The organism is Nocardioides albus (genome assembly GCF_014648255.1).
GTDB lineage: Bacteria > Actinomycetota > Actinomycetes > Propionibacteriales > Nocardioidaceae > Nocardioides > Nocardioides albus.
Map to the genome: position 1 here is coordinate 56,545 of NZ_BMQT01000005.1, position 87,472 is coordinate 144,016.

The 87,472-nt window shown below is 69.2% G+C and carries 71 protein-coding genes and 1 pseudogene (1 of these 72 cut by a window edge); 49 read left to right on the plus strand and 23 right to left on the minus strand.

Annotated features, from left to right (window positions below):
• Positions 1 to 1,627, minus strand: partial view of a bifunctional glycosyltransferase/CDP-glycerol:glycerophosphate glycerophosphotransferase gene (locus tag IEY84_RS11645; protein ID WP_183547281.1) — the beginning only. The gene continues 1,919 nt to the left of window position 1, outside the view; the window shows 1,627 of its 3,546 coding nt (coding positions 1–1,627); its start codon is at positions 1,625 to 1,627; its stop codon lies beyond the left edge, outside the window.
• A 363-nt stretch (positions 1,628 to 1,990) separates the two neighbouring features.
• On the opposite strand from IEY84_RS11645, the gene IEY84_RS11650 reads away from it, so the two are divergent.
• The 8 genes from IEY84_RS11650 (at position 1,991) to IEY84_RS11685 (ending at position 10,843) form a co-directional block, all read left to right on the plus strand.
• Positions 1,991 to 2,911, plus strand: a complete 921-nt coding sequence (locus IEY84_RS11650; protein WP_183547284.1) for a Rossmann-like and DUF2520 domain-containing protein — start codon at positions 1,991 to 1,993, stop codon at positions 2,909 to 2,911.
• Positions 2,911 to 3,777 (plus strand): pantoate--beta-alanine ligase, encoded by an 867-nt coding sequence (panC, locus tag IEY84_RS11655; RefSeq protein ID WP_183547287.1) that lies wholly within the window; start codon positions 2,911 to 2,913, stop codon positions 3,775 to 3,777. Before IEY84_RS11650 ends, panC begins: the two co-directional genes overlap by 1 nt.
• Positions 3,774 to 4,199, plus strand: coding sequence for an aspartate 1-decarboxylase (gene panD, locus IEY84_RS11660; protein WP_008354878.1), 426 nt, complete (start codon positions 3,774 to 3,776; stop codon positions 4,197 to 4,199). The genes panC and panD overlap by 4 nt, the downstream gene beginning before the upstream one ends.
• A 9-nt stretch (positions 4,200 to 4,208) precedes the next feature.
• Positions 4,209 to 5,864 (plus strand): L-aspartate oxidase, encoded by a 1,656-nt coding sequence (locus IEY84_RS11665; RefSeq protein WP_183547290.1) that lies wholly within the window; start codon positions 4,209 to 4,211, stop codon positions 5,862 to 5,864.
• A complete protein-coding gene (nadC, locus tag IEY84_RS11670) occupies positions 5,864 to 6,793 on the plus strand; it encodes a carboxylating nicotinate-nucleotide diphosphorylase (protein ID WP_183547293.1) in 930 nt (309 codons plus the stop codon). Before IEY84_RS11665 ends, nadC begins: the two co-directional genes overlap by 1 nt.
• Before the next feature lie 11 nt (positions 6,794 to 6,804).
• Positions 6,805 to 7,587: a type III pantothenate kinase gene (locus tag IEY84_RS11675; protein ID WP_183547296.1), complete on the plus strand. Its 783-nt coding sequence runs from the start codon at positions 6,805 to 6,807 to the stop codon at positions 7,585 to 7,587.
• Between the two features lie 121 nt (positions 7,588 to 7,708).
• Complete coding sequence (locus IEY84_RS11680) at positions 7,709 to 8,032, plus strand: histone-like nucleoid-structuring protein Lsr2 (protein WP_183547300.1); 324 nt, start codon at positions 7,709 to 7,711, stop codon at positions 8,030 to 8,032.
• 225 nt (positions 8,033 to 8,257) lie between these two features.
• The gene (locus tag IEY84_RS11685; protein WP_183547303.1) at positions 8,258 to 10,843 is read left to right on the plus strand and encodes an ATP-dependent Clp protease ATP-binding subunit; all 2,586 of its coding nucleotides are present in this window, start codon (positions 8,258 to 8,260) and stop codon (positions 10,841 to 10,843) included.
• 138 nt (positions 10,844 to 10,981) lie between these two features.
• Here the strand turns inward: IEY84_RS11685 and IEY84_RS11690 are convergent, their stop codons facing one another.
• Positions 10,982 to 11,848 carry an HhH-GPD family protein gene (locus tag IEY84_RS11690; RefSeq protein ID WP_229788605.1) on the minus strand — a complete coding sequence of 289 codons (867 nt, stop codon included), beginning with the start codon at positions 11,846 to 11,848 and terminating at the stop codon, positions 10,982 to 10,984.
• 80 nt (positions 11,849 to 11,928) lie between these two features.
• Here IEY84_RS11690 and IEY84_RS11695 point away from each other — a divergent pair, with 80 nt between their 5' ends.
• Positions 11,929 to 12,654 (plus strand): hypothetical protein, encoded by a 726-nt coding sequence (locus IEY84_RS11695; protein ID WP_183547309.1) that lies wholly within the window; start codon positions 11,929 to 11,931, stop codon positions 12,652 to 12,654.
• A gap of 165 nt (positions 12,655 to 12,819) precedes the next feature.
• Here IEY84_RS11695 and disA read toward each other — a convergent pair whose 3' ends face one another.
• Both disA and radA read right to left on the minus strand, forming a co-directional pair.
• Positions 12,820 to 13,902 (minus strand): DNA integrity scanning diadenylate cyclase DisA, encoded by a 1,083-nt coding sequence (gene disA, locus IEY84_RS11700; RefSeq protein ID WP_183547312.1) that lies wholly within the window; start codon positions 13,900 to 13,902, stop codon positions 12,820 to 12,822.
• Between the two features lie 88 nt (positions 13,903 to 13,990).
• A complete protein-coding gene (radA, locus tag IEY84_RS11705) occupies positions 13,991 to 15,376 on the minus strand; it encodes a DNA repair protein RadA (RefSeq protein ID WP_183547316.1) in 1,386 nt (461 codons plus the stop codon).
• A gap of 157 nt (positions 15,377 to 15,533) precedes the next feature.
• Between radA and IEY84_RS11710 the strand changes: the two genes are divergently transcribed.
• The gene (locus IEY84_RS11710; RefSeq protein ID WP_221209028.1) at positions 15,534 to 16,565 is read left to right on the plus strand and encodes a LacI family DNA-binding transcriptional regulator; all 1,032 of its coding nucleotides are present in this window, start codon (positions 15,534 to 15,536) and stop codon (positions 16,563 to 16,565) included.
• Positions 16,566 to 16,593: 28 nt separating this feature from the next.
• Complete coding sequence (locus tag IEY84_RS11715; protein WP_183547322.1) at positions 16,594 to 17,763, plus strand: NAD(P)/FAD-dependent oxidoreductase; 1,170 nt, start codon at positions 16,594 to 16,596, stop codon at positions 17,761 to 17,763.
• Positions 17,764 to 17,779: 16 nt separating this feature from the next.
• On the opposite strand, the gene IEY84_RS11720 is transcribed toward IEY84_RS11715, so the two are convergent.
• The 4 genes from IEY84_RS11720 to IEY84_RS11735 all read right to left on the minus strand — a co-directional run bounded on the left by IEY84_RS11720 (position 17,780) and on the right by IEY84_RS11735 (position 20,840).
• A complete protein-coding gene (locus tag IEY84_RS11720) occupies positions 17,780 to 18,544 on the minus strand; it encodes a M15 family metallopeptidase (RefSeq protein WP_183547325.1) in 765 nt (254 codons plus the stop codon).
• A gap of 66 nt (positions 18,545 to 18,610) precedes the next feature.
• A complete protein-coding gene (locus tag IEY84_RS11725; protein WP_229788606.1) occupies positions 18,611 to 19,432 on the minus strand; it encodes a class I SAM-dependent methyltransferase in 822 nt (273 codons plus the stop codon).
• Positions 19,321 to 19,977 carry a VOC family protein gene (locus IEY84_RS11730; protein ID WP_179660149.1) on the minus strand — a complete coding sequence of 219 codons (657 nt, stop codon included), beginning with the start codon at positions 19,975 to 19,977 and terminating at the stop codon, positions 19,321 to 19,323. Before IEY84_RS11730 ends, IEY84_RS11725 begins: the two co-directional genes overlap by 112 nt.
• A gap of 101 nt (positions 19,978 to 20,078) precedes the next feature.
• Entirely contained in the window at positions 20,079 to 20,840 is a 762-nt protein-coding gene (locus tag IEY84_RS11735) for a DUF3109 family protein (protein WP_183547328.1), read from the minus strand.
• 185 nt (positions 20,841 to 21,025) lie between these two features.
• Here IEY84_RS11735 and IEY84_RS11740 point away from each other — a divergent pair, with 185 nt between their 5' ends.
• The 5 genes from IEY84_RS11740 (at position 21,026) to IEY84_RS11760 (ending at position 26,728) form a co-directional block, all read left to right on the plus strand.
• On the plus strand, positions 21,026 to 22,285 hold the full coding sequence (locus IEY84_RS11740; RefSeq protein ID WP_183547330.1) for an MFS transporter: 1,260 nt from the start codon (positions 21,026 to 21,028) through the stop codon (positions 22,283 to 22,285).
• Positions 22,286 to 22,344: 59 nt separating this feature from the next.
• Positions 22,345 to 23,301 (plus strand): Ppx/GppA family phosphatase, encoded by a 957-nt coding sequence (locus IEY84_RS11745; RefSeq protein WP_183547334.1) that lies wholly within the window; start codon positions 22,345 to 22,347, stop codon positions 23,299 to 23,301.
• A 10-nt stretch (positions 23,302 to 23,311) separates the two neighbouring features.
• Complete coding sequence (locus IEY84_RS11750) at positions 23,312 to 24,070, plus strand: sugar phosphate isomerase/epimerase family protein (protein WP_183547337.1); 759 nt, start codon at positions 23,312 to 23,314, stop codon at positions 24,068 to 24,070.
• Positions 24,071 to 24,098: 28 nt separating this feature from the next.
• A complete protein-coding gene (locus IEY84_RS11755) occupies positions 24,099 to 25,763 on the plus strand; it encodes a DUF2563 family protein (protein ID WP_183547340.1) in 1,665 nt (554 codons plus the stop codon).
• 149 nt (positions 25,764 to 25,912) lie between these two features.
• Positions 25,913 to 26,728, plus strand: a complete 816-nt coding sequence (locus IEY84_RS11760; RefSeq protein ID WP_183547343.1) for a hypothetical protein — start codon at positions 25,913 to 25,915, stop codon at positions 26,726 to 26,728.
• On the opposite strand, the gene IEY84_RS11765 is transcribed toward IEY84_RS11760, so the two are convergent.
• Positions 26,719 to 27,930 carry an MFS transporter gene (locus IEY84_RS11765; RefSeq protein ID WP_183547346.1) on the minus strand — a complete coding sequence of 404 codons (1,212 nt, stop codon included), beginning with the start codon at positions 27,928 to 27,930 and terminating at the stop codon, positions 26,719 to 26,721. The two genes, IEY84_RS11760 and IEY84_RS11765, sit on opposite strands and share 10 nt — an antisense overlap.
• 74 nt (positions 27,931 to 28,004) lie before the next feature.
• Here IEY84_RS11765 and IEY84_RS11770 point away from each other — a divergent pair, with 74 nt between their 5' ends.
• The 10 genes and pseudogenes from IEY84_RS11770 (at position 28,005) to IEY84_RS11815 (ending at position 39,522) form a co-directional block, all read left to right on the plus strand.
• A complete protein-coding gene (locus tag IEY84_RS11770) occupies positions 28,005 to 29,168 on the plus strand; it encodes a heparan-alpha-glucosaminide N-acetyltransferase domain-containing protein (protein ID WP_183547349.1) in 1,164 nt (387 codons plus the stop codon).
• A 53-nt stretch (positions 29,169 to 29,221) separates the two neighbouring features.
• Positions 29,222 to 29,368 (plus strand): annotated as a pseudogene (locus IEY84_RS11775) (ATP-binding cassette domain-containing protein); the annotation flags it as partial.
• Positions 29,369 to 29,414: 46 nt separating this feature from the next.
• Entirely contained in the window at positions 29,415 to 30,146 is a 732-nt protein-coding gene (locus IEY84_RS11780) for an ABC transporter permease (RefSeq protein ID WP_183547352.1), read from the plus strand.
• A gap of 255 nt (positions 30,147 to 30,401) precedes the next feature.
• Positions 30,402 to 32,465 (plus strand): molybdopterin oxidoreductase family protein, encoded by a 2,064-nt coding sequence (locus tag IEY84_RS11785; RefSeq protein WP_183547354.1) that lies wholly within the window; start codon positions 30,402 to 30,404, stop codon positions 32,463 to 32,465.
• The gene (locus IEY84_RS11790; protein WP_183547357.1) at positions 32,462 to 33,994 is read left to right on the plus strand and encodes an FAD-dependent oxidoreductase; all 1,533 of its coding nucleotides are present in this window, start codon (positions 32,462 to 32,464) and stop codon (positions 33,992 to 33,994) included. The genes IEY84_RS11785 and IEY84_RS11790 overlap by 4 nt, the downstream gene beginning before the upstream one ends.
• Positions 33,991 to 36,648, plus strand: a complete 2,658-nt coding sequence (gene nirB, locus IEY84_RS11795) for a nitrite reductase large subunit NirB (protein WP_183547360.1) — start codon at positions 33,991 to 33,993, stop codon at positions 36,646 to 36,648. Before IEY84_RS11790 ends, nirB begins: the two co-directional genes overlap by 4 nt.
• The gene (gene nirD, locus IEY84_RS11800) at positions 36,645 to 36,995 is read left to right on the plus strand and encodes a nitrite reductase small subunit NirD (protein ID WP_183547363.1); all 351 of its coding nucleotides are present in this window, start codon (positions 36,645 to 36,647) and stop codon (positions 36,993 to 36,995) included. The genes nirB and nirD overlap by 4 nt, the downstream gene beginning before the upstream one ends.
• A 23-nt stretch (positions 36,996 to 37,018) precedes the next feature.
• Complete coding sequence (locus IEY84_RS11805) at positions 37,019 to 37,504, plus strand: hypothetical protein (protein ID WP_183547366.1); 486 nt, start codon at positions 37,019 to 37,021, stop codon at positions 37,502 to 37,504.
• An 85-nt stretch (positions 37,505 to 37,589) separates the two neighbouring features.
• On the plus strand, positions 37,590 to 38,744 hold the full coding sequence (locus tag IEY84_RS11810; RefSeq protein ID WP_183547369.1) for a uroporphyrinogen-III synthase: 1,155 nt from the start codon (positions 37,590 to 37,592) through the stop codon (positions 38,742 to 38,744).
• Positions 38,745 to 38,838: 94 nt separating this feature from the next.
• On the plus strand, positions 38,839 to 39,522 hold the full coding sequence (locus IEY84_RS11815; RefSeq protein ID WP_183547372.1) for a sirohydrochlorin chelatase: 684 nt from the start codon (positions 38,839 to 38,841) through the stop codon (positions 39,520 to 39,522).
• A 281-nt stretch (positions 39,523 to 39,803) separates the two neighbouring features.
• On the opposite strand, the gene argJ is transcribed toward IEY84_RS11815, so the two are convergent.
• Together argJ and IEY84_RS11825 are read right to left on the minus strand one after the other, a co-directional pair.
• On the minus strand, positions 39,804 to 40,952 hold the full coding sequence (argJ, locus tag IEY84_RS11820) for a bifunctional glutamate N-acetyltransferase/amino-acid acetyltransferase ArgJ (RefSeq protein WP_183547375.1): 1,149 nt from the start codon (positions 40,950 to 40,952) through the stop codon (positions 39,804 to 39,806).
• Between the two features lie 56 nt (positions 40,953 to 41,008).
• Positions 41,009 to 41,470 carry a hypothetical protein gene (locus IEY84_RS11825; RefSeq protein WP_183547378.1) on the minus strand — a complete coding sequence of 154 codons (462 nt, stop codon included), beginning with the start codon at positions 41,468 to 41,470 and terminating at the stop codon, positions 41,009 to 41,011.
• A 333-nt stretch (positions 41,471 to 41,803) separates the two neighbouring features.
• Here IEY84_RS11825 and IEY84_RS11830 point away from each other — a divergent pair, with 333 nt between their 5' ends.
• The 5 genes from IEY84_RS11830 to IEY84_RS11850 all read left to right on the plus strand — a co-directional run bounded on the left by IEY84_RS11830 (position 41,804) and on the right by IEY84_RS11850 (position 50,992).
• Positions 41,804 to 43,645 carry a phosphoenolpyruvate carboxykinase (GTP) gene (locus IEY84_RS11830; RefSeq protein ID WP_183547381.1) on the plus strand — a complete coding sequence of 614 codons (1,842 nt, stop codon included), beginning with the start codon at positions 41,804 to 41,806 and terminating at the stop codon, positions 43,643 to 43,645.
• A 181-nt stretch (positions 43,646 to 43,826) separates the two neighbouring features.
• Positions 43,827 to 44,201 (plus strand): DUF805 domain-containing protein, encoded by a 375-nt coding sequence (locus IEY84_RS11835; RefSeq protein ID WP_229788608.1) that lies wholly within the window; start codon positions 43,827 to 43,829, stop codon positions 44,199 to 44,201.
• A gap of 59 nt (positions 44,202 to 44,260) precedes the next feature.
• On the plus strand, positions 44,261 to 44,758 hold the full coding sequence (locus tag IEY84_RS11840; RefSeq protein ID WP_183547384.1) for a PGPGW domain-containing protein: 498 nt from the start codon (positions 44,261 to 44,263) through the stop codon (positions 44,756 to 44,758).
• Between the two features lie 228 nt (positions 44,759 to 44,986).
• A complete protein-coding gene (locus tag IEY84_RS11845; protein ID WP_183547387.1) occupies positions 44,987 to 49,879 on the plus strand; it encodes an SdrD B-like domain-containing protein in 4,893 nt (1,630 codons plus the stop codon).
• A gap of 90 nt (positions 49,880 to 49,969) precedes the next feature.
• On the plus strand, positions 49,970 to 50,992 hold the full coding sequence (locus IEY84_RS11850) for a hypothetical protein (RefSeq protein ID WP_183547390.1): 1,023 nt from the start codon (positions 49,970 to 49,972) through the stop codon (positions 50,990 to 50,992).
• A 121-nt stretch (positions 50,993 to 51,113) separates the two neighbouring features.
• On the opposite strand, the gene IEY84_RS11855 is transcribed toward IEY84_RS11850, so the two are convergent.
• Complete coding sequence (locus IEY84_RS11855; RefSeq protein ID WP_183547393.1) at positions 51,114 to 52,472, minus strand: hypothetical protein; 1,359 nt, start codon at positions 52,470 to 52,472, stop codon at positions 51,114 to 51,116.
• A gap of 27 nt (positions 52,473 to 52,499) precedes the next feature.
• Complete coding sequence (locus IEY84_RS11860; RefSeq protein ID WP_183547395.1) at positions 52,500 to 52,898, minus strand: hypothetical protein; 399 nt, start codon at positions 52,896 to 52,898, stop codon at positions 52,500 to 52,502.
• A 167-nt stretch (positions 52,899 to 53,065) separates the two neighbouring features.
• On the opposite strand from IEY84_RS11860, the gene IEY84_RS11865 reads away from it, so the two are divergent.
• Entirely contained in the window at positions 53,066 to 53,662 is a 597-nt protein-coding gene (locus IEY84_RS11865) for a hypothetical protein (RefSeq protein WP_183547398.1), read from the plus strand.
• A 391-nt stretch (positions 53,663 to 54,053) separates the two neighbouring features.
• Here IEY84_RS11865 and IEY84_RS11870 read toward each other — a convergent pair whose 3' ends face one another.
• Genes IEY84_RS11870 through IEY84_RS11880 form a run of 3 tightly spaced genes read right to left on the minus strand, consistent with a single transcriptional unit; the run spans position 54,054 to position 55,671 of the window.
• On the minus strand, positions 54,054 to 54,962 hold the full coding sequence (locus IEY84_RS11870; protein WP_183547401.1) for a WXG100 family type VII secretion target: 909 nt from the start codon (positions 54,960 to 54,962) through the stop codon (positions 54,054 to 54,056).
• Positions 54,959 to 55,276 (minus strand): type VII secretion target, encoded by a 318-nt coding sequence (locus IEY84_RS11875; RefSeq protein WP_183547404.1) that lies wholly within the window; start codon positions 55,274 to 55,276, stop codon positions 54,959 to 54,961. The genes IEY84_RS11870 and IEY84_RS11875 overlap by 4 nt, the downstream gene beginning before the upstream one ends.
• Positions 55,273 to 55,671 carry a YbaB/EbfC family nucleoid-associated protein gene (locus tag IEY84_RS11880; RefSeq protein WP_183547407.1) on the minus strand — a complete coding sequence of 133 codons (399 nt, stop codon included), beginning with the start codon at positions 55,669 to 55,671 and terminating at the stop codon, positions 55,273 to 55,275. The genes IEY84_RS11875 and IEY84_RS11880 overlap by 4 nt, the downstream gene beginning before the upstream one ends.
• 168 nt (positions 55,672 to 55,839) lie before the next feature.
• On the opposite strand from IEY84_RS11880, the gene IEY84_RS11885 reads away from it, so the two are divergent.
• The 4 genes from IEY84_RS11885 to recD all read left to right on the plus strand — a co-directional run bounded on the left by IEY84_RS11885 (position 55,840) and on the right by recD (position 64,898).
• Positions 55,840 to 56,370 carry a hypothetical protein gene (locus tag IEY84_RS11885; protein ID WP_183547410.1) on the plus strand — a complete coding sequence of 177 codons (531 nt, stop codon included), beginning with the start codon at positions 55,840 to 55,842 and terminating at the stop codon, positions 56,368 to 56,370.
• Positions 56,371 to 56,443: 73 nt separating this feature from the next.
• Positions 56,444 to 59,848, plus strand: a complete 3,405-nt coding sequence (recC, locus tag IEY84_RS11890; protein ID WP_183547413.1) for an exodeoxyribonuclease V subunit gamma — start codon at positions 56,444 to 56,446, stop codon at positions 59,846 to 59,848.
• 2 nt (positions 59,849 to 59,850) lie between these two features.
• Positions 59,851 to 63,144: a UvrD-helicase domain-containing protein gene (locus tag IEY84_RS11895; RefSeq protein ID WP_183548071.1), complete on the plus strand. Its 3,294-nt coding sequence runs from the start codon at positions 59,851 to 59,853 to the stop codon at positions 63,142 to 63,144.
• Positions 63,141 to 64,898, plus strand: coding sequence for an exodeoxyribonuclease V subunit alpha (recD, locus tag IEY84_RS11900; RefSeq protein ID WP_183547416.1), 1,758 nt, complete (start codon positions 63,141 to 63,143; stop codon positions 64,896 to 64,898). The genes IEY84_RS11895 and recD overlap by 4 nt, the downstream gene beginning before the upstream one ends.
• Positions 64,899 to 65,044: 146 nt before the next feature.
• Here recD and IEY84_RS11905 read toward each other — a convergent pair whose 3' ends face one another.
• Both IEY84_RS11905 and IEY84_RS11910 read right to left on the minus strand, forming a co-directional pair.
• On the minus strand, positions 65,045 to 65,647 hold the full coding sequence (locus IEY84_RS11905) for an ACT domain-containing protein (RefSeq protein WP_373292302.1): 603 nt from the start codon (positions 65,645 to 65,647) through the stop codon (positions 65,045 to 65,047).
• A gap of 68 nt (positions 65,648 to 65,715) precedes the next feature.
• Positions 65,716 to 66,177, minus strand: a complete 462-nt coding sequence (locus IEY84_RS11910; protein WP_183547421.1) for a nitroreductase family deazaflavin-dependent oxidoreductase — start codon at positions 66,175 to 66,177, stop codon at positions 65,716 to 65,718.
• Positions 66,178 to 66,233: 56 nt separating this feature from the next.
• On the opposite strand from IEY84_RS11910, the gene IEY84_RS11915 reads away from it, so the two are divergent.
• Positions 66,234 to 67,181: a 1,4-dihydroxy-2-naphthoyl-CoA synthase gene (locus IEY84_RS11915; RefSeq protein WP_183547424.1), complete on the plus strand. Its 948-nt coding sequence runs from the start codon at positions 66,234 to 66,236 to the stop codon at positions 67,179 to 67,181.
• 7 nt (positions 67,182 to 67,188) lie between these two features.
• Here the strand turns inward: IEY84_RS11915 and IEY84_RS11920 are convergent, their stop codons facing one another.
• Both IEY84_RS11920 and IEY84_RS11925 read right to left on the minus strand, forming a co-directional pair.
• Positions 67,189 to 67,407 (minus strand): amphi-Trp domain-containing protein, encoded by a 219-nt coding sequence (locus IEY84_RS11920; RefSeq protein WP_183547427.1) that lies wholly within the window; start codon positions 67,405 to 67,407, stop codon positions 67,189 to 67,191.
• A 66-nt stretch (positions 67,408 to 67,473) separates the two neighbouring features.
• Positions 67,474 to 68,199, minus strand: coding sequence for a PaaX family transcriptional regulator C-terminal domain-containing protein (locus tag IEY84_RS11925; RefSeq protein WP_183547430.1), 726 nt, complete (start codon positions 68,197 to 68,199; stop codon positions 67,474 to 67,476).
• 91 nt (positions 68,200 to 68,290) lie between these two features.
• Here IEY84_RS11925 and IEY84_RS11930 point away from each other — a divergent pair, with 91 nt between their 5' ends.
• Positions 68,291 to 69,937 carry an acyl-CoA dehydrogenase family protein gene (locus IEY84_RS11930; protein WP_183547434.1) on the plus strand — a complete coding sequence of 549 codons (1,647 nt, stop codon included), beginning with the start codon at positions 68,291 to 68,293 and terminating at the stop codon, positions 69,935 to 69,937.
• A 138-nt stretch (positions 69,938 to 70,075) separates the two neighbouring features.
• Here IEY84_RS11930 and aztA read toward each other — a convergent pair whose 3' ends face one another.
• Positions 70,076 to 70,720, minus strand: a complete 645-nt coding sequence (gene aztA / locus IEY84_RS11935) for a zinc ABC transporter ATP-binding protein AztA (protein ID WP_221209003.1) — start codon at positions 70,718 to 70,720, stop codon at positions 70,076 to 70,078.
• A gap of 55 nt (positions 70,721 to 70,775) precedes the next feature.
• Between aztA and aztB the strand changes: the two genes are divergently transcribed.
• From aztB to aztD, 4 genes are read left to right on the plus strand one after another with little or no spacing between them, the layout of a single operon-like run.
• Entirely contained in the window at positions 70,776 to 71,663 is an 888-nt protein-coding gene (gene aztB, locus IEY84_RS11940) for a zinc ABC transporter permease AztB (RefSeq protein ID WP_183547437.1), read from the plus strand.
• The gene (locus tag IEY84_RS11945) at positions 71,624 to 72,850 is read left to right on the plus strand and encodes a PQQ-binding-like beta-propeller repeat protein (protein ID WP_183547440.1); all 1,227 of its coding nucleotides are present in this window, start codon (positions 71,624 to 71,626) and stop codon (positions 72,848 to 72,850) included. The genes aztB and IEY84_RS11945 overlap by 40 nt, the downstream gene beginning before the upstream one ends.
• Positions 72,847 to 73,770, plus strand: a complete 924-nt coding sequence (gene aztC, locus IEY84_RS11950; protein WP_183547443.1) for a zinc ABC transporter substrate-binding protein AztC — start codon at positions 72,847 to 72,849, stop codon at positions 73,768 to 73,770. Before IEY84_RS11945 ends, aztC begins: the two co-directional genes overlap by 4 nt.
• Before the next feature lie 10 nt (positions 73,771 to 73,780).
• Complete coding sequence (gene aztD, locus IEY84_RS11955; protein ID WP_183547446.1) at positions 73,781 to 74,965, plus strand: zinc metallochaperone AztD; 1,185 nt, start codon at positions 73,781 to 73,783, stop codon at positions 74,963 to 74,965.
• A 167-nt stretch (positions 74,966 to 75,132) separates the two neighbouring features.
• Here the strand turns inward: aztD and IEY84_RS11960 are convergent, their stop codons facing one another.
• Entirely contained in the window at positions 75,133 to 75,552 is a 420-nt protein-coding gene (locus tag IEY84_RS11960) for a MarR family winged helix-turn-helix transcriptional regulator (protein ID WP_183547449.1), read from the minus strand.
• An 84-nt stretch (positions 75,553 to 75,636) separates the two neighbouring features.
• On the opposite strand from IEY84_RS11960, the gene IEY84_RS11965 reads away from it, so the two are divergent.
• From IEY84_RS11965 to IEY84_RS11995, 7 genes are all read left to right on the plus strand, one after another.
• Complete coding sequence (locus tag IEY84_RS11965; RefSeq protein ID WP_183547452.1) at positions 75,637 to 76,434, plus strand: crotonase/enoyl-CoA hydratase family protein; 798 nt, start codon at positions 75,637 to 75,639, stop codon at positions 76,432 to 76,434.
• On the plus strand, positions 76,431 to 78,425 hold the full coding sequence (locus IEY84_RS11970) for an acetoacetate--CoA ligase (RefSeq protein ID WP_229788610.1): 1,995 nt from the start codon (positions 76,431 to 76,433) through the stop codon (positions 78,423 to 78,425). The genes IEY84_RS11965 and IEY84_RS11970 overlap by 4 nt, the downstream gene beginning before the upstream one ends.
• Positions 78,422 to 79,378, plus strand: coding sequence for a 3-hydroxyacyl-CoA dehydrogenase NAD-binding domain-containing protein (locus IEY84_RS11975; protein WP_183547456.1), 957 nt, complete (start codon positions 78,422 to 78,424; stop codon positions 79,376 to 79,378). The genes IEY84_RS11970 and IEY84_RS11975 overlap by 4 nt, the downstream gene beginning before the upstream one ends.
• A 38-nt stretch (positions 79,379 to 79,416) precedes the next feature.
• A complete protein-coding gene (locus IEY84_RS11980; RefSeq protein WP_183547459.1) occupies positions 79,417 to 80,949 on the plus strand; it encodes an acyl-CoA synthetase in 1,533 nt (510 codons plus the stop codon).
• Complete coding sequence (couO, locus tag IEY84_RS11985; protein ID WP_183547462.1) at positions 80,946 to 81,842, plus strand: 4-hydroxyphenyl-beta-ketoacyl-CoA hydrolase; 897 nt, start codon at positions 80,946 to 80,948, stop codon at positions 81,840 to 81,842. The genes IEY84_RS11980 and couO overlap by 4 nt, the downstream gene beginning before the upstream one ends.
• A 96-nt stretch (positions 81,843 to 81,938) precedes the next feature.
• Positions 81,939 to 83,240, plus strand: a complete 1,302-nt coding sequence (locus IEY84_RS11990; RefSeq protein WP_183547465.1) for an MFS transporter — start codon at positions 81,939 to 81,941, stop codon at positions 83,238 to 83,240.
• A gap of 197 nt (positions 83,241 to 83,437) precedes the next feature.
• A complete protein-coding gene (locus tag IEY84_RS11995; RefSeq protein WP_183547468.1) occupies positions 83,438 to 86,284 on the plus strand; it encodes a M4 family metallopeptidase in 2,847 nt (948 codons plus the stop codon).
• A 70-nt stretch (positions 86,285 to 86,354) separates the two neighbouring features.
• On the opposite strand, the gene IEY84_RS12000 is transcribed toward IEY84_RS11995, so the two are convergent.
• Complete coding sequence (locus IEY84_RS12000) at positions 86,355 to 87,392, minus strand: helix-turn-helix transcriptional regulator (protein ID WP_183547470.1); 1,038 nt, start codon at positions 87,390 to 87,392, stop codon at positions 86,355 to 86,357.
• Positions 87,393 to 87,472 lie beyond the last annotated feature (80 nt).

Sequence of the window (87,472 nt, forward strand, 5' to 3'; positions counted from 1 at the left end):
CCAGCCGGTCGGCCAGAACACGCGCCTCGCGGAAGCCGGCGGGGCCCGAAGGCACGTCGCCGGTGATGCCGGACTCCCGAGTGAAGTCGCCCTGGGTGTGCTCGAGCTCCAGCACCAGGTCGTGCTGGCCGGCCGGGGTCACCTCGGCGAGCTTCTGGGCGTCGATACGGGCCTCGAAACCGGAGTTCGCACGGTCCTCGTAGGCACGGTTGGCGACCTCGTCGAGCCACGGGTCGGTGAACCGGGTCACCGGGACCTCCAGCTCGACGCCGTCGCCACGCACGTGCATCCGCAGCTCATGAGGGGCATAGTCGTCGGTGAGGTTCTGCAGGAAGGCGGATCCGCGCAGGACCAGGTCGGAGCCGTCCCAGGCGACCGAGGTCAGCTGCACACGGGGGAGAAGGTCGACCTCGGCCACGCGCAGCGTCTCCGGCGGGAGCGTGCCGCGCTTGTCGAGCCCCTCGGGAAGCACGAAGACCGGGACGCCGTCGGCGACCCCGATCGGACGGCCCGTCTGGAACTGCTGGAACCAGCCGCGGAGCTCGTCGACCAGCTCGAAGTCGTCGTGGCTCAGCGCCCAGGAGACGACCCGGTTGCGGAACTGGAGGCGGGCCCAGATCTCGCTGGGGATCTCGTCGCGCAGGAACGCCAGGCGCTCGCGGACGGCTCCGGCGTACTCGGCGTTCCCGGCGCCGATCGCGGCCTCGACATAGTTGGGGAAGTCGTAGTCGAGCAGCTTCACGAACCAGGTGTTGCGCACCTCGGTCGGGGCGTCCTTCACGAGCTCCGCGCAGCGGTCCTGGCTCAGGATGCGGTCGGCGAGGTCCTGCAACGTCGCCTTCTGCTGCGTGATCGAGCTGCCGTCGTCACGCGTACGCCACAGGTAGACGCAGCGGTCGAGGATGTCGAAGGTGGCGTCGAGGTAGGCGCGGGTGATCGGGACCTGGTCCTCGTAGCGCACGCCCTCGCTGAAGAGCAGCTGGTGCTGCTCGACGAACCTGGTGCGGAAGACCTTGTTCCACGAGGTGATGTCGAGCAGCGCCAGCGGTTCGTCCTCGATGGTGAGCCCGGTGCGGGTCTTGCGGGTCAGCTTCTTCACCCAGTTGGGGCGGGTGGCCCTGCCCTGCTCGCCGCGCTCGAACGCGGCAGTCACGAAGTCGGAGCCGGACTGCTCGAGCAGGTTCACCATCGCCTCGTACGACCCGGGCAGGATGATGTCGTCGGAGTCGGCGAAGGCGACGTAGTCACCACGGATGTGCTCCAGGCCGGTGTTGCGGGCAGCGCCCAGACCGGCGTTTTCCTTGGTGACGATCTTGACCCGCGGGTCGTGACGAGCGATGCGGCGGACGACATCGGCGGAGCCGTCGGGAGATCCATCGTCCACGACGATGACCTCGAGCGCCTGCAGCGACTGGGTCAGGATGCTCTCGAGCGCCGCTTCCACCCACTGCTCGACGTTGTAGATCGGCATGACCACGCTGAGAACCGGCTTCGGGCCGAGCCCGACGGCGTACTTCGCCCGGCGCGCCTCGCGGCGAGCTGCGTGGACCACACGCCGGGAGTCGACGTGCATCGTACGGTCGATCGCGTCGGCGACGCGATGGGCCGCACGGCGGCGCGGGCTCATGGCTGACAAAGGGGGAGGACCTTCCACAAGGGGCACAAAGAAGTCGGCTGGTGAGTCTAGGCGTTCAGCTCTCGTTCATCTGAATCAGTACGGAAGGTCGCCGAGTCGCCTGGTCCGCATCGGATCCGTTCGGATGCGGAGGCCGGTATCGCCCCTGCTGCGAAGGCGTGACGCGTGCCACAACGGCCGAGTGTTTCGGAAGTGTGTCCGGCGGCGTACCGTTTGTTTCGGCCTAGCTGAAGCGAAGCCAGCAATACGGCTCGGTCACGGTGGCTGAGCACGCAGGCACAACGTCTGGTACCCATCCCGGCTCCGCTCACAAGGGGGAGTGGTCGGAGGGACTGGAACGAAAGGTCTACAACCATGAACCCACTCAGGGTGGGCGTCGTCGGCGCGGGTCGCGTCGGGGCCGTCCTTGCAGCCGCACTGCGCTCCGCGGGACATTCGATCGTCGCGGTGGCCGGCGAGTCAGACGCCTCCCGCGCACGGATCGCCTCTCTTCTCCCGGGGGTCCCGGTCGAGAAGCCCACAGCTGTCGCTCGCGCCTGCGACCTCCTTCTTCTCACCGTCCCCGACGACATGCTCGGCAACGTCGTCAAGACGATGACCGACGCCGGCGCGATCCGCCCCGGGATGTACGTCGCGCACACCTCTGGCCGCCACGGCCTGGCGATCCTCGAGCCGGCCGCCGCGATCGGCGCCCACGTGATGGCCGTCCACCCGGCGATGACCTTCTCCGGCACCTCGGTCGACCTGGCCCGGCTCTCCGGCTGCGTCTTCGGCCTGACGGCTGCCACGCCCGCCGACCGGGCCTTCGCCGAAGAGCTGGTGAATGACCTCGGCGGCAAGCCGATGTGGGTGCCCGAGGAGATGCGTACGCTCTACCACGCCGGGCTCGCCCACGGCGCGAACCACCTGGTCACCCTGGTCACCGAGGCGATGGAGATCCTCTCCGCCGCTGGCGCCACCGATCCTGCAGGGACCTTGCGTCCGCTGCTGACCGCCGCCCTCGACAACGCCCTGGACCACGGCGACGCCGCGCTGACCGGCCCGATCGTCCGTGGCGACGCCGGCACGGTGGCAGCCCACCTCGACGACATCCGCACCAACGCTCCGCAGACCCTGGCGTCGTACGTCTCCATGGCGCGAGCCACGCTCGACCGGGCCGTCTCCGACGGGCGTCTGCTGCCCATCCGGGCGCTCAAGATCAAGAACCTGCTCGACGAGGCGGATCGTGCGGCCGTGCAGCCGCTCCCGCGCCCGATCCACACCTGGAACCAGTGATGAGCGAGATCGCATCCACCCGCGAGGAGCTCGCCAAGCTCCTCGACCCCGCCCGCCGCGAGGGCACCCTCGTCGGGTTCGTGCCCACCATGGGCGCGCTCCACGAGGGCCACGCGTCGCTGATGCGCGTCGCCCGCGAGCGGGTCGGCGGCGGTCCCGTCGTCGTGTCGATCTTCGTCAACCCGCTGCAGTTCGGCGCGGGGGAGGACCTCGACCGCTACCCGCGCACGCTCGATGCGGACCTGGAGGTCTGCGAGCGTGAGGGCGTCGACGTCGTCTTCGCGCCGTCGGTGGACGACGTCTATCCCGGCGGACTGCCGCAGGTGACCGTGGCCCCCGGCGCGCTCGGTGACGTGCTCGAGGGCAAGACCCGGCCGGGCCACTTCGGCGGTGTGCTCACCGTCGTCGCGAAGCTGTTCGGGCTGGTCAAGCCCGATGTCGCCGTCTTCGGCCAGAAGGACTACCAGCAGCTCGCGCTGATCCGCCGGATGTCCTCCGACCTGTGCCTCGGCGTCGACGTCGTCGGTGCGCCGACCCAGCGCGAGCCCGACGGTCTCGCCCTCTCCTCGCGCAACCGCTACCTCTCGCCCGAGCAGCGGGAGGAGGCGACGACGCTGTCGCGGGCGCTCTACGCCGCGCAGCGCGAGGCCGCGGGCGGTGTCGAGACCGCGCTCCAGGCTGCGCGCGCCGAGCTCCGCCGCGCCAAGGGGGTCGACCTCGACTACCTCGTGGTCACCGACCCCGCGCTGGCGGCGCTGCCCACCGACCCGGCACCAGGCACCGAGGCCCGGATCCTCATCGCCGCTCGCGTCGGCACCACCCGACTCATCGACAACATGAGCCTCACGATCGGAGCCCCCCGATGACCCGTCTGCGCACCATGATGACCGGCAAGATCCACCGCGCCACGGTCACCCAGGCAGACCTGCACTACGTCGGCTCGGTCACCGTCGACGCCGACCTTCTCGACGCCGCGGACATCCTCCCCGGCGAGCTGGTCTCCATCGTCGACATCACCAACGGTGCCCGCCTGGAGACCTACACGATCGCGGGCGAGCGGGGCTCCGGCGTGCTCGGTATCAACGGCGCCGCCGCCCACCTGGTGCACCCCGGCGACCTGGTCATCCTCATCGCGTACGCACAGATGACCACCGAGGAGGCGAAGGCCTTCGAGCCGCACGTCGTGCACGTCGACGAGGCCAACCACATCGTCGCGCTCGGCTCCGACAGGAGCGAGCCGGTTCCAGGGACCGACCAGATGCGTGGACCGCTGGTGCTCACGCAGTAGCGTGCCTGCATGAACATCGAGCTGCTCTCCGCCCGCGATCCGGGCTGGACCGAGTGGGCGGACGTGATCGTGGTGGGCTCGGGGATCGCCGGGCTGACCGCGGCGCTGCGGCTCAAGGACCAGGTGGAGCGGGTCGCCGTCGTCACCAAGGACGAGCTCAAGGCCGGTTCGACGCAGTGGGCCCAGGGCGGGATCGCGGCGGCTCTCGGCGAGGGTGATACCCCGAGTCAGCACGAGGTCGACACGCTCGTGGCAGGCGCCGGGGCGTGCGACCTGGAGGCCGTACGCGTCCTGGTCGGGGAGGGCGCCGAAGCGGTCCGCGAGCTGATCGAGTGGGGCGCCGAGTTCGACAAGGACCCGGCCGGCAACCTCTCGCTCACCCGTGAGGGCGGCCATCGCCGGGACCGGATCGCGCACGCCGATGGCGACGCGACCGGTGCCGAGATCCAGCGCGCGCTGATGGAGGCCGTACGCCGCGCTCCCGAGATCCTGGTCTTCGAGCACGCGATGGTCGTCGACCTGCTGACCGCCGCCGACGGCGGCGTCGCCGGCCTGACGATCCACGTGATGGGCGAGGGCGATGCCGACGGCGTCGGGATCGTACGTACCCGTGCCGTCGTTCTCGCCTCCGGCGGCCTCGGCCAGGTCTTCTCGCAGACGACCAACCCCGCCGTCGCCACCGCCGACGGGATGGCGATCGCGCTGCGGGCCGGGGCGACCCTGCGGGACCTCGAGTTCGTCCAGTTCCACCCCACGGTGATGTATCTGGGTGAGGACTCCCGCGGCCAGCAGCCGCTGATCTCCGAGGCCGTACGCGGCGAGGGCGCCTTCCTGGTGGACTGGGACGGCAAGCGGCTCATGGAGGGCGTGCACGAGCTCGGCGACCTGGCTCCGCGCGACATCGTCTCCAAGGCGATCATGAAGCGGATGCTGGAGACCGGACACCCCAACATGTGGCTCGACGCCCGTCACCTGGGCCGTGAGTTCTGGGAGAAGCGGTTCCCCAACATCCTCGCCTCGTGCGAGCAGCACGGCGTCGACCCGTCCGTCGACCTGATCCCCGTCGCCCCGGCATGCCACTACGCCTCGGGCGGCGTACGCACCGACAAGTGGGGCCGCAGCGACGTGCCCGGGCTCTACGCCACCGGCGAGGTCGCCTGCAGCGGTGTCCATGGTGCCAACCGGCTCGGGTCCAACTCACTGCTCGAGGGGCTGGTCTTCTCGCGCCGGATCGCCGAGGTCCTGCCCGGCGAGCTGCGGCAGCTCGAAGACCCGGCTCCGGGTGCCGGGCGCGCGCTCGTCCCCGGCACCGCGCTCAAGCAGCTGCAGGAGACGATGACGACCAAGGTCGGAGTCCTCCGCAACGCGACCGGTCTCGCCGAGGCGGTCGACGAGCTCGAGCAGCTCGGGAGCACCCCGGCCACCGAGATCGACCCGGCCGCCTGGGAGGCGACCAACCTGCTGACCGTCTCGCTCGCACTGGCGACGTCCGCGCTGCTGCGTGAGGAGACCCGCGGATCCCATTGGCGCGAGGACTTCGCCGAGCGCGACGACACCGGGTTCGCCGGCCACTTCGACGTTCGGCTCCGGGATGGCGAGACTGTCGTCAGCTTCACCCCGGCCCCAGCGACCGACCGCACCACCACAACCATGGCAGGAGCCTGATGACCATCCGACGCGTGCCCTTCGACGAGATCCCGCAGTCGCTGCGTGACGAGCTGACCAAGGCCGGCCTGGACGCCGGCGAGGTCTACGACGCCGTGGAGCTCGCCCTCGACGAGGACCTGCCCTCGGTCGCTCCTGGTGAGATGCCCAGCGAGGACGTCACCTCGGTGGCCACGATCGCTCCCGACGCGGCCGCGACCGGTGTCTTCGCCGCCCGGGAGGACGGCGTGGTCGCCGGCCTCGGCGTGGCCGAGCTCGTCTTCGCGTACGTGATGGGTGACTCCGTCACCGTCACCGACCGCGTCAAGGACGGCTCCAAGGTGAAGGCCGGCGACGTCATCATGCGGATCGCGGGGCCGACCCGCGGCCTGCTCACGGCGGAGCGTACGGCTCTCAACTACGCCTCCCACGTCTCCGGTGTCGCTACCGGTGTCGCGGCCTGGACCGAGGCGCTCGAAGGGACCGGCGCGCAGGTTCTCGACACCCGCAAGACCCTGCCGGGCTTCCGGGCCCTGGAGAAGTACGCCGTACGTTGCGGCGGCGGCGCCAACCACCGGATGTCCCTCTCCGACATGGCGCTGGTCAAGGACAACCACATCGTCGCCGCGGGTGGCGCGGTGCAGGCCTATGAGGCCGTACGGTTCGCCTACCCGGACGTGCCCGTCGAGGTCGAGGTGACCACGCTCGAAGAGCTCTCGGCGCTCCTCGACGCCGGTTGTGGCCGGATCATGCTCGACAACATGTCGACCGCGATGATGAAGGAGGCCGTCGAGATCACCGCAGGCCGAGCCGTCCTCGAGGCGTCCGGCGGTCTGACCCTGGACCGTGCCCGCGAGGTCGCTGAGACGGGTGTCGACTATCTCTCCGTCGGTGCGCTGACCCACTCGGTGAAGGTCTTCGACATCGGCTTCGACCTGTCCGAGGGCTGACGGTCACGCCCATGCCTCTGCTCGCGGTCAACATCGGCAACAGTCACACCGTTCTCGGGCTGATCGCCGACGGCGTCGTCTCCGCCGACTGGCGGGTCTCCACGCTCGAGCACCGCACCGCTGACGAGTGGTGGGCGCTGCTGCGCGGGATCCTCGGGGACTCGTCGGTGGCGGGCGTCGACGGCGTGGTGGTCTGTGCGACCGTGCCCTCCGTCCTGCACGAGTGGCGCGAGATGCTCGCCCGCCATCTGGGCTCGGTCCGGAGCGTGGTGGTCGAGCCCGGCGTACGCTCCGGCATCCCGATCCTCATGGACAACCCGCGCGAGGTCGGCACCGACCGGATCGCCAACGCGGTCGCCGCGGTGGCGCTCCACGGCGGTCCCGTGATCGTGGTCGACTTCCGTGGGACGGCGACGACCTTCGACGTGGTCAACGCGGCGGGGCAGTACGTCGGGGGTGCGATCCTGCCGGGGATCGAGCTGTCCTTGGAGGCGTTGGGTCGGCGTGGTGCGCAGTTGCGCAAGGTCGAGCTCGCCCGCCCGAGGTCGGTGATCGCGAAGAACACCGTCGAGGCGCTGCAGTCCGGAATGGTCTTCGGGGTCGCGGCTCAGGTCGAGGGGATGGTCGCTCGGATCATCGCGGAGCTGGATGTGTCCGCCGACGACGTGACGGTGATTGCGACCGGCTATCTCGCGGAGTTCGTGCTGGACGAGTGCCGATGTTTCTCGGCGCATTCTCCGTGGCTGACGTTGCAGGGACTGGAACTCATATTCCAGAGGAATGTCGTTCGTTAGCGCGTTTCGGTATGCCGCCCTGTCGAATCCATCAGTTGATATGTAATGCTATGCGCATCTCGCTTTAATGCGGGGCCTATATTCGGCCCGTTTCCGGGTGAAGAGCAGTGAAGGTAGGAACATGGCTAAGAAGGTTCAGATCATCCTCGAGGATGACATCGACGGCTCGGAAGCAGCCGAGACGGTGTCCTTTGCCCTGGACGGCACGTCCTACGAGATCGATCTCAGCGATGCCAATGCGGCAAAGCTTCGTGATTCTCTCGCGCTCTTCATCGGTCACGCACAGAAGGTGAGCGGCCGCCGTGGCAGCGCCAAGAAGGCCGCCGCAGCCGGTGGGACCACCCCGAAGGTCATGCGTGAGTGGGGCAAGGCCAACGGTTACAGCGTTCCTGACCGTGGTCGGATTCCGGCCGAGGTCCGAGCGGCTTTCGAAGCGGCTCACTGACCGACGGTCGCACCGCACCTCATGGCCGGCTGCCGCGCCTTCCCGGGCGCGGCAGCCGCCTTTGTGCGAGGTGGGCCGCCGGTCGGCCCGGCGCCGGTGCTGCCCGGCGTACTGCAGGCGTGTTCGCTCTCAGCGCACGGATCACATTGTGTTGTCGGGAACGCGTAGGCTGTCTGTGGGGTTGGATCTTGGTGACGCCCCAGAATTCTTAGGAGAGATGCGTACATGTTCGAGCGGTTCACTGACCGAGCCCGCCGGGTGGTCGTGCTGGCCCAGGAAGAGGCCCGCATGCTCTCCCACAACTACATCGGGACCGAGCACATCCTGCTCGGCCTGATCCACGAGGGCGAGGGCGTAGCGGCCAAGGCCCTGGAGTCCCTCGACATCTCGCTCGAGGCCGTCCGCAACCAGGTCGAAGAGATCATCGGTCAGGGTCAGCAGGCGCCGTCGGGCCACATCCCGTTCACGCCGCGTGCCAAGAAGGTGCTCGAGCTGTCCCTGCGCGAGGCGCTGCAGCTCGGCCACTCCTACATCGGCACCGAGCACATCCTGCTCGGCCTGATCCGCGAGGGCGAGGGCGTCGCCGCCCAGGTGCTGCAGAAGCTCGGCGCCGACCTCAACCGGGTCCGCCAGCAGGTCATCCAGCTGCTCTCGGGCTTCCAGGGCAAGGAGGGCCAGGCCACCTCCGGTGCCACCGCGAGCACCGGCACGACCTCGACCGAGGCGCCTTCCTCCAGCCTCGTGCTCGACCAGTTCGGCCGCAACCTGACCCAGGACGCCCGCGACGGCAAGCTCGACCCGATCATCGGTCGCGAGGCCCAGATCGAGCGCGTGATGCAGGTGCTCTCGCGGCGTACGAAGAACAACCCGGTCCTCATCGGCGAGCCCGGCGTCGGCAAGACGTCGATCGTGGAGGGGCTGGCCCAGGACATCGTCAAGGGCACCGTCCCCGAGACGCTCAAGGACAAGCAGATCTACACGCTCGACCTGGGCGCGCTCGTCGCCGGCTCGCGCTACCGCGGTGACTTCGAGGAGCGCCTGAAGAAGGTGCTCAAGGAGATCAAGACCCGCGGCGACATCGTGCTTTTCATCGACGAGATCCACACCCTCGTCGGCGCCGGTGCGGCCGAGGGTGCCATCGACGCGGCGAGCATCCTGAAGCCGATGCTGGCTCGCGGTGAGCTGCAGACCATCGGTGCGACCACGCTGGACGAATACCGGAAATACCTGGAGAAGGACGCCGCTCTCGAGCGCCGCTTCCAGCCGATCCAGGTGCCGGAGCCGTCGATCGCGGTCGCGATCGAGATGCTCAAGGGCATCCGTGACCGTTACGAGGCCCACCACCGGGTGACCATCACCGACGAGGCGCTGGTCGCCGCGGTCACCATGGCCGACCGCTACATCTCCGACCGGTTCCTGCCCGACAAGGCGATCGACCTGATCGACGAGGCCGGCTCGCGCCTGCGCATCCGCCGGATGACGGCCCCGGCCGACCTGCGGGAGTACGACGACAAGATCGCCGACGTGCGCCAGCGCAAGGAGGCCGCGATCGACGGCCAGGACTTCGAGGCGGCTGCCCGACTGCGTGATGAGGAGAAGCAGCTCATCGCCAAGAAGGCCGAGCGCGAGAAGGCCTGGCGTGCCGGCGACATGGACGAGGTCGCCGAGGTCGACGAGGAGCTGATCGCCGAGGTTCTCGCCGTGGCGACCGGCATCCCGATGGTCCAGGTCAACGAGGAGGAGTCCGCGCGACTGCTGCGCATGGAGGACGAGCTCCACAAGCGCGTCATCGGCCAGGACCAGGCCGTCAAGGCGCTCTCGCGTGCCATCCGACGCACGCGTGCGGGTCTGAAGGACCCGAAGCGCCCCGGCGGTTCGTTCATCTTCGCCGGTCCGTCCGGTGTCGGTAAGACCTGGCTGTCCAAGACGCTCGCCGAGTTCCTCTTCGGCGACGAGGACGCGCTGATCCAGCTCGACATGTCGGAGTTCGGCGAGAAGCACACCGTCTCGCGGCTCTTCGGCTCGCCTCCGGGCTACGTCGGCTACGAGGAGGGTGGCCAGCTCACCGAGAAGGTGCGCCGCAAGCCGTTCTCCGTGGTCCTCTTCGACGAGGTCGAGAAGGCTCACCCGGACATCTTCAACTCGCTCCTGCAGATCCTGGAGGAAGGTCGCCTGACCGACTCCCAGGGCCGGGTGGTCGACTTCAAGAACACCGTCATCATCATGACCACCAACCTCGGCACGAGGGACATCGCCAAGTCGGTCAACCTGGGCTTCTCCCAGGCCAGCGACAAGGCGGGCTCCTACGAGCGGATGAAGTCCAAGGTCTCCGACGAGCTCAAGCAGCACTTCCGTCCGGAGTTCCTCAACCGTGTCGACGAGGTCATCGTGTTCCCGCCGCTGTCGCAGGAGCAGATCATCGCGATGGTCGACAACATGATCGCGTCCGTCGAGATCCGTCTCAAGGACCGCGACATGGGCATCGAGCTCACCACGGCCGCGAAGAAGGTGCTCGCCGAGCGTGGCTTCGACCCGGTCCTGGGCGCCCGTCCGCTGCGTCGCACGGTCCAGCGCGAGCTCGAGGACGTGCTTGCCGAGAAGATGCTCTACGGCGACATCGGCCCAGGCGAGATCGTGCTCGTCGATGTCGACGGCGAGGGCCCGACCGCGCAGTTCACCTTCAAGGGCCAGAAGCGCTCCGTCGTCCCGGACGTACCCCCGCTGGAAGGTGCGTCGGTGTCCGATATCGAGCTCCCCGACCAGGATGAGCCGACGACGGTGGACAAGCCGAAGCCCGCCGAAGGCGAGTAACCCGAGACGTCACTTTCTGACGTCGAGAAGTCAGTTATCGACGCCGAGTGGTCAGAAATTCTGGCCACTCGGCGTCGTTTCTCTTTTCAGCGCTTCAGAAAGTGACCGTTCGCTGTCAGAAACTGACTTCTCGGCGGGTTAGGGGAGGGCGTACGTTTCTGGGCCCGTTTTTACCACCAGGGCGTCTTTCAGGAGGCTTGCCAGGGCTCGATCTCTCTGGGTTTCGTCGGGCCAGACCGCATCTAGGCGGGTTCGGTGGACGGGGGAGTCGGCGTCGCGGAGGACGGCGAGGAGGCGGCCGCGGCACTGGCGGTCGGTGCCGGCCCAGGTCTGGACCTTCCGCGGCGGTCCGTCGTAGGCGGGGTGGCCGGCCGCGCGCCAGGCGCACAGGTCTGCGACGGGACAGCGGGAGCAGGACGGTTTCGCGGCAGTGCAGATCAGGGCGCCGAGCTCCATGACGGCGACCGACCAGGTGGCGGCGGTCGGCTCGTCGTGGGGGAGTACGTTGGCGGCGAGCTCGCGCTCGGCCTTGTTGACCGACTGCGAGGGGAACTCGACGCCGCTGAGTGTCCGGGCGAAGACGCGGCGTACGTTCGTGTCGAGCACGACGTGTCGCTTGCCGTAGGCGAAGGTGGCGATCGCTGCCGCGGTGTAGTCGCCGACGCCCGGGAGCGCGATGAGGTCGTCGTAGCTGTCGGGGACCTCGCCGCCGTGGTCGGCGACGATGGCCGCGGCGGCGGCGTGCAGCCGCAGTGCTCTGCGGGGGTAGCCGAGGCGGCCCCAGGCGCGTACGGCTTCGCCGGTCGGCTCCGCGGCCAGATCTGCCGGGGTGGGCCAGCGCTCCAGCCAGGCCTCGTGAACCGGGAGCACGCGGGAGACCGGGGTCTGCTGGAGCATGAACTCGCTGACCATCACCGACCACGGCGTCGCGCTCGCGGAGCGCCACGGGAGGTCACGGGCGTTGGCGTCGTACCAGTCCAGAACGGGGTCCAGGAGTTCGGTCACACGCAGATTGTGCCGTGCGACAGGTATAGCCACGGAGTGGCACCCCGAAACCTGGGCGCGGGATCATTACGGTGTCGCCTATGGCCCGTGCGAGAAGGACTGGAGGACGGCTACCGGCCTCGGTCTACTGGCGCCGGCGGCTGGCTGTGCTCTCGATCGTCCTGCTCCTCATCGTCGGGATCTCGCGGTTCTTCACCGACGGCTCGGAGAAGCCGGACGACACCGCGGCGCCGGTGGCCGACCAGCCGACGGCGACCGTGACGGTCACGCCGACGCCGAGCGCGGAGCCGTCGAAGCAGGCGGGCAACGCGGGCGGCGACAAGCCGAAGAAGCCGAGGAAGCCGAAGAGCAGCGCACCGCCCGAGCCGACCGGCGAGTGCTCGCCCTCCGACATCGTCGTCGAGCCCGCCGTCGCCGACGGCTACGCCGAAGACAACGTCACCATCCCGCTGCAACTGCGCACGGTGAAGGCGTCCGCGTGCACCTGGAAGCTGTCCGCGGACGCGCTGCAGGTGCGGATCTCGCAGAAGGGCGGCGACCTGGTCTGGTCGACGGTCGACTGCCCCAAGGCCGTGCCGACCAGGGAGATCGTCGTACGCCGCGACGTCGTCACCACGCTCCCGCTGACCTGGAGCGGCCGCCGTGTCGTTGCCGGCGAGTGCACCGGCCACGGCCCATGGGTGAAGCCCAACTTCTTCGTGATCGTCGCCTCCGCCCTCGGTGGCGAACCGGCATCGGCCACCTTCGGCCTCTACAAGCCGGGCACCGCCCTGTCGCGTACGGAACCCGACTCCCCGACCGGCTGACGCGCCGAGACGTCACCCGCGCCGGCCGAGACGTCAGGTAGGTCGGCCGAGACGTCACTGGCGTCGGCCGAGACGGCAAGGACTGCCAACTCGGCCGACGTAACTGACGCTTCGGCCAACGCGGGTGACGCTTCGGCCGACGGGAGTGACGCTTCGGCAGGGTGGTTAGACGTAGCGCTCGAGGATGGTGGACTCGGCGAGGCGGGAGAGGCCTTCGCGTACGGAGCGGGCGCGGAGCTCGCCGACGCCCTCGACGGCCTGCAGATCGTCGACGCTGGCGGAGAGGAGCTTCTGCAGGGTGCCGAAGTGGTCGACGAGGCGGTCGACGACAGCGGGTGGGAGGCGGGGGACCTTGGCCAGGAGTCGGTAGCCGCGCGGGGCCACCGCACCATCCAAGGCATCCGACGTGGTGAGGCCGAGGACGCGGGCGGTGGCGGCGGGGTCGACGAGCTCGGCGGAGTTGAGCGCCTCGAGCTCGGCGAGGAGCTCCTCGGGCGAACGTGAGCGACGGCCGCGGGGGAGGTAGTCGCGGATGACCATCTCGCGCTCGGCGTCGACGCCGGTGATGAGCTCCTCCAGCTGGAGGGAGAGCAGCCGGCCGTCGGTGCCGAGCTCGAGTACGTAGTCCTCGATCTCGCGGGCGATTCGAGTGACCATTTCCAGACGCTGGGCCACCACGGCTACGTCGCGCACGGTCACCAGGTCCTCGATCTCCAGCGCCGACAGGGTGGACGCCACCTCGTCGAGCCGCAGCTTGTAGCGCTCGAGGGTCGCCAGCGCCTGGTTGGCGCGGGAGAGGATCTGGCCGGAGTCCTCCAGGACGTGGCGGGTCTCTCCGACGTACGCGGCGATGATCTGCATCGACTGGGACACCGAGATCACCGGGTGGCCGGTCTGCTTCGCGACCCGGTCGGCGGTGCGGTGGCGGGTGCCGGTCTCGGTCGAGGGGATGGTGTGGTCGGGCATCAGGTGGACGGCGGCCTGGACGATCCGGCTGAGCGAGTCGTCGACAATGATCGCTCCGTCCATCTTGGCGAGCTCGCGCAAGCCAGTGGAGGTGAACGGGACATCGAGCGTGAAGCCACCGGTCGAGATCGCGTCGACCATCTTGTCGTAACCGAGCACGATGAGTGCGCCGGTGCGGCCGCGAAGGATCCGCTCGAGCCCGTCACGCAGCGGCGTCCCGGGCGCGATGAGAGCAAGCGTCTCGCGCAGTCGGATGGAATCCGCGGTGCGTTCGGCGGGCACGGGAATCCTTTCGGAGTGGGATGAGGTGATTCTAGCGGTGGATCCAACCGTAATGCCGAGAACGATCTGCCACGAGTCACCAAGTTGATTACACCAAGCGGAGGAATTCCAGGGCCGCACCTATGCTGTGCACCTCAAAGACACGCATGCCGTCGACGTCCCGCTCATTGGGGCGGTTGGGCACCGGCGTTCCCGGGTCGGCCGGGACGACCGCCACGGTGAACCCGAGCCGCGCCGCCTCGGAGAGGCGCTGATCGAGATCACGCACCCGCCGTAGCTCGCCGGCCAGGCCGATCTCCCCGAGCGCCACCACTCCGCGCGGCGTGGGGGTGCCGGTGTGGCTGGAGGCGACCGCGAGCGCCATCGCCAGGTCGGCGGCCGGGTCGCTGATCCGGGCCCCGCCGACGGTCGAGGCGAACACGTCGCGACCCGAGAGACCCACCCGCGCGTGCCGCTGCAGCACGGCGAGGATCATCGCGAGCCGAGAGCCGTCCAGGCCGGAGGTCGTACGCTTCGCCCGCTCCTCTGCGCCCAGCACGGTCAACGCCTGGATCTCGGCGAGCAGCGGTCGGCGTCCCTCCATCGTCACGGTGACGCAGGTGCCGGGAACGGCGACGTGGTGGGTCTCCACGAAGAGCCCGGAGGGATCGGTGACCGCCACGATGCCCTCCGAGGAGAGATCGAAGCAGCCCACCTCGTCGATGGGGCCGAAGCGGTTCTTCATCGCCCGCACCATCCGGAACCGTGAGTCGCGGGCGCCTTCGAAGTGAAGGACCACGTCGACCAGGTGCTCCAGCACCCGCGGCCCGGCGATCGCCCCGTCCTTGGTCACATGGCCGACGAGCACGGTCGTGATGTTGCGCGTCTTGGCGACCCGGATCAGCGCCGCCGCGACCTCGCGCACCTGGGTCACTCCGCCGGGCGCACCCTCGACCCCGGAGGCGCCGATGGTCTGCACCGAGTCGACCACGATCAGCTCGGGCCGGCTCTCCTCGATATGGGTCAGCATCGCGCCGAGGTCGGTCTCGGCGGCGAGATAGAGCTCGTCCTGGATGGCGTTGGTGCGGTCGGCCCGCAGGCGCACCTGCGAGGCGGACTCCTCGCCGGTCACGTACAGCGCCCGGCGTCCGTAGCGCGCCGTCTGCGCGGCCACCTCCAGCAGCAGCGTCGACTTCCCGACGCCCGGCTCGCCGGCCAGCAGGATCGCAGCCCCCGGCACCAGTCCGCCGCCGAGGACCCGATCGAGCTCGGGCACCCCCGACGTACGCCGCTCCGACTCGGTCACCGACACCTGTCCGATCGGCACGGCCGCGGTGGAGACCGGGGCTGCCTGCGTACGTCCGACGGGGGTGGCCGCTTCGGCGACCGACCCCCAGGCCTGGCACTCGCCACAACGACCGACCCACTTACCGGTCTCCCAGCCGCACTCGGAGCAGCGGTAGGTGGCGCGTTTGGACGAACGAGCGGTAGCCATGCCCAGCAACCTAGAGCAAGCCACCGACAATCGAGCCGCGCCCGGAGCGCCGAGACCGATATAGGGGCCGAAAGCATCCGCAGAGGTCAGCCTTCGTTACCATGTCTTGGAACGATCCAGAGTTCTACATCGGTATCAAGGGAGGCAGGGCGTGGTGATGCCGCGTTCCGGCGGTCATATCTCGGCCGCTCCGCCGACCCTGGCCGACGTCGCAGAGCTGGCCGGCGTCTCCCGGCAGACGGTGTCGAACGCGGTCAACAACCCCGACCTGCTGCGTGCCGACACCCTGGCCCGGGTGCAGGACGCGATCGACAAGCTCGGCTACCAGCCCAACCGCGCAGCGCGCAGCCTGCGAACCAGAGCGAGCCATCTGATCGGGCTCAGGATGCCCGCCCTCCAGGAGGGCACCGCCAACGCCATGATGGACCGGTTCGTCCACACCTTCGTCGAAGCCGCCGCCGAGACCGGCTATCACGTGCTGCTCTTCTACGGTGACCCTGCCGACCCGCTCGACGGCTACGACGAGCTGCTCAGGTCGACCGCGGTCGACGCCTTCGTCGTGACCGACACCCACCTCGGTGGCCAGCAGACGACGTGGCTGCAGTCCCGGCGCGCACGATTCGTCTCCTTCGGGAGGCCTTGGACCCAGCCCGACGCCAAGCATCCCTGGGTCGACGTCGACCTCGCCTACGGCGCCGAGATCGCCACCGAGCACCTGATCGAGCGCGGCCACTCCAAGATCGCCTGGATCGGCTGGCACAAGGACTCGCTGCTGGGGGAGGAGCGGCGCAGCGGCTGGACCCATGCCATGCACACCCATGGCCTCTCGACCACCGGCCTGGCCTCGCGCACCGAGGACTCGATCAGCTCGGGCAAGGCGGCCGCCGACGCGATCCTGGACGAGACCGAGCCGACCGCGCTGGTCTGCGCCTCCGACACGCTCGCGATGGGCGTGCTCCACTCCCTCTTCGAGAGAAGGCTCCGCCTCGGCGAGGACATCGCGGTGGTCGGCTTCGACGACTCCCAGGTCGCGCAGACGGTGCCGCCGGGGATCACCTCGGTACGTCCTCCGCTGGAGGAGGCTGCCCGCGAGCTGGTCAAGGCCCTCGAGGAGCTGCTCGCGACCCCGTCCTACGCCGCTCCGGGTGTGATGCTGAAGCCGGTCCTCACCGTCCGCGGGTCTTCCTAGTTCACCGGTTCCGAGCGACGATGGCGTCATGGGAACTGGTGCTAGGGGCGACGTCGTCATCATCGGTGCTGGGCTCGCGGCAGTCAGCGCCATCGAGACCCTTCGCGAGGAGGGGTACGCCGGCCCCCTGATCCTGGTCGGCAAGGAGCCGGAGCTGCCCTACGAGCGACCACAGCTCTCCAAGGACTTCCTCGCCGGAGCCAAGGAGTTCAAGGTCGTCCACGACGAGGCCTGGTACGCCGAGAAGGACGTCACCGTCCTGGCCGGCACTACCGTCACCGCGCTCGACCTGAAGGACGGGAGCGTCACGCTGGACGACGGCAAGAAGCTGGCCTTCGGCAGGCTGCTCCTGGCCACCGGCGCCGATCCGAAGACGCCACCGATCCCGGGCATCGAGACGGCGGTGACGCTCCGCACCGTCGAGGACGCCCGCCGTCTCAAGGAAGCGGTCCGAGAGGGCACGAGGGTGGTCACGGTCGGAGGCGGCTGGATCGGCCTCGAGGTCGCCGCCTCCGTGACCGCGCTGGGCGGCACCGCGGTCGTCCTGGAAGCCGCCGCGCAACCTCTTCTCAACGTCCTCGGCCCGGTGCTCGCCGAGCACGTCGCCGACCTGCACACCCGCCACGGCGTCGAGATCCACACCGAGACGACCGTGGAGGCGATCGAGCCCGGAGTCGTACGGACCAGCGCCGGCGAGATCCCGGCCGACATCGTGCTCGTCGCCGTCGGGGCGGCACCGGCCACGGATCTGGCCGCGGATGCCGGCCTCGAGGTCGGCGACGGCATCGTGGTCGACGAGCGGCTGCGTACGTCTGATCCGAGGGTCTTCGCGGCCGGAGACGTCGCGCTCGCGAAGCACACCGTGCACGGCCCGCTGCGGGTCGAGCACTGGGACAACGCGATCAAGCAGGGCCGCCTGGCGGCCAGGTCGATGCTGGGGAAGGAGGGCGCCTACGACTGGCAGCCCTACTTCTTCACCGACCAGTTCGAGTTCTCGATGGAGTACGTCGGCCGCTCGGCGCCCGAGGACGAGGTGCTGCTCCGGGGCGACACCGAGGGTGATGAGTTCATCGCCTACTGGCAGCGTGGACGGACCGTCACGGCAGGCATGAACGTCGGGATCTGGGACGTCAACGACAAGCTCCGAGAGCTGGTCGGGACCGAGGCCGATCCCGACCAGCTCACTGATCTGTCTTGAGAGAGAGCTCAGCGCGCTAGAAGCACTGCGACGCGCTGTGGAAGACGCTCGACTGGATGCCGAGGTGGATGTGGTCGCTGTGGTCGGGGTAGCCCGGCCCGAGCACCTGCGCGAACGACTGGCGAGATGCCCGCGCGATCCCGCACATGGTCGACGCACTGCTGCCGGGGACGAGATCCATCGCCCGGCCATAGAGGTGGTTGCTGTTGCTGGCTCCGCCGACCCGGTCGTTGCAGGCCTTCGACCGGTAGGCCGACGTCACCCGCAGCGGGACGTCGCCCAGCCGGTGCCGGATCGCCTCGGCGCGCCACATCGCCTGCATCAGGTTGGCCTTGACCTGGGCGACCGACGTACCGGAGACCGGCGCCGGCCAGCCTCCGAAGCAGACGTCGTCGACCTCGCCCCACGTGAAGTGGATCGGGGTGCAGTCGTCGTCCTGGAGGGCGTAGAGCTTGCTGAACGTGTTGGGCCCGGCGACACCGTCGGCGCCGAGACCGTAGGCGGACTGGAAGTTGCGGACGGCGGTGGTGGTCGCCGGGCCGTAGGACCCGTCGATCGAGAAGATCGTGCCTGACGTCGCCCATCCGGCGACCCGGATCTGCAGCTGGGTGACGTCGGCCCCGGTCGCGCCCTGCTGCAGGGTGCGACCCCACGTGTAGCAGGCATCGGCGTGAGCGGGGGCGGCTGTGGAGGTGATGGCGACCAGGCTGGCCGCCAACGTGACGAGGAGAGAACCGATGACCGTGCCGAGCCGACGCCCGAGACGTGGGATTTGGTGCATGGTGAAACTCCCTTCCTTGGGGGGAGCTTCAATGGTTACGGGTTTTCCTCGGCTGCGTGCACCGATTCAGAAACCCTTCCACCAGAGGTTCACCGCGTAGTCGACGTAGGTCCCGTCGTGCTCTGCCAGGATCGCCGTCGCGGTGGCGGCGTCGAACTCGATGCGTACGACCGCCTCCAGGTCCGCGCGCGAGCCGAACGACCAGTCCATGTCGACGGGCACGCGCGTCCAGCCGTGCATCGACCAGAACCGCTCCTGCTCATCGGGCGGCGGGACCTTGGGGTAGCCGCGGCGGAACCAGGCGCCGAAGCTCGACCGGGAGCCGTCGTTGTCGATCACCATCGCGACGCCGCCGCGTCGCATCACCCGGTCGAGCTCGCCGAGCCCAGGCTCGCAGCCGGGGCCGAAGAAGTAGGCCCAGCGGGCGTGCATCACGTCGACCGATGCCGGTGGCAGCGGCAGCTGCTGCGCGATGCCGTTGTGGACGGTGACGTTCGAGAGCTTCTTCGTACGCCGCCGGGCCAACGTCACCAGGTCCGGGTGGGGCTCGATGCCGGTGACGGTTCGGGCGGTCTCGGCGAACTTCGGCAGGTAGAACCCGGTCCCGCAGCCCAGGTCGAGCACGTCGCGCCCGGCCCACGGCGCGGTCTCGGCCATGGCGGTCCAGAGCCGGCCGTGCGGGTCGAGGGCACGGTTCTCGATCTCGTACGTCGCGGTGTGGTGCCAGATGTTGGGGGAGGGGATCGCTCCGGTGGCGCCGGGGAGGTCGAGCCTGGTCAGATCCGGACCTCGCCGCGGGGCGTCACGAACTTGGCGGCCAGCAGGCCGGGGGTGCCGTGCTCGGCGACCCAGTCGATGTGGACGTTCTCGGCGGGCTTGCCGGTCCACGGGTCGACCCGCTCCTTCAGCTCGTCGCCGAGGTAGTCCTTGACCCGCTCGGGGTCGCCGGAGATCTCCAGGTCGGTGAGGGTGATGTCGGAGCCGGCGTTGCCGGGGTGGAGGTCAGGGGTCTCCCACTTGATGAAGTAGGGCAGTTGCGGGTCGGCGATCAGGCCGTTGATGCCGATCTGCTGCCAGTGGAGCTCGCGGCCGTCGGGGAGGTGGCGGTTGCCGGGGACCGCCTTGCGGCCGAGCCGCTCCTCGATCGGGGTCATGTCGTCGACGCCGATCACGAAGCCGATCCAGCCGCCGCCGAGCGCGGAGCGGGCCTTGACGGCCTGCCCGAACGGGGCCTTGTCGCTGGCCGGGTGCTCCAGCGCCTCGACCACCTCGAGGTAGAGGCCGCCGCGCATCGGGAGGATGAAGTTGCGGGTGCCGAAGCGAGGGTGGACGCCGCCGTCGACGAACTCCTGGCCGAGCAGCTCGCCGAGCTGCTTGGCGGTCTGAGCCAAGCCATCGGGTCCTGCAGCGTACGAAACATGGTCCAGGCGCATGTAACGATTCTGAACTCTCGCTGAGAGAGAGACCAATCCAGGGTCGCTATCTCTTGATGTCGAGAGAGTGGAGTTACGGGTCGTCGCAGGTCGGACGGAGGTCAGCGTGGGCTGGCCGGGTGGAGGGCCAGCGCCGACCTCGACCGGACATGCGCCTCGCAGTGACGGACGAGCTCGGCGTACGCCGCCTTGCCCATCAGCTCGGTGAGCTCGGCCTGGTTGGTGATGTAGACCGGCTCGACCGCGACGTGCGCCTCGGTGTTGCCTGAGCAGTACCAGTCCAGGTCGTGGCCGCCCGGCCCCCAACCGCGTCGGTCGTACTCGGTGATCGTCACCTCGGTGTAGGTCGTCCCGTCGGTCAGCTCGACATCGCGGAACGTACGCCGGATCGGCAGCTGCCAGCACACGTCCGGCTTCGTCTCGAAGTGCTCGCGGCCCTCGGCCGCCGCGAGGATGTGGAGCGCACAGCCCGAACCGCCGGCGAAGTCCGGCCGGTTGGCCAGGACGCACGACTCCTGCCCGCGAAAATCCGTTACCCGGGTCTTCCGCTCGCCCTCGTCGTCGAGCTCGACCCAGTCGTCGCCCTTCACCTCGCGGCCCGGGTGCTGCTCCCACAGATCCGGGGTCAGCTTCCGCACGAACTCCGCCGTCCGGGCCTCGTCCTCCTCGTCCGCGAAGTGCGCCCCCAGCGTGCAGCACCCCACGTCCGGCGAGCTCTTGAACATCCCCGGACAGCCGTCGCCGAAGATGCAGGAGTACGCCGACGTCAACCAGGTCAGGTCGCAGCGCATCCGCTCGTCCGGGTCGTCGGGGTTCACGAACTCCACCCACGCACGCGGGAAATCCAGGGGCACCTCAGGCACCCCGTAAGCCTACGTGGTCGACCCGCGTTCTTCCGCCGCGTCGATTCCGGATGGCCGAGGTGGGAGGCGTATTCTTGTAGGGACGGAGCGACCGCTCCGTGTTCATTGTGTGTATCACCTCGCGCCGGCCCCGCCGGCGGACCAAGGCGGCACAGAGCCGCGGTTCGCAGCGGGAGGTTCGAGAGATGTCGGAGCAGGGCGAGCAGAGACTGGTGCGCGCCGTCGGGAAGACGTACTTCCCGCTCGCGCTCGTCGCGCGGATGCCGTACGCGATGATGGTCGTCGGTGTGCTGACGCTGGTCGTCGCGGGCCGCGACTCGCTGGCGCTCGGTGGCCTGAACTCGGCCCTGGTGGGGATCGGAGCCGCGACCTGCGGCCCCCTGCTCGGTGCCGCCGTCGACAAGTTCGGTCAGCGTCCGGTCCTGCTGGTGATCAGCGTCCTCAGCAGTGCCGCGCTGGCGGCGATGGCCTGGGTGGTCTACAGCCCGCTGCCGGATGCCGCGGTGCTGGCGGTGGCGTTCCTGGTCGGCGCGACCGCCCCGCAGATCGCCCCGTTGTCGCGGTCCCGCCTGTTCGCGATCATCTCCTCCCACATCGTCCCGGGACGTCGCGTGCGGGTGCTCAACTCGACGATGGCCTACGAGTCGGCGGCCGACGAGATCGTCTTCATCGTCGGCCCGGTCGTCGCCGGTGTCCTCGCCGTCGCGATCGACCCGTGGGCCCCGGTTGTCGCCGCCGCGGTGCTCACCCTGATCTTCGTCTCCGCCTTCGCTCTCCATCCGAGCGCTGCGACCGCGCAGGCGACTGCCGGACGTACGCCGGCCGCGGGCTCCGCCCGCGAGCTCGCCCGTCCCGGTGTGGTCGTCGTCGTGGTCGGCATCCTTGGTGTCGGTCTCTTCTTCGGCTCGATGCTCACCTCGCTGACCTCGTTCATGGCCGACCACGGGCGGCCTGAGGAAGCCGGTCTGGTCTACGCCGCGATGGGTGTCGGCTCCGCCGCGCTGGCGCTGGGCGTCGCTCTCTTCCCTGTGGGCTTCACCTCGGCCGCGCGCTGGCTGGTCTTCGGCGGGGTGATGCTCGTCGGTGCTCTCGCCCTGCCGAGTGTGTCCTCGCTGACCGGGATGGTGCTCGCGCTGCTCGTCATCGGCATCGGGATCGGCCCGACCCTGGTCACGCAGTACGGCCTCGGCGCCCGCCGCAGCCCCGTCGGCCGCTCGGCCACCGTGATGACCATGCTCGGCTCCGGCGTGATCCTCGGACAGTCCCTCGCCTCTGCGCTCACCGGCGAGATCGCCGAACGCTGGGGCACCGACGCCGCCCTGCTCATGCCGGCGGCTGCCGCGCTCGTGGTCGTCATCGCGGGAGCCGTCAACGCCCGGATCGGGGAACCTGCCGTGGTCACGGCCCCTGGCCTCGAGCGTGCTTCGGCTTCGGCCGACCGCTGAAATCACTCGCTGGGCAGCCTTTGGACCACGGGGCGTGCTCGGCGAAGTAGCGTAGAGCCATGCGTCTGGGCGTACTCGACATCGGATCGAACACGGGACACCTGCTCGTGGTCGACGCCCACGGCGGGGCAGCCCCGTCACCGGCGTACTCGTTCAAGCAGCCGTTGCGGCTGGCGGAGCACCTCGACGAGGCCGGTGATGTGACCGAGGCCGGGATCGAGGCGCTGGCCGCTTTCACCCGGGACTCGGTGGCGGTCGCGGAGGAGAAGGGCGTCTCGGAGATGCTCGCCTTCGCGACCTCTGCGGTGCGCGATGCCGGCAACTCGCAGGCCGTGCTCGACCGCGTGCACGCTGAGACCGGGGTCGAGATCGAGGTCCTTCCCGGCGACGACGAGGCGCGGCTGACCTTCCTGGCCGTACGTCGCTGGTTCGGCTGGTCCGCGGGGCGGCTCGCCGTCTTCGACATCGGCGGCGGCTCGCTGGAGATCGCGGCCGGCCTGGACGAGCAGCCGTACGTCGCGTGGTCGCTCCCGCTCGGAGCCGGCCGGCTCGCCCGCAGCTACTTCGGTGACCGGCCGACGGACGAGGAGCTGCGGGAGATGCGCCGGATGATCCGCGCCGCGATCGCCGAGGACGCGGGCAAGATACTGCGCGGTGGACACCCGGACATGGCGGTGGCGACCTCGAAGACGTTCCGCTCGCTGGCACGCATCTGCGGCGCCGCCCCGAGCGGCGAGGGGCTGCGCGTGCGTCGGGAGCTGCCGCTTGCCGAGCTGCGCCGCTGGATCCCGAAGCTGCTGGAGATGTCGCTCGAGGAGCTCTCCGAGCTGCCCGGCGTCAGTCCGTCGCGGGCTCACCAGATCGTCCCGGGTGCGCTGGTCGCTGAGGCGTGCCTCGACATCTTCGACCTGCCCGCCTTCGAGATCTGTCCGTGGGCGCTCCGCGAGGGGCTGATCCTCGACCGGATGGACCACCTGTCCTTCATCGACAGCTCTCATCTCGGAAGGTCCGACTAGGAGGCCCGCAATGATCGCGCTGTCGACCGTCTCGACCTATCCCGAATCGACCGCCCACGGGTTCGCCTACGCGGCCGAGGTGGGCTATGACGGCGTCGAGGTGATGGTCGGGATCGACGCACTCTCGCAGCAGACCCATGCGATCAAGCAGCTCTCCGAGCATCACGGTCTGCCGGTCGTCGCGATCCATGCCCCGACGTTGCTGTTCACCCAGCAGGTCTGGGGGTTCGAGCCCTGGGGCAAGCTCGAGCGCTCCGCGGAGATGGCCGTCGAGGTAGGGGCCGGCGTGGTCGTCGTACATCCGCCGTTCCGGTGGCAGCGCGAGTATGCCGCCGGTTTCGTGGAGGGGATCGCCACGCTGGAGCGCTCGACGGGGCTGCGGTTCGCCGTGGAGAACATGTATCCGTGGCGGGCCGCCAAGCGCGCCACCCAGATGTACCTGCCCCACTGGGACCCCTCCACCGAGGACTATGCCAACACCACCATCGACCTCTCGCACGCTGCCATCGCCGGCGACGACGTCATCGAGATGGCCAAGCGTCTCGGCCCGAGCCTGCGGCACATCCACCTCACCGACGGCACCGGCTCGGCCAAGGACGAGCATCTCGTGCCCGGGCGCGGGCACATGGGCGCCGACAAGTTCCTGCGCTACCTGGCCTCCTCGGGGTTCGAGGGCGACATCGTCCTGGAGATCAGCACCCGCAAGGCCGGTCGGCTCGCCGACCTGCGCGAGTCGCTCGAGTTCGCCCGCGAGCACTTCCGGGCGTGACAGACTCTGACGACAGACTTGGGGAGTCATGACTGATCCAGAGGTTCGCTATCGCTCCTTGGTGAGCGGGGACTCCGGGAGCATCGGCGGGATTGTCGGAGACCTCGAGATGGCTTCGCGCGACGTGGCTGATGTCGCTGACCAGGCTGCAGAGACGATCGACGTGCCGGTCTGGTCGAGCATGGCGAACGCGATGTTCAGGATGAGGGCATCCGCATTGGTGACCGGCCTCGACCTGAACCACGATGCGGTGGTGCGTGCTCGCGGAGCTCTGGACAGCGCGATGCGGTCGTACGATGACATGGTCGGCAAGGCCGATCTCATCATCGGGATCTGGCGCAGTCGTCCGCGGGCGCCGATCCCGTTGGTCGACGAGATGATGGCGCGGGTCATCGACTCGACGCTGATGACGCTCGGCACCTCCTACAACTCGGCTCTCGCCAACGCGACCGCCTTCCTCACCGGCGACGAGGTCGATCTCGACAAGCTCGATGAGGACGCTCGAGGGTGGGTGGAGAAGGGGCTGGACCGCAGCAGGAACTGGTACGACGAGTCGGGCAGCTATCGCGGCCCGCTGATCCCCAACACCATGGCTACCGGCGATGAGCGGGGTTGGGTGCCGCAAGGGCTCGGTTATGACGACGAGAACGGCATCCTGCTCCAGAGCTACTACGACTCCGACGACGAGAACGGTGACGGGAAGCTCTCGCTCATCGATGAGACATCCGGGACCGAGATCAGCAACGTCACGCTGGAAGGCGCAAGCGGGCACGTCGGCGGTGTCACCGTGGATGGAGACACCGTATATGTGAGTTCCGGAGGTCAGCTTCACCAGTATTCGATGAGCGATCTGAGGAAGGCGAAACAGGGTGAGAGCGTTCCTCCCAGCGGCCCACCGGCTGATGTGGAGGCATCGTCCTACACCGCGGTTCACGGCAACAGCCTCTTCGTCGGCAGTTTCGATGGCAGCAAGATGTACCGCTACCAGAAGGTCGACGGACAGTGGGACTTCGACAACCCCGTCGAAACGATCAACACCCCTCCCGACGTCCAGGGCGTGGTGGTGCGGGACGGCGAGTACGTCTTCAGCACCTCCTGGGGCCGCGACAAGCCGAGCAGCCTGATCGTGCAGAACCGAGACGACGAAACTGACCGGAGCGACCCTTACCCTTATCCGAACATGGCCGAGGGCATCGTCGAGGTGGACGGGGAGATCATCACCACGTACGAGTCCGGGTCTGGGGCCTACCGTGACCCGGGCAGTCGTTCATTCGCGGAGTGGCTCCGAGGCGAGCACCCCGATGCGGACCTGTGGTCGAGCCCTTACATGACGCGTACGCCGCTGTCCGAGCTCGGGCTGGAACCGGATGGAGCCGGCGGTGACATCGAGGTGCAGCCGGAGACTCTGCGGAAGGCGGCCGCGACCTACGCAGCGAGCGCAGGTCGCCTCCGGCGGATAGCTGGTGGGGTCGAGTCGGTGGGCGTGCAGTCGGCTTGGTTCGGTGAGGTGCCTGCGGCAGAGATGCTTGCTCAGAGCATCACGAAGGTGCTCAGCAGGGCAGCCTCCAGCCTTGACGCTGGCCGTGATGCGATGGAACGGCTTGGCGATGCGCTCGACGAGGCGGCCGTGACCTATCAGCGCACAGATGACGAGACCGCCGGGCGTGGGAAGCGGCTGGAGGGCCGGCTGTGATCAGAGTGGTTCGAAGCGTGATCATCGTCCTGGGGTTGATCCTGGGCTTGGGTGGGTGTGGAGATTCCGGCTCTGCGGTTGAGGCGAATTGGCCGGCCGTGGGGGAGGTGGCTCCCGTTGACGGCCTCGTCTGGGCTGAAGGATCGACCGTGCATCTTCCGGACGGGTCAGACATCGCCACGGAGGATCCGATCAGTGCCTACGCCGTCGTCGGCGGTGGCGTGGTGTTCCAGACCCCTGGTGACGATGAGCTCTACTGGGCCGATGGTTCTGGCGCCCGGGGTCTCGGCGTGAAGGCTCATACGACTGTGTCGTTGATCGAGGCGTCGCCGGACGGCCGCTACCTGGCCTACGCCGATGTCACCGAGGATCCCGACACGATTGAAGCGGTGGTCGTCGACTTCACCACCGGCGAGGAGGTCGTCCGAAGCGATGAAGGATTCACCACCTCAGGAGATCAGGCCGATGCATACGAGGAGATCGAGCCCGGCCTGATCGCGGTCGACGACGAGACGGCGTGGTTTCGGACGCTGGACGGCGATGTTGCCTATTCGCTGGCCACGGGTGAGCGGAGCGAGGTGCCCGAGGGGGAGAAGCCGTGGCAGCCGCACGGTGGTGACGCCTACGGCGTCTGGAACCCCAGCCACACCTGGGAGGCTGTCGGGGAGAAGGGCGAGCCTGGGCGGCTGGTCGGTCCGGACGGCGCCGATCTGGTTCCGCCGGACGGCGGCAGCGTGATCATGGTCGGAGACTCCGAGTGGGGCGGTCTCTGGTTTGACGACAAGACGCGGCTCGGGCGGCTGAAGAGTGGCTCAGGGATCTCGTTGTTGGCCTGCAGGGTGGACCAGATGGAGTGTGTGGCGGTGCCCGGCACCGAGTCTCCGCAGGGCCGGGCGGTGACGTCGCGGGTCGCTGACGGCGACCATGATCCGATCGTGCTGCCGCAGAGCCACCACTACGACTGATCGCGGGTCGCGATCGCGGACCATGTCAACGAGATCAGGGCGAGGGCGATGACGGCGGTGGCCAGGCCCCACCAGCCGACGACGTACGCATAGCCGAGCAGCCAGCCGAAGAGGCTCGACCCCCCGTAGTAGAAGAGGTTGTAGAGGGCGCTCGCCTGGGCCTTCCCGACCCGGGCGCGGGCGCCGACCCAGCCGGAGGCGACGCCGTGGGCGGCGAAGAAGCCGGTGGTCATGACGAGCAGGCCGGCCAAGACCATGACGAGGTTGTCCGGGAACGTCATCAAGACCCCGACGATCATGATGCTCACGCAGGTCAGCATCACTTTTCGGCGGCCGTAGGTGCTGGCCAGCCGACCCGCGACCGATGACGAGATCGTGCCGCCGAGGTAGGCGAGGAAGATCTGGCTGGAGATCGCCACCGGCAGTCCGAACGGCTCGCGCTCGAGGCGGAACCCCAGATAGTTGTACGTCGCCACGAACCCACCCATCAGCAGCGCGGCCTGTCCGTAGAGCACGAGCATGCCCGGGTCGCGCAGGTTGGCGAGCACGCCCTGGCGTACGGACGTGGCCGGCTTGCCGACCGGGCGGACCCAGGCCCGGTCGCGGGGGATCAGGGTGATCGCGATGATCGAGGCGATCGCCGAGAGGATCCCGCCTGCGGTGACACCCAGTCGCCAGCCGCCGAGGTCGGCGAACGGCCCGGTGATGACCCGGCCCAGGAGGCCGCCGACCGTGGTGCCGGAGATGTAGATGGCCGCGGCGAGGCTGACGTGGCGTACGTGGATCTCGTCGGCGAGGTAGGCGACCGCGAGGGCGGGTACGCCGCCGAGTGCGATGCCTTCGAGGCCGCGCAGCACCAGGAGGGTGGTGAAGCCGGGGGCCAGTGGGGTGAGGAGGCCGAGGACCATCGAGATCGAGAGGGCGATCTTCATCGCCGGCGCTCGGCCGATGCGGTCGGCGACCCACGACCAGCCGAGGACGCTGGCGGCCAGCCCGAGGGTGGCGGTCGAGACGGTCAGCGCGGCCGAGGCCTCGTTGACCTCGAGCGCCTGCGCGACGGTGGGGAGGATGCCCTGGGTGGAGTACATCTGGCCGAAGGCCGCGATCCCGGCCGCGAAGAGGCCGACCAGGATCCGCCGGTAGCCACTGCTGCCGGCGTCGTGGCCTACCCATTCACGGGTCGGGGAGGCATCTACGGACATCGTTCCCACGGTAAAGGAGGGGTTGTGCGTGGGTGAAGCCACCGAGTGCGTGAGATATCTCTACTCTGGGGTCGATGTCCGCGCTGACCGATCGCCTCTCGACGCGCCTCGTCGGTGTCGACGCGGCGCGGTGTCTGGCGCTGCTGGGGATGATGGCGACCCATGTGCTGGATCCGGTCGATGCCTCCGGGGAGCTGACCAGGATCCAGGCCGTCGCCGGCGGTCGGTCGGCGGCGCTCTTCGCGGTGCTCGCCGGGGTCAGCCTGGCGCTGATGACCGGACGTCAATCGCCGGTGCGAGGGCGAGCGCTCGGGTTGCGGTCGCTGGGGCTGGCCGCGCGGGCGGTGCTGATCGCCGCGATCGGGCTGCTGCTCGGGTCGCTCGGCACCAACATCGCGATCATCCTGACCTACTACGGCATGCTCTTCCTGATCGGCATCCCGTTCCTCGGGCTGCGGGCGCGCTGGCTGTGGCTGCTCGGGGTGGTCTGGATCGTGGTGGGACCGTTGCTGTCGCTGGGCATCCGCCCGCTGCTGCCGCTACGGCAGTACGAGAGCCCGGAGCCGGCCCAGCTGCTGGAGCCGGGCCGGCTGCTGGCCGAGCTGCTCGTCACCGGCTACTACCCGGCCGTCCCGTGGCTGGCCTACCTGCTGATCGGGATGGCCATCGGCCGCATCGACCTGCGCAACCGGATCGTGGTCGACATGATCTGGACCGGCGGCATCATCATCTCCGTCTCGGCCAGCTGGCTGTCGGGGAGGCTGACCCGGCTGCCGTCGGTCGCCGAGGTACTGCTGCGCGCCTATCCCGGGATGGACATCGACGGCGCGCTGATCGAGATGAGCCACGGCCTCTACGGACAGACGCCGATCGACGGCGGCTGGCAATGGCTGCTGGTCGTCGCGCCGCACTCGACCACGCCGTTCGACCTGGCACAGACGATCGGCAGCTCGATGTTCGTCATCGGCGCGTGCCAGATGATCGCGCTGCGGCTCCCGGATCGGTGGCGCGTCGGGATGGCGGTGATGTTCGGTGCCGGCACGATGACGCTGACGCTCTACAGCCTGCACGTGGTGATGATGACCGATGCCGTGTGGCCACCGGAGACCCCTGGGTCGTACGTCTTCCATGTGCTCGTCGTCCTGACCATCGGCGCGCTCGTCACCGCCTGGGGCCGTCCGGGGCCGCTGGAGTGGCTCGTGGGCCGCCCCGCGGCTTGGTTGCGCCGCCTGGAGTAGATCCGGGTGCCCGAACCGATGACCCGGCGGGGATGGTGTGGGAGATTCGTGGGATGACGGAAACCGTGGTCGTGGCGAAGGATCTGAGGGTCGTACGCGGGAAGCGCGAGGTCCTTCATGACCTCGACTTCTCCCTCCGTGCCGGCGAGGTGACCGGGCTGCTCGGACCGTCGGGGTGCGGCAAGACGACGCTGATGCGGACGACATCGAGCAGGCCTTCCTGGCGCTGGTGCGAGGGGTGGCGGCATGAGTCTTCGACGGACCCTCGCGGTGGCCCGGCGGGTGCTCGCCCAGATCCGGCGCGACCACCGCACCCTGGTGATGCTGGTGATCCTGCCGACGCTGCTGATGACCCTGCTGTGGTGGATGTACGAGGACTCGCCGGTCTTCGATCGGATCGGCCCTGCCCTGCTGGCGATCTTCCCGTTCATCGTGATGTTCCTGGTCACCTCGGTCACCACGCTTCGCGAACGCTCCTCGGGGACGCTCGAGCGACTGCTGGCGATGCCGCTGGGCAAGGGCGACTTCCTGCTCGGCTACGCGCTGGCGTTCGGGCTCCTCGCCGCGGTTCAGTCCGGGGTGGCGGTCGGAGTCAGCGTGGGTCTGCTCGGGCTGGAGATCTCCGGCTCGGTCGCCCTGCTCGTGGTCGTCGCGATCGTCGACGCCGTCCTCGGCACCGCGCTCGGCCTGCTCGTATCGGCTTTCGCCACGACCGAGTTCCAGGCGGTGCAGTTCATGCCGGCGATCGTCGTCCCGCAGATCCTGCTCTGTGGGCTCCTGGTCCCGCGCGACTCGTTGCCGGAGGTCTTGGCGGCCATCTCCGACGTACTCCCGCTCTCCTACGCCGTCGACGCGATGACCCACTTGGTCACCTCCACCGACACCGGTGAGGTCTGGGCCGACCTGGCCGTAGTCGCCGGGTTCGTCGTAGCCGGCCTCGCCCTCGGCGCGGCGACCCTGCGGCGACGTACCCCTTGATAGCCGAGGCGTCACTCCGGTCGGCCGAGGCGTCACTCCGGTCGGCCGAGACGTCGCTCCCGCTGTTCGAGTTGGCATCCCGGTGCCAACTCGGCCGACGTACCTGACGCTTCGGCCGACGCGGGTGACGTCTCGGCGGGTTGTGAGGTGGTGAGCGGAAGTTGACGGAAGGGGTACGGAGGGCCGGTCGGTGCGAAACGTCGACACCGGAGCGTAGGGGTTGCCCACCCCCGACCCGAAACGGTGTGAGTACGCGTGACCGACACCCACTGTCCTTACTGCAGCTTGCAGTGCGGGATGACCCTTTCACGCAAAGGGCCCCGGCTGGAGGTCGGTGTGCGGTCCCAGAAGAACAAGCACAGCCCGGTGGACGAGGGTGCGTTGTGTCGCAAGGGGTGGACGGCGGCGGGGCTGCGCGGCAGCCGGGAGCGGCTGACGACGCCGATGGTGCGTGACCGGGCGACGGGGGAGTGGAGCGCAGCGACCTGGGACGAGGCCCTCGACCTGGTCGCCTCGAAGCTCACCGACCTGCGGGAGAACCACGGCGCCGACGCCAATGCCGTCTTTGGTGGCGGCGGGCTGACCAACGAGAAGGCGTACCAGCTCGGGAAGTTCGCCCGGGTCGCCCTCGGCACCTCCCAGATCGACTACAACGGGCGTTGGTGCATGTCGTCCGCGGCATCCGCGGGTAACCAGGCCTTCGGCGTCGACCGCGGCCTGCCGTTCCCGCTGGCCGACATCGAGAAGACGGACGTCTGCGTGCTCGTCGGCTCCAACCTCGCCGAGACGATGCCGCCGGCGGCCCGCCACCTCGACCGGCTGCGGGAGAACGGCGGCAAGGTCGTCGTCATCGACCCGCGGCTGACCCCGACCGGCGAACGTGCCGACCTCTTCCTCCAGCCGGTCCCCGGCACCGACCTGCCCCTCGCGCTCGGCGTCCTGCACCTGCTCGATGCGGTCGGCGCTGTCGACGAGGACTACATCGCCGAGCGGACCACAGGCTTCGAGGACGTACGCCGCTCCGTGGCCGCCTGGTGGCCGGAGATGGTCGAGCGGGTCAGTGGGGTCGAGGCCGCGCAGTTGCGTGAGCTCGCCGACCTGCTCGCCAACGCGGGGAAGGTGATGGTCCTGACCGCCCGCGGCGCCGAGCAGCACGCCCAGGGCACCGACACCGTCCTGGCCTGGCTCAACGTGACGCTCGCGCTCGGCATGCCCGGAAAGGCGTACGCCGGCTACGGCTGCCTGACCGGCCAGGGCAACGGACAGGGTGGCCGCGAGCACGGCCAGAAGGCCGACCAGCTTCCCGGCTACCGGATGATCGACGACCCCGCCGCGCGAGCGCACGTCGCCGCGGTGTGGGGCGTCGACCCCGAGACCCTCCCCGGCAAGGGCCGTTCCGCCTACGAGCTCCTCGACGCGCTCGGCACCCCCGAGGGCCCCAAGAGCCTGCTCGTGTTCGGCTCCAACATCGTCGTCTCCGCCCCCAACGCCACCCACATCACGTCGCGACTGGCGGACCTCGATCTCCTGGTCGTCGCCGACATGGTGATGAGCGAGACCGCCGCGCTGGCGGACGTGGTCCTGCCGGTGACCCAGTGGGCCGAGGAGACCGGCACCATGACCAACCTCGAGGGCCGGGTCATCCTCCGACAGGCGGCGGTCACGCCACCCGACGGCGTACGTTCCGACCTCGAGGTGATCGCCGGCTTGGCCACTCGGCTCGAGGCCGTATCTGGCGCAACCCGCTGGCAGACCGACCCCGAGGCGATCTTCACCGAGCTTCGGGCGGCGTCCAAGGGCGGCAAGGCTGACTACAGCGGCATCACCTACGACCGCATCCGCGACGAGGACGGTGTCTTCTGGCCGTGCCCGGAGGGCAGCGGCGGGACTCCGCGGCTGTTCGCCGACACCTTCTCCCACCCCGACGGGCGGGCTCGGTTCGTCGACGTGGAGCACTCCGGTCCGGCGGAGGAGCCTTCTGCGGCGTACCCCTTGCATCTCACGACCGGCCGGGTGCTCGCTCAGTACCAGTCCGGCGCCCAGACCCGGCGGATCAAGGACCTCCCCGACGACGGCATCTTCGTCGAGCTTCATCCGCTGCTCGCCGACCGGGTCGGCGCGCACGACGGCGATCCGGTCGTCGTCCGTACGCCGCGCGGTGAGCTGAAGGCGCCTGCCAGGGTCGTCACCACCATCCGTCCCGACACGATCTTCGTGCCGTTCCACTGGGTCGGCGCGAACAGGCTGACCAACGATGCCCTCGACCCCTCCAGCCGGATGCCTGAGTTCAAGGTCTGTGCCGCGGCGGTGAGTGCATGAGCGGGGAGCCGATCGTGTTACATGAGCCCACGCCGCAGCAGAAGCGGATCGTCATCATCGGTGGCGGCATGGCCGCGGCGCGGCTGGTCGAGGGACTGGTCGCACGGGGCCTCGGTCCGCAGACGACCGTGCTCGCGGAGGAGCAACACGCTCCGTACAACCGGATCCTTCTCTCCGCCGTGCTCGAGGGCACCCACCGCCCCGGGGCGCTCGCGCTGCGCGAGAAGCAGTGGTACGCCGACAGGGGAGTCGACCTCCGTCTGGGCAGCCTCGTCGTCGACATCCACCGCGACACCAAGACGGTCGAGCTCGCCGGCCGGACGACCGTCCCCTACGACCAGGTCGTCCTCGCCACGGGGGCGATCCCGAGCCTGCCGCCGATCCGCGGCGTCGTGCGGCTGGACGGCTCGATGGACCCGCGGGTGCAGGCTTTCCGCAGTCTCGACGACTGTGCTCGTCTGCTCGATGCCATCCGAGGGGAGGTTGTGAACCTGAGCGCGGACCCTGGGTCACTCTCAGGTTCACAACCTCACCCCACGGTGCGGCACGCCGTCGTCGTCGGCGGTGGGCTGCTCGGCCTGCAGGTCGCCAGGGCACTATCCGTACGTGGAATCGCCACCGAGATCGTCGAGGGCCGCGATCACCTGCTGAACAGCCAGGTCGGCACGACCGCGGGCAAGGTGCTCAAGCGGTCGATGGCCCAGCTCGGCACCCAGGTCTACCTCGGCGCCCGCGCGACCCGGCTGACCGACGAGGGACTCAAGCTCGACAACGGCTACACCCTCGAGACCGACCTGGTTGTGCTCACCGCCGGCGGCCGGCCGCGCGCCAACCTCGCCCGCCGCGCCGAGCTCACCGTCAACCGCGGCATCGTCGTAGACGACCAGCTGCGCAGCGTCGACGACCCGGATGTCTACGCCATCGGCGACTGCGCCGAGCACAACGCGACCGTGACCGGCTTCGTCTCACCGGCGTGGGAGCAGGCCGGGGTTCTCGCCGAGGTCCTCGCCGGCAACCAGGCGACCTACGAAGGACACCGCGTCGTCGCCCGGCTGCGCGCCACCGACCTCGACGTCTGCGTCCTCGGCGAGCCCGAGAACGAGACGGGCGAGGTCGTCGAGATCGCCAACCCGGTCAAGGGCACGCACCGCAAGCTGGTCGTACGCGATGGCCGCATCGTCGCGGGAGCCCTCGTCGGTGACCTGAGCCGGGTCGGCCTGATCACCCAGGCCTTCGACCGGCAGACGGTGCTCGGCGAGCACGAGGCCGGGCAGCTGTTGCTGCCTGAGCCGTCCTCGACGGGTTCGTCAGGTGTACCGCAGCTCCCCGACGATGCGGAGATCTGTGCCTGCGCCGGCGTCACCGCCGGCGCGATCCGGGCATGCCAGTCCCTCGAGGACGTACGCGACACCACCCGTGCCACCACCGGTTGCGGTGGCTGCGCACCGTCCGTCCGCCAGCTTCTCGCCACCCGCCAGACAAGTCCGCTCCCCAAAAGTTTGCGCACAGTGGAAGGAACCCCGTCATGAGCCCTCACCTCCGCAAGAAGGTCGTCGTCGTCGGCCACGGCATGGTCGGTCACCGTTTCGTGACCGCCGCGATCGAGCGCGGTCTCACCGAGACGCACGACATCGTGGTGTTCGGTGAGGAGCCACGTCCGGCGTACGACCGGGTCGCCCTCACCAGCTTCTTCGAGGTCGGCGCCGAGGCACTCTCCTTCCTGCCCTCCGGCGTCTACGAGGACCCGCGGGTCACCCTGCGCACCGGCACGAGCGTCATCGAGATCGATCGCGCCGCACAGACCGTGATGCTCGCGGACGGCGAGGAGATGGCGTACGACGAGCTGGTGCTCGCGACCGGCGCGGCGCCGTTCGTGCCGCCGGTGCCGGGTGCCGAGCTCGGGAACGTCTTCGTCTACCGCACGATCGAGGACCTCGAGGCGATCCGTGAGGCCGCGAAGACCGCGAAGTCTGGGGCGGTGATCGGCGGTGGCCTGCTCGGGCTGGAGGCGGCCAACGCGCTGCACCAGCTCGGCGTCAAGACCCACGTGGTCGAGCTCGCGCCGCGGCTGATGGCCGTGCAGGTCGACGACGCCGGCGGCAACACGCTCAAGCGCCACATCGAGAAGCTCGGCCTCACCGTGCACACCGGCGTGATGACCGAATCGATCGCGCCGGATTCCGTCGCCGAGATCTCGGTCGTGGACGAGGACGAGAGCGGCGTGCTCGACGGCAAGGTCAGCGCCCTGAAGTTCAAGGACGTCGAGGAGCCGCTGCCGATCGACATGCTCGTCTTCTCGGCCGGCATCCGGCCGCGGGACGCGCTCGCGCGCGCCGCCGGCCTGGACCTGGCCGAGCGCGGCGGCGTGCTGGTCGACGAGCAGTGCCGCTCCTCTGACCCGCACGTGTGGGCGGTCGGCGAGTGCGCCGCGCCCGGCGGCAGGATGTACGGCCTGGTGGCGCCTGGCTACGACATGGCCGAGGTCGTCGCTGACGCCCTGCTCGGCGGGGCCGGCACCTTCACCGGCGCCGACATGTCGACGAAGCTCAAGCTGCTCGGTGTCGACGTCGCGAGCTTCGGTGACGCGCACGGCACCACCGACGAGTGTCTCGAGCTGACCTACTCCGACGCCGTCGCCGGCGTCTACAAGAAGCTGGTGATCAGCGAGGACGGCACTCGCCTGCTCGGCGGGGTGCTGGTCGGCGACGCGAGCGCCTACGGCCTGCTCCGGCCGATGGTCGCGTCCGGCATCCCGCTTCCGGAGAACCCGGAGGAGCTGATCCTCCCCCAGTCCACGGGCGGTGGGGGAGGCATCCAGCTTCCGCCGGAGGCGCAGATCTGCTCCTGCAACAACGTCACCCGCGGTGACATCGAGGCGGCCGTCGACAACGGCTGCGAGAGCGCGGCGGACGTCACCAAGTCGACCAAGGCCGGGAGCACCTGTGGTTCCTGCAAGGTGCAGGTGAAGAAGATCGTCGAGGACTACTTCACCGCTCAGGGCAAGACCGTCGACACGAGCCTGTGCGAGCACTTCAAGATGACCCGCGCCGAGCTCTTCGACGTGGTGCTGATCCACGGCTACAAGACCTTCGACCAGATCATCGAGGCCCACGGCACCGGCCGCGGCTGCGACCTGTGCAAGCCCGCCGTCGCGAGCATCCTGGCGAGCCAGCTCAACGGGCACGTGCTGGCCAAGGAGAACCGCAAGCTCCAGGACACCAACGACGCCTACCTGGCCAACCTCCAGAAGAACGGCTCCTACTCGGTCGTCCCGCGCATCCCCGGCGGCGAGATCACTCCCGAGGGCCTGATCGTGATCGGTGAGGTGGCCAAGGAGTTCGGCCTCTACACCAAGATCACCGGCGGCCAGCGCATCGACATGTTCGGCGCCCGGATGGAGGACCTCCCCGCGATCTGGAAACGCCTGGTCGACGCCGGGTTCGAGTCGGGCCACGCGTACGGGAAGTCGCTGCGGACCGTGAAGTCCTGCGTCGGCTCGACCTGGTGCCGCTACGGCGTCCAGGACTCCGTCGGCCTCGCGATCATGCTGGAGACCCGCTACCGCGGGCTGCGCTCGCCGCACAAGCTCAAGGGTGGCGTCTCCGGGTGCGCCCGCGAGTGCGCGGAGGCCCGCGGCAAGGACTTCGGTGTCATCGCCACCGAGAAGGGCTGGAACCTGTACGTCGGGGGCAACGGTGGCGCCATCCCGGCCCACGCCCAGCTGCTCGCCGGTGACCTGAGCACCGAGGAGCTGGTCAGCTACCTCGACCGCTTCCTCATGTACTACGTACGCACCGCCGACCGCCTCCAGCGCACCTCGACCTGGATCGACTCCCTCGACGGCGGCCTGGACCGGGTGCGCGAGGTCGTGGTCGACGACGTCCTCGGCCTGGGCACCGAGCTAGAGGCCGCGATGGCCGCGCACGTCGACGGCTACTTCGACGAGTGGAAGGCGACGATCGAGGACCCGGAGAAGCTGAAGCGGTTCGTCTCCTTCGTCAACGCCCCGGACATCCCGGACCCCAACATCTCCTTCGGGTCCACCCGCGGCCAGATCGTCCCGGAGGTGGGCGAGGAGCCGGCCGCTGTCGGTCGAAGCGGAGCCCGAGACAATCAGACTGGCCCGGTCTCGCTCGGTTCCTCGATCCCGATCGGTTTGCCCACCTTGGAGGAGACGCGATGACCGAGACCCAGACCCAGCCCGTGACGTACATCGCCGTCTGTCGCCTCGACGACATCGACCCGGAGACGGGCATCGCCGCGCTGGTGCGCGGGGAGGCAGTCGCCGTCTTCCGGACCGTCGACGACCGTGTCTTCGCGTTGTCGAACTTCGACCCGTACGGCCATGCCTCGGTGCTCGCCCGCGGCATCGTCGGGACGCGTGGCGAGGTGCCGTTCGTGGCGTCGCCGCTGCTCAAGCAGCCGTTCTCGCTGGAGACCGGGGAGTGTCTCGACGATCCGTCGGTGTCGGTCGCGACCTACGAGGTCGACGTCGTCGATGGGGAGGTACGCGTCGGGGCGCGCCGCTGATGGCTCGCCACTAGGGTGGCGTCATGAGCGATGCTGTTCTCGAGGCGAAGCTGTCCGCGATGCCATGGTCGACGCGTCGCTGGGTCAGCGTGGGCGCGTCGCTGGTGCTGACCCCGCTCGGTCTCGCGCTGGCGATGACCGGCGGATATCGCCACGCCATCGACGCCTCCAGGTTGGGCACCTCCGGCGTCGGGATCGTCCTGGTGCTGCTGGGTGTGCTGCTGCTCTTCGTGGTGGCGGCTGCCGGCCGGATCGCCGGCATCGGCCCGGTCGTCGCCGGGGTGGCGTACGGCGGGTTCGGGCTGATCTCGCTCTTCTCCCAGGAGATCCTGTGGAACCTGACGAACCTGATCGGCATCCAAGCACTCCAGTACGGCGTGTTCAGCTATTACGGGGTCATGCTGCCGGCTGTCGGCGCACTCCTGATCGGCGCCGGCCTGTCCGGCCGATGGAGTCACGACCCGGCCGAGAGCTCGGCCCGCCCGACCGGTCCCATCGTCGAGCTCTAGGAGCCGTGAGGCCGTGAGGGAAAGTTAGCGCCGGCGATCCGAACACCCTGCGTACGGCGAAATGCGATCGACGCAGGGTGGATCCATGGCGGTGGAGAAGGCGCAGGAGATCTACGATTCGGATGTGGACACTGGCGCGCTGAGCGGCTTCCGCGTCGGGGTGACCGCCGCGCGGAAGGCCGAGGAGCAGATCAACCTGCTCGAGAGGCGGGGGGCTCACGTGGTGTGGGCCCCGGCGCTCTCCGTCGACCCCAACCGGGTCGACGCCGGGTCGTTGCGCGCGGTGACCGAGCAGATCATCGGCCACCGCGTCGACATGTTCCTGGCGACGACCGGCATCGGGACCCGGGCGTGGTTCGACGCCGCCGAGGAGTGGGGACTCATCGACCCGCTCCTGGAGACGCTCGGCGGAGCCGAGATCCTGGCGCGCGGCCCGAAGTCGGTCGGTGCGCTCCGGCGGCGCGGGCTCCGCGAGCTGTGGGCGCCCGAGTCGGAGGAGTTCGACGACGTCCTGGAGCATCTGCGGGGACGCGACCTGACCGGCAAGCGGATCGTGGTGCAGGAGCACGGGCAGTCGCTGTCGATGGTCGCGCACGCGCTGACCCGGCAGGGTGCCGAGGTCATCAACGTGGTCGTCTATCGGGTCGAGTCGGCCTCCGACCCGGAGCCGATGTTCCGGCTGGTCGAGACGTTGGCCGACGGCGAGCTGGATGCGGTCACCTTCACCTCCGCCCCGGCGGTGGCTGCCTTCATGCAGGCAGCCGGGTCGGTCGGTCTCCGCGACGAGATCGTCGCGGCCTTCCAGGCCGACGTGGTCGCGGCCTGTGTCGGTCCGGTGACCGCAGCGGCCTTCGAGATGTGGGGCGTACCCACGATGATCCCGGACCGATCCCGCACCGCCGCCATGGTCAAGATGCTCGAGGCCGAGCTGCCGCTGCGGCGCTCCGGGCTGATGATCGAGCTCGCCGGCGGCCACCAGCTGCTGCTCCACGACGACGCGGTCATCCTGGACGGCGCCGAGGTGAAGCTCTCCCCGGCGCCCGCAGCGGTCCTGAGCGCGCTCGTTGCCATCCCCGGCAACGTCGTCTCCCGGCCGGCTCTGCTGGCGATGCTCCCTTCCGGCACCGCCGGCTCCGAGCACGCGGTGGAGATGGCCGTCGCCCGGCTCCGGTCCGCGCTCGGGACGAAAGCCGTCCAGACCGTGGTGAAGCGCGGCTATCGTCTGGCGGTTGCCCAGTGACCCGGCGGTCAGAATCGCGCACGTGTCGGGAAACGGCGGCCGATGCGGCGGCCGGGCCTGCGACTTTCGCGCATATGCGGGCAAGTGAGCGCCGATGACGCGGCTCGTCGTGGTTGCGCATGGGACTCGGCAGCTGCTCGGCAACGCCGTCGCATCGATCATCGCCAAGCGGGCCGGTCGCGCGCTGGGGATGGAGTCGAAGGCCGCGTACGTCGAGCTCTGCGAGCCGCTGCTGACCGACGTCCTGGCTGACGGGCATCCCTCCGTAGTGGTCCCGCTGCTGCTCTCGACCGGCTATCACATCAAGGTCGACCTGCCGCAGGCCGCCGAAGGGCTGCCGGTGACGATGGGCAGCGCGCTCGGCCCGGATCCGCTGCTCGCCTCGGCGCAGGTCTCCCGGCTGGTCGCGGCGGGTGCTGCGCCCGGCGGGCCGGTGGTTCTGGTCGCTGCCGGCTCCAACGATCCCGATGCTCGCGCCGACATCGCGGCGGCCGGTCTGCTGCTGGAGCAGGCCTGGGGTGGTCCGGTCCGGGTCGCCACGGTCTCCGGCTCCGGCGCTCCGCCCCTCGACCAGGTCGTACGCCCCGGCGACGCCGTCTCGCCCTACCTGCTCGCCCCCGGCTTCTTCTCGGACCTCGTCCGCTCACGCTCCTCGGCTGCGGGCGCGGAGACCGTCGCCGACGTCATCGGCCCGCATCCTGACGTGATCGAGCTCGTCGTACGCCGCGCCTCCGCCCTCCTCGCCGAGGTCGGCGGCGGGCAGGCACAGGTCGGGTAGGCGCGGGGCGTCTGTCCCGCTCGAACCCGCCGAGTCGGCGCAAATGTCCCGGCAGCCCCGCGAGCCCAGGGATTGCCCACCGAGTTACCTCGGTCAGCGCCCACTGCTTTCGCGGAGTTCCGCGAGGGGAGTGAGCGTCTGCCGAGTTACCTCGGTGAGCATCCGCCCGACCGCCGACATCCCACGAGCCCCGGTGACTGCCCACCGAGTTACCTCGGTCAGCATCCGCCCCCGCTCTCTGCCAAGGCCTGCCGAGGGCTGCCGAGGGCTGCCGAGGACCGTCAGGTCGTGTAGTCGGCGTTGATGCGGATGTAGCCGTCGGTGAGGTCGCAGCCGTAGACGGTGAACTCACCCGAGGCGATGCCGAGGTCCACCTCGATGGAGACGTCGTCCCCGGACAGATAAGTCGACAAATCGGCCAGTAGATTTTCGGAGACCTGGGCGGGGTAGGTCTCGGTGCCACCGAAGGCGATGCGTACCTGCTCGGGGGAGACGTCGGTCTCGTCGTGGAGCTTGCCGATCGCCATCGCGACCCGGCCCCAGTTGGGGTCGGCGCCGTGGACGGCGGTCTTGACCAGGGGAGAGTTGACGATGGCCTTGCCGACCCGCTTGGCCTGGGCGTCGTCGCGGGCGCCGCTGACCGAGACCGTGATCAGCTTGGAGGCGCCCTCGCCGTCGGAGGCGATCTTCTTCACCAGCGCGAGCGCGGCGTCGTAGAGCGCCGCTTCGAACTCGCCGAGGTCGACCGCGCCCGCGGCCCCCGAGGCGAAGATCGCGGCGGTGTCTGAGGTCGAGGTGTCGGTGTCGATCGAGACGGCGTTGTAGGTGCGGTCGACGACCCGGCGGAAGGCTGCGTCGAGCTCGGCGGCAGGCACCGCGGCGTCGGTGAAGAAGTAGGTCAGCATCGTGGCCATGTCGGGCTCGAGCATCCCGACGCCCTTCGCGATCCCGGTGATCGTCGCAGCGCCGACGGTCCGGGTCTCGATCTTGGCGATCGTGTCGGTCGTCATGATCGCTGCTGCCGCGGCGTCGAAGTCGGCCGCGCCGGCGGTCCCGACGAGTTTCTCGAGAGCCGGGACGAGCACGTCCATCGGATACTGCACGCCGATAACGCCCGTCGAGGCGACCAGCAGCTCCTCGGGACGGACCCCGACGATCTCGGCCGCCAGGCGGCGTACCTCCGCGGCGTCGGCCTCACCCGTCGGGCCGGTCGCGACGTTCGCGTTCTTGGAGATGGTCACCATCCCGCGGAACGCGGAGACGTCGGAAGCCCGGGAGAGCAGCACCGAGGCGCCGGCGAAGCGGGATCGGGTGAAGACCGCCGCGCTCGTGACCGCGCCCGAGGGGGCGGCGACGACGGCGAAGTCGTCAGCGCCCTCCTTGAGGCCGAGGTTGGCGGTGACTCCGACGAATCCAGCAGGCTGCGACATAGCCGGATTCTATGCGGGGCCGGCCGGTGCCGCCGAGGCATCCCACGGTCGCCGGTTCAGGCCCGCAGCCACGCGAACGCGGCGGCCTCCAGGATCATCCACGACCGAAGTACGCGGCCCACGAACGTGATCACGACGAAGAGCATCAGGTTGGCCTTGAGCGTGCCGTAGACCACGGCGAGGATCGCCAGCGGTGGCAGCCCGCTGAGGGCGGCGACGGCGAGCAGGCCGCCGGCGTAGGCAGGCCGTCCCTGCGTACGCCGTTCCCACTTCTCCATCCGCTGCTGCCACTTCTCGCACGCCATCTTCTTGCGGACGAAGGGGAGGGCAGTGGTGCCGTGGCCGGCGTAGTACCAGACGACCTTGGAGGTGGTCTGGCCGATTCCCGCCACCAGGGCGAGGATCAGGGCGGAGAAGGTCAGGTTCGAGGCAGCCACCGCGAGGTAGGTCTCGAAGTTGATGACGGGGAAGAGGCCTCCGGTGAAGGAGGCGGCGAAGGTCCCGAGAATGAGGTCCATCAGCCGGCCTCTGGACCGCTCAGGGATTGAAACAATTCAACGATTGTGTGTTGGGGGATCACTCGCGAAACCTTAGATGTAATCCGCGTCACCGTGCGACATCGACGGTCACATCCACATTACGGACCGCTCACCGAAATGAGTCCTTTGTCACTTAGACATAGGGGTCACAAGGGTCTTGGGACCGGCTGTCGGAACATCCCCTGCGGTTGGATCGATCAATTGTCCAGGCTCATGATCGATGACCCACTCTGGTGCACGGTACCCCGGTTGGAGGCCTCTTCAACTGGGGTAACGTGCCTGCAATCGGCGAAACTTTTGAAGGGTGTCGGAATGGTTGACGTGGACAAGGTCCTCGATGAGGCGGGGCTGACGAATCCTCATGTGCGGGAGTATGTCTCCTACTGGGCAGGGGTGACCGGAGCCGAGCGGATCGAGGTTGTCAGCGCGGCCGACGACGAGCGGCTCCTCCAGGAGTCGTTGGAGGCTGGTGAGCTGCTCCCGGTGACGGGCGGCCGCTACTACAGCCGTTCCTACAGCAAGGACACCGCGCGCTCCGAGGAGCGCACCGTGGTCGCCACCTCCAACCCGGAGGACAAGGGCGTCTACAACAACTGGAAGCCTGCCGACGAGACCGTCAAAACGCTCACCGAGCGGATGACGGGGGCGTCCAAGGGCAAGACGATGTACGTCATCCCCTACCTGATGGCTCCTGTCGGCTCGCCCCTGGAGGCGTACGCCGCGGGTGTCGAGCTCACCGACAGCCGCCCGGTCGTGCAGCAGATGATCCGGATGGCCCGCGTCGGCATCGACTACATCAACGACCTCGCGGACCCGAGCTCGTTCGTCCGTGCGGTGCACGTGACCGGCGACCTGCCCAACCTGGGTCAGGGCACCGACGCCGACCAGCGTCTGTTCGCGACGGTCGCCGACCGGCGTACGATCCTTCACTACGGCTCTTCCTACGGCGGCAACGCGCTCCTGGGCAAGATCGCCCACGGCCTGCGCCAGGCCTGCTACGACGGCCGCGCCTCCGGCAAGTTCCTGGCCGAGCAGTTCCTGCTGCTGGGCATCAAGGACAAGGAGACCGGCGAGGAGTTCCACGTCGTCGGTGGCTTCCCGTCCGCCTCCGGCAAGACCAACCTCTCGATGACGCTCTCGCCCGACGCCCTCGGTGAGCGTTACGAGGTCACCTTCTACGGCGATGACATCGCCTGGATCTGGGTCGGCGAGGACGGCAAGCTGCGCGCCTTCAACCCGGAGAACGGCGTCTTCGGTGTCGCGAAGGACACCAACGAGAAGACCAACCCGGGCGCCATCAAGGCGATCCTGCCGGGCTCGGGTGCGATCTTCACCAACGTCGCCTACAACGAGAAGACCCAGGAGGTGTGGTGGGAGGGGCTCACCAAGCACCACCCGGACGACCTCGACGGCTGGATCGACTGGAAGGGTGAGCGCATCGCCGACCGGATCGACGACGAGCTGGGCGACCCGTGGGCCCACCCCAACTCCCGCTTCACCACCCCGATCTCGCAGGTCCCCAACGCGGCGCCCGACTTCGACGACGCGGCCGGTGTGCCGATCGACGCGATCATCTTCGGAGGCCGCACCCGTGACCGGGAGCCGCTGATCCGTGCGATCACCGACGTGGCCGAGGGCGTCTACGACGGCCTCACCCTCGGTGCCGAGGCGACCGCCGCGGCCGACGGCCTCGAGGGCGTGCTGCGCTACGACCCGATGTCGATGCGTCCGTTCCTCGCCTACGAGGAGGGCGACTACGCCCGTCACTGGCTCAAGATCATCGGCGAGGCCACCGACAAGCCCGTCTTCGCCCACGTCAACTGGTTCCAGCGTGACGCCGAGGACGGCCACTTCCTGTGGCCCGGCTACCGCGAGAACGTGCGCGCGCTGCTGTGGCTGCTGCAGTTCAAGAAGGGTGAGGTCAAGGGCCAGCAGAGCCCCGTCGGCATCATCCCGACCGAGGACGAGCTCGACCTGCGCGGCCTCGACCTGCCGCAGCGGGACCTCGACCGGATCCTCAACCTCGACCTGAAGCGCTGGAAGCAGGAGATGGGCTTCCGCGAGCAGCACCTCCAGCAGTTCAAGCTGCCCGAGGAGATCTGGGAGGCCCACAAGCGCGTGGCCGCTGCCATCGACGAGGCTGCTCAGGCCTGACGACTCGTCGTTGGTCGAGTTTGACGAGACCGGGGCGGCGTACGGGATTTCTTCCGTGCGCCGCCTTCGGCGTCTCCGAATACTTCTGTTTCCTGCGGGAACATGAACTTTGTGCGGATTTGGAACAGATGCCCGGGCAGACATTTACGTAGCCGATCTCGCGCACCTAGGGTTCCTGCCCGTGACGATCCCCATGGACCAGCCGCTTCGTGCTGCCTCGATCACCGAGGCGTACACGCGGTTCTGGAAGAAGTACGCGACATTCTCGGGTCGCGCCAGCCGCACCGAGCTGCTCTGGCCGATGCTCGTGAACCTTCTGATGCTCATCGTCGTGGTGCTGGCGCGCAACGAGGTGGTGAGCGTTGTGGTCGGTTTGTACGCGCTCGCCGCATTCGTGCCGACCATCGCGCTCGGCGCGCGCCGACTGCACGACATCAACCGATCCGGGTGGTGGCAGCTGGTCCTGATCGTCCCCGTGATCGGTGACATCGTCCTCGCGGTGCTGTGGCTGACTTTCCCGAGCCCGGAGGGTGTCAAGTACGACTTGGCCGCATGAGGGCTCGTAAAATTCCCCTGACTGTTCTCGGGGTTGTCCCGGAATGGCAGGCTATGGGCATGAAGTCCCTCGCAGGAGCCGCGGCGAAGCGGCTCGCCTTCGAGACCCTCGGCTGGCTGCTCGTGGTCGCCGGGATCGCCGCGATGGTGCTGCCGGGTCCGGGTCTGCTCATGCTGTTCGGTGGGTTGGCAGTGCTCTCCCGTCAGTACGCCTGGGCTCGCCGCTATGTCGAGCCGGTCCGTCTCCGGGCCCTGCGCGGGGCTGCCGAGGGCGTCGAGACCTGGCCGCGGATCATCCTGTCCACCCTCGGATCGCTCTCCATCGGCGCCGTCGGCATCGTCTTCCTGGTCAGCCCGCCGGCCCCGCACTGGTGGCCGCTCGAGGCCACCTTCTGGCTGCTCGGTGGCGCCTGGACCGGCGTCACGCTGCTCGGGTCGTGCGCCATCGCCCTCGGCGTTCTCGCGTACTCCTACAAGCGCTTCCACGGCCACCCAGCCGCCCGCCACCAGTTGGACGAGGACATCGAGCACTCGGGTGAGATGAACAAGGTCGCCTAAGCGGGATCATCGCGCGCGCATCCCGATGAAAACATCGACCAACCCATCATGGGTTCGGCAAATGGATGCAAACGACATTCAATGATGCTTGTGAACCCTAAATTTTACGCTTAGTGTGCGGGGGCGGGCCGACGTGTGCGGCTATCCCATCGGGGGGGGGCCGAACAGTGCCCACCTTTCAGAGGCGGGCAGGACCACAGCTGCTTACTTCGAAACGGGATTCCGGAGATGACAAACTCCGTTCGGCGCCTCGCGGCGCGGGCCACGGTTGGTCTGCTCGCGATAGGCACCATCGTCGTTGCGCCCATGAGCGCCAACGCCCTGGTGCAGAACGACTACCTCTTCAACGAGCCCTGGACGCCGGTTGCCCCGGGCAGCGCATCGGGTCCCGACACCAACTCGTTCGACACCGGCAATGCCGCACTCGCCGCCAACAGCACGCTCCCGGCAGCCGGTGGCGACATCGCGGTGACCGCGACCATCGTGCCCGGCGCCGCGCAGAGCCCTGGCACGGAGTACGTCGCTGCCCACGACACCGACCACACTCTGGAGCATGCGAGCGCGGGAACCTTCGCCGGCGCGCCCACGGTGGCGAACCTGCCGGCCTTCCAAGTCGTGACGGGTGCGGCCTGCGGCGGCACGGCTCGGGCTCACCAGAACTACAACACCGTGTGCCCCGACGCCGGCGACCTGACGCTGACCTTCTCGCGGCCGGTGACCAACCCGGTCCTCGACATCAGCGGACTCGGAGGATTCAGCTTCGGGGTTGCTCAGCGGCAAAGTGACGGACGGATCTGGGCTCGAGGGTCGTTCATGTCGACCCGACTCACTGTCACCAGCCCCGGCGTCACCTTCGGCTCCCCGTCGCCCGGTGCGACGAACCTGTCCGTGACCCCGACCACGCTCAACGTCGCGCAGTTCAACGCCAATCCGTTCTGCGACAACGACCGTTCCGCCTTCAGCGGCTTCAACGGCACCCCGGTGCAGTTCCCCAACACCGCGGCGGCCGGCTGCGGATCGGTGACGTTGCAGGGCACCTTCTCCGCCGTGACGTTCAACCTCGAGAACGAGGTGCGCCACTTCCGCGGAATCGCGGGGGCGGGCTCTGCGTACGCGCAGAACTTCAACGACGGCTTCGCCGACGGCACCAACGGGGCCAACTTCAAGATCACCGAGACCCGGCTGCTTCCCAACTTCCCGCCGGCACAGGCGCCCATCACCACCAATGATCGTTTTCACCTCTCTCTACGCCTGCCGATGGGCAGCTTGGGTGACCGGGTCTGGGCAGACGCCGACCGCAACGGCATCCAGGACGAAGGCGAGTCCGGCTTCGCCGGCGTCACCGCGACGCTGGTCGACGAGAACGGCGTTCCTGTGCCCGGAGTGGATCCGGTCGTCACCGACGCCGACGGCAACTACCTCTTCGACGAGCTTCCGCTCGGCACCTACGCCGTCGTGTTCTCGGGCCTTCCAGAGGGTTCGTCCTTCACCGAGACCGACGCCGGCAGCGACGATGCCGCCGACTCCGATGCGGACGCCACGACCGGCATGACCGCGCCGGTGACCCTGACCCAGGCCGCGCCGGACAACCGCACCGTCGACGCCGGGGTGATCGTCCCCGGCAGCCTTGGTGACACCGTGTGGCGCGATGCCGATGCCGACGGTGTCCAGGACGAGGGCGAGGCTGGCGTGCCGGGGGTGACGGCGACGCTGCTCGACGAGAACGGTGACCCGGTCGTCGGTGTCGACCCGGTCGTCACCGACGACGACGGCAAGTATCTGTTCGAAGACCTCCCGCTGGGCACGTACCGCGTCCAGTTCTCCGACTACCCGGCCGGATATGGACCTACGGTTCAGAACGCCGGTGGCGAGGAGGCGACCGACTCCGACGCCGACCCGGCGACCGGGATCTCCGATCCTGTCACCCTCACCGTGCTCGCACCCGACAACCTCGACGTGGACGCCGGACTCCGGCAGGTCGGATCGCTGGGCGACACGGTCTGGCAGGACGTCGATCGCGACGGCGTCCAGGACGAGGGCGAGCCCGGTCTGCCCGGAGCGACGGTCACGTTGCTCGACGGCGACGGCAACCCCGTCGAGGGCGTCGACCCGATCGAGACAGGAGCCGACGGTTCGTACCTCTTCGAGAACCTCCCCCTGGGCGACTACCAGGTCCAGTTCACGATTCCGGACGGGACGACATTCACCCCCGCCGATGCGGGTGACGACACCACCGACTCCGATGCCACGCCTGGCGACGACCCGCTTGTCGGCCGCTCTCCGGTCGTGTCGCTGACCTCCGACGTACCGGACGTCGACACGGTCGACGCCGGTGTCCAGGTGCCCGCCGGCACCGTCGGGGACAGGGTGTGGTTGGACCGGAACCTGGACGGCTTGCAGACCGACGGTGAGCCCGGCGTTGCCGGCATCACGGTCACCCTGCTCGACGCGAATGGCGACCCGGTCGACGGGGTGGACCCCGTCAAGACAGACGACGAGGGCAACTACCTCTTCACCGACCTGCCGATGGGCACCTACTCGGTGAAGTTCTCCGACCTGCCCGACAACCGAACGCTCACCACGCAGGACGCCGGCGGCGACGACACGCTCGACTCCGACGCCAGCCCGAGCGGAACCACCGATCCGGTGACGCTCACCCCGACCGAGCCCGAGAACCGTACGCTCGACGCTGGTCTGACCCCGCTGGGATCGATCGGCGACACGGTGTGGCGCGACGACGACGGCGACGGAGTCCAGGGCGAAGGCGAACCCGGGGTTCCGAACGTCACCGTGATGCTGCTCGACGGCAACGGCGCCCCTGTGCCCGGTGTCGACCCGATGGTCACCGACGAGAACGGCAACTACCGGTTCCCGAACCTGCCCCTGGGTGACTATCAGGTTCAGTTCACGCCGCTCGACGGGACCATCCTCAGCCCGCGAGATGCGGGTGGCGACGACGCCATCGACTCAGACGCCGACCCGAACACAGGAGTCACCTCGACGGTGACCCTGACTGGTGACCAGCCGGACGTCGACACCGTCGACGCCGGGCTGATCCCCTTGGGCTCGCTCGGTGACAAGGTGTGGTTCGACGCAGACGCCGATGGCATCCAGGACGACGGTGAGGCGGGCGTGTCCGGTGTGACGGCCACGCTGCTGGACGAGAACGGCGAACCTGTCGCCGGCGTGGATCCGGTCGTGACGGATGCCGACGGGGCGTACCTCTTCGAGGAGATCCCGATCGGCACCTACTCCGTGCGGTTCACCGACCTGCCGGCCGACCGTGCCTTGACCGCCCAGAACGCCGGGGACGACGATGCCACTGACTCCGATGCCGACCCGACCACCGGCACGACCGGACCGGTCGAGCTGACCGCCGACAAGCCCGACGACCTGACGGTCGACGCGGGTCTGGTGCCGCTCGGCTCGCTCGGCGACAGGGTGTGGATGGACGAGAACAGCAGCGGTGTCCAGGACGACGGCGAACCGGGCGTGCCCGGGGTGACCGTCACCCTGCTGGACAAGGACGGCAAGCCGGTGGAGGGCGTTGACCCGGTCGTCACCGACGCCGAGGGTGCGTACCTCTTCGAGGGCTTGCCGCTGGGCGACTACCAGGTGAAGTTCACCGCGCCGGACGGCACGGCCTTCACCACGGCCGATGCCGGTGACGACGACGGTACCGACTCCGACCCGGGCCGCGACGGCTCGACCGGGATCGTGTCGCTGACACCGGAGAAGCCGGACAACCTCGACGTCGACGCGGGCCTCGTGCCGACGGGCGACATCGGTGACACCGTGTGGCTCGACAACAACGAGAACGGCGTGCAGGACGAGGGCGAGCCCGGTGTCCCGGGTGTGACCGTCACCCTGCTCGACGAGAACGGCGACCCGGTCGAGGGCGTCGATCCCGTGAAGACCGATGACAACGGGAACTACCTGTTCCCCGACGTCCCGATCGGCACCTACTCGGTCGAGTTCACAGACCTTCCCAAGGGCCGTGACTTCACCGATCAGGGCGACGATCCTGCCGACCCGAGCGACTCGAACCCCGACCCGACCACGGGTCGCACCGAGCCGTTCACCACGACGGCGGACGCGCCGGACAACCTCACCATCGACGCCGGACTGGTGCCGCTGGGCTCCATCGGTGACACGGTCTGGTCTGATGAGAACGGCGACGGCGTGCAGGACCCGGGCGAGCCGGGTGTCCCGGGTGTCACCGTGACCCTGCTCGACGGCAACGGTGACCCCGTGCCGGGCGTCGCCCCGGTGAAGACGGACGAGAACGGGAACTACGAGTTCCCCGACCTGCCGATGGGCGACTACGTCGTGGAGCTCACACCGCCTCCGGGGAGGACGCTCTCCCCGAAGGACGCCGGTGACGATGACACCGTCGACTCCGACTTCGGACCGAAGACCTCGCGGAGCCCCGTGGTCACCCTGACCCCGGACATGCCGAACACGCCCGACGTCGACGCCGGACTGCTGCCCTCGGGCTCGATCGGTGACAAGGTCTGGCACGACAAGGACCGCGACGGCGTCCAGGACCCTGACGAGCCTGGTATCTCGGGCGTGACGGTCACCTTGCTCGACAAGGACGGTAACCCGGTTCCCGGCGTCGACCCGATCACCACGACGGAGAACGGCGCGTACAAGTTCAGCGACCTTCCGCTCGGTGACTACCGGCTGAAGTTCACACCGCCTGAGGGGATGTCCTTTACCGACGTCGGCATCGGATCGGGCGACAAGGACTCCGACACCGACCCGGCCACTGGCATCACGGGGGTCCACACACTGACCACCGAGACGCCGCATGTGACCCATGTCGATGCAGGCCTGGTCGGCCCAATGCCCAGCCAGCCGGGAGACCCGGGTGATCCTGGTGACCCGGGCAACCCCGCTGACCCGGGCAACCCCGCTGACCCGGGCGATCCCGGTGGTTCCGGGCCCAGCCAGCCCGGCCCCGACGGTGACAACGGGACGGGCGGCACGCTGCCCGACACCGGAGCCTCACTGGGTCTGGTGGCCGGACTGGTCGGTGGCCTCGCCACGCTGATCCTCGGCCTGGTCCTGGTGATCTACGGTCGGCGCAAGAAGGCGGGAACGCTGATCAGTGAGTAGGTGAACCGCACGAGAGGCGCGTCGGCTCTGCCGACGCGCCTCTCTGTGAGTTGAACAAGGTCGTCTGAGTTCGACACTAGGCTCATACCCATGAACGCTCGGGCAACGTTCGCGGTCGCGCTGACTGTACTTCTGGCCACCGCGACCGCAGGCTGTGGTGAGGAACCTGCGAAGGACTTCGCAGGCAAAACTCTCGCCGCAGGCGAGACGCTGAACATGACGTGGGACGCCGGGGCGCGGCGTCCGATCTCGGTCTATCTCCCCATCGGGGTCCTCCGCCTGCGTCTTGACGAGCAGACGGACTATCTCGATGACGGCTCGGAGCACACCTTCGCCGACGTCAGGGCGGAAGACGGCGCCGAGCTGGTCGGGATCGCATGGGATCTCGACGACGTCTCCGCCTACCCGATTGACGTCGACGAGGCTCTCATGGCGATGTCCATGGTGGACCAGTCGGATTTCGTCACGCAGGGTGATCTGCCAGCTGTGATCGATCTTGCCGTCGATGCAGACGACCGCCGCATCGACGTTCCCGCTCTGACGAAGATGGAGGACGGGAGCGACTACGTAGTGGTCGGCGTACCGGAGGGGTCGACGCCGACCTTCGAAGTCACCTTCGACGGTGAGACTCAGGTCGTGGACCTGGCGACGGGGCAGGTCACCGCGGGCCGAGCTGCGCCCCTGGCGTCCCTGGCCCAAGATCGGCCGCCCGGAACCGATCAGTGGCGATACAGTGAGCGGACGACCTGCTCGAACGAAGGCCAGCCGGAGCTGATCGAGGTCGGCTTCGCTTGCGGAGCGGGCCAGGCCCTCGAGCTGCCCTACGTGCGCGGGATCGGCTGGGCAGAGACGACCAACCGGTACGTCCTCCTGGACCTGGGACTGAGCGTCGCGGGAGCCAGGCATGCGGCGGCTGGAATGCCCGGCCTCGCTGTCACTCTGGACGGCGCCAAGGCGATGAAGACGATCGACTACGGCTCAGGCGACACCTTGGTCTTCAGTGCCGCGCCGAACTCGCATCACAAGCTTCGGATCAAGGGCACGCTCGATCCGAGCGTCGGCGATGCCACCATCGACAAGGAGTTGAACGTCGAGACCTGGCGCCTGCGGTAGCCCGCGGTGTGGCGAACGAAAATTCGTTCGCCACAGACGGTGGCAAAGCAGAACGCCGGCTTTGTCCACGTCGTGCTGGCTGTGGGCAAAGCCGGCGATTCAGCTGCGCATGCTCGCCCTGCTACGGCTTGCGGCCGCTCTTGTCGTTGCCTGACCCATCACCCTCTGGTGCGTTCGGAGTCCAGCCGCGGGACGCGTCGGGGTCCAAGACGTCGCTGGCGGTCTCGGTCCAGTCGTCGGTGTAGTCGGCCTGCCAGTCCTGGTCCTGGCCGCCCCGCTTGTCGTCCTTCTTGCCGCCGCGGCCACCGGCTCCTCCAGTCGTGCCGCGACCGCCTCGGCTGCCCGCTCCGGTCGCGCCGCCTCGGGCGCCGGCACCCCGGCCTCCAGCCGCACCGCCACGTGCGCCCGCACCAGCTCCGGCGCCTCGGGCACCGGCCCCGGCTCCTGCACCCGCGCGGGCACCGGCGGCGCCGGCCCTGGCGGCTGCAGACCCAGACCTGGCCGTCGCCGACTTCGACGTCGCGCTGGCCGTCGCTGCCTTGGCGGACCCGGCGGCGAACCTGCTCGCGAGCGCCTTGGCCGCACCGGCACCGAGCAGAGCCCCACCGCCGGCGATGGCGAGCGCGGACATGCCGCTCGTTCCGCCGCCAAGCGGGGCCAGGCCGTCAGCCGTCTCCACCATCGCGTACGACGTCGAGGGCGCGGGAGACCCGTCGGCGTTGACCCACTGGTTGCCGTTCCACTCCGGCTTGTTCTCGGCTTCGTACGCCGCGATGTTCGCCTTCTCCTGAGCGATCAGCTCGTGCCCCATGCCGCCCGGGTAGAGGGTCCCGGAGTTGTACGACGCCATCCGGGCTCGAGCCGCGGCAATGTCGCTGTACGAACCAGGCGATGAGGGGGCCGCCGGGGAACTTCCCGGGTCGGAATTGGGCTCGTCCGTGATCGCACGCACTGGGGGCTCGGCTGTGTAGTTGTCTTCGTCGACCACCTGGATCTGCTTGGCGGCCGCCGCCTCGGCATCCGCGATCGCCTGCTCTCGGGCGGCGTGGGCCGCGCGGTCCGTCTGAAGCGCCTTCTGGTTCTGGACCGCCTGAGCAGAGTCGATGCCTGTGCCGGTCAACGCGTACTTCGGGCTCGAGGGGTCAGGCGCCGGGCCGTGGTTGGTAGGGAGGGAGACCTCGAGTTGGGCGAGTTTCTCCTTGGCGGTGCGGGTCGTTCCCTGAGCCTGACCGAGCGCCTGGATAGCTGATTCCAACTGGGCGACCTTGTGGCTCAACTTTTGGGCGGACTCCGTAAACGCCCTTTGGGCGGCCTCCGTGGTGAGCGACGTCTCCTCGAATGCTTTCGGCAGGTTCTTGGCTGCGGCCTCGAGGTCCTGGGCTACGCGGCGCATCGTTCTGGCCGCCTGCTCCCAGTCTTTCAGGCGAGCTTCGACGTCGTCGGGATTCGCCTTGGCGACGTACTCCGTGAGCACAGACATCATCGGGCCTTTGACAGCAGACATTGGTCAGCCCTCCCGATTCTGGCCATACTCGGAGCGAGACGCGATCTCTTCGAGTGTCTCGCCGGACAGTGGGAAGAACGGCAAAGGGATGTCAGGCAAGTTGAGGCGATCGTCCTTCATCAAGTTCTCGAAGAACGGCTTGCTGATCAGGTCGGCTGCCGTGTCCAACCTGCGAAAAGCCGCCCCCGCATCGGCGTCCGCCTTCTTTGCCTCGCGCACAGCGTCATCCAGACCGTCAACGAAGTTGACAAGCGCCTCGTTGGTTTCTGAGAGGGTCGAGTTGATCCGGTCCGTCGCTCGGTTCATGAGCTTTTCAAGTCGGCTCCCAGTGGCGCTGCCGCCTAGGGACTCGGCTGCTGGCTTGTCGACGTGGACCTTATAGATCTCGTCCTTCGACTCCATTAGAACAGCCTTGATCCGGTTGACAACGGCCTCGTCGGCACCAGTAGTTCTAGGTCCTGCCATGTCGGCCCCCCCGAGTATGTACAAGCGGTGGGCAAAGTCTAGACACCTTGCCACGGATCGTCACCGGGCAATGTCAACGGCGACGAGCCACTATCCTCTCCGACATGACTGGATCTCGGACGCTTTTGTCCCGACGCCTCGCTCTGTCTGCCGTGTCGATCGTGGCCGCGTTCGTACTCTGCTCATGTGGCGACGCGGACGACCCGTCCGGCCCCGAGACGACGTCGAGTCCGTCAAGTCCGGAAGCCACGGAGTCTCAGGCCGAGCCGGGGTCCGAGGGGGTCGTAGCTGAAGTCGACGGGGCTCAGCTCACGGCCCCAGACGGGTGGACCGTCGTGATGGAGGATGGAAGCCCTGTCATCGGGGCGCCCAAGGACGCCGGCGGCTATTCGCCCGGCTTCGGGGTTTTCGATGCAGACATGACGCTTCTAGCGAACACAGATGAGTTGGCTGCAACCGCCCTCAAAGTCCTCAAAGGCTCTAGGCCAGACGCCAAGCGCCTCCCCGACGTCGAGTTCGGGGGTGTGACCTTCTATCACCTGCGCAGCACGAACGACGTCAACTCCTACGACGAGTATGGCTCGGTGATCGGGGACTCAGAGGCCAGCGTGGCGTGGACGTTCCTCAACGACTTCGCCAGCCGAGAACAGATCGACGAGATGATCAACCAGGTGATGCCGACGTTCAAGTTCGAGGGCTGAGGGATCAGGACGCGTTACATCGGCCGACTCGGCGGAGTCCTCGGATCAGCATTGGCTGTCGCTGTACTTGCTGGCTGTGGCAGCGCTTCTGATGACCCAGCCAAGACCGCGGACCCGTGACGGTGGCGTGGGCGTTCAACGCTGGGCTCGCAACCCGTGAGCAGATCGATGGGTATATCAACTAGGTGATGCCGACCTTCGTGTTCACGGGCTGAGCGGGACGCGCCGGAGTCGTTGGCGGCGTCGCCTGAAGAGCGCGGCGGGGAACGCGGGTAGGCCAGAACTGAGGTCGCTCAGAATCTGGCCCGACGGTCGCCGTTGTGGCGGGCATGGTCGACATCGAACCGGGTGTGACGCTGAAGGTCGATGACCTCTCAGCGTCACACCCGCTTCAATTGTCCGACTGCGCCTGACTCTTTGCCGACCCCGAACCCACCTGGTAACCCGCGTTTGAGATTGAAGGCATACCCGTGCCTGGCGACATCGGGACTCCAGCGAACAGTTCGTCGAAGTTCCACTTGCTGTTCATCATGCCGGTGTCACCGAAAGATTTCGCCACCTTGTTGACCGCGGATGCCGCGTCTCCGATCGCGCCCATGATGTCGTCCAGTGTGCCGTTCAAGGCGCGAATTGACCTGATCAGACCCTTCACGAAGTTGCCGATCTTCGCTGCCCACTCTGCGACCTTGGCGACGATCTCGGCGATCGCCTTCGGTGCGAGCGCTACGCTCAGGATCTGAGCCGCCTTGGAGATGCCATACCCGATGAGTTGCGAGAGAGCGTCTCGTACCAGTTCCCGAACGCCGGCAACGATTGATCCCGCGAGGTCGACCATGGCCGCGACGCCGTCCGTCACCTTCGCGAAGCCCTGAATGACCTCCATCTGTGCTCGGACGGCGGCTCGGTAGGCGGAGACTGCCATGCCATCCCAGTCTGCCGCTGCAAGGTCGGCAGAACGCCAGAAGTTGGCTGCGCAGTCATCAATCCGGCCCGAGACATTCCGCCACGAGTCAGCGAAGGCCCGGATCTGGTCTGGATCGCCTGCGAGCTGATCCATCCAGTCAGGGAATGGGCGCATGTGTTCAATGACCCAGCCAATGCCGGCAGAAATGAGTGCACCCGCGGGATCAGCGATCGCCCCGAGCGTCTCCAACGCAGTGGCGACGCCCATGATCGATGCCTCGACCCAGTCACCCCGACCGGCGGCATCTGCCACGCCGACCAGCGACTCGATGGGCCCAAGGGCGGTGGCCCAGGTCTCGCTGTCTTGCTTGGCGACAATAAGTTCGTTACCGCTCATCGGAGGGACTTCTCGAACGTGTTGAGGGCTGAACCAACGAGCTCGTCAGCCTCTTCGATGACCTTTGCGGCGACGCGTAGCTGCCCTGCGGTTGCGCCGATGCTTGCGACAGCCCCCGCGGCCGCGGCTATGCCAGCGGTTTGCACGGGCACCATGGCAGCGCCGATGAAAGAGCAGAGGATCCCGTACGCATCCCCGGAGGTTGTGATGGTGCTTCCCGCTTGGACAGCCGCGTAAGCGTCGCCAGCGATCTCGTCGAGTTGGCTGGCATGCTTTCGCATGTCGTCGACGACGACGTCGATGTTGTCGCTCACTGCCAGCCTCCTCGAGTGGACTTCTCGTCGGATGGCGGGGGAAACATCTCGGCATATTGGCGAGTGAACTCCCCTGCGGTCTCTGACCCCTGGCCGAAGCTGTCTGCTGCGAGTTCAGCCACTCGTTGACTGAGTTGTCCTTGCGCGTTGGCGTTGGCCTCCAGAACAGCAGATCGGATCTGGTCCAGCGACGCGTTGTTGAGACCCGATAGGAGCTCGATGTTGACTAGCGCCCCGGTATTACTGAGGGTGACCTCAGCGCCGGCGCGGGACCTTCCCGTTACCTTGAGGTTGGCGACGTTATCGGCGTAGCGCTGGGCTTGCTCGGCCTTCTGCTGCGCCTGAGCAACCAGCCGATCGACGGATGCGAGCGCATCGTCTGCGTTGTTGAACACGAGTTCCCCCGGGCTAAGTGGTGAGGCTCGGGAACGCACGTCAGCAGCGCCCGAGATGACCCGGCGATCTTCTTACGATCGTGTGGAGAGTTCAAGGACAAACCGGTGGCTTCGACTAGTCCAGCGTGCCGCCACCACTGGCCTGGCCGTGTGACAAACTCAACGCCCATGAGCGAGACACTCACTCCTAACCCCGCCATCCGGGTCGTTTTCGGGGGCCTTGCCCTCTTCGTCTGGGCCGGTGCCGTGGGAGTCGTTCGGCCGCTGGTCACGGGCGAGCAGGGATGGACCTTGACGACGATGATCGGTGTTCCGATCTTGGTCGTGATGTGTATCGGAACGGCGTTCGGTGTCATCGCCTCGTGGACCAACACGGTGCGGGTCGACCGGGATGCGAACGAGATCCACCAGAGGGCCGGATGGGTCACGCACAAGATTTCTCTAGCTGCCCCGACGACGGTACGGCTGACGCACACGCCGGTTGCCTTCGGATCGACGGTCTCGCCCACGTGGACAGTGGTCGTCCAACGAGCAGGCGAGGTGACGATGCGGATAAACACGCCGTGGGTGCGGAACATCAACGATGTACTCGCACTTCTTCGTCCATTCTTGGAAACGAACCCGGACCTGCCGGCGGACGATTTCACCCGAAGGTATCTGGAGCACCCAGAGGCGGAGCTGCGTCCGTCATCAGACTGACGCGACAAGGCACATCAAACGGCCTGCTGTGCCGTGACGACTCCTGTCGGTGGGGCCCGATAGGTTGCGGTCTGTGGTCGTACATCTGCACCGCGCGCCGCGGACCGATCTGCTCGCTGACTCGCTCGGCGAGCTGTTGTCGGTGCCGTCGGAGGATCCGTTCGCGACCGAGGTCGTGGTGGTGCCGGCGCGGGGGGTGGAGCGGTGGTTGTCGCAGCGGCTCTCGCATCGGCTGGGGGCTGCGGCGGGGCGTACGGACGGGATCTGCGCGGCCGTCGACTTCCGGTCTCCCTGGTCGCTGTTCGCCGAGGTCGTGGGCACGGGGGACGAGGATCCCTGGGCGCCGGAGTCCCTGACCTGGCCGGTGCTGGCGGCGATCGACGCGTCCCTGGACGAGCCGTGGGCGAGGTCGCTCGCGCTGCATCTGGGGCACGGGGATGCGACGGAGGAAGGCGTACGTCGGCGGGGGCGGCGACTGTCACTGGCCCGGCGGCTGGCGCGGTTGTTCGCTGCGTACGCGGACCAGCGGCCGGCGGTGGTCGCCGACTGGAGCGCGGGGCGGGACACCGACGGGCTCGGGGGCGAGATCGCCGAGGATCTGGCGTGGCAGCCGCCGCTGTGGCGGGCCGTCTCCGAGCTGGTCGGCGGGCCGACGCCGGTGGAGCGGCAGGCGGCGACGGTCGCACGGCTGAAGGAGAAGCCCCGGGAGTTCGAGCTGCCGGAACGGGTCTCGTTGTTCGGGCACACCCGGCTCTCGGTGACCGACATCGAGCTCGTCGCGGCGTTGGGGGAGCACCGGGAGGTGCACCTGTGGCTGCCGCATCCCTCCGAGGCTCTCTGGGAGGCACTCGCCGGGCTGGACGGGACGGTCGCGCGGACGGCGGACCGGTCACACGATGCGGTCGGGCATCCGTTGCTGGCGACGTTGGGGCGGGATACGCGGGAGCTGCAGAGAGGTCTGGCGGGGATCGCTCCTCAGAGCGACTGTGTTGGTTTCGACACGCTCGCTCGCCCTCGGGGTCTGAACGAAGTGGCCCCAACCAGCGACGGGGGGTTGCTCGGGTGGCTGCAGGAGGACATCCGGGGCAACACGGTCGGCGAGAGTGGCGGACGGGTGATCGTGCCCGGGGACCGCTCGATCCAGGTGCATGCTTGCCACGGCATCGAGCGGCAGGTGGAGGTGCTTCGGGAAGTGCTGTTGGGACTGCTCGAGGACGACCCGACGCTGGAACCGCGGGACGTGCTCGTGATGTGTCCCGACATCGAGACCTTCGCGCCGCTGATCGAGGCCGGGTTCGGGCTGGGGGAGATGACCGGCGAGACCGGGCACCCCGGCCACCGGCTGCGGGTCAAGCTGGCGGACCGGTCGTTGACGCGTACCAACCCGCTCCTGGACGTGGCCACCCGGCTGCTCGACCTGGCCGGAGGCCGGGCGGGGGTGAGCGACGTACTCGATCTTGCTCACCTCGATCCGGTGCGGCGCCGGTTCGGGCTCAACGACGATGCGCTGGAGCAGCTCGAGGACTGGGCCAAGGATGCCGGGATCAGATGGGGCTTCGATGCGGAGCACCGCGAGCCCTTCGGGCTGGAGACGTACGTCGCCAACACCTGGCGCTTCGGGATGGACCGGATCCTCACCGGAGTGGCGATGTCCGAGGACTCCGCGACCTGGCTCGACACGACGCTGCCGCTCGACGACGTGGGGAGCGGGTCGGTCGAGCTGGCCGGGAAGTTCGCCGAGCTCGTCGACCGGCTGCAGGCGGTGACCGACGAGCTGGCCGGCGTGCACCCGCTGGAGCACTGGCTGAAGGTCATCGAGGAGGGCGTCGCCGCGCTGACGTCGGTCTCGGTGAACGATGACTGGCAGTCGGGCCAGGTGACCCGGGAGCTGTCACAGGTTCGGGACGCAGCCAAGGGCCACGAGGTGGACGAGCTGCGCCTGCCCGACGTTCGAGCGCTGCTGGGCGCGCGGCTGGCAGGCCGGGCGACGCGCGCCAACTTCCGCACCGGGACGTTGACCGTGTCCACGCTGGTGCCGATGCGGTCGGTGCCCCACCGGGTGGTCTGCCTGCTCGGCATCGACGACGGGGTGTTCCCGAGGGTCGGGATCACCGACGGCGACGACCTGCTGGCTCGTGACCCGCAGACCGGCGAGCGCGACCTGCGCAGCGAGGACCGGCAGCTGTTCCTCGATGCGCTGCTGGCGGCGACCGAGACGCTGGTGGTGACCTACACGGGCGCCAACGAGTACTCGGGGCAGCCGCGGCCGCCTGCGGTGCCGCTCGGGGAGCTGCTGGACGCGTTGGACGCGACCGCTGTCTGCGAAGACGGGAGACCGGTCTCGGAGATGGTGACGACCAGGCATCCGCTGCAGCCGTTCGACCCGCGCAACCTGACGCCCGGGGCGCTGGTGGCGGACCATCCGTTCTCGTTCGACAGGGCCGCCGAGGCCGGCGCCGTCGCCGCGCTGTCCGACCGCGTCGAGCCGCCGGAGCTCCTGCCCGCACCGCTGGCGCCGACCGCGGCTGGAGACCTGACGCTCGAGGAGCTGCTCGCCTTCTACCGCGCGCCCGTGCGCGCTTTCTTCCGTGACCGCCTGGAGCTGTCGCTGCCGCGGGATGACGACCCGCTCTCCGACGCGCTGCCGGTCGAGCTCGACGGGCTGGGCCAGTGGTCGGTGGGCGACCGGCTGCTCCACGACCTGCTCGCCGGGATGTCGGAGGAGCAGGCGGTCCAGCAGGAGTGGCGCCGCGGCGTACTTCCTCCGAAGTGGCTCGGCTGGCGCATCCTCACCGACGTGATCACCAAGGCGAAGCCGATCGCGGCCGAGGCGCTCCGGGTGCGCCACGCGGGCATCTCCACGGGACAGGCGCGGGCCGTCGACGTCGAGGTCGACCTCGGCGGGGGGCGGCGGCTGACCGGCACCGTCCCGCAGGTCTTCGGCGACCGGCTCGCCCCTGTGACGTACTCACGTCTGGGTGCCAAGCAGCGGATCGAGTCGTGGGTGCAGCTGGTCGCGTTGGCAGCCGCCGACGAGGATCGAGCCTGGAGCGCCTGGACCCTGGGGCGTCCGGGCAACTCGAGATCACGTACGCCGTTCGGGCTCTCCCAGCTCGGCCCGCTCGACCACACCGCGATCGACGTGCTCCGTGACCTGGTGCGGCTGCGCGACCGAGGGCTCACCGCGCCGCTGCCGTTGCCGCTCAAGACCTCCTTCGCCTACGCGCGCCAGCGGCGCACCCAGGCCGGGATCGACGACGCGCTGTACAAGGCCGGCTGGGAGTGGAACGACGGCCGGTTCGAGGGTGAGGAGTCCGACGTGGAGCAGGTGCGAGCCTGGGGCACCGGGTCCGGGATCCCAGGACTGGGCGATCCTCCCGGGTCCGGCGAGGAGTTCGACGGAGAGACGTCCCGCTTCGGGGCGCTGGCGATGCGGGTCTGGTCGCCGTTGCTCACGGCAGAGCAGGGGAGCTGGTGACGATGCAGTTCGCTCCCTTCGACCTGACTGGCCCCCTCCCCACCGGCACGATGCTGATCGAGGCGTCGGCCGGCACCGGAAAGACCTTCACCATCGGCGCCCTGGTCACCCGCTACGTGATCGAGGGAGAGGCCAAGCTCGACGAGATCCTGGCGATCACCTTCGGCCGTGCCGCATCCCAGGAGCTGCGCGACCGGGTGCGCGCTCACCTGGTCGAGGCGGAGCGGGCTTTCGCAGAGGCGGTCCGAAGGCGGCGCCCCGCCCCGCTCGACGCCCACCTCGAGCTGCTTCTGAACGTGCCCGACGACGAGATCCGGGTACGCCACGAGCGCGTACGCGACGCGTTGGCCTCCTTCGACGGCGCCACGATCGCGACGACGCACCAGTTCTGTCAGCTCGTGCTGCGCTCGCTGGGCGTGGCCGGTGACACCGACGCCGGTGCCGAGCTGGTCGAGTCGCTCGACGAGCTGGTCGTGGAGGTCGTCGACGACCTCTATCTGAAGTGGTTCGGTGAGGCGAAGGAGCGGCCACCGTTCGACCGCGACGACGCGCTGAGCCTGGCACGCACCGCGATCGAGGATCCGCAGTCGATGCTGGCGCCGGCGCCGTCCGAGGACCCGGTGGCGGGCGCGCGGGTGCGGTTCGCCGAAGCCGTGCGCGACGAGGTCGACCGACGCAAGCAGATGCGCGGGGTGATGTCCTACGACGACCTGCTCTCCCGGCTCGCGGTCGCGCTGGAGGATCCGGCGGCCCCGGCCCGGTCGCGGATGCGGCAGCGGTGGCGGATCGTGCTGGTCGACGAGTTCCAGGACACCGATCCGGTGCAGTGGCAGGTGCTCTCCCGGGCCTTCGAGGGTCACGCCACCCTGGTGCTCATCGGCGACCCGAAGCAGGCGATCTACGCCTTCCGCGGCGGTGACGTCTTCACCTATCTGACCGCCGCCCGAGCAGCCGAGACGCAGGCGACGCTCGGCACCAACTGGCGCAGCGACGCCCCGCTGGTCGAGCGGCTCCAGGTGGTCCTGCGCGGCGCGGCGTTGGGCTCGCCGGAGATCGTCGTCCACGACGTGAAGGCCCACCACGACGGCTCTCGGCTGGCTGGGGCTCCGCATCCCTCACCGTTCCGGATCAGAAGGGTAGGTCGCAGCGGCTTCAAGCTCACCCGCGGCAAGATGATCACCGCTGGCGACGCCCGCACCCACATCGCCCGTGATCTCGCCGGCGACATCGCCGGGCTGCTCGGCTCCGGGGCTACCTGGTGCGACGCTCCGGTCCAGGCCGGGGACATCGCGGTCATCGTCAGGGTGCGCTCCCACGGGTTGCTGGTGCAGCGTGTGCTCCAGGAGCACGGCATCCCAGCGGTGATGGCCGGTGGCGGCGACGTCTTCCTGACCCCCGCCGGTGAGGACTGGCTCGCGCTGCTGCAGGCGCTCGACTCGCCGCATCGGACGCCGCTGGTGCGAGCGGCCGGGCTGAGCGTCTTCTTCGGCTACACCGCTGCCCAGCTCGACGCGGGCGGCGAGGCGCTGACCTCCCGTATCGCCGACACGCTGCGCGGCTGGGCGCTGCTGCTGCGCGGCCGGGGCGTCGCCGCCTTGATCGAGGCGGCGGAGGAGCGCGGGCTCACTGCGCGCGTGCTGGGGCGCACCGACGGGGAGCGGTTGCTCACCGACGTACGTCATCTGGGGCAGCTGCTCCACGACATCGCGGTGCGCGATTCGTTCGGGCTGCCGGCGTTGCTGACCTGGTTCCGTGACGAGCGGCGGCGAACGGCTGCCACCGAGCGACCGCGGCGACTGGACTCCGATGCGGCGGCGGTGCAGATCGTGACGGTGCACGGCTCCAAGGGGCTGCAGTACCCGATCGTCTATCTGCCCTTCGCCTACGACTACTTCGTGCGCGACCCCGACGTTGCCCGGTTCCACGACGAATCCGGTCAGCGCACCATCGATGTCACCGGGATCGGGGCGCAGTGGCCGCAGAACCTGGCCCGGCACCAGGGCGAGGAGATCGGTGAGGAGCTGCGCGATCTGTACGTCGCGCTGACCCGAGCGCAGTCGCAGGTCGTCGCATGGTGGGCACCGACGGCCAACACCGCCACCGGGGGCCTTCATCGGCTGTTGTTCGGGCGAGGTCCTGGCCAAGCGGTGGTTCCGGACAGCGTTCCTGTGCCGAGCGACGAAGACGCGGCGACGCTGCTGAGCAACGTCGCGCGCCACGGCGGTCCGGTGGCCGAGGAAGCGGTGCCCGTTGCCGCAGCGCCGCCGGTGCGAGCAGAGTCGCCCGGCCTGCTCGCCGCGCGGGCGTTCACCCGGGATGTGGACGCGGAGTGGCGGCGTACGTCCTACTCCGGGCTCATCCGGGTCGACGAAGGCGTGGTCGCGACCTCGGAGCCGGAGGTGGAGGGCACCGACGACGAGCCGCTCGCCGACGACGTCGATCTCGTCGAGGCCGCCGCGGCCGAGGAGCACCTCTCGCCGATGGCCGAGCTGCCCAAGGGCGCCGGCTTCGGGTCGCTGGTCCACGCGGTCCTGGAGCACACCGATCCGGAGGCGCCCGACCTGGCCGAAGAGCTGCTGACGAGGACCCGCGAGCAGCTGCGCTGGTGGCCGGTCCCGGCCTCGGCCGAGGAGCTCGCGACCGCGATGCTGCCGCTCAACCTCACCCAGCTCGGCCCGCTGGCCGACGGCCTGACGTTGGGCCAGATTCCGCTGCGCGACCGACTTCGGGAGCTCGACTTCGAGATCCCGCTGGCCGGTGGCGACACGCGCGGTCCGGGTGCTCCCGACGTACGTCTACGCGATCTCGCCCCGCTGCTGCGCGCCCATTTGCCGGCGGACGACCCGATGGTGACGTACGCGGACCGGCTCGAGACCCCACCGCTCGGCGACCAGTCCCTGCGGGGCTATCTCACCGGTTCGGTCGACGTGGTTCTCCGGCTCCCGAACGGCCGGTTCGTGGTGGTCGACTACAAGACCAACTTCCTGGGCGTCGAGGCGATGGACTACACCCAGCCGAAGCTGGCCGAGGCGATGCTGCACTCCCACTACCCGCTGCAGGCGCTCCTCTACTCCGCGGTGGTGCACCGTTTCCTGCGCTGGCGTCTGGCCGGGTACGACCCGGAGGTGCACCTGGGCGGCGTGCTCTACCTCTACGTCCGCGGGATGCTCGGGCCGGACACCCCCGTCGTCGACGGCATCCCGACCGGCGTCTTCACCTGGCAGCCGCCCGCATCCCTCGCGATCGCGCTGTCCGACCTGCTGGACGGAACTCTCCCGGATGAGGTGAGCGCATGATCGAGCGCTGGGAGTCCGAGGATCCCTTCGACGCACGCCTGGCCCGGTCCGCGACCGGCCTGCTCGCGTCGTTCAACCGCGAGGGAGTGCTGACCGCGGCGGACGTGCACGTCGCGACCCGCGCAGCGACGCTCGCGGGGGAGACCCGCGACGAGGTGCGGCTGGCGGTGGCGCTGGCGGTCCGCGCGATCAGGCACGGCTCGGTGTGCGTCGACCTGGCTGCGCCGCGGGAGACCGAGGAGACGCTGCCGTGGCCGGCCGTCGCCGGCTGGCTCGAGGCCGTCGCCGACAGCCCCCTGGCCGCTCAGTCCCTGGTGCAGGTCGAGGACGGCCTGCTCTATCTCGACCGGTATCACCGCGAAGAGGGACAGGTACGCGACGACCTGCTCGCCCGCCTGGCCTCGCCCCGCCCCGTGGCCGACGATGCCTTGCTGGAGGCGACTGCGGCCCGGCTCTTCCCGGGCGAGGGGTACGCCGAGCAGCGCGCCGCCGCGCTGGCTGCCTCCCGGCAGTCGACGACGGTCCTCACCGGCGGTCCCGGCACCGGCAAGACGACGACGGTTGCGGGGCTGCTGGCGCTGCTCACCGAGCAGTCCGCGACGCCGTTGCGGGTCGCGCTGACTGCACCGACCGGCAAGGCGGCCGCGCGGCTGCAGGAGGCGGTCGAGAGTGCCCAGCTGGCGCCGCAGTTCACCGCCGCCGACCGCGCTCGCCTCTCCGGCCTGACCGCATCGACCCTTCATCGGCTGCTCGGTTGGCGACCCGGATCGTCGACGAGGTTCAAGCACCACCGCACCAACCGGTTGCCGCACGACGTGATCGTCGTCGACGAGACCTCGATGGTGTCCTTGACGATGATGGCGCGGCTGCTCGAGGCGGTACGCCCGGAGGCGCGGCTGATCCTCGTCGGCGACCCCGACCAGCTCGCCAGCGTCGAGGCCGGCGCGGTGCTCTCCGACCTCGTCGCCGGGCTCGCCGTGCGATCGCCCGACGCCGTGGCCGCGCTCCGCATCACCCATCGCTTCGGGGGCGCGATCGGCGCTCTCGCCGAGGCGCTGCGGGTCGGCGACGCCGACGCGGCGCTCGACGTCCTGAAGTCCGGCGACCCCGCGGTCGAGCTCGTCGACCCGGCCGACGAGGCCAGGGTTGCCGAGGTCGAGCGCGATCTGGTCGCGCACGCGGTCGCCCTGCACGAGGCCGCGCTCGCTGGTGATGCGGAGCGCTGCGTACGCATGCTCGACGAGTCGCGCCTCCTCTGCGCCCACCGTGACGGCCCCTGGGGCGTCTCCCACTGGAACCGGGTGATCGAGCGCGGCCTCGCCGAGACCACCGGTGAGGCGCTCGGCATCGGCTGGGGTCACGAGTGGTACCCGGGCCGCCCGGTCCTCGTCACCGCCAACGACTACGGTCTGGGCCTCTTCAACGGCGACACCGGCGTCACCTTCACCGATGCCGGCGGCGACCTCCGCGTCGCGATTGCGGGCGGCGCGACGTACGCACCCTCCCGCCTCGGCGACATCGAGACCCTGCACGCCATGACAGTCCACAAGTCCCAGGGCAGCCAGGCCAGATCCATCACCGTCCTGCTCCCGCCCGACGACTCGCCCCTGCTCACCCGCGAGCTCTTCTACACCGCGGTGACGCGGGCGCAGGAGCGCGTACGCATCGTCGGCACCCCCGACGCCGTCACCGCCGCGATCACCCGCCGAGCCCAGCGCGCCTCCGGCCTCCGTCAGCGCCTCGGCCACCACTGACCGCACGCCGAGACGTCACTCAGGTCGCCCGAGACGTCACTCAGGTCGGCCGAGACGTCACTCAGGACGGCCGAGTTGGCACACCTGTGCCAACTCGGCCGACGGGACTGACGTCTCGGCCGACGGGACTGACGTCTCGGCGGGAGTCAGGACCGCGCGATGGAGGTGGCGAGCGAGGCGAGGTGGCCCAGTCGGGCCAGCTCGGAGTCGAGGAAGTCGGGGCCACCGCGGCGGCCGATGATGACGATCTCGTTGCCGTCGATGCGGGCGCCGGCGAACATGTTCTCGTCCTCGCCTTCGACCTCGATCCGCTCGGGCCGGTCGAGCTCGATGAAGGGGACGTTCTCGGGGGAGCCGTCGGTGGCCCGGCTGATTCCCTTGACGCGGTGGACGCGGATGGCCCAGTCGGCGCGGAAGGTCAGCGGCAGCACGTCGATGAGTCGGTCGAGCGCCTCGTGGGCGTTCTCGGTGAGGTCCTCGACGGCCTCGAGGTCGAGGAAGAGGTTTCCGCCGGCGGCGTAGCGGGAGATCCAGACGACGTGCACGCCTTCGAGCTCGTTGCACGCCGACACGATGGAGTCCGGCATCGTTCCCGGTTGGGTCTCGAGGAGCACATCGTCGACGGCTCTTCCGTCGACAGTGTTCTTCTCGACGATCTCGATCGCCTCGATGTCGCCACCGGCTTCACCGATGGCGGAGGCAAGGCGACCGAGGGAACCCGGGATATCGGGCAGCTCGACGCGTAGCAGGAACGGCATGGCCCTAGACCCTAGCGTCGCGAACCGACAGTCGTGGCACTGTCGCGGTTACACGCCGATCAACTGGCGGGTTGTTCGCCGGCCGGCTCCAGCAGAAAGAGCGGGAAGATCCGGGAGGTGTTGGGCTGATATTCCCCATACGTCGGCCAGGTCTGCACCGCATAGGCCCACCACTCCTCGCGCTCCGCACCGGCGAGCTCGCGAGCGACGTACGCCTTCTTGGTGCCGCCGTCCTGGAGCACCATGTCGGGGTACTTGCGGAAGTTCGCCACCCAGGCGGGGTTCTTGTCGGAGCCACCCATCGAGGCGACCGCGAGGTAGCGGCCGTCGCGCTCGACCCGCATCAGCGGGGTCTTGCGGATCGCGCCGGTCTTGGCGCCGCGGTTGGTGATCAGGATGATCGGCTTGCCGTCGCGCTCGAGGACGTTGGCCTCGGCGCCGTCGGAGGCCTCGAACGCGGCAACCTGCTCGCGCACCCAGTCGGCCGTGCTCGGGACGTATTCACCTTGCAGTTCGGTCATGTCCTTCATAACAGCCGATCGCCGTGACTATTCCGACCCCGGATAGCCTCGGGCGCATGAGTGCTATCGAAGGAGTCTCCGACACGTTCGACCCGAGCCGCTGGGACGACGTCCCGGGTTTCGAGGATCTGACCGACCTGACCTACCACCGGGCCAAGGAGCACGGCACCGTACGCATCGCCTTCGACCGCCCCGACGTACTCAACGCCTTCCGCCCGCACACCGTCGACGAGCTCCTCCGCGTGCTGGAGCACGCCCGGATCTCCGCCGACGTCGGCTGCGTCCTACTCACCGGCAACGGCCCGTCGGTCAAGAACGGCAAGCACTCCTTCTGCACCGGCGGCGACCAGCGCATCCGCGGCAAGGCCGGCTACCAGTACGAGGAGACCGAGGCGTACGCCGCCGGCCGGACCGGCGCGGAGGAGCCCACCCCGATCGACAAGGCCAAGCTCGCCCGGCTGCACATCCTCGAGTGCCAGCGACTGATCCGCTTCATGCCCAAGGTCGTCATCTGCGTCGTCCCCGGCTGGACCGCCGGCGGCGGCCACTCCCTCCACGTGGTGTGCGACCTGACGCTCGCGAGCGCCGAGCACGGGCGCTTCAAGCAGACCGACGCCGACGTCGGCTCGTTCGACGGCGGCTACGGGAGCGCCTACCTCGCTCGCCAGGTCGGCCAGAAGTTCGCCCGCGAGATCTTCTTCCTCGCCGAGGAGTACTCGGCCGAGGACGGTGTCCGCATGGGCACCGTCAACCGCGCCGTGCCGCACGCCGAGCTCGAGGGCGTCGCGCTCGAGTGGGGCCGCAAGATCAACGGCAAGTCACCCACGGCCCAGCGGATGCTGAAGTACGCCTTCAACCTCCTCGACGACGGCCTCGTCGGCCAGCAGATGTTCGCCGGCGAGACCACCCGCCTGGCCTACATGACCGACGAGGCCCAGGAGGGGCGCGACCAGTTCCTCGAGAAGCGGGAGCCCGACTGGTCGCCCTACCCCTGGTACTACTGAGCTCCCGTCACCACTTCAGCTCGATCTCGAGCTCGCGCTCGTCGTCCCCGATCTCGATCTCGAGCTTGAAGTCGACCTCGTCGGGTACGCGCACCTTGAAACGCAGTCCTTCTCTTTCGAACTCGACCTCGTTGTTGCTGGCGAGCGCGTCGGCCAGGGCGCGCAGGCGAGCCGCCGCATCCTCGCGACGTAGCCTCGCTCGTTCGGTGACTTCCATCAGGTCCATGCTGAGCTCCTTGTTGTGGCGTTGGGGTTGCATGATCTCGGCCGAGCGTGATTCGCGCCAGCCCCCTCACCGTGGCAGCGCGGCGAGCTCGCTCAGCTCGCGCTGATAGGCGCTGTAGGTCTCGCGCAGCTCCGCCGCGGGCCAGTCGGAAGGGCGGAGCTCGACGGGGAGGAGCGGGTCGGCGCTGAGGTGGCGCACGATCGCGGCGGCGGTGGCGAGCCGGAGCGCGGGCTCGGGCGTCGTCGACAGGCGCTCGAGCAGGCGCTCGCCTTCGCGGGCCCAACCGGCGAGATCCCACAACGAGGAGGCGAGGTCGCCGGGGTCCTGTTCCGGGGTGGCGGTGAACGTCTGGAGCACCGGGTCGGAGAAGCGCGGGCGCTGGAGGTTGGCGGGGCGGGTCCAGACACCTTCGCGGAGCTCGGCGAGGCGGTGGGCCTTCAGGGCGTCGCGCAGGATCGCGCGCTCCGAGCCGGGGCGGCCGGTGGTGACGACGATCGCCATCTCCCAGGTGCCGTCCCAGGGCTTGTCGGCGGTGTGTACGGCCTCGTCCTGATGGGCCTGGCGCTGGATGAGCCGCTCGCCGAGTCGGTAGCCGGCATCGGTCCGGCGTAGGTCGCCGTCGGCGACGGCGCGGGTGACCGCGACCCGCACGGTAGAAGGCGCGATCCCGAGGAACTGGCCGGCGCGGGCGAGGTCGGCGGGCGTCAGCGGGTTCGGGTGGGCGCCGAGCATCAGGCTCAAGATGGCAGAGCGGGCGGAGAGCGGAGCAAGGTCATCACGCGCGGTAGCCACCTCTGCATCCTCTCAGCAGGGTCTCGACAATCTCGACCACCGGGGCGCAGGCTGCAACATTATAGAAGACGACTGTGGTAACATCTGTAACATGACGACTGGCAGTCACGAGGCTCATTCCACCCATGTGGTCAGCAACCAGGTCCCGCCGTTGGTGGGTCACAACACGGCCGGAGACCCGGTCCTGCGGGAGGGCGTCGAGCGTGAGGGCGCGGCGTGGGCGCTGCCGGAGATCGACGAGCTGGGTCGCCTCGCCGGCACCGCGGAGGCGCAGGACTGGGGCCGGCTCGCCGAGCGGGTGCCGCCGCGTCTGCACACCCACGACCGCTACGGTCACCGCGTCGACGAGGTCGAGTACGTCCCGGCGTACCACCAACTGATGGCCACCGCGGTGGAGCACGGCCTGCACGCTGCCCCCTGGGCCGACGACCGCGCCGGCGCCCATGTCGCCCGGGCCGCGAAGTTCTTCGCCTGGAACGTCGACGCCGGCCACGGCTGCCCGATCTCGATGACCTACGCGGTGGTCCCCGCGCTGCGGGCCAACCCCGAGATCGCCGCCAGGTTCGAGCCGCTGCTGACCAATCGGGAGTACGACTTCGGCCTCCGCGACCCCCAGACCAAGCGCGGTCTGATCGCCGGGATGTCGATGACCGAGAAGCAGGGCGGCTCCGACGTCCGCGCGAACACGACGACCGCGACGCCGCAGACGGATGGGACGTACGTCCTGCGCGGGCACAAGTGGTTCACCAGTGCGCCGATGAGCGACATGTTCCTCACGCTCGCCCAGACGTCCAACGGAGTCTCGTGCTTCCTCGTGCCGCGGGTGCTGCCCGGCGGTGAGCGCAATGCGATGCGCTTCATGCGGCTCAAGGACAAGCTCGGCAACAAGTCGAACGCCTCCTCCGAGATCGAGTACGACGCGGCCACCGGCTGGCTCGTCGGCGAGGAGGGCCGTGGGGTCCGCACGATCGTCGAGATGGTCAACATGACCCGGCTCGACTGCGTGATCGGCTCCTCGGCCGGCATGCGCACCGCGCTGACCATGGCGGCGCACCACGCCCAGCACCGCTCGGCGTTCGGCAAGCTCCTGGTCGACCAGCCGGCGATGCGCAACGTACTGGCTGACCTGCAGGTCGAGTCCGAGGCGGCGACGACTGCGATGCTGCGGCTGGCGGGTGCCAACGACCGGGCGATCCGCGGCGACGAGGGCGAAGCGGCTCTGCGTCGGATCGCCCTCGCCGTCACGAAGTACTACGTCTGCAAGCGCGCGCCGTTCATGGTCAACGAGGCCCTGGAGTGTCTCGGCGGGAACGGCTACATCGAGGACTTCGACGTCGCGCGCATCTACCGCGAGATGCCGCTCCTCTCGATCTGGGAGGGGTCGGGCAACGTCGCGGCGCTCGACGCCCTGCGAGCGCTCGCGAAGGAGCCGCACTCCCTCGACGCGTTCATGGCGGAGGCCGAGCTCGCCGCCGGTGCGGACGCCCGCTATGACGCCGCGCTGGACCGGTTGAAGAAGGAGTTCACCTCCTTCGACGACCTCGAGCTCCGGGCGCGACGGATCGTGGAGCAGATGGCGCTGGTCTTCCAGGGCTCGCAGCTCGTTCGGCACGCGCCTGCCCCCGTCGCCGACGCGTTCTGCGCCTCACGTCTCGGCCGGGACTGGGGTGGCGCCTTCGGGACGCTGTCGCCGCGCGGAGACCTGGGCGCGATCATCGAGCGAGCCCTTCCGGCCTGACCTGGCCGCCAGAGGCTGCTGGAGCAGGGCTGGGGTTGGCGCGCTATGACAGAGGGTCCGAGCTTGGGAAGTGATTCACAAGCTCGGACCCTCTGTCGTAGCGCAGCCGAGACGGGTATGCCGACGGCCGCGAGGATCTCACCCGACGATGCGACCGTCCTCGAACCGGATGACATGCTCCGCGGCGGCGATGCTCTCCTCGTCGTGGGTGACGCACACGACCGTGGCCCCGCGAGCGGCCTCCTCGGTGAGGATCTCGCGGGTGCGTCCGCGGCTGCCGGCGTCGAGCCCCGCCGCGGGCTCGTCCAGGAGCAGGATCTCAGCGTTCTGGACGATGCCCTGAGCCAGTAGCGCCCGCTGGCGCTGTCCCCCGGAGAGCTCGCCGAACGTACGCCGCTCCAGGCCGGTCAGGTCGACCCGGCCGATCGCCTCGGCGATCGCGGTCTGTCTGCCGGCCTGCCGGTCCCGCCGGTGCTGGCGCCCCCAGGTCCCGATCGCGACGACGTCCTGGACGGTCACCGGAAGCGCGTCCGGGGTCGAGGGCCGTTGCACGACCAGCGCGAGCCGCCCGCGGCGGTCGACCGTGCCGCGTCGCGGGCCTCGGACCCCGGCGAGCAGCTCGACGAACGTCGACTTCCCGGACCCGTTCGGCCCGGCGACGGCAGTGACCGTGCCGGGCGTGAAGCGAGCGCTGACGTCGTGGAGAACGTCCTGGCCGTCGTACCCGAAGCACAGGCTGCGGGCGGACAGGTGGGAGGAGTCGGTCGGGTCGGAGGGAAGCACATGCAGCACTATAGCAATTGGTAACCATTCTCATTAACCGCTAGAGTCCCGCTCCGTGCCGTCGATCATCGAACCCTTCCGGACCGACTTCATGCTGCAGGCGCTGGCCGGTGGCGTGCTGGTCGCAGCGATCTGCGGGGTCGTCGGCACCTGGGTCGTGATCCGGGGAATGGCGTTCCTCGGTGAGGCGATCGGGCACGGGATGCTCCCGGGTGTCGCCCTCGCGACGGTCCTCGGCGCACCCGTCATGCTCGGCGGCGCGGTCAGCGCGATCGTCATGAGCGCGACGATCGGAGCGCTCCAGCGACGTGGCCGGCTGACGTACGACACCAGTATCGGGCTGCTGTTCGTGGCGATGCTCTCGCTCGGCATCATCATCGTCTCCCACTCGCGCAGCTTCGCCACGGACGCGACGGCGATGCTGTTCGGCGACGTGCTCGCCATCGGCACCGACGACATCACCGTCCTCGCCGTCGCTCTCGCCGTCACCCTCGCCATCGCCATCGGGTTCCACCACTCGTTCGTCGCCTCGGCCTTCGACCCCAGGATCGCCCGTACGTTGGGCCTTCATCCGCAGCTGGCCCAGGTGATGCTCGTCGGTCTGGTGACTCTCGCCGTGGTCGCGTCCTACCAGGCGGTCGGCTCGCTGCTCGTGATCGCGCTGCTCCTCGCGCCGGCCGTGGCCGCCGGCCAATGGACCACGAGGATCCCCACGACCATGGCCTGCGCCGCCGCGATCGGCGCCGTCGCGGTTTTCCTCGGCCTGACCGCGTCCTGGTACGCGGAGACCGCAGCCGGAGCCTCGATCGCCTGCGCCGCGATCCTCACCGCGGTCGCCTCCGGGCTGCTCCGCAGCGGCCTCGGTCTTCTTCGACGTCTGTCCCCCACATCCGAAAGGACCACATGCACCGCAGGACACTCGCCGGCGTCGTCACAGGGCTGACGCTGGCCGTCAGCACGGGATGCGCCAGCACCGCGACCCCTCGGGTCGACGACACAAGCGCCGGCTCGGAGAAGGACCATGGCGCCGTCGAAGGCGCCCAGGAGGTCGCCGAGCCCCAGCTCCATCTGACCACGATCGCCGCCGACGGCGCGGTCGCCCAGCTCGACCTGATCGAGGGGAGCACCGCGAAGGTGGGGATCATCGGCGCCCCGAGCGCGGTCGAGAGCGACGGCCGCTACCTGTTCGCGACCACCGCGGACGGCGTGGAGGTCGTCGACAGCGGCGTGTGGACGTGGGACCACGGCGACCACTTCCACTACTACCGGGCCGAGCCGATGCTGCTCGACACGGTCGAGGGCGAAGGCGAGGCGACGGTCGCGACCGGGCCGCTGTCCACCGCCGGCTCGACCGGGGTGTTCTTCGAGGGCAGCGGTGAGGCGGTCCTCCTCGACAACGAAGCCCTCGCCGACGGTGAGGTGCGCGAGCAGTTCCGGATCGATGGCGAGCCCCATGCCGGGCTGGTCGCGCCGTTCGGTGACGGCGCCCTGGTGACGGTCGCCGCCGACGGCGAGGTGACCGGGCTGAGCTATCACGACGCCGACGGCAGCGTGGTCGGGGAGCAGATCCCCTGCGCCCAGGCGAGCGGCACCATCACGACCCGCGTCGGTGTGGTCATCGGTTGTGCAGACGGTGCGGTGCTGGCCACCGAGTCGGACGGCAGACCGAGCTTCGAGCGGATCGCGTACCCGAAGGGCACCACCGCTCCGCGGGCGACGGCGTTCGACGGTCGTAAGAGCCGCCCGACCGTCGCAGCGCTGTCCGGGAAGACAGGGATCTGGCTCCTCGACACCCGTGAGCGGACCTGGAGCCACCTCGATGCTGGCGTACCGCTGCGTCAGGTGGTCGCCGCCGACGACGAGGAGGGACACGTCCTCGCCCTCGACACCACCGGCCGGGTCCGCGTCTTCGCCGCCGAGGATGCCAAGCAGCTCGCCGCGACGGAGCCCCTCGTGGACCTGAGCGAGGCCGCCGCGGGAGTCGACCTGGTCGTCGACCAGGAGCGTGCCTACCTCAACGTGCCTACCGAGGGGGTCGTCCACGAGATCGACTACGCCGACAAGGCGCGGATCGCGCGGACGCTCGAGACGCCCACCGCTCCGGTGTTCTTCACGGAGTCGGGCCGATGAGGCGCCTGCTCGGGGCCGCCGCCGTGATCGCGGTCGCGACGACGCTCACGGCCTGCGCTGGAGGTGACGACGGCGACGACCGCCCGCACATCGTGGTGACCACCAACATCCTCGGTGACGTCGTCGCGAACACGGTCGGCGACGCCGCCCGAGTCACCACCCTGATGCGACCGAACGCCGACCCGCACTCCTTCGAGATCTCGGCACGGGAGGCTGCGATGATGCGCGATGCCGACCTGCTCGTCTCCAACGGGCTCGGGCTCGAGGAGGGCCTCCAGCGCCACCTCGACAAGGCGGCCGAGGCCGGCGTCGAGACGTACGTCGCGGGGGAGCAGATCGACGTCCTCGACTACTCCGACGGCGAAGCCGAAGGCACCCCGGACCCGCACTTCTGGGCCGACCCGGCTCGGATGCGCGACGTCGTCGACGGTCTCGAGGCTGCAGCGGCGGACATCGACGGCATCGACGACCAGCTGGTGGAACAAGCAGCGGCGGCGTACCAGGCCGAGCTCGAGAACCTCGACCAGGAGATGACCGACTCCTTCGCGAGCATCCCCGAGCAGCACCGCAGCCTGGTCACCAACCATCACGTCTTCGGCTACTTGGCCGATCGGTTCGGGTTCCGCGTCGTCGGCGCGGTCATCCCGGGCGGGACGACCCTGGCCGCCCCCAGTGCCGCGGACCTTCGTGATCTGTCCGAGGCGATCGAGCAGGCCGACGTACCGACGATCTTCGCCGAGTCCTCGCAGCCGGACCGGCTCATCCAGGTGCTCGCCGACGAGGCGGGCGTCGACGTCGACGTCAGCGAGCTGTTCACGGAGTCCCTGACCGAGAAGGGCCAGGGCGCCGACACCTATCTCACCATGATGCGCGCCAACACCGAGCGCATCACCAGCGGGCTCTCCGAGCCCACCGATTGAAAGGCGCACCATGCAGACCCCACAGAACCGTGCCCTCCGGGCCGTCGCGGCGGTGGCCGGCGTATCGCTGGCGCTCTCGGCGTGCGGATCGACCGCAGAAGGCGACGAGTCCACGAACCAGAAGTCGGCAGACGCCGGCAACCGCCTCGCCGTCTCCTATGCCGACGGGATCGCCGTCCTGGACGGCGAGACCCTCGAGGTCGTCGACGAGTTCGAGACCGAGGAGTTCGTACGCCTCAACTCGGTCGGCGACGGCCGCAACCTCGCGGTCACCACCAGCAAGGGCTTTCAGGTGCTCGACGCCCAGACCCCCGAGCTGACCGACCTCGTCTTCGAGGCCGACGCCGGCGGCCACGTCGTCCACCACGGCGACAAGACGGTCCTCTACGCTGACGGCAGCGGCGAGACGACCATCTTCGATACCGACACGCTCGGTGACGCAGGCAAGCTTCCGGAGACGACGACCTGGACGGCTCCCGAGGCCCACCACGGCGTCTCGATCGTGCTCGAGGACGGGACCCTGCTGACCACGGTGGGCACCGAGGAGAGCCGCTCGGGCGCCATCGCGCTCGCCCCGAAGGGCGACGATTTCGAGCAGATCGCCGCCAACGACACGTGCCCCGGGATCCACGGCGAGGGCACCGCGGCCGACGAGGCGGTGGTCTTCGGCTGCGAGGACGGCGCACTGCTCTACCGCGACGGTGCGTTCGAGAAGCTCCAGGCGCCCGACGAGTTCGGCCGGATGGGCAACGCGTACGTCTCGGAGACCAGCCCCATCATCGTCGGTGACTACAACACCGACCCCGACGCGGAGGGCTACCTGCTCGACACCGTCACGCTCATCGACACCGAGAAGAGCACCTTCAAGCCGGTCGCGCTTCCCGAGGGTGTCGAGTACACCTTCCGCGACGTCGCCCGCGGCCCCGACGACCTGGCCTACATCCTCGCCACCGACGGCTCGATCCACGTCCTGGATCCCGCGACCGGCAAGATCACGGACGAGTTCCCGGTCGTGAAGCCCTGGGAGGGCCCCGCCGAGTGGCAGGACCCGCACCCCGCGATCAAGGTGAACGGCGACATCGCGTACGTCACCGAGCCGGCCGCCAACACGGTCCACGCCGTCGACCTCACCTCCGGTGAGGTCACCGCCTCGGTCGAGCTCGACGAGCAGCCGAACGAGATCGCCATCGGCTGAGGCTGGGGCAGCCCGCCGCTGGTCGAGCCGCGAGGCCGCCTGCGGCCGAGCGTGTCGAGACCAACACGGTCCCAACGAGCGCGACGGGGGACTGTGTTGGTCATCTCGACAAGCTCGATACGACGCTCGACACGCCTCCGCCTGGCGGCTCGACCAGCGGGCGGCGGTCAGGAGAGGGCTCGGCGGGCGGTGTCCAGGAACGTACGGAACGAGTCTCGGTCCTCGGGACCGAGGTCGGCCAGCATCTGCTCCTCGAGCTCCTCGACGCGAGGGTCGTAGGTGTCGAGGAATGTGCGGCCCTCGGGGGTGAGGCTGATCAGCATGCGGCGCCGGTTGTCGGGGTCGGTGCGGCGCTCGATGAGGCCCCGGCGCTCGAGGGCGCCGATGAGATCGGCGGCGGACTGGGCGCGTACGAACGAGGCGCGGGCCAGGTCGGCGGCGCTCATCGTGGGGCGGCGCTCGAGCACCGAGAGGGCGGTGTACTGCAGGGCGGTGACCCCTGATTCCTTCAGGACGGCGTCGAGGCGGGCTCGGGTGGCGAGCTCGAGCTGCTTGACGACGTAGAGCAGCAGGGGTGCATCGGTCATGCGGTCATTCAAGCATCGCTGCGCTTGCGAGAGGCGCCTACTTCTGCGATTATCAGGATTCCTGTCAATCACGAGGAGTTCATCATGCCCGGAACCTCCCCCTGGTCGGAGCTGCCCGATGCCCTGCGGGCAGAGCGCGTCGACGACATCGCGGTGCTGACCCTCGCCCGCCCCGCGAAGCGGAATGCGCTCAGCGACGAGGCGGTGCTCGGGATCGAGCGGTTCTTCGATGGCCTCGAGCCGGACGTACGCGCTGTCGTCATCGACGCTGACGGCGACCACTTCTGCGCCGGGCTCGACCTCGCCGAGATGACCGAGCGCGACACCCTCGCCGGGGTCACCCACTCGCGGATGTGGCACCGGGTCTTCGAGAAGATCGAGTTCGGGCCGGTCCCGGTCGTGGCGGCGCTGAAGGGGGCCGTGGTCGGGGGCGGGCTGGAGCTCGCCGCCGCCGCGCACATCCGGGTCGCGGAGGAGTCCACCTTCTATGCCCTGCCCGAGGGACAGCGCGGGCTCTTCGTCGGTGGCGGTGCCTCGGTGCGCGTCCCGCGGCTCATCGGGGTCTCCCGGATGGCCGACATGATGCTGACCGGCCGTCGCTACGACGCGCAGGAGGGGCTCGGGTTGGGCCTGAGTCAGTACGCCGTCGCCGACGGCACCGGCCGCAAGACCGCCCTCGAGCTGGCCGGCCGGATCGCGCAGAACGCGCCGCAGACCAACTTCGCCGTCGTCCAGGCGCTGCCGCGCATCGCCGAGGCCAATCCTCGCGACGGCTTCCTGATGGAGTCGCTGATGGCCGCGATCGCGCAGGGGACCAACGACGCCAAGGGCCGGATGCAGGACTTCCTCGACGGCAGGGCCAAGAAGGTGACGGACCAGTGAGCGCGACCCGGCAGCAGATCGAGCAGGGCGATGTCGTCTGGACTCCGCCCGCGGACATCCTGTCCGCGTCCCGTGTCGGTGAGTTCCTGGCCTGGGTCGCGCGCGAGCGCGACCTGGAGATGACCACCCACGACGAGCTCTGGACCTGGTCGGTGACCGACCTCGACGGCTTCTGGTCGGCGGTGTGGGAGTTCTTCGGGGTGCGGGCGCATGCTCCGTACGAGGCCGTGCTGGCTTCTCGGGACATGCCCGGGGCGCGCTGGTTCCCGGGGGCGCTGCTCAACTATGCCGAGCACGCGCTCGGCACCGACGCGGATCTCGACCGGGTCGCTGTGCTCGGCCGCTCGCAGACCCGTGACGACGTCGAGCTGACCTTCGGCGACCTGCGCGACCAGGTGGCCCGGGCGCGGGCGGCGCTTGCGAGGCTGGGTGTACGCCGCGGCGACCGCGTCGCCGGCTACCTGCCCAACATCCCCGAGGCTCTGGTCGCCTATCTCGCGACCGCCAGCCTGGGCGCGACCTGGGCGAGCTGCGCCAGCGAGTTCGGGCCGCGCAGCGTGATCGACCGGTTCGCCCAGATCGAGCCGGTCGTGCTGCTGGTCGCCGGTGGCTACCGTTACGGCGCCAAGGACATCGACCGGCGTTCTCAGGTGGCTGAGATCCTCGCCGAGCTGCCGTCGGTGCGCCACGTGGTCGATGTCGAGTACGGCCAGCACCGCGTCGAGGACGCGCTCTCGTGGCCGTCTCTTCTCGCCGCGGAGGAGGCGGCTGAGCTCGCCTTCGAGCCGGTGCCCTTCGACCACCCGCTGGTGGTGCTCTTCTCGTCCGGCACGACCGGCCGGCCGAAGGCGATCGTCCACGGCCACGGCGGCATCCTGCTCGAGCACCTCAAGAACCACGCGCTCTCCTGGGACATGGGGCCCGAGGACCGGATGCTCTGGTTCTCCACCACCGCCTGGATGATGTGGAACGCGCTGGTCTCCTCGCTCCTGGTCCGCTCCTCGATCGTCATGGTCGACGGCAACCCGATGCATCCCGACCTGACCTGGCAGTGGCGGCTCGCGGCGTCGACGGGTGCAACGGTCATGGGCGCCAGCCCGGGTTTCGTGATGGCCTGCCGCAAAGATGGCGTCGACCTCAAGGACCTCGGCGACCTGCGGGTTCGCGTCCTCGGCTCGGCCGGAGCGCCGCTCCCGCCCGAGGGCTACGCATGGCTGTCCGAGCAGCTCCCGGGCACCCAGATCAACGTCGGCAGCGGCGGCACCGACGTCTGCTCCGGCATCGTGCAGAACAACCCGCTGCTCCCGGTCTACGCCGGTGAGATCTCCGGCCGCTGCCTCGGCGTCGATGCCCACGCCTACAACGAGTCCGGCCGCCCGGTCATCGGTGAGCTCGGTGAGCTCGTCATCACCTCGCCGATGCCCTCGATGCCGGTCGGCTTCTGGGGAGACGAGGACGGCAGCCGCTACCGCGACGCCTACTTCGACCACTATCCCGGCGTGTGGCGTCACGGCGACTGGATCCTCTTCCACGACAACGGCAGCTGCCACGTCGCCGGCCGCTCCGACGCGACCCTCAACCGGGGCGGCGTACGCCTCGGCACTGCTGAGTTCTACCGCGTCGCCGAGGAGGTGGACGGCGTCGCCGACTCGCTGGTCGTCCACCTCGAGGACCCCGACGGAGGCAACGGCGAGCTGCTGCTCTTCGTGGTCACCGACGAGGGCACACGCCTCGACGACCCGCTCCGGGCCCGACTGGTCCGCGCGCTGCGGTCGGCGCTCTCCCCGCGACACATCCCCGACCAGGTGATCGAGGTGCCCGCGGTGCCACGCAACCTCACCGGCAAGAAGCTCGAGCTGCCGGCCAAACGCATCCTGCAGGGGGCCCGCTTGGAAGAGGTCGCCAGCCGGGACGCGCTCGCCGACCCGTCATCCCTGGACCCGTTCGTTGCGCTGGCGACCTCGGGCGCACTGAGCAGGAGGACCGCATGAGAAGCGGAGAGAACGTTCGTACGCTCGGGGTCGTCGGTACCGGCGCGATCGGCGTCAGCTGGGTCCTGCTCGGGCTCGAGCACGGGCTCGACGTGGTCGCCTGGGACCCGGCCGAGGGTGCCGAGGAGCGCCTGCGCGCTCAGGTCCCCGCGCTGGTCGAGCCGCGAGGCCGCCTGCGGCCGAGCGTGTCGAGACCAACACAGTCCGCCAGCGCGCTCCGTTTCGCCGAGAACCTCGACGAGGTCGGACGCGAGGCCGACCTGGTGCTCGAGAGCGGCCCCGAGCGCCTCGAGGTCAAGCGCGAGATCTTCGCCGCGCTCGACGAGGCGGCTGCCCCCGACGTACTGCTGACCAGCAGCTCCTCCGGCCTGATGCCGAGCACGTTCCAGGACGCCTGCACGCACCACCCGGAGCGGGTGCTCGTGGCGCACCCGTTCAACCCGCCGCACCTGGTGCCGCTGGTCGAGGTCGTAGGCGGATCGGCGACGTCGACGGAGGCCGTCGAGGCAGCCCTGGAGACCCTGCGTCACCTGGGAAAACGCCCCATCCACATCCGCCGCGAGGTCCCCGGGCACGTGGCCAACCGGCTCCAGGCGGCGCTGTGGCGCGAGGCGTACCACCTCGTCGACCAGGACATCGTCTCGGTCGCCGACATCGACACCGCGATCGCCGACGGCCCCGGGCTGCGCTGGTCCCTGCTCGGTCCCTTCGCGACCCAGCACCTCTCCGGCGGCCCCGGCGGGCTCGGGCACGTGCTCGAGCATCTCGGCCCGCCGATGATCGATTGGTGGGACGACCTCGGTCACCCGGAGCTCACCGCCGGGCTGGTCGAGAAGCTGGTCGACGGGGTCGACGAGGAGCTCGACGGCACCTCTGCCGAGGACCTCGTCGCGCGCCGTGACCAGGCGCTTCGGCGACTGCTGGAGATCAAGACCGACCTCGGGCTCGGCTGAGTCCACGAGCTGAGTCCACGAGAGGAACGAGGATCGACATGTTGGACAGCGGCATCGGATCGTGGCCCGCCCGCCGGGCCCGGATGACCCCTGGCGCCCGGGCGTTCGTGCAGGACGACGCGGTGGTGACATACGCCGAGGTCGACCGTCTCGTCGAGGCCGTCGCCCACGGGTTGCGCGCCCGCGGCGTCGCGGCCGGCGACCGGGTCGCCTTCCTCGGCCTGAACTCGATCGAGCTCGCGGTCACGCTCTTCGCCACCGCCCGGCTGGGGGCGGTCTTCCTGCCGCTCAACACCCGGCTGGCGCCGCCCGAGCTCGCCTGGATCCTCACCGACGCCGAGCCGGCGCTGCTGATCCACGCCGGCGACTTCGACGAGGCGGTCTCCTCCGAAGCGGTCGCGGCTCTCGGGCTGCCGGGCCATCGGTTCACCCCCGCTGGCGGGCGTGGCCTCGACGGGTTGGTCTCGACAAGCTCGACCTCCGGGGGCGGTGACGTCGAGGTCGGCCTGGACGACGTCTTCATGATCCAGTACACCTCCGGCACCAGCGGCCGCCCCAAGGGCGTGATGTTGACGCACGGAAACATCGCCTGGAACGCCTTCAACCTGCTCGTCGACGTCGACGTCCGCTCCGACGAGATCGCCCTGGTCACCGCCCCGCTGTTCCACACCGCCGCGCTCAACCAGGTGCTGCTCCCGACCTTCCTCAAGGGAGGTACGTCGCTCATCGCGGCCCGCTTCGACCCGGCCGCCGCCATCGCCACCATCGAGCGGGAGCGGGTCACCCTGCTCTTCGGCGTCACCTCGATGTACCAGGCGCTCGCCCAGGAGCCGACCTGGGCGACCGCCGACCTCGACAGTCTCCGCTCGGCCCTGAGCGGCGGCGCCCCGATCCCGCGCACGCTCCTCGACACCTGGCAGAGCCGCGGCCTGCACATCATCCAGGGCTACGGCCTGACCGAAGCCTCTCCGGGGACGACCATGCTGCGCGCCGGCGACGGCCTCGACAAGCTCGGCTCGGCCGGCACCCCCTGCTTCTTCACCGACGTACGCGTCGTCGCGCCCGGCAACCAGGAGGCGGCCCCCGGACAGGCCGGTGAAGTGCACGTCAGTGGACCCAACGTGACGCCCGGCTACTGGCACAACGAAGCGGCGACGGAGGCTGCCTTCGACGGGCCCTGGCTGCGTACGGGCGACGTCGCGATGCTCGACGACGACGGCTTCCTCTATGTGGTCGACCGAGTGAAGGACATGTACATCAGTGGCGGCGAGAACGTCTATCCCGCCGAGGTCGAGCAGGCCGTCTACACCCATCCCGGCGTCGCCGAGGCCGCCGTCATCGGCGTCCCCGACGAACGCTGGGGAGAGGTCGGACGCGCCGTCGTCGTGCGTCGCCCCGATTCCGCCCTGACCCGGGATGACCTGCTGAAACACCTCGACGGGCGGCTCGCCCGCTACAAGATCCCCAAAACCGTCGTCTTCGTCGACGAGATCCCGCACAACGCCTCCGGGAAGCTGCTGAAGTCCCGGGTCCGCGAGCTGTACGGAGCCCCGGAAGGAACCACCCCATGACCGGCCCGACCCGCTACGAGCCCCGCATCAACCCTGCCGAGATCCGCGCTCTCGACATGCACACCCATGTCGAGGCCGACCACCACGGCCACCTCGCGCTCGACCAAGAGCTGATGGACGCCTCGGCGGCGTACTTCCGTGGCGACCACCCACGCACCCCGACCGTCGACGACCTCGCCGCCTACTACCGCGAGCGGAACATGGCCGCGGTGATCTTCACCGTCGACGCCTCCACCGGCCTCGACCACCCGCCGCTGTCGAGCGAGGAGATCGCCGAGCGTGCGACCGAGCACGCTGACGTGTTGATCCCCTTCGGCTCCGTCGATCCCCGGAAGGGCGAGGCCGCGGTGAAGCAGGCCACGAAACTGGTCGAGGACTACGGCGTGCGCGGCTTCAAGTTCCACCCCGGCCTGCAGGCTTTCTCCCCGAACGACCCGGAGCACAGTCCGCTCTGGGCGACCCTGCAGGAGCTCGGCGTGGTCGCGCTCTTCCACACCGGCCAGACGGGGATCGGCGCCGGTCTGCCCGGTGGACGCGGCATCAGGCTCCGCTACTCCGACCCGCTGCTCCTCGACGACGTCGCCGCCGACTTCCCGGACCTCCAGATCGTGATGGCGCACCCCGCCGTCCCCTGGGTCGACGTGCAGATCTCGATCGCCACCCACAAGGCCAACGTCCACATCGACCTCTCCGGCTGGTCGCCGAAGTATTTCCCGCCGCAGCTGGTCAAGCAGCTCAACGGCCCGCTGCGCCGCAAGGTTCTCTTCGGCTCCGACTTCCCGGTGATCACCCCCGACCGCTGGTTCTCCGACCTGGAGAAGGTCGAGATCAAGGACGAGGTCAAGCCCTTGGTCTTCAAGGACAACGCCCTCCGGTTGCTCGGGCTCGCCTGAGCCTCGCTTTTCACCGGCGTACCCCTTGACGGGGTGACGTGTGTCACTACAATCGACAGGAATCCTGATAAACAGGAATCCTGAATGGAGCCCCCAATGACCCTCACCTCCGGTGGTAGCACGACCGCCCCACGTACGCAGATGGGCCGGATCGTCGCCAGCAGCTTCACGGGCAGCCTGATCGAGTACTACGACTTCCTGCTCTACTCCACTGCCTCGGCTGTGGTCTTCAACGAGGTCTTCTTCTCCAACCTCGACCCGGTGACCGGCACGATCGCATCCTTCGGAACCTTCGCCGCCGGCTACCTGGCGCGCCCGCTCGGTGGCGTGATCTTCGGCCACTTCGGCGACCGGCTCGGCCGCAAGAAGATGCTGGTCCTGACCATGCTGATCATGGGTGTGGTCAGCTTCCTGATCGGCTGCCTGCCGACGTACGGCCAGATCGGCGCGGCCGCGCCGGTCCTCCTCATCGTGCTGCGGGTCATCCAGGGTGTCGCGGTCGGCGGCGAGTGGGGCGGAGCGGTGCTGATCACCGCCGAGCACGCCACCTCCCGGCGTGGACTCTGGGCATCGTTCACCAATGCGGGCGCGCCGGCCGGCATGGTCCTCTCCACCGCGGTGATGGCGCTGATGGCCACGGTCACCACCCCCGAGCAGTTCACCGCGTGGGGCTGGCGGGTGCCGTTCCTGCTGAGCATCCTGCTGCTCGCGGTCGGCCTGTGGATCCGGCTCAGCGTCACCGAGTCGCCCGCCTTCGAGGCGATGAAGGAGAAGAAGGCCGACGCGAAGACGCCGCTCATGGAGGTCCTCCGCAACCACCCGCGTACGCTCCTGCTGGCCGTCGGTGTGGGGCTCGGTGCCTTCGTCGTGCAGGGCACCTTGACCACCTTCCTGATCAGCTACGCCCTCGGGGCGGGCTTCGAGCGCGCGACGGTGCTCAACGCGCTGACCCTGTCTTCGGCGGGCGCCGTTGTCGGCATCCTCGGCTGGTCCGCACTCTCCGACCGGGTCGGGCGCCGGCCGGTGGTGCTCTCCGCCGCCGTCGCGACCGCGGTCTTCGCCTACCTGCTCTTCCCGATGCTCGACAGCGGCAGCACGGCGTTGCTGGTCCTCGCGGTGGTCCTGGGGCAGTCGGTCATCCATGCCGCTTTCTACGGCCCGCTCGCCGCACTGATGAGCGAGGTCTTCAAGACCTCCTCGCGCTACACCGGCGCTTCGCTGGGCTACCAGCTCGCCGGTATGGGCGCGGGGCTCTCGCCGCTCCTGTTCGCCTCGATGCAGAAGGCCGGCGCGAGCACGCTCATGCTCTCCACCGTCATCGCTGCGTTCTGCCTGCTGAGCGTGTTCTCGCTGGTCAGGCTGGGAGAGACGAGCACTCGAGAGCTCGTCGACGCCTGAGCGTACGCCGCCGGCCGAGACCGCCGGCGGCGCACTCGGCGGTGTTCCCGAGCGCGTGAACGGGAGGTGTCCGGCCCGTGCACACAAGTGTGGATGCGCACTAGTGACCAGCGGAAACCGTGGTCAACCCGGCCCACCAGGGCCTTGCATATGAGTGCTCGATCTCCACCACCTCAGTGCCATCGAAGGATCACCCCATGCAGAGTTCATCCAGGTCCGCCCGAAAGGGCGTGAAACGTCGCAGCAGTGCGGTCGGCCAGGGCGCAGCTGCCTTGATCGTCGCCACCGGTCTCGTCGGCACGGCAGTCTCGGCTGCCCAGGCGGCGCCCCTCCCCGCCGCCGAGGCTCCCGGGTCGGCGGTCGCCGGTTCGGAGACCGAGACCCCCGCCCTCGTCACCGGGCTGAACGAGCAGGCCGAGGGTTCGGGTGCGGCCGCGGCCGCCCGCGGACACCTCGCCTCGAAGCCGGGCCGCTACCACATCGACAACCCGAGCAAGAACCTCGTGCCGGTCGGCACGGAGTCCGATGGTGCGAAGGAGACGGTGCGCCTTCAGCAGAAGTACCAGGGTGTCCCGGTCCTCGGCGGGGAGTACCTCGTCCGGATGGAGAAGAAGGACGGCAAGCGGGTCGTCACCGGCACCTCCGGGAAGTACTTCACCGAGCTGGACCTCGACTCGGTCACCCCGACGGTCTCGGAGGAGGTCGCGATCGAGCGGGCCATCGCCGCGGTCGCCGGCCAGCCCGGCGGGCTGCTCCGCAAGGACTCGATCAAGACCGCCAAGTCGTTCGCCGGAAAGGTGAACGGGCTGACCGTCCTCCCGCAGGGCAAGGGCCTGCTGACCCGGCACGTCACGGTCACCGGCGTCGGATCCGACGGGATGCCGGTCAAGCAGGAGGTGTACGTCGACGCGAACGCCGGCTTCCCGGTGCTGCAGTACAGCTCGATCAAGACGACGGTCGGCACCTCCGGTACTGCCACCGGTACCGCCGGCGAGGCGACCGAGACGGGCGAGGCGCCGGGCACGACGGCTACGACCACCCCGGGCGCGGCCATCGGCAGCGGCGTCCGCTACAACGGCGAGACGGTGGAGCTCAACCTCTACAAGACCGGCACCAAGCCGTACCAGATGATCGACTACAGCAAGCGTGCTGCTGACTCGCCCTTCCAAGGCCAGATGATCAAGACCTACGACGCCAACGGCGCCGACGCCCGGTTCGCCTCCGGCGTGTGGCCGAGCCAGGCGACGATCGGCGCGTCCGAGACCGCTGCGTTCGGCCAGGAGTTCACCGACTCCGGCATGATCGACGCGCACTGGGCGGCCGGCGAGGTCTACGACTACTTCAAGTCGAACTTCAACCGGGCGGGTCTCGACGGCACCGACGAGTTCATCAACTCCATCGTGGGCGTCACCGCGAACGGCCAGCCGTTCCCCAACGCCTTCTGGGACGGTCAGAAGATGGTGTACGGCAAGGGTGGCGGCGACTACCGCACGTTCTCGGCCGACGCCGACGTCGTCGGTCACGAGATGAGCCACGGTGTCATCGAGCACACCGCCAACCTGGTCTACGTCGGCCAGTCCGGCGCGATGAACGAGGCCATCGCCGACTACTTCGGAAACGCCATCGATCTCGCGACCAACGGCATGGCGATGGATGACCCGGACGCCGGGCTGCTGGGCGAGGACCTGTGCATCACCGCGGCCCCGCGTGACTGCGCCCTGCGTGACCTCAACGACGGCGCCACCACGTACGACGACTTCATCGGCGTCACCTACCGTGGCGACAACGGCGGCGTGCACCTCAACTCCACCATCTTCTCCGGCGCCCTGTGGGACATCCGGGAAGAGCTCGGCAGCGAGCTCGGCGACCAGATCGTCTACCGTGCCCTGTCGGCCTACATGACCCCGCTCGACGACTTCATGGCCGGCCGGGCCGCCGTCGTCGCCGCTGCTCAGGAGCTCGGCGCGACCAAGGCGCAGGTGGCGGTCATCGAGGCTGCCTTCGATGCGCACGGCATCGAGACGGGCTGGGAGGACCAGCTCGGCGTCGACAGCGACCTCCTGATCGCCGACAACAACATCGCCAACACCGGCGTTGGTGCCGGCGGCGGCAAGTACGCCGTCTCCCGCACCAACCAGGACGGCGCCGAGCCGTACTCGGTGTGGCTGGGCAACACCAGCGGCAAGGGCCAGCCGGAGCTGGTCAGCGGCAACAACGGCAGCTACAACGTCTACGCCGACACCGACGGCAAGACCGTCGCCTGGGCCGAGTACACCGGTAGCCAGATCGTGATGCGGGCGCGCCCGGTCGCGGGTGGCCTGACGAAGTCGGTCTACTTCAGCCACGCCGGTCCGGTCTCGTCCGTGGCCGTCGACGGTGATCTGATGGTCCGGACCGTGACCGACTACACCACCGGCACCCTGCACGTCGCCTGGGCCAACATGAAGACCGGTGAGTCCGGCCTGGTCGACCCCGGAAACCCGTACGTCACCACGGCGCTCCCGTCGGTCAAGAACGGCAAGATCGCCTACGCCAAGATGTGGTCCGAGGCCGATGGCTACCGGTTGGGCGTCGAGGTCTTCGACACCGTCGCCGGCACGAAGACGCTGATGCCGATGGACAACGCCAACGTGAAGGGCATCGGCCAGACCGCCGTCACCGACACCGGTGTCGTCTGGATCGAGGACAACGACATCACCGACGCCGGCCAGGCCGCCGTACGCAAGGCGAGCTTCGACGGCTCCAACCCGGTCACCCTCACCCCTGAGGCCGGCGACGGCGCCCTGATGGCCTACACCCTCACCGCCTCCGACGACGCGGTCACCGTCACGAACCTGCCGTTCGCCACGTCGTGGGCCAACGAGACGCTGCCGCGTCAGTACCAGGTCGCGCTCGACGGGAAGAAGGGTGCGCAGCGGATGTCCTGCAGCCGCGGCGAGCAGATCTACGCCGCAGCCGACGAGGGAAGTCGAGTGCTGTGGTTCGACGGCACCACCAGCCACACCAACCTGGTGAAGCGGGACCGTCCGGCTGGGCGGTGCTGATCCACTGGTGAGCTAGCGCTGCTGCGCTGATCGACCGGCGGCCGGGTCCCTCGCGGGCCCGGCCGCCGCGTCATTCCAGCCAACCTCGCCGGCCGGCCTGCACGCCGGCCTGGAACCGGGTCGACGCTCCGAGCTTGGCCAGCAGGGCACTGATCCGGCGGCGTGCGGTGTGCACGTGGACGTCGAGCTGGCGCGCGATCCCCTCGTCCTTGAGGCCGCTCGCGAGCAGGGTCAGCAGCGCGCGCTCTTCCGCAGTGGGAGGACCGGACGGGTCGACGGACGCGTCCGAGCCCCCCTGTACGGCTGCGAGCGGCAGCGCGGTGTCCCAGGTCGCCTCGAAGAGCGGAACCAGCGCGTTAGCGAGCAGACCGTCGTGGATGATCAGGGCCGACTCCAGCGGGTCGGCCACCATCGAGGGGGGCAGCATGGCCGTCGTCCGGTCGGCGATCATCAGCTTGGTCGGCAGGTCGGCCCGGATCCGGACCCCCATACCGAGATCGGCCAGCTCGCTCACCGCCGCCATCCGGCCAGGCAGATCCAGGCCTTCGGGCGCCATCACGTTGCGCACGTGCACTCCGCGGAGGACGGCCAGACCGGTCTCGGACTCGGCTGCCGGCGGTCCCTTGGGCATCTCGGCGTACGGCGGCAGCACGTTCTGGGCGTACGGCGGCGCGTTCAGCACCATCAGCTCGGTCCGCGCCGAGGAGATCAGCGCGCTGGCGCGCCGGCCAACCTCCTCGACGCCGCGGACGAGCTCGATGCCGTGGGCCGCTAGCACCTCCGGTGCGGCAGTCACGAACCCGGACGCGAGCTCGTCGAGGACGCCGGCGGCCGTCTCGAGCTCCGCCAGCTCGGTCTGGCGCTCGGAGACCCTTCGGTGGTGGAGTGCCCGCAGCGCGGTCGACGGGGCCAGCACCCCGTACGAGGTCAGGAACCCCAGCTCTCTGAGCCGCTCGATGGCGGCGCGAGCCGCGTCTTCGGAGACTCCACCGGCGGCTGCCAGGGCAGCGACCTCGAGGGGGCCGCGCACCGTGAGCGCCACCTGGTAGAGCCGCTCGGTCTCCGCGTCGATCCCGATCCACGCCTGCGCCGAGAGCTCGCCCGTCATGGCTGCGAGCCGATCGAGCGCCCACAAGTCTGCATGCCCACAACTGTGCACCACCCCGCTCCCGCCCGCCCCACCCCCCC

What these genes read in the sequence shown, in the direction of transcription:
- IEY84_RS11710 (WP_221209028.1), top strand. Translation starts at nt 15,534, where the DNA reads ATGCCGCGTTCCGGCGGTCATATCTCGGCCGCTCCGCCGACCCTGGCC.
- IEY84_RS11770 (WP_183547349.1), top strand. Translation starts at nt 28,005, where the DNA reads ATGTCCGCGCTGACCGATCGCCTCTCGACGCGCCTCGTCGGTGTCGAC.
- IEY84_RS11965 (WP_183547452.1), top strand. Translation starts at nt 75,637, where the DNA reads ATGCCCGGAACCTCCCCCTGGTCGGAGCTGCCCGATGCCCTGCGGGCA.
- IEY84_RS11915 (WP_183547424.1), top strand. Translation starts at nt 66,234, where the DNA reads ATGAGTGCTATCGAAGGAGTCTCCGACACGTTCGACCCGAGCCGCTGG.
- IEY84_RS12000 (WP_183547470.1), bottom strand. Translation starts at nt 87,392, where the DNA reads ATGACGGGCGAGCTCTCGGCGCAGGCGTGGATCGGGATCGACGCGGAG.
- IEY84_RS11910 (WP_183547421.1), bottom strand. Translation starts at nt 66,177, where the DNA reads ATGACCGAACTGCAAGGTGAATACGTCCCGAGCACGGCCGACTGGGTG.
- nadC (WP_183547293.1), top strand. Translation starts at nt 5,864, where the DNA reads ATGACCATCCGACGCGTGCCCTTCGACGAGATCCCGCAGTCGCTGCGT.
- IEY84_RS11765 (WP_183547346.1), bottom strand. Translation starts at nt 27,930, where the DNA reads ATGTCCGTAGATGCCTCCCCGACCCGTGAATGGGTAGGCCACGACGCC.
- IEY84_RS11720 (WP_183547325.1), bottom strand. Translation starts at nt 18,544, where the DNA reads ATGCACCAAATCCCACGTCTCGGGCGTCGGCTCGGCACGGTCATCGGT.
- IEY84_RS11850 (WP_183547390.1), top strand. Translation starts at nt 49,970, where the DNA reads ATGAACGCTCGGGCAACGTTCGCGGTCGCGCTGACTGTACTTCTGGCC.
- IEY84_RS11845 (WP_183547387.1), top strand. Translation starts at nt 44,987, where the DNA reads ATGACAAACTCCGTTCGGCGCCTCGCGGCGCGGGCCACGGTTGGTCTG.
- IEY84_RS11895 (WP_183548071.1), top strand. Translation starts at nt 59,851, where the DNA reads ATGCAGTTCGCTCCCTTCGACCTGACTGGCCCCCTCCCCACCGGCACG.
- IEY84_RS11840 (WP_183547384.1), top strand. Translation starts at nt 44,261, where the DNA reads ATGAAGTCCCTCGCAGGAGCCGCGGCGAAGCGGCTCGCCTTCGAGACC.
- IEY84_RS11810 (WP_183547369.1), top strand. Translation starts at nt 37,590, where the DNA reads ATGGCGGTGGAGAAGGCGCAGGAGATCTACGATTCGGATGTGGACACT.
- couO (WP_183547462.1), top strand. Translation starts at nt 80,946, where the DNA reads ATGACCGGCCCGACCCGCTACGAGCCCCGCATCAACCCTGCCGAGATC.
- IEY84_RS11855 (WP_183547393.1), bottom strand. Translation starts at nt 52,472, where the DNA reads ATGTCTGTGCTCACGGAGTACGTCGCCAAGGCGAATCCCGACGACGTC.
- IEY84_RS11805 (WP_183547366.1), top strand. Translation starts at nt 37,019, where the DNA reads ATGAGCGATGCTGTTCTCGAGGCGAAGCTGTCCGCGATGCCATGGTCG.
- IEY84_RS11695 (WP_183547309.1), top strand. Translation starts at nt 11,929, where the DNA reads ATGGCCCGTGCGAGAAGGACTGGAGGACGGCTACCGGCCTCGGTCTAC.
- IEY84_RS11980 (WP_183547459.1), top strand. Translation starts at nt 79,417, where the DNA reads ATGTTGGACAGCGGCATCGGATCGTGGCCCGCCCGCCGGGCCCGGATG.
- IEY84_RS11975 (WP_183547456.1), top strand. Translation starts at nt 78,422, where the DNA reads ATGAGAAGCGGAGAGAACGTTCGTACGCTCGGGGTCGTCGGTACCGGC.
- IEY84_RS11745 (WP_183547334.1), top strand. Translation starts at nt 22,345, where the DNA reads ATGCGTCTGGGCGTACTCGACATCGGATCGAACACGGGACACCTGCTC.
- IEY84_RS11665 (WP_183547290.1), top strand. Translation starts at nt 4,209, where the DNA reads ATGAACATCGAGCTGCTCTCCGCCCGCGATCCGGGCTGGACCGAGTGG.
- IEY84_RS11945 (WP_183547440.1), top strand. Translation starts at nt 71,624, where the DNA reads ATGCACCGCAGGACACTCGCCGGCGTCGTCACAGGGCTGACGCTGGCC.
- IEY84_RS11680 (WP_183547300.1), top strand. Translation starts at nt 7,709, where the DNA reads ATGGCTAAGAAGGTTCAGATCATCCTCGAGGATGACATCGACGGCTCG.
- aztD (WP_183547446.1), top strand. Translation starts at nt 73,781, where the DNA reads ATGCAGACCCCACAGAACCGTGCCCTCCGGGCCGTCGCGGCGGTGGCC.
- IEY84_RS11755 (WP_183547340.1), top strand. Translation starts at nt 24,099, where the DNA reads ATGACTGATCCAGAGGTTCGCTATCGCTCCTTGGTGAGCGGGGACTCC.
- IEY84_RS11650 (WP_183547284.1), top strand. Translation starts at nt 1,991, where the DNA reads ATGAACCCACTCAGGGTGGGCGTCGTCGGCGCGGGTCGCGTCGGGGCC.
- IEY84_RS11930 (WP_183547434.1), top strand. Translation starts at nt 68,291, where the DNA reads ATGACGACTGGCAGTCACGAGGCTCATTCCACCCATGTGGTCAGCAAC.
- IEY84_RS11685 (WP_183547303.1), top strand. Translation starts at nt 8,258, where the DNA reads ATGTTCGAGCGGTTCACTGACCGAGCCCGCCGGGTGGTCGTGCTGGCC.
- nirD (WP_183547363.1), top strand. Translation starts at nt 36,645, where the DNA reads ATGACCGAGACCCAGACCCAGCCCGTGACGTACATCGCCGTCTGTCGC.
- panD (WP_008354878.1), top strand. Translation starts at nt 3,774, where the DNA reads ATGACCCGTCTGCGCACCATGATGACCGGCAAGATCCACCGCGCCACG.
- IEY84_RS11790 (WP_183547357.1), top strand. Translation starts at nt 32,462, where the DNA reads ATGAGCGGGGAGCCGATCGTGTTACATGAGCCCACGCCGCAGCAGAAG.
- IEY84_RS11675 (WP_183547296.1), top strand. Translation starts at nt 6,805, where the DNA reads ATGCCTCTGCTCGCGGTCAACATCGGCAACAGTCACACCGTTCTCGGG.
- IEY84_RS11715 (WP_183547322.1), top strand. Translation starts at nt 16,594, where the DNA reads ATGGGAACTGGTGCTAGGGGCGACGTCGTCATCATCGGTGCTGGGCTC.
- IEY84_RS11995 (WP_183547468.1), top strand. Translation starts at nt 83,438, where the DNA reads ATGCAGAGTTCATCCAGGTCCGCCCGAAAGGGCGTGAAACGTCGCAGC.
- argJ (WP_183547375.1), bottom strand. Translation starts at nt 40,952, where the DNA reads ATGTCGCAGCCTGCTGGATTCGTCGGAGTCACCGCCAACCTCGGCCTC.
- nirB (WP_183547360.1), top strand. Translation starts at nt 33,991, where the DNA reads ATGAGCCCTCACCTCCGCAAGAAGGTCGTCGTCGTCGGCCACGGCATG.
- IEY84_RS11825 (WP_183547378.1), bottom strand. Translation starts at nt 41,470, where the DNA reads ATGGACCTCATTCTCGGGACCTTCGCCGCCTCCTTCACCGGAGGCCTC.
- IEY84_RS11860 (WP_183547395.1), bottom strand. Translation starts at nt 52,898, where the DNA reads ATGGAGTCGAAGGACGAGATCTATAAGGTCCACGTCGACAAGCCAGCA.
- aztC (WP_183547443.1), top strand. Translation starts at nt 72,847, where the DNA reads ATGAGGCGCCTGCTCGGGGCCGCCGCCGTGATCGCGGTCGCGACGACG.
- IEY84_RS11920 (WP_183547427.1), bottom strand. Translation starts at nt 67,407, where the DNA reads ATGGACCTGATGGAAGTCACCGAACGAGCGAGGCTACGTCGCGAGGAT.
- IEY84_RS11750 (WP_183547337.1), top strand. Translation starts at nt 23,312, where the DNA reads ATGATCGCGCTGTCGACCGTCTCGACCTATCCCGAATCGACCGCCCAC.
- IEY84_RS11885 (WP_183547410.1), top strand. Translation starts at nt 55,840, where the DNA reads ATGAGCGAGACACTCACTCCTAACCCCGCCATCCGGGTCGTTTTCGGG.
- IEY84_RS11870 (WP_183547401.1), bottom strand. Translation starts at nt 54,962, where the DNA reads ATGAGCGGTAACGAACTTATTGTCGCCAAGCAAGACAGCGAGACCTGG.
- panC (WP_183547287.1), top strand. Translation starts at nt 2,911, where the DNA reads ATGAGCGAGATCGCATCCACCCGCGAGGAGCTCGCCAAGCTCCTCGAC.
- IEY84_RS11740 (WP_183547330.1), top strand. Translation starts at nt 21,026, where the DNA reads ATGTCGGAGCAGGGCGAGCAGAGACTGGTGCGCGCCGTCGGGAAGACG.
- IEY84_RS11815 (WP_183547372.1), top strand. Translation starts at nt 38,839, where the DNA reads ATGACGCGGCTCGTCGTGGTTGCGCATGGGACTCGGCAGCTGCTCGGC.
- radA (WP_183547316.1), bottom strand. Translation starts at nt 15,376, where the DNA reads ATGGCTACCGCTCGTTCGTCCAAACGCGCCACCTACCGCTGCTCCGAG.
- IEY84_RS11830 (WP_183547381.1), top strand. Translation starts at nt 41,804, where the DNA reads ATGGTTGACGTGGACAAGGTCCTCGATGAGGCGGGGCTGACGAATCCT.
- IEY84_RS11780 (WP_183547352.1), top strand. Translation starts at nt 29,415, where the DNA reads ATGAGTCTTCGACGGACCCTCGCGGTGGCCCGGCGGGTGCTCGCCCAG.
- recD (WP_183547416.1), top strand. Translation starts at nt 63,141, where the DNA reads ATGATCGAGCGCTGGGAGTCCGAGGATCCCTTCGACGCACGCCTGGCC.
- IEY84_RS11730 (WP_179660149.1), bottom strand. Translation starts at nt 19,977, where the DNA reads ATGCGCCTGGACCATGTTTCGTACGCTGCAGGACCCGATGGCTTGGCT.
- IEY84_RS11990 (WP_183547465.1), top strand. Translation starts at nt 81,939, where the DNA reads ATGACCCTCACCTCCGGTGGTAGCACGACCGCCCCACGTACGCAGATG.
- IEY84_RS11865 (WP_183547398.1), top strand. Translation starts at nt 53,066, where the DNA reads ATGACTGGATCTCGGACGCTTTTGTCCCGACGCCTCGCTCTGTCTGCC.
- IEY84_RS11960 (WP_183547449.1), bottom strand. Translation starts at nt 75,552, where the DNA reads ATGACCGATGCACCCCTGCTGCTCTACGTCGTCAAGCAGCTCGAGCTC.